The 115,343-nt window shown below is 57.6% G+C and carries 105 protein-coding genes, 1 tRNA gene, 2 pseudogenes and 2 riboswitches (2 of these 110 cut by a window edge); of the genes and pseudogenes, 52 read left to right on the top strand and 56 right to left on the bottom strand.

Going from position 1 to position 115,343, the window contains the following annotated elements; genetic code table 11:
- Positions 1 to 607, top strand: the 3' portion of a protein-coding gene (locus J4721_RS12785; protein ID WP_211002891.1) for a hypothetical protein. The gene continues 1,964 nt to the left of window position 1, outside the view; only the last 607 of its 2,571 coding nucleotides appear in the window; its start codon lies beyond the left edge, outside the window; the stop codon is at positions 605 to 607.
- Positions 604 to 1,446, top strand: a complete 843-nt coding sequence (locus tag J4721_RS12790; protein WP_211002890.1) for a glycosyltransferase family 2 protein — start codon at positions 604 to 606, stop codon at positions 1,444 to 1,446. Before J4721_RS12785 ends, J4721_RS12790 begins: the two co-directional genes overlap by 4 nt.
- A gap of 18 nt (positions 1,447 to 1,464) precedes the next feature.
- Here J4721_RS12790 and J4721_RS12795 read toward each other — a convergent pair whose 3' ends face one another.
- A complete protein-coding gene (locus J4721_RS12795; protein WP_211002889.1) occupies positions 1,465 to 2,682 on the bottom strand; it encodes a glycosyltransferase in 1,218 nt (405 codons plus the stop codon).
- 144 nt (positions 2,683 to 2,826) lie between these two features.
- On the opposite strand from J4721_RS12795, the gene J4721_RS12800 reads away from it, so the two are divergent.
- Positions 2,827 to 4,191 (top strand): oligosaccharide flippase family protein, encoded by a 1,365-nt coding sequence (locus J4721_RS12800; RefSeq protein ID WP_211002888.1) that lies wholly within the window; start codon positions 2,827 to 2,829, stop codon positions 4,189 to 4,191.
- 33 nt (positions 4,192 to 4,224) lie between these two features.
- On the opposite strand, the gene J4721_RS12805 is transcribed toward J4721_RS12800, so the two are convergent.
- The 3 genes from J4721_RS12805 to J4721_RS12815 form a co-directional block, all read right to left on the bottom strand.
- Positions 4,225 to 5,511, bottom strand: coding sequence for a DUF874 family protein (locus J4721_RS12805; protein WP_102874794.1), 1,287 nt, complete (start codon positions 5,509 to 5,511; stop codon positions 4,225 to 4,227).
- 72 nt (positions 5,512 to 5,583) lie between these two features.
- The gene (locus J4721_RS12810) at positions 5,584 to 6,657 is read right to left on the bottom strand and encodes a CpsD/CapB family tyrosine-protein kinase (RefSeq protein WP_211002887.1); all 1,074 of its coding nucleotides are present in this window, start codon (positions 6,655 to 6,657) and stop codon (positions 5,584 to 5,586) included.
- Between the two features lie 74 nt (positions 6,658 to 6,731).
- Positions 6,732 to 7,457, bottom strand: a complete 726-nt coding sequence (locus tag J4721_RS12815) for a sugar transferase (RefSeq protein WP_076620052.1) — start codon at positions 7,455 to 7,457, stop codon at positions 6,732 to 6,734.
- A gap of 809 nt (positions 7,458 to 8,266) precedes the next feature.
- On the opposite strand from J4721_RS12815, the gene J4721_RS12820 reads away from it, so the two are divergent.
- A complete protein-coding gene (locus J4721_RS12820) occupies positions 8,267 to 9,175 on the top strand; it encodes a 2-dehydro-3-deoxygalactonokinase (protein ID WP_102876167.1) in 909 nt (302 codons plus the stop codon).
- A 31-nt stretch (positions 9,176 to 9,206) separates the two neighbouring features.
- Here the strand turns inward: J4721_RS12820 and J4721_RS12825 are convergent, their stop codons facing one another.
- Positions 9,207 to 10,337 carry a class I SAM-dependent RNA methyltransferase gene (locus tag J4721_RS12825; protein ID WP_211002886.1) on the bottom strand — a complete coding sequence of 377 codons (1,131 nt, stop codon included), beginning with the start codon at positions 10,335 to 10,337 and terminating at the stop codon, positions 9,207 to 9,209.
- 327 nt (positions 10,338 to 10,664) lie between these two features.
- Here J4721_RS12825 and J4721_RS12830 point away from each other — a divergent pair, with 327 nt between their 5' ends.
- From J4721_RS12830 to J4721_RS12865, 8 genes are all read left to right on the top strand, one after another.
- Positions 10,665 to 12,398 carry an ABC transporter substrate-binding protein gene (locus J4721_RS12830; protein WP_211002885.1) on the top strand — a complete coding sequence of 578 codons (1,734 nt, stop codon included), beginning with the start codon at positions 10,665 to 10,667 and terminating at the stop codon, positions 12,396 to 12,398.
- 153 nt (positions 12,399 to 12,551) lie between these two features.
- A complete protein-coding gene (locus J4721_RS12835) occupies positions 12,552 to 13,628 on the top strand; it encodes an ABC transporter ATP-binding protein (RefSeq protein ID WP_027247993.1) in 1,077 nt (358 codons plus the stop codon).
- 7 nt (positions 13,629 to 13,635) lie between these two features.
- Positions 13,636 to 14,739, top strand: coding sequence for an ABC transporter ATP-binding protein (locus tag J4721_RS12840; RefSeq protein WP_211002884.1), 1,104 nt, complete (start codon positions 13,636 to 13,638; stop codon positions 14,737 to 14,739).
- Positions 14,739 to 15,602 carry a carbohydrate ABC transporter permease gene (locus J4721_RS12845; protein WP_014873617.1) on the top strand — a complete coding sequence of 288 codons (864 nt, stop codon included), beginning with the start codon at positions 14,739 to 14,741 and terminating at the stop codon, positions 15,600 to 15,602. Before J4721_RS12840 ends, J4721_RS12845 begins: the two co-directional genes overlap by 1 nt.
- 14 nt (positions 15,603 to 15,616) lie before the next feature.
- Positions 15,617 to 16,414 carry a carbohydrate ABC transporter permease gene (locus J4721_RS12850; protein WP_008561997.1) on the top strand — a complete coding sequence of 266 codons (798 nt, stop codon included), beginning with the start codon at positions 15,617 to 15,619 and terminating at the stop codon, positions 16,412 to 16,414.
- A complete protein-coding gene (locus tag J4721_RS12855) occupies positions 16,414 to 16,692 on the top strand; it encodes a DUF2160 domain-containing protein (protein ID WP_102854063.1) in 279 nt (92 codons plus the stop codon). Before J4721_RS12850 ends, J4721_RS12855 begins: the two co-directional genes overlap by 1 nt.
- A 156-nt stretch (positions 16,693 to 16,848) precedes the next feature.
- Positions 16,849 to 17,244, top strand: coding sequence for a BlaI/MecI/CopY family transcriptional regulator (locus J4721_RS12860; protein ID WP_014873615.1), 396 nt, complete (start codon positions 16,849 to 16,851; stop codon positions 17,242 to 17,244).
- Positions 17,234 to 18,385: a M56 family metallopeptidase gene (locus J4721_RS12865; protein ID WP_211002883.1), complete on the top strand. Its 1,152-nt coding sequence runs from the start codon at positions 17,234 to 17,236 to the stop codon at positions 18,383 to 18,385. The genes J4721_RS12860 and J4721_RS12865 overlap by 11 nt, the downstream gene beginning before the upstream one ends.
- Positions 18,386 to 18,529: 144 nt before the next feature.
- On the opposite strand, the gene J4721_RS12870 is transcribed toward J4721_RS12865, so the two are convergent.
- The 5 genes from J4721_RS12870 to J4721_RS12890 form a co-directional block, all read right to left on the bottom strand.
- Entirely contained in the window at positions 18,530 to 20,812 is a 2,283-nt protein-coding gene (locus J4721_RS12870) for a methyl-accepting chemotaxis protein (RefSeq protein ID WP_211002882.1), read from the bottom strand.
- A gap of 167 nt (positions 20,813 to 20,979) precedes the next feature.
- On the bottom strand, positions 20,980 to 22,230 hold the full coding sequence (locus J4721_RS12875) for an FAD-binding oxidoreductase (RefSeq protein ID WP_102875368.1): 1,251 nt from the start codon (positions 22,228 to 22,230) through the stop codon (positions 20,980 to 20,982).
- Positions 22,231 to 22,283: 53 nt separating this feature from the next.
- A complete protein-coding gene (locus J4721_RS12880; protein WP_211002881.1) occupies positions 22,284 to 23,714 on the bottom strand; it encodes an aldehyde dehydrogenase family protein in 1,431 nt (476 codons plus the stop codon).
- The gene (locus J4721_RS12885) at positions 23,714 to 24,658 is read right to left on the bottom strand and encodes a proline racemase family protein (RefSeq protein ID WP_211002880.1); all 945 of its coding nucleotides are present in this window, start codon (positions 24,656 to 24,658) and stop codon (positions 23,714 to 23,716) included. Before J4721_RS12885 ends, J4721_RS12880 begins: the two co-directional genes overlap by 1 nt.
- Complete coding sequence (locus J4721_RS12890; RefSeq protein WP_102915942.1) at positions 24,649 to 25,608, bottom strand: dihydrodipicolinate synthase family protein; 960 nt, start codon at positions 25,606 to 25,608, stop codon at positions 24,649 to 24,651. Before J4721_RS12890 ends, J4721_RS12885 begins: the two co-directional genes overlap by 10 nt.
- Before the next feature lie 161 nt (positions 25,609 to 25,769).
- Between J4721_RS12890 and J4721_RS12895 the strand changes: the two genes are divergently transcribed.
- Positions 25,770 to 26,432 (top strand): GntR family transcriptional regulator, encoded by a 663-nt coding sequence (locus J4721_RS12895; RefSeq protein ID WP_014873608.1) that lies wholly within the window; start codon positions 25,770 to 25,772, stop codon positions 26,430 to 26,432.
- A 27-nt stretch (positions 26,433 to 26,459) separates the two neighbouring features.
- Here J4721_RS12895 and J4721_RS12900 read toward each other — a convergent pair whose 3' ends face one another.
- Entirely contained in the window at positions 26,460 to 27,404 is a 945-nt protein-coding gene (locus tag J4721_RS12900; protein WP_211002879.1) for a glycosyltransferase, read from the bottom strand.
- Positions 27,405 to 27,829: 425 nt separating this feature from the next.
- Here J4721_RS12900 and J4721_RS12905 point away from each other — a divergent pair, with 425 nt between their 5' ends.
- A complete protein-coding gene (locus tag J4721_RS12905; protein WP_014873606.1) occupies positions 27,830 to 28,264 on the top strand; it encodes an FdtA/QdtA family cupin domain-containing protein in 435 nt (144 codons plus the stop codon).
- Entirely contained in the window at positions 28,264 to 29,361 is a 1,098-nt protein-coding gene (locus J4721_RS12910) for a DegT/DnrJ/EryC1/StrS aminotransferase family protein (RefSeq protein ID WP_211002878.1), read from the top strand. Before J4721_RS12905 ends, J4721_RS12910 begins: the two co-directional genes overlap by 1 nt.
- A gap of 20 nt (positions 29,362 to 29,381) precedes the next feature.
- On the opposite strand, the gene J4721_RS12915 is transcribed toward J4721_RS12910, so the two are convergent.
- Complete coding sequence (locus tag J4721_RS12915) at positions 29,382 to 30,080, bottom strand: SDR family oxidoreductase (RefSeq protein ID WP_211002877.1); 699 nt, start codon at positions 30,078 to 30,080, stop codon at positions 29,382 to 29,384.
- A 441-nt stretch (positions 30,081 to 30,521) separates the two neighbouring features.
- On the opposite strand from J4721_RS12915, the gene J4721_RS12920 reads away from it, so the two are divergent.
- From J4721_RS12920 to J4721_RS12950, 6 genes are all read left to right on the top strand, one after another.
- A complete protein-coding gene (locus J4721_RS12920) occupies positions 30,522 to 31,598 on the top strand; it encodes a DNA cytosine methyltransferase (RefSeq protein ID WP_211002876.1) in 1,077 nt (358 codons plus the stop codon).
- Entirely contained in the window at positions 31,595 to 32,647 is a 1,053-nt protein-coding gene (locus tag J4721_RS12925) for a hypothetical protein (RefSeq protein WP_211002875.1), read from the top strand. The genes J4721_RS12920 and J4721_RS12925 overlap by 4 nt, the downstream gene beginning before the upstream one ends.
- Complete coding sequence (locus tag J4721_RS12930; protein ID WP_211002874.1) at positions 32,640 to 34,433, top strand: hypothetical protein; 1,794 nt, start codon at positions 32,640 to 32,642, stop codon at positions 34,431 to 34,433. Before J4721_RS12925 ends, J4721_RS12930 begins: the two co-directional genes overlap by 8 nt.
- Positions 34,430 to 35,392 carry a hypothetical protein gene (locus tag J4721_RS12935; RefSeq protein ID WP_211002873.1) on the top strand — a complete coding sequence of 321 codons (963 nt, stop codon included), beginning with the start codon at positions 34,430 to 34,432 and terminating at the stop codon, positions 35,390 to 35,392. The genes J4721_RS12930 and J4721_RS12935 overlap by 4 nt, the downstream gene beginning before the upstream one ends.
- Before the next feature lie 633 nt (positions 35,393 to 36,025).
- A complete protein-coding gene (locus J4721_RS12945; RefSeq protein WP_211002872.1) occupies positions 36,026 to 37,501 on the top strand; it encodes a hypothetical protein in 1,476 nt (491 codons plus the stop codon).
- 583 nt (positions 37,502 to 38,084) lie between these two features.
- Complete coding sequence (locus J4721_RS12950; protein WP_211002871.1) at positions 38,085 to 38,387, top strand: hypothetical protein; 303 nt, start codon at positions 38,085 to 38,087, stop codon at positions 38,385 to 38,387.
- 190 nt (positions 38,388 to 38,577) lie between these two features.
- On the opposite strand, the gene J4721_RS12955 is transcribed toward J4721_RS12950, so the two are convergent.
- From J4721_RS12955 to J4721_RS13005, 12 genes are all read right to left on the bottom strand, one after another.
- Positions 38,578 to 39,621, bottom strand: a complete 1,044-nt coding sequence (locus J4721_RS12955) for a type IV secretion system protein (protein ID WP_211002870.1) — start codon at positions 39,619 to 39,621, stop codon at positions 38,578 to 38,580.
- A complete protein-coding gene (locus J4721_RS12960) occupies positions 39,618 to 40,028 on the bottom strand; it encodes a hypothetical protein (protein WP_211002869.1) in 411 nt (136 codons plus the stop codon). The genes J4721_RS12955 and J4721_RS12960 overlap by 4 nt, the downstream gene beginning before the upstream one ends.
- Before the next feature lie 15 nt (positions 40,029 to 40,043).
- Positions 40,044 to 40,358: a hypothetical protein gene (locus J4721_RS12965; RefSeq protein WP_211002868.1), complete on the bottom strand. Its 315-nt coding sequence runs from the start codon at positions 40,356 to 40,358 to the stop codon at positions 40,044 to 40,046.
- The gene (locus tag J4721_RS12970; protein WP_211002867.1) at positions 40,342 to 41,862 is read right to left on the bottom strand and encodes a mobilization relaxase; all 1,521 of its coding nucleotides are present in this window, start codon (positions 41,860 to 41,862) and stop codon (positions 40,342 to 40,344) included. The genes J4721_RS12965 and J4721_RS12970 overlap by 17 nt, the downstream gene beginning before the upstream one ends.
- Complete coding sequence (mobC, locus tag J4721_RS12975) at positions 41,856 to 42,341, bottom strand: plasmid mobilization relaxosome protein MobC (RefSeq protein WP_247656109.1); 486 nt, start codon at positions 42,339 to 42,341, stop codon at positions 41,856 to 41,858. Before mobC ends, J4721_RS12970 begins: the two co-directional genes overlap by 7 nt.
- Entirely contained in the window at positions 42,338 to 42,628 is a 291-nt protein-coding gene (locus J4721_RS19750) for a hypothetical protein (RefSeq protein WP_247656110.1), read from the bottom strand. The genes mobC and J4721_RS19750 overlap by 4 nt, the downstream gene beginning before the upstream one ends.
- A gap of 152 nt (positions 42,629 to 42,780) precedes the next feature.
- On the bottom strand, positions 42,781 to 43,149 hold the full coding sequence (locus tag J4721_RS19755; protein WP_247656111.1) for a hypothetical protein: 369 nt from the start codon (positions 43,147 to 43,149) through the stop codon (positions 42,781 to 42,783).
- A 409-nt stretch (positions 43,150 to 43,558) separates the two neighbouring features.
- Complete coding sequence (locus J4721_RS12985) at positions 43,559 to 43,762, bottom strand: MerR family transcriptional regulator (RefSeq protein ID WP_111368477.1); 204 nt, start codon at positions 43,760 to 43,762, stop codon at positions 43,559 to 43,561.
- A 107-nt stretch (positions 43,763 to 43,869) separates the two neighbouring features.
- Complete coding sequence (locus J4721_RS12990; protein WP_211002866.1) at positions 43,870 to 44,658, bottom strand: hypothetical protein; 789 nt, start codon at positions 44,656 to 44,658, stop codon at positions 43,870 to 43,872.
- Positions 44,630 to 45,802, bottom strand: coding sequence for a tyrosine-type recombinase/integrase (locus tag J4721_RS12995; protein WP_371816069.1), 1,173 nt, complete (start codon positions 45,800 to 45,802; stop codon positions 44,630 to 44,632). Before J4721_RS12995 ends, J4721_RS12990 begins: the two co-directional genes overlap by 29 nt.
- A gap of 2 nt (positions 45,803 to 45,804) precedes the next feature.
- On the bottom strand, positions 45,805 to 46,782 hold the full coding sequence (locus J4721_RS13000; protein WP_211002864.1) for a bacteriophage abortive infection AbiH family protein: 978 nt from the start codon (positions 46,780 to 46,782) through the stop codon (positions 45,805 to 45,807).
- A 141-nt stretch (positions 46,783 to 46,923) separates the two neighbouring features.
- Positions 46,924 to 47,013, bottom strand: a tRNA-Ser gene (locus J4721_RS13005).
- Positions 47,014 to 47,164: 151 nt separating this feature from the next.
- Here J4721_RS13005 and J4721_RS13010 point away from each other — a divergent pair.
- Together J4721_RS13010 and J4721_RS13015 are read left to right on the top strand one after the other, a co-directional pair.
- Entirely contained in the window at positions 47,165 to 47,362 is a 198-nt protein-coding gene (locus J4721_RS13010) for a hypothetical protein (RefSeq protein WP_027248002.1), read from the top strand.
- Positions 47,363 to 47,889: 527 nt separating this feature from the next.
- Positions 47,890 to 48,841, top strand: a pseudogene (locus J4721_RS13015) (integrase core domain-containing protein); the annotation flags it as partial.
- Positions 48,842 to 49,223: 382 nt separating this feature from the next.
- On the opposite strand, the gene J4721_RS13020 reads toward J4721_RS13015, so the two are convergent.
- Complete coding sequence (locus J4721_RS13020) at positions 49,224 to 49,700, bottom strand: hypothetical protein (RefSeq protein ID WP_102883003.1); 477 nt, start codon at positions 49,698 to 49,700, stop codon at positions 49,224 to 49,226.
- A gap of 939 nt (positions 49,701 to 50,639) precedes the next feature.
- Here J4721_RS13020 and J4721_RS13025 point away from each other — a divergent pair.
- Both J4721_RS13025 and J4721_RS13030 read left to right on the top strand, forming a co-directional pair.
- Positions 50,640 to 50,957, top strand: coding sequence for a DUF262 domain-containing protein (locus J4721_RS13025; RefSeq protein WP_102883002.1), 318 nt, complete (start codon positions 50,640 to 50,642; stop codon positions 50,955 to 50,957).
- 162 nt (positions 50,958 to 51,119) lie between these two features.
- Positions 51,120 to 51,257, top strand: coding sequence for a hypothetical protein (locus tag J4721_RS13030; protein WP_158526320.1), 138 nt, complete (start codon positions 51,120 to 51,122; stop codon positions 51,255 to 51,257).
- A gap of 69 nt (positions 51,258 to 51,326) precedes the next feature.
- Here J4721_RS13030 and J4721_RS13035 read toward each other — a convergent pair whose 3' ends face one another.
- Positions 51,327 to 52,412, bottom strand: a complete 1,086-nt coding sequence (locus tag J4721_RS13035; protein ID WP_102883001.1) for a hybrid-cluster NAD(P)-dependent oxidoreductase — start codon at positions 52,410 to 52,412, stop codon at positions 51,327 to 51,329.
- A gap of 4 nt (positions 52,413 to 52,416) precedes the next feature.
- Entirely contained in the window at positions 52,417 to 53,655 is a 1,239-nt protein-coding gene (locus J4721_RS13040; RefSeq protein ID WP_211002863.1) for an aromatic ring-hydroxylating dioxygenase subunit alpha, read from the bottom strand.
- 113 nt (positions 53,656 to 53,768) lie between these two features.
- Positions 53,769 to 53,969, bottom strand: a riboswitch (cobalamin riboswitch).
- A 245-nt stretch (positions 53,970 to 54,214) separates the two neighbouring features.
- Between J4721_RS13040 and J4721_RS13045 the strand changes: the two genes are divergently transcribed.
- Both J4721_RS13045 and J4721_RS13050 read left to right on the top strand, forming a co-directional pair.
- Positions 54,215 to 57,043, top strand: coding sequence for a DUF2339 domain-containing protein (locus J4721_RS13045; RefSeq protein WP_247656112.1), 2,829 nt, complete (start codon positions 54,215 to 54,217; stop codon positions 57,041 to 57,043).
- A 148-nt stretch (positions 57,044 to 57,191) separates the two neighbouring features.
- Positions 57,192 to 57,747 (top strand): annotated as a pseudogene (locus J4721_RS13050) (transposase).
- A 153-nt stretch (positions 57,748 to 57,900) separates the two neighbouring features.
- Here the strand turns inward: J4721_RS13050 and J4721_RS13055 are convergent.
- Together J4721_RS13055 and ychF are read right to left on the bottom strand one after the other, a co-directional pair.
- Positions 57,901 to 58,821 carry a nucleoside hydrolase gene (locus tag J4721_RS13055; RefSeq protein WP_102869481.1) on the bottom strand — a complete coding sequence of 307 codons (921 nt, stop codon included), beginning with the start codon at positions 58,819 to 58,821 and terminating at the stop codon, positions 57,901 to 57,903.
- A gap of 154 nt (positions 58,822 to 58,975) precedes the next feature.
- The gene (ychF, locus tag J4721_RS13060) at positions 58,976 to 60,073 is read right to left on the bottom strand and encodes a redox-regulated ATPase YchF (protein ID WP_102857924.1); all 1,098 of its coding nucleotides are present in this window, start codon (positions 60,071 to 60,073) and stop codon (positions 58,976 to 58,978) included.
- A gap of 296 nt (positions 60,074 to 60,369) precedes the next feature.
- Here ychF and J4721_RS13065 point away from each other — a divergent pair, with 296 nt between their 5' ends.
- From J4721_RS13065 to J4721_RS13095, 7 genes are all read left to right on the top strand, one after another.
- The gene (locus J4721_RS13065) at positions 60,370 to 60,882 is read left to right on the top strand and encodes an acyloxyacyl hydrolase (RefSeq protein ID WP_014879155.1); all 513 of its coding nucleotides are present in this window, start codon (positions 60,370 to 60,372) and stop codon (positions 60,880 to 60,882) included.
- Positions 60,883 to 60,994: 112 nt separating this feature from the next.
- The gene (gene trpA, locus J4721_RS13070; RefSeq protein WP_014879154.1) at positions 60,995 to 61,786 is read left to right on the top strand and encodes a tryptophan synthase subunit alpha; all 792 of its coding nucleotides are present in this window, start codon (positions 60,995 to 60,997) and stop codon (positions 61,784 to 61,786) included.
- Positions 61,787 to 61,921: 135 nt separating this feature from the next.
- On the top strand, positions 61,922 to 63,088 hold the full coding sequence (locus J4721_RS13075; RefSeq protein ID WP_211002862.1) for an alpha-hydroxy acid oxidase: 1,167 nt from the start codon (positions 61,922 to 61,924) through the stop codon (positions 63,086 to 63,088).
- Between the two features lie 124 nt (positions 63,089 to 63,212).
- The gene (locus tag J4721_RS13080) at positions 63,213 to 63,842 is read left to right on the top strand and encodes a 50S ribosomal protein L25/general stress protein Ctc (RefSeq protein ID WP_014873591.1); all 630 of its coding nucleotides are present in this window, start codon (positions 63,213 to 63,215) and stop codon (positions 63,840 to 63,842) included.
- A 198-nt stretch (positions 63,843 to 64,040) separates the two neighbouring features.
- Positions 64,041 to 64,799, top strand: coding sequence for an aminoacyl-tRNA hydrolase (gene pth, locus J4721_RS13085; protein WP_211002861.1), 759 nt, complete (start codon positions 64,041 to 64,043; stop codon positions 64,797 to 64,799).
- Between the two features lie 77 nt (positions 64,800 to 64,876).
- Positions 64,877 to 66,040 carry a serine hydrolase gene (locus J4721_RS13090; protein WP_211002860.1) on the top strand — a complete coding sequence of 388 codons (1,164 nt, stop codon included), beginning with the start codon at positions 64,877 to 64,879 and terminating at the stop codon, positions 66,038 to 66,040.
- A gap of 9 nt (positions 66,041 to 66,049) precedes the next feature.
- On the top strand, positions 66,050 to 66,433 hold the full coding sequence (locus J4721_RS13095) for a DUF2237 family protein (protein ID WP_014873588.1): 384 nt from the start codon (positions 66,050 to 66,052) through the stop codon (positions 66,431 to 66,433).
- Between the two features lie 77 nt (positions 66,434 to 66,510).
- Here J4721_RS13095 and trpB read toward each other — a convergent pair whose 3' ends face one another.
- From trpB to miaB, 17 genes are all read right to left on the bottom strand, one after another.
- Positions 66,511 to 67,764 (bottom strand): tryptophan synthase subunit beta, encoded by a 1,254-nt coding sequence (gene trpB / locus J4721_RS13100; RefSeq protein WP_014879150.1) that lies wholly within the window; start codon positions 67,762 to 67,764, stop codon positions 66,511 to 66,513.
- 127 nt (positions 67,765 to 67,891) lie between these two features.
- Positions 67,892 to 68,545: a phosphoribosylanthranilate isomerase gene (locus J4721_RS13105; RefSeq protein WP_014879149.1), complete on the bottom strand. Its 654-nt coding sequence runs from the start codon at positions 68,543 to 68,545 to the stop codon at positions 67,892 to 67,894.
- A gap of 7 nt (positions 68,546 to 68,552) precedes the next feature.
- On the bottom strand, positions 68,553 to 68,903 hold the full coding sequence (locus J4721_RS13110; protein ID WP_014879148.1) for a lipopolysaccharide assembly protein LapA domain-containing protein: 351 nt from the start codon (positions 68,901 to 68,903) through the stop codon (positions 68,553 to 68,555).
- On the bottom strand, positions 68,903 to 69,187 hold the full coding sequence (gene ihfB / locus J4721_RS13115; RefSeq protein ID WP_008560927.1) for an integration host factor subunit beta: 285 nt from the start codon (positions 69,185 to 69,187) through the stop codon (positions 68,903 to 68,905). Before ihfB ends, J4721_RS13110 begins: the two co-directional genes overlap by 1 nt.
- A 344-nt stretch (positions 69,188 to 69,531) precedes the next feature.
- Positions 69,532 to 71,211 carry a 30S ribosomal protein S1 gene (gene rpsA / locus J4721_RS13120; protein ID WP_211002859.1) on the bottom strand — a complete coding sequence of 560 codons (1,680 nt, stop codon included), beginning with the start codon at positions 71,209 to 71,211 and terminating at the stop codon, positions 69,532 to 69,534.
- A 326-nt stretch (positions 71,212 to 71,537) separates the two neighbouring features.
- Entirely contained in the window at positions 71,538 to 72,143 is a 606-nt protein-coding gene (gene cmk, locus J4721_RS13125) for a (d)CMP kinase (RefSeq protein ID WP_014873583.1), read from the bottom strand.
- Positions 72,140 to 73,489, bottom strand: coding sequence for a 3-phosphoshikimate 1-carboxyvinyltransferase (aroA, locus tag J4721_RS13130; RefSeq protein ID WP_014873582.1), 1,350 nt, complete (start codon positions 73,487 to 73,489; stop codon positions 72,140 to 72,142). The genes cmk and aroA overlap by 4 nt, the downstream gene beginning before the upstream one ends.
- Before the next feature lie 132 nt (positions 73,490 to 73,621).
- On the bottom strand, positions 73,622 to 74,386 hold the full coding sequence (locus tag J4721_RS13135) for a tRNA (guanosine(46)-N(7))-methyltransferase TrmB (protein ID WP_211002858.1): 765 nt from the start codon (positions 74,384 to 74,386) through the stop codon (positions 73,622 to 73,624).
- Positions 74,387 to 74,478: 92 nt separating this feature from the next.
- Positions 74,479 to 75,189: an ATP-dependent Clp protease proteolytic subunit gene (locus tag J4721_RS13140; protein ID WP_102854035.1), complete on the bottom strand. Its 711-nt coding sequence runs from the start codon at positions 75,187 to 75,189 to the stop codon at positions 74,479 to 74,481.
- 165 nt (positions 75,190 to 75,354) lie between these two features.
- The gene (gene metK, locus J4721_RS13145) at positions 75,355 to 76,536 is read right to left on the bottom strand and encodes a methionine adenosyltransferase (protein WP_014873579.1); all 1,182 of its coding nucleotides are present in this window, start codon (positions 76,534 to 76,536) and stop codon (positions 75,355 to 75,357) included.
- A gap of 6 nt (positions 76,537 to 76,542) precedes the next feature.
- A riboswitch (SAM-SAH riboswitch) is annotated at positions 76,543 to 76,591 on the bottom strand.
- Positions 76,592 to 76,652: 61 nt separating this feature from the next.
- Positions 76,653 to 78,164, bottom strand: coding sequence for an apolipoprotein N-acyltransferase (lnt, locus tag J4721_RS13150; RefSeq protein WP_211002857.1), 1,512 nt, complete (start codon positions 78,162 to 78,164; stop codon positions 76,653 to 76,655).
- Entirely contained in the window at positions 78,161 to 79,060 is a 900-nt protein-coding gene (locus tag J4721_RS13155) for a hemolysin family protein (RefSeq protein WP_211002856.1), read from the bottom strand. Before J4721_RS13155 ends, lnt begins: the two co-directional genes overlap by 4 nt.
- Before the next feature lie 5 nt (positions 79,061 to 79,065).
- On the bottom strand, positions 79,066 to 79,596 hold the full coding sequence (gene ybeY, locus J4721_RS13160) for an rRNA maturation RNase YbeY (protein ID WP_102882994.1): 531 nt from the start codon (positions 79,594 to 79,596) through the stop codon (positions 79,066 to 79,068).
- Positions 79,597 to 79,719: 123 nt separating this feature from the next.
- Positions 79,720 to 80,727 (bottom strand): PhoH family protein, encoded by a 1,008-nt coding sequence (locus tag J4721_RS13165; RefSeq protein ID WP_014879142.1) that lies wholly within the window; start codon positions 80,725 to 80,727, stop codon positions 79,720 to 79,722.
- A gap of 153 nt (positions 80,728 to 80,880) precedes the next feature.
- A complete protein-coding gene (locus J4721_RS13170; protein ID WP_014873574.1) occupies positions 80,881 to 81,177 on the bottom strand; it encodes a hypothetical protein in 297 nt (98 codons plus the stop codon).
- Positions 81,178 to 81,188: 11 nt separating this feature from the next.
- Positions 81,189 to 81,740 (bottom strand): OmpA family protein, encoded by a 552-nt coding sequence (locus J4721_RS13175; protein ID WP_211002855.1) that lies wholly within the window; start codon positions 81,738 to 81,740, stop codon positions 81,189 to 81,191.
- Positions 81,741 to 81,945: 205 nt separating this feature from the next.
- Complete coding sequence (miaB, locus tag J4721_RS13180) at positions 81,946 to 83,268, bottom strand: tRNA (N6-isopentenyl adenosine(37)-C2)-methylthiotransferase MiaB (RefSeq protein ID WP_102874828.1); 1,323 nt, start codon at positions 83,266 to 83,268, stop codon at positions 81,946 to 81,948.
- Positions 83,269 to 83,410: 142 nt separating this feature from the next.
- Between miaB and J4721_RS13185 the strand changes: the two genes are divergently transcribed.
- Positions 83,411 to 84,280 carry a glycosyltransferase family 2 protein gene (locus J4721_RS13185; protein ID WP_027248020.1) on the top strand — a complete coding sequence of 290 codons (870 nt, stop codon included), beginning with the start codon at positions 83,411 to 83,413 and terminating at the stop codon, positions 84,278 to 84,280.
- A gap of 39 nt (positions 84,281 to 84,319) precedes the next feature.
- On the opposite strand, the gene J4721_RS13190 is transcribed toward J4721_RS13185, so the two are convergent.
- Positions 84,320 to 85,117 carry a phytanoyl-CoA dioxygenase family protein gene (locus J4721_RS13190; protein ID WP_211002854.1) on the bottom strand — a complete coding sequence of 266 codons (798 nt, stop codon included), beginning with the start codon at positions 85,115 to 85,117 and terminating at the stop codon, positions 84,320 to 84,322.
- Between the two features lie 125 nt (positions 85,118 to 85,242).
- On the opposite strand from J4721_RS13190, the gene J4721_RS13195 reads away from it, so the two are divergent.
- The gene (locus J4721_RS13195; protein WP_102874831.1) at positions 85,243 to 86,151 is read left to right on the top strand and encodes a LysR family transcriptional regulator; all 909 of its coding nucleotides are present in this window, start codon (positions 85,243 to 85,245) and stop codon (positions 86,149 to 86,151) included.
- A gap of 5 nt (positions 86,152 to 86,156) precedes the next feature.
- Here J4721_RS13195 and irrA read toward each other — a convergent pair whose 3' ends face one another.
- A complete protein-coding gene (irrA, locus tag J4721_RS13200) occupies positions 86,157 to 86,573 on the bottom strand; it encodes an iron response transcriptional regulator IrrA (protein WP_014873568.1) in 417 nt (138 codons plus the stop codon).
- 235 nt (positions 86,574 to 86,808) lie between these two features.
- Here irrA and fabA point away from each other — a divergent pair, with 235 nt between their 5' ends.
- The 3 genes from fabA to J4721_RS13215 are packed head-to-tail and all read left to right on the top strand — an operon-like array spanning position 86,809 to position 89,393.
- Positions 86,809 to 87,318 (top strand): bifunctional 3-hydroxydecanoyl-ACP dehydratase/trans-2-decenoyl-ACP isomerase, encoded by a 510-nt coding sequence (gene fabA / locus J4721_RS13205; protein ID WP_014879135.1) that lies wholly within the window; start codon positions 86,809 to 86,811, stop codon positions 87,316 to 87,318.
- A 47-nt stretch (positions 87,319 to 87,365) separates the two neighbouring features.
- Positions 87,366 to 88,595, top strand: a complete 1,230-nt coding sequence (gene fabB, locus J4721_RS13210; protein WP_014873566.1) for a beta-ketoacyl-ACP synthase I — start codon at positions 87,366 to 87,368, stop codon at positions 88,593 to 88,595.
- A gap of 6 nt (positions 88,596 to 88,601) precedes the next feature.
- The gene (locus J4721_RS13215) at positions 88,602 to 89,393 is read left to right on the top strand and encodes an enoyl-ACP reductase (RefSeq protein ID WP_211002853.1); all 792 of its coding nucleotides are present in this window, start codon (positions 88,602 to 88,604) and stop codon (positions 89,391 to 89,393) included.
- 54 nt (positions 89,394 to 89,447) lie between these two features.
- Here the strand turns inward: J4721_RS13215 and J4721_RS13220 are convergent, their stop codons facing one another.
- Complete coding sequence (locus J4721_RS13220; protein WP_199537666.1) at positions 89,448 to 90,542, bottom strand: nitronate monooxygenase family protein; 1,095 nt, start codon at positions 90,540 to 90,542, stop codon at positions 89,448 to 89,450.
- 83 nt (positions 90,543 to 90,625) lie between these two features.
- Positions 90,626 to 91,054: a peptidylprolyl isomerase gene (locus tag J4721_RS13225; protein ID WP_014873563.1), complete on the bottom strand. Its 429-nt coding sequence runs from the start codon at positions 91,052 to 91,054 to the stop codon at positions 90,626 to 90,628.
- Positions 91,055 to 91,241: 187 nt separating this feature from the next.
- Here J4721_RS13225 and J4721_RS13230 point away from each other — a divergent pair, with 187 nt between their 5' ends.
- The 8 genes from J4721_RS13230 to J4721_RS13265 all read left to right on the top strand — a co-directional run bounded on the left by J4721_RS13230 (position 91,242) and on the right by J4721_RS13265 (position 99,925).
- A complete protein-coding gene (locus tag J4721_RS13230) occupies positions 91,242 to 91,928 on the top strand; it encodes a haloacid dehalogenase type II (protein WP_102882990.1) in 687 nt (228 codons plus the stop codon).
- Between the two features lie 13 nt (positions 91,929 to 91,941).
- Positions 91,942 to 92,799: an alpha/beta fold hydrolase gene (locus J4721_RS13235; RefSeq protein WP_260099681.1), complete on the top strand. Its 858-nt coding sequence runs from the start codon at positions 91,942 to 91,944 to the stop codon at positions 92,797 to 92,799.
- Complete coding sequence (locus J4721_RS13240; RefSeq protein WP_211002852.1) at positions 92,796 to 93,770, top strand: threonine/serine dehydratase; 975 nt, start codon at positions 92,796 to 92,798, stop codon at positions 93,768 to 93,770. Before J4721_RS13235 ends, J4721_RS13240 begins: the two co-directional genes overlap by 4 nt.
- A 37-nt stretch (positions 93,771 to 93,807) precedes the next feature.
- Positions 93,808 to 95,010: an endonuclease/exonuclease/phosphatase family protein gene (locus tag J4721_RS13245; RefSeq protein WP_211002851.1), complete on the top strand. Its 1,203-nt coding sequence runs from the start codon at positions 93,808 to 93,810 to the stop codon at positions 95,008 to 95,010.
- Positions 95,011 to 95,104: 94 nt separating this feature from the next.
- Positions 95,105 to 95,893 (top strand): 3-oxoadipate enol-lactonase, encoded by a 789-nt coding sequence (gene pcaD, locus J4721_RS13250; protein ID WP_211002850.1) that lies wholly within the window; start codon positions 95,105 to 95,107, stop codon positions 95,891 to 95,893.
- A 182-nt stretch (positions 95,894 to 96,075) separates the two neighbouring features.
- Complete coding sequence (locus tag J4721_RS13255) at positions 96,076 to 97,425, top strand: lyase family protein (RefSeq protein ID WP_102874837.1); 1,350 nt, start codon at positions 96,076 to 96,078, stop codon at positions 97,423 to 97,425.
- Between the two features lie 146 nt (positions 97,426 to 97,571).
- The gene (locus J4721_RS13260) at positions 97,572 to 98,663 is read left to right on the top strand and encodes a Zn-dependent alcohol dehydrogenase (RefSeq protein WP_102874838.1); all 1,092 of its coding nucleotides are present in this window, start codon (positions 97,572 to 97,574) and stop codon (positions 98,661 to 98,663) included.
- Between the two features lie 29 nt (positions 98,664 to 98,692).
- A complete protein-coding gene (locus J4721_RS13265; protein ID WP_211002849.1) occupies positions 98,693 to 99,925 on the top strand; it encodes a mandelate racemase/muconate lactonizing enzyme family protein in 1,233 nt (410 codons plus the stop codon).
- A 140-nt stretch (positions 99,926 to 100,065) separates the two neighbouring features.
- On the opposite strand, the gene J4721_RS13270 is transcribed toward J4721_RS13265, so the two are convergent.
- Both J4721_RS13270 and J4721_RS13275 read right to left on the bottom strand, forming a co-directional pair.
- A complete protein-coding gene (locus J4721_RS13270; RefSeq protein ID WP_211002848.1) occupies positions 100,066 to 100,914 on the bottom strand; it encodes a fumarylacetoacetate hydrolase family protein in 849 nt (282 codons plus the stop codon).
- A gap of 70 nt (positions 100,915 to 100,984) precedes the next feature.
- Complete coding sequence (locus J4721_RS13275; protein WP_102882986.1) at positions 100,985 to 103,942, bottom strand: ABC transporter transmembrane domain-containing protein; 2,958 nt, start codon at positions 103,940 to 103,942, stop codon at positions 100,985 to 100,987.
- Positions 103,943 to 104,236: 294 nt separating this feature from the next.
- Between J4721_RS13275 and J4721_RS13280 the strand changes: the two genes are divergently transcribed.
- On the top strand, positions 104,237 to 104,629 hold the full coding sequence (locus tag J4721_RS13280; RefSeq protein WP_014873552.1) for a DUF3307 domain-containing protein: 393 nt from the start codon (positions 104,237 to 104,239) through the stop codon (positions 104,627 to 104,629).
- A gap of 47 nt (positions 104,630 to 104,676) precedes the next feature.
- Here J4721_RS13280 and J4721_RS13285 read toward each other — a convergent pair whose 3' ends face one another.
- Positions 104,677 to 105,147 carry an Lrp/AsnC family transcriptional regulator gene (locus J4721_RS13285; RefSeq protein ID WP_036767330.1) on the bottom strand — a complete coding sequence of 157 codons (471 nt, stop codon included), beginning with the start codon at positions 105,145 to 105,147 and terminating at the stop codon, positions 104,677 to 104,679.
- Positions 105,148 to 105,286: 139 nt separating this feature from the next.
- Here J4721_RS13285 and J4721_RS13290 point away from each other — a divergent pair, with 139 nt between their 5' ends.
- Entirely contained in the window at positions 105,287 to 108,709 is a 3,423-nt protein-coding gene (locus tag J4721_RS13290; protein ID WP_211002846.1) for an indolepyruvate ferredoxin oxidoreductase family protein, read from the top strand.
- A gap of 9 nt (positions 108,710 to 108,718) precedes the next feature.
- Here J4721_RS13290 and J4721_RS13295 read toward each other — a convergent pair whose 3' ends face one another.
- From J4721_RS13295 to J4721_RS13305, 3 genes are all read right to left on the bottom strand, one after another.
- Positions 108,719 to 109,384 (bottom strand): TetR/AcrR family transcriptional regulator, encoded by a 666-nt coding sequence (locus J4721_RS13295; protein ID WP_014873549.1) that lies wholly within the window; start codon positions 109,382 to 109,384, stop codon positions 108,719 to 108,721.
- Positions 109,385 to 109,503: 119 nt separating this feature from the next.
- The gene (locus tag J4721_RS13300; RefSeq protein WP_211002845.1) at positions 109,504 to 110,133 is read right to left on the bottom strand and encodes a glutathione S-transferase family protein; all 630 of its coding nucleotides are present in this window, start codon (positions 110,131 to 110,133) and stop codon (positions 109,504 to 109,506) included.
- Between the two features lie 111 nt (positions 110,134 to 110,244).
- On the bottom strand, positions 110,245 to 110,754 hold the full coding sequence (locus J4721_RS13305; RefSeq protein ID WP_014879116.1) for a class I SAM-dependent methyltransferase: 510 nt from the start codon (positions 110,752 to 110,754) through the stop codon (positions 110,245 to 110,247).
- 276 nt (positions 110,755 to 111,030) lie between these two features.
- On the opposite strand from J4721_RS13305, the gene J4721_RS13310 reads away from it, so the two are divergent.
- The 3 genes in view from J4721_RS13310 to J4721_RS13320 are tightly spaced (at most 12 nt apart) and all read left to right on the top strand, a layout consistent with a single transcriptional unit that may run on beyond the window.
- Positions 111,031 to 112,809 (top strand): ABC transporter ATP-binding protein, encoded by a 1,779-nt coding sequence (locus tag J4721_RS13310; RefSeq protein WP_211002844.1) that lies wholly within the window; start codon positions 111,031 to 111,033, stop codon positions 112,807 to 112,809.
- On the top strand, positions 112,802 to 114,745 hold the full coding sequence (locus J4721_RS13315) for an ABC transporter substrate-binding protein (protein WP_211002843.1): 1,944 nt from the start codon (positions 112,802 to 112,804) through the stop codon (positions 114,743 to 114,745). Before J4721_RS13310 ends, J4721_RS13315 begins: the two co-directional genes overlap by 8 nt.
- Positions 114,746 to 114,757: 12 nt before the next feature.
- Positions 114,758 to 115,343, top strand: partial view of an ABC transporter permease gene (locus J4721_RS13320; protein ID WP_014873544.1) — the 5' portion only. It continues 443 nt past the right edge of the window; the window shows 586 of its 1,029 coding nt (coding positions 1–586); the start codon lies at positions 114,758 to 114,760; its stop codon lies off the right edge, out of view.

Below are 115,343 nucleotides of genomic sequence, written 5' to 3' on the forward strand. Positions count from 1 at the left end.
AGACCCGACGCGGCGCCCACCCGCGCGCCTTTTTGATGCCTATGCGGTGACTGGTTACTTTGGTGGCATTCTCGGTCTGCCCGACCGCGCGCCCACCCTGCGTGCCTGGATCGCACAAAGCCGGGAACAAGCGACGGCGGCAGCTGAGGCCAAGGGTCTGCGCGGGACTGCAGCTGCGGAGTTTGTGGAGGCTCACCAATATGATGCCGCCAGCGCCCTGGCTGCCGCAGAGTTGCGCGACGGGCTTGTCTCCGGCAGTTCCGAGGATACTGTCAGCGATCTTGTGGGGCGGGTCCTGCCCTATCATGCCAAGGTCGCCGAGGCGCATGGGCTTGACCTGATCATGTATGAGGGCGGCAGCCATGTGGTGGGTCTGGGCGCGATGGTGGATGATGAAATGCTGACCGGGTTCTTCAGCCATTTCAACTACACCGAGGAGATGGGCGCGCTGTACCGCAGTCTTCTGGCAGGCTGGCCGGACCTGGGCGGCAGCCTGTTCACCGCCTATTCGGATGTCTCATCCCCCGGCAAATGGGGAAGCTGGGGCAGCCTGCGCTATGTGAGCGATGACAACCCGCGCTGGCGCGCGCTGGAGGCCGCAAAATGACACTGCTTTTGAGCGTGCTGATCCCGGCCCACAATGAGGCAGGCTATATCGGGGCCTGCCTATCGGCGCTATTTGCAAGCGATCCGCTGCCAGCCGGTGCAACGGGAGAGGTGCTGGTGATCGCCAATGGCTGCGCCGACACCACCGTCGCAGAGGCCCGTGCCGTAACTGCGCCGCAGGGGTGGACCTGTAGAGTGACCGACCGGGCCGAGGGTGGAAAGATCGGCGCACTTGCAGATGGCGAGGCGCGGGCCACGGGATCTGTTCTGGTCTATCTTGATGCGGATGTGATCGTATCCCCCCCTTTGCTGGCGCAGATCTGCGCCGCGTTGAAGGGGGATCGGCCACGCTATGCCAGCGGCGCCCCACAGTTGTCTCCTGCCTGCAGTCGGGTCAGCCGTCTATATGGGCGGTTCTGGGCCACGCTGCCCTTTGTTCGCGAAGGGGTGCCGGGGTTCGGCCTCTTTGCGATGAACCGCGCCGGGCGGGCGCGCTGGGAGCAATGGCCGGATGTAATTGCTGACGATATCTTTGCCCGGCTTAGCTTTGCTCCGGAAGAGCGGGTCCGGGTGCAGGCCAGCTATCAATGGCCGCTGATCGAGGGGTTTCGCAATCTGGTACGGGTGCGCCGCCGCCAGAATGCCGGGGTAGCGGAGATTGCAGAACGGTTTCCCGCTCTGCTGACCAACGAGGACGTTCACCGACCAGGCTTGGCTGTAATCCTGCGGCTGGCGCTGCGTGATCCGGCGGGGTTTATGACCTATGCTGCCGTGGCGCTGGCTGTGAAATCACCGCTGTTTCGCACCCGAAATGAGGCGCGCTGGACCCGTGGGCGATAGGTATATCAGGTCGAGGGCCTAGCCCGGTTCCCGTGGCAGGGCGGCTTGGAAGTGCTGCGCCAGTTTCGCCGCCTCGATATCACTGTCGTGACGCTGCAGCACACGGGCGCGCCCGGCCTGTCCCATGGCAACCCGCTCAGCATAAGGCGTGGCGGCAAGGTCCCGGATTGCCTGCGCCAAAACGCCCGGACCCCCAGCTGGCACCAGCCAGCCGGTTTCTCCCGGCAGCACCAGTTCCGGCGTCCCTGCAATATAGGTTGCAATCACCGGGCGTGCCGCGGCCATGGCTTCCATCACCACCATCGGCAGGCCTTCGGCGAAGGAAGGCATCACAAGCGCCTGCGCGCGCGCCAGCTCTCCCCTCACCTCTGCCTCAGAGAGCCAGCCGGTCAGCGTCACATGATCGCCCAACCCATGGCGCGCAATGGCCGCCTCAAGATCGGGGCGCATTTCGCCATCACCGATCAACGCCAGATGCAGGTGAGGGTAATCCGCGACCAGCTGCGCCATCGCCTCAATCAGCACCATCTGGCCCTTCTGTTCCACAAACCGACCAATCGCGGCAAGGCGAAGCGGTCCCTCGGGCAAAGGCGCTGGATCGGCAAAGCGCGCGGGTTCAATCCCGCAATGTACCACCTTCAATCGCTCCCAGCTGCCAAAGGCAGCCCAGCGGCTCAACTGACTGCGGCCAAAACTGCTGATGGCGACAGCAAATCTGGCGCGGTCGACTTTCTCCCCCAGCGACAGCGGCTCAGGCGCGTCGAATTCCTCCGGGCCATGGGTGGTGAAACTGTAACCCGGCGCCCCCAGAACCTCTGCCAGCATTGCAACTGCTGTTGCGTTGGTGCCGAAATGCGCATGCAGATGAGCGATCTGATGTTGGGCGGCATAATCGGCGACATAGGCCGCCTCAGCCAAATAAATCAGGTGACGCAATCGACCAACCTGCGAGGCAGCGCCCAGCCGCCAGGCCATACGCAATGCAGATATCACCGAACCGGGCGCCCGAATGCTGGACCGCAGCAGTGCTGCGGCCAATTTCGGCGCTCCGGCCTCAAGCACATAGGTGGTGCGGTCCTGCTCAGCCTGATCACCGGGATCGACCAAAGGCGCGCCGGACCGGCGCATGGCGATCCGGTGGATCATATGGCCCTGACGCTCCAGCGCCTGCACCTCGCGCCGGATGAAACTATGCGACGGCTGCGGATAGGTATTCAGTATATACGCTATTTTCACGAGGACGACGGCCCATTTTATGCAAGAGTTATCGTAGGGTATCGTCAGTTGCGGCGCTTGCCCAGCATTGCCGCGAAGGTGCCGTGGAATTGACGCCTTTGAGGATCAGTGTCGCAAGTGTATCGCAAAACTTCGAGGATATTGATGCAGCAAGTCCTGTCGCTCTTCCAAGGTGAAAGCCTCGCAGCGCGCGTACTGCGCTCGGCCTCGTGGCTGATGATGGGCTATGGCGGCAGTCAGGCCCTGCGGCTGGCGGCCAATCTGGTGATGACGCGCCTGCTGTTTCCTGAAGCGTTCGGCCTGATGGCGCTGGTCAGTGTTGTGATCACCGGGCTGGCGCTGTTCTCGGACATGGGGATCGGGCCGTCGATCGCACAGAGCAAACGCGGTGACGATCCGGATTTCCTCGACACGGCCTGGAGCGTTCAGGTGGTGCGCGGTTTCGCGCTCTGGGGGCTGACGCTGCTCTTGGCCTGGCCGGTGTCGCAATTTTACGACGCGCCCGAACTGCTGTGGTATCTGCCGATTGCCGGGATCGCGTTGGTGATCAACGGCTTTGATCCGATCCGTGTCGAGACCGCGCATCGGCATCTTCTGGTCGGGCGACTGACCGCGCTGGAGCTGTTCAGCCAAGCCATTGGTATCGGCGCCATGGTCCTCTTGGCCTGGTGGACACAATCGGTTCTGGCGCTGGTACTTGGCAGTGTTCTGCAGGCGGCAGCGTTTCTGCTTGCGGTGCATCTGGGACTGCCCGGACGACGCAGCCAGTTCCGTTGGGAGGCCAAGGCGCTGAAGGAGTTGCTGCATTTTGGCAAATGGATCTTTCTGTCCACCGCCTTCTGGTTTCTGACGTCTCAGGGGGATCGGGCCATTCTGGGAAAATTTGTCCCGCTGGATGTCCTGGGCATCTATAATATCGGGTTTTTCCTGGCGAGTTTCCCGATGGCACTGGGGCATGCCGTGAACCAGCGGCTGATGATCCCGGTCTATCGCGACAAGCCTGCGCATGTCGCACCTGAATACCGTCGAAAACAACGACAGCTACGGGCCGGACTCAGCGCAATGATCCTGACTATTCTGCTGTCGATGGCCTGGCTTGGCCCCTGGCTTGTCGATCTGCTCTATGATGCACGCTATGCCTATGCCGGTCCTATGGTGGTGCTGATTGCGTTGGCGATGGTGCCTGCGGTCATCACCATGACCTATGATCAGGCCGCCCTGGCTGCTGGGGACAGCCGCTCATTCTTTTTCTTTACCGCCGCGCGGGCGATGGCGCAGACCGGGCTGTTTCTGGCCGGGGTGATCCTGTTTGGCCTAACCGGCGGGATTGCCGCACTCGCGCTGGCGATGGTGCTGGCCTATCCGGTGATGATCTGGCTGGCGACCAAACATCATGTCTGGGACCCGCTGCATGACCTGTTGTTCACCGGTCTGGCAGCGGTTGTTGGACTGTCGGCGATCTGGTGGCACTGGGGACGGCTGGCAGAGATGATCAACGCGGTCGGTTGACGCCTGCCATCTGCCGACCTTGCGTGGCTGAGCTCAACCGCTTGGCTCGGTCCCGGACCGTCGCCGCCCGCCAAAAGCCATGCGCAGCCGCGCAAAGAGGCCGCGGCGTTTGGAAGAGGTGTCGAGATAGGGGATTGCGACAACAGGCGTCAGACCGGTTTCCCGCTCCATCTGTGCCACGCTGCGCAAAACCGGACGCCGCAGTTCCAACAGAAACGCAATGCCCAACGCCAATCCGAAACTGGCAACACCGCCCATCAGGGCCTTTTTCTTACGCCCGCCTGTGGCAGGGTAATCTGGCAGCGGTGCAGATTCGATCACCGTCAGGCGCTCTGACTGGCGTGACGCTTCCAGACGGAAGCCGACCTCTGCCTCGGTGCGGCGCTGGGAGATCAGTTCCAGTTCGGTCTGCAGCTGACCCATCCGGCGCTCATAAACCCCCAACTGGCGTTCCACCTCCGGGGTGGTTTCCAGCGAACGCTCCAGAGCGCTGCGACGGTTCAGCAGCAAGTCCCGCTGAGCATCAAGCGTGGCCAATTTCTCCTCGAAAACTTCGAGCATCCGCTGTGCGGTTGCCTGACGCTGGTTCGAGGTGGTCTGATCCGCCTGTCTGCGCAATTCGATCTGCTCACGCTCGATCTCCAGCAGGCCGGTGTTCAGGGTCGAAATCTCTTCCCGCCGCATCTCAATCCCGCCGGGCAAGGCAACATTATTGGCATTGCGATAAGCGGTGATTTCATTCTCCAGCTCAGCCACTTCGCTGATGAGGGCGGTTTCCTTCTCCACGAAGAAGGTCAGGGTCTCGCGCGCCTGCTCAATCCGGGATGTCTGGCTGAGTTCGATCGTACGGGTGGCAAATTCGCTGGCGACCGCCTGTGCCTGCTCCGGCGTCGGCATCAGGGCGGAAATGGTCAGCACCGATATCGTGCCATCATCGGCAAACCCCTCCCGCGCGGCGGCCACCCCGGTGAGCGATACGGATTCCCGCAACAAGGCCACCTTCTCTGATGGGACCAGACCCGGCAGGTCCTTATAGAGGCCGAATTTTTCGATGATATCCAGAACCGACCCCCGGGCCATCAGGCGCTGTTCGATCAGCTGTAAGCGACGTGCGGACGACCCATCGACGGTGGATTTGGCCAACTCATCAGCGATCTTTGGCCGGGTGATCTGCAGGACTGCCGAGCTTTCGTAGAAATGCTGCTGCTTGGCCGCCACCCATAACGACACCATAGCGCCAAGGAGGATGACCCAGAAGATCACCGACGCGCGCCGACGCAGCATGTCCAATATGTCATCCAGAGTGCGGATCGGTCCCATGTCTCGGCTCGTCGTTGGTTACGGTTAGGTGAATGTCAGATTGCAGGGCGGCACCGGGGCCTGTGGCGGCATCTACTGGCCATATTGCAGCAGGCCAGCGCCGCGCGCCCGGTTCAGGCTGACGCCAAGCAGCTGGGTCTGGCCGTCGATCAGCTTCTCACAGGCGGCAAGATGTTTGGCAGTGGTGCGGGTGCCGTCGGCGATCAGCAGAACCCCGTCCACCTGCGGCAGGAAGGCCGCGGCATCATCATGTTCGAGGACCGGCGGCAGATCGAACAATGCGACATCGGCGCCGGTGCTTAGCACCATGTCATCGATCACACTGGCGCAGCGCCCGTCATGCAGGATTTCAGCAGCGTTGCGATCTGGCGCCGCCGTCAGCCCGACCGCAAGCGAGGCGGCTGGCCGGATCAGGTGTTCAGGCAGCGTCAGCTCCCCGGCCAAAAATCCCGGCATGTCCCCTGATGGCGGCAGTTTCAGCGCTGCCGCAACACCAGGTCGACGGAAATTCAGATCCATCAACACAGTGCGGGTGCCGGGAACCCGCGCCATGCTGAGTGCAAGGTTGACGGCGGAAAACGTCGCACCGCAGCCCGCTGTCGGCGCAGCGATAGCCACGCGTTTCCAGCCCTGAACCTTCAGACTGTGCAGCAACCGCGTGCGCAGGAGATCAAAGGCATTTGCAGTCGGTGAGTTACGAAAGAAATTGACCAGCGGAGAGCGCGCGACCTGATGCCCGCGGATATCCAGTGGCACCCGGTGGAGCCGCTCCCAGACTTCAGGCAGGGGCACCGGCAGGCGCTGTGGCTGGGGATCAGTCTCCGCAAGCCCCTCAATCGGTTGTCTCCTGCCAGTTTTTGGGCGGCGGGCAAAGCGGTTATGCTCCCCGTCCTGCGACAGGCGCGAGGTGGCTTTGACGGCTGAGGCCGCCATATCGCGGGCGCTTGTTTCGCTGCTGCGCGAGGTCGGTGATACAGAGTCGGCCTGCCCGGACAGAGCGGAGTCATGCTCTGGTGCCGAGGTGTCGCGCCCTTTGCGGCGGCGAAATCTCTTGAAGCCTTGTTGCGTCATCGCGAAGGGATCGTCCCATTCCAGTTTCTGTGCACAGCTGCCTAGGGTCTCCGGTCCGGTCATCACATCTTTCATGAACCCCCCTCGCAGTTCTACCACGTTCGGCAGAACGCGCCTATAGCCCGGCCATCACAGTTAGCCCAGGACGGTTAATATCCGGTACCCCGAAGGACAACGCCCACGGTGCGCCAGATGAGATCGACATCAGTGCGCAGGCAGAGATCACCGTGATAGTCAGCATCAGCACGGGCTCGCACGGCAAAACCACTCTCGTTGCGAACGGAAACCTGCCACAATCCGGTAATTCCGGGCTTGAGATCGAAATAGGCGGTGGCATCACCATAAAGCGGCAGCTGATCCGGCATCATTGGGCGCGGGCCGACAAGGCTCATCTCGCCAATCAGCACGTTCCAAAGCTGCGGCAGCTCATCCAGCGAAGTTGTGCGCAAAAAGCGACCAACCGGGGTGATGCGCGGATCCTCTTTCAGTTTCTGCGTCTCATCCCATTCACGCCGCATCGCCGGATCGCTGGCCAGATGGCGCTCCAGCAGCTGTTCTGCGTTGCGAACCATGGTGCGCAGTTTCAGGATAGAGAAGACCCGACCGCGCTGACCAAGACGGTCCTGCGTATAAAACGGATTGCCCCCCTCGAGCCACAGCGCAAGCGCAGCCATCAGGATCAGAGGCAGGCTGATCGGCAATGTCAGAAGCACCAAGGCAATATCCAGACAGCGCTTTCCAAAGATGGCATAGCCACTCTGCGACGTAACGCCCGCTCCCCCACCGACTGCACCAGCCACAGCATGCGACATCTTCAGAGAACCGGTTGCGCTCCGCCGTGGCGACGCTGGCGACGCCGAAAGCTCTGCGTTCATATTGGCGACACCCGTCCCAATGAGGTGGGCGTCACCCACGAGAGCAACCAGACAACCGTTGCCGAGTGACGGCCAACGGGACCAATTGGCCCGACCGGTCACAGCACCGGACGGGCGTGCAGCCCCCTCTTGCACGAAATCCTTCATCTCCAACCCCAATCTGGAGCCGCCCCCGCGGCCCTTTACCTCTGCGCTGAAACAACAGCGTCTTTGCCCCCGCAAAAAGCGGGCGCACTCGCACCAATCTGAGTATCCCGACACGGCAGCGCCTCGGGTCCCAAGTCCAACAAGATCGATGGTTTTCCTCCAGCCACACCCCCATGCGGCTGGAACCTTCGTCCCAATCAGGCGGCCCTTTTAGGTCGCCATCCAAGCCGCAGTTGCGGCAATTTCTTAATAAAGCAATTTTAGACAAATCTCAGTAAAAACCGAGAGAGGGCGCTATTTGCTCAAATTTGAGTAAATCAGGGCACCAGTTGAGAAACAATTCCTCAAAAGGATAGGAACTATCCGCACAGCCTACCCAAAAGTATAAGGAATCAGCCAAGACTCAGGGATAATTTCGAGTCAAACCAGAACACAGCCCAAAGGCGATATTAATCATGCCTTCCGCACCATAAGTTTTGTTAACCTATTTTGACACATCGGACGGGCAATTCAACGAGCACATCTGAGGGTGTCAGGACCAGCGTTGATCATCGGCCCTAAAATTGGCAAGGAGAGCCGGCGTGCCACCGCCATCTGGTGCCGCCGTATTCCCGATATGCCGCTGGCACCCTACCTTGCGATCAGGACCAAAGGACGAAACTATGTGCGCCGCATCTGCCGACCCATCATCCGCCTCTCCCGCCGGATACCCCGCTATCAAGTCTGCCAACTGGATCGCGGCGGATCATGCAGACGGGCGGATCATGGTCTGGCTGATGCACGAGGGGGAGGCGCGACAGCAGGTCTCCGCCCAATCAAGCGGCGAGTTGATGGCGGATGTCACTGCCGTGATCAGCGAGCTGCGCGATTGCCCTGCTGATACGCCGATCCTGCTCAGCGATGACAGTCTGCGCGGCGGCGATACCGGGACCATCACAGTGCCTGCGAAAGTGGCGGCGCGGCCCATGGGCGATGCCACGCTTGGGACGCATCCGCTACGGTTGCTCGGCGGGCTGTCACAAGCCACCCCGCCCGCAGTGATGCGCGGTGCCTGCAATCGCATTGCCGGGTTTCTCAGTCTCAACCCGGATTGGGACGGCGTGATCTGTGTCGCCGGAGCGACAACCCATTGGGCGTTAATCAGTGCAAATGAGGTGGTCAGTTTTCAAAGCTTTCTGACGCCGCAGCTTTGGCACGGCCTGGCCCCGTGCCTCGGCCTCGGCGGCACGCCCGTATATGATCGCGCACAGTGCGCTGAGTTGACGGCATCTATGGACACCGTTCAATCAAAGCCGGAGGCGCTGGCGGCGCGGTTGGCGGAACTGCAAGCCACACAGGGGGCGCAAGGCAATACGGGTGCCGCCCGTTTGTGGGGACTGCTTCTTGGGGCCGAACTGTCCGCAGCGCGCCCCTATTGGCTGGGGCAGAATGTTGCCCTGATTGCGCCCGCACCGCTCGACACGCTGTATCAGGCGGCACTTGACCATCAGGGGGTGCCGGTGACGCGGACGGATGCCGACCGCATGGCCCTGGCGGGCCTTGTCAGCGCCTGGCGCGCGATGACTTCCTGACCCTGGCCCCTCCTCACTGCGGGCTCTACTCCTAGGGGAGCGGACCCGTCTGGAACAGGCGGATCTTCAACCCGCCGTGGGCCACCGGAGGGCCGAAGGGTTTGAACGGCAACTGAGTGGCCTTGGCCAATGAGGTTTCGCTGGTGACAACACCAACCCGCCAGCCGCTGAAACGGGCCATCAACGTCTCCCCAAGGGCGGCGTACAGCGCGTAGAGCAGCTTCTTGTTACCGATACGTGCGCCATAGGGCGGGTTCACGATCACCAGTCCCGGCGTCTCATTCGGACCAAGATCTGGCGGCGTCAATTCGCTGACCGCCTGCTGTGTGATCTGGACCAAATCCGCAACGCCTGCGCGCTCTGCATTGGCGGCGGCCATCTCAACAGCACCGGCGTTACGGTCTGACCCGAAGCAGCGGGCGCGGGTCGCGCGTGGTGTTTCCTGCGCCCGCAACGCCGCCCAGCCTTCGGGATCGAAGCTAGCCATCTGTTCGAAGGCAAAGCTGCGGCTGCGCCCCGGCAACAGGCCAAGCGCGATTTCCGCAGCCTCAATCACAAAGGTTCCGGAACCGCACATCGGATCCACCACGGGTTCCTGCCCGTCATAATCGCAGTCCCGCAGGAACAGGGCCGCGAGGTTCTCGCGCATCGGCGCCTTGCCCACGGCCGTCTTGTGGCCGCGCTTGTGCAACCCCTCGCCCGAGGTATCGACGCTGAAGGTGCAGAGGTTATCCTCAATCCGCAGCTTTACCGTGATGGGCGCATCGGCGCTAATCGGTGCCCCGAGCTCTTCGGTTATGGCCCGTTCGATCCGCTGGGTGGCGGCGCCAGCGTGGTAGATCTTCGACTTCTTGTTGGTCGTGGTTTCAACCCGTACCGGAACATCGGGGCGGAGCACATCGGCCCAGGGGAATTTGCGCGCCCGTTTGTCCAGTTGGGCGAGGTGAAAGGCCCGGAATGATCCGATCCGCGCCAAGACCCGCGCGGCGCCGCGCAATTGCAGGTTGGCGCGCCAGACATCGTGCCAGTCCCCCTCAAAAGTGACGCCGCCGGGCACGGTTTTTGTACCTATAAACCCGGCCTCCGCCGCTTCGCGCTGGAGGGTCTGCTCCATCCCCGGCGGGGCGGTCAGGAAAATTTCGAATGTATCGTTTGTGTCCATGGCCTCTCCTTAACGGTAAAAACCATTGTCAGCGACGCCAAAGTGTACCCGCTTCCCTGCCCGCCCCAGCCGCCAGCGACCACCCGCAACTTGGTTCGGATCCCGCACATTGGGATTCCTGCCGCATTTGCCGCAACGCAGCACGGGCAATCCCTGCGAGGCGATTGAAGAACTCACCCTAAAGGAGAATTCATTGTACTTTAAAATCATATCGTTACGTCAAACTAAAAAATTAGTTTGACAAGGCAGACCCCGGTGTGGAACCTGTTTGTCAGCCGGGTGCAACGAGGCATCTCTGGCCACAATAAATCACTAGGGAGGAGAAAGATGCGTAAGTATCTTTTGTCCGCAGCCGCGGTTATTGCCGTGGTCGCGGGACAGGCAGCCTATGCCAATGAGGCCGCTGCCAAGAAATGGATCGACGAAGAATTCCAGCCCTCGGTTCTGACCAAGGACGAACAGCTGTCGGAAATGCAGTGGTTCATCAAAGCGTCCGAACCGTTCTCGGGTATGGAAATCAACGTCCTGTCTGAAGGCATTCCGACGCATAGCTATGAGTCCGAAGTTCTGACCAAGGCATTTGAGGAAATCACCGGCATCAAGGTGAACCATCAGATCCTCGGCGAGGGCGAAGTGGTTCAGGCTGTGCAGACCCAGATGCAGACCAAGCGGAACCTCTATGACGCCTATGTCAACGATTCCGACCTGATCGGCACCCACTCGCGTCTGCAGCTGGCATATAACCTGACCGACATGATGGAAGGTGATTTCTTTGACGTCACCAACCCGGAACTCGATCTGGGCGACTTCATGGGCACGCAGTTCACAACCGGTCCCGATGGCGACCTGTATCAGCTGCCAGACCAGCAGTTTGCGAACCTCTACTGGTTCCGCAAGGACTGGTTTGACCGCGAAGACCTGCAGGCCGCGTTCAAGGAAAAATACGGCTACGATCTGGGTGTTCCGGTCAACTGGTCCGCATATGAAGACATCGCCGAATTCTTCTCGAACGACGTGAAGGAAATCGACGGGACCACAATCTTTGGTCACATGGACTACGGTAAGCGCGCGCCTGACCTTGGCTGGCGTATGACCGATGCCTGGCTGTCGATGGCCGGGGCCGGTTCGAAAGGTGAGCCGAACGGTGTGCCGATCGACGAATGGGGCATCCGCATGGAAGCGGATTCCTGTAATCCTGCCGGGGCAAGCGTGACCCGCGGTGGTGCTGCCAACGGTCCGGCTGCGGTCTATGCGATCCGCAAGTGGGATGAATGGCTGCGCAAATTCGCCCCTCCGGGTGCCGCATCCTATGACTTCTACCAGTCGCTGCCCGCCCTGGCACAAGGCAACGTTGCTCAGCAGATCTTCTGGTACACTGCGTTCACCGCCGACATGGTGAAGCCGCAATCCGAAGGCAACAACACTGTTGACGGCGAGGGCAACCCGCTGTGGCGGATGGCGCCCAGCCCGCATGGTCCCTACTGGGAAGAAGGCCAGAAGGTTGGCTATCAGGACGTTGGGTCCTGGACCTTCCTGAAATCCACCCCGGTGGATCGCGCCAAAGCGGCCTGGCTCTATGCCCAGTTTGTTGTGTCCAAGACCGTCGACGTGAAAAAATCTCACGTTGGTCTGACCTTCATTCGGGACTCCTCCGTGAACCACGAGAGCTTCACCGAGCGCGCGCCCAAGCTGGGTGGTCTGGTCGAATTCTACCGTTCGCCCGACCGCGTTGCATGGTCCCCGACCGGCGTGAACGTGCCTGACTATCCGAAGCTGGCCCAGATCTGGTGGCAGCAGATTGGTGACGTCAACTCCGGCGCCTTCACTCCGCAGGAAGCCATGGACCGTCTGGCCGAAGAAATGGACATCACCATGGCCCGTATGCAGCGTGCAGACGAGCAGGCAAATGTCTACGGTGGCTGCGGCCCGCGTCTGAACGAAGAGAAAGACGCCGAGTGGTGGTATGCCAACGGTGGCGCCAAGCCGAAACTGGAGAACGAGAAGCCTCAGGGTCAGACCGTCAACTATGACGAGCTGGTTGCCCGCTGGGCGTCTGAGTAACCCCTCCTCCCCGTGGGGAGCGTGCGGATCTATCCGCTGCGCTCCCTACTTTCGCCCCGGAGCTTGGCTGGCCCGCTCCGGGGCACCCCCTTCCCCTAAAAATGATCGCGCATGCCGCGCGCAACAGGCCGTCCGCCGGAAAGTCAAAGCAAGATGGCACTCGAACTCATAAATGTGACCAAACGCGTCGGCGCCCAGCTGCATATCAAGGAAACCTCCCTTGTGCTGGAACCGGGTCACTTCAACGTCCTTCTGGGCGCCACCGGGTCTGGCAAGACCTCTCTCATCAAGATGATGGCCGGCCTCGACCCGATTGCCAGCGGACAGGTGGTGATGGATGGCCAGGACGTGACCGCGCTCAGCACCCAGAAACGCAACATCAGCCTGGTGCATCAGTTCTTCATCAACTACCCCCATATGACTGTCTACGAAAACATCGCCTCGCCGCTAAAAGTGGCTGGAATGGCGAAGTCCGAGATTGAAGGCCGGGTCGAAGAAGCCGCCGATATCTTGCAGCTGCGCCCGATGCTGCATCGCCGCCCGCATGAATTGTCCGGTGGTCAGCAGCAGCGAACCGCGCTGGCCCGTGCAATTGCAAAGGAAAGCCGTGCAGTATTTCTGGATGAGCCGCTGGCGAACCTGGACTACAAACTGCGCGAGGAACTGCGTGATCAGCTGCCTGAGCTATTCGCCGGGCGTGGCGCCGTGGTGGTTTATGCGACCTCCGAACCGGAAGAAGCGCTGCTGCTAGGGGGCAAAACCGCCCTGATGCAGGATGGGCGCGTGACCCAGTTTGGCACCACCGCTGATATCTATCGCAATCCCGACAATGTGGCAGCGGCCCGCGTGTTCTCTGATCCGCCGATCAACACAGCCCCCATCGTGAAACAGGGCAGCACTGCGCGCCTTGGCCCGGATGTCAGCTGGTCCCTGACCGGCGCAGCGGCAGATCTTGCGGATGGGCCCTACACGATTGCGATCCGGCCCTACCACGTGCTGCCCGTGGCGACACCGCTTACCACGGTGCAGCTGTCTGGTCAGGTGCAGGTGACGGAGCTGTCGGGGTCCGAAAGCAGCGCCCATTTCGACATGGGGCTGGATATGGACCACGGCAGCTGGGTTTCCCTTTCGGCAGGCGTTCACCCCTACGAAGTGGGTGAGCAGCATGACTTCTATATGGATCCGTCGGCGGCATATGTGTTTGCCCCTGATGGCTCCCGCGTGGCGTGAGGCGCAAATGGCTAAGATTACACTCTCAAAACTGCGGCACAGCTATATGCCGACCCCGTCAAGCGCGTCCGACTACGCCCTGAAGGAAATCGATCTGGACTGGACCGACGGTGGCGCCTATGCGCTGCTTGGTCCGTCCGGCTGTGGAAAATCCACGCTACTGAACATCATCTCCGGCCTTTTGGTGCCCTCCGAAGGACAGATCCTGTTTGACGGCAAGGATGTCACCAAGCTGCCACCAGATCAGCGCAACATTGCGCAGGTGTTCCAGTTCCCGGTGATTTACGACACGATGACCGTTTACGATAACTTGGCCTTTCCGCTGCGCAACCGCGGCCGCGATGAGGCGACGGTCAAAGAGCGCGTGATGGCCATTGCCGAAATGCTGGAAGTGACCGATCTCTTGACGATGCGGGCCGCGGGCCTGTCACCGGACAACAAGCAAAAGATCTCCATGGGTCGCGGACTGGTCCGTGAGGATGTGAATGTGGTGATGTTCGACGAACCGCTCACTGTGATCGACCCACATCTAAAGTGGAAGTTGCGCTCAAAGCTGAAAGAACTCCATCAGCGCGTGAAGGCCACGATGATTTACGTGACCCACGACCAGACAGAGGCGCTGACCTTTGCCGATCAGGTTGTGGTGATGCAGCTGGGCGAAGTGGTTCAGATCGGTACGCCGGTTGAACTGTTCGAACGCCCCGCACATACGTTTGTTGGTCATTTCATCGGCTCGCCGGGTATGAACGTGCTGCCTTGCGACCTGCGCGCCGGTCAGCCCTATATCGGCGCCCATCCTGTCGCATTGGAAGGCCCGATTAAAGGGGACGCTGCAGGCAAGACCGAGGTCGGCATCCGACCAGAGTTTGTTTCCCTCACCAACAGCGGCCTGCCCGCAACCGTGACCAAGGTTTCGGATGTTGGCCGCCACACAGTTGTGGAATGCGAAGCCGAAGGTCAGCGGATCAACGCTGTGGTCGAAGGCGCAGGCCCAGCCAAGGGCGCGGCCGTCCACCTGTCCTTCCGTCAGGATCAGACCCGGCTCTATGTCGATGGCTGGATCGCGACAGAAGCTGCCCAATCTGCCACCGCGACCGAGGAGCAGGCATAATGAAAACCGAAAACCAAAAGGCGTGGTTCTTTGTCCTGCCTGTCCTTCTGCTCGTTGCCTTCAACGCGCTGATCCCGATGATGACCGTCGTCAACTACTCCGTTCAGGAGACATTCGGCGACAACGTCTTTTTCTGGCAGGGACTGGACTGGTTCCAGCAGATCCTGAGGTCGGACCGGTTCCATGCGGCGCTTGGCCGTCAGTTCATGTTCACCTTCCTGATCCTGATCATCGAAATCCCGCTGGGCATCGCCATTGCGCTGTCGATGCCGCGCAAGGGGTTCTGGGTGCCGGTCTGCCTGGTGCTGATGGCGCTGCCGATGCTGATCCCATGGAATGTGGTCGGTGCGATGTGGAACATCTTCACCCTGCCCGACATCGGCCTGCTGGGCTACTTCCTGAACCACACGCTGGGCATCAACTATGACATGACACAGGATCCGATTGCGGCCTGGGTGACCATCATCACTATGGATGTCTGGCACTGGACCTCGCTGGTGGTGCTGCTGAGCTATGCCGGTCTCGTGTCGATCCCCGACGCATATTACCAGGCGGCCAAGATCGACGGCGCCTCCAATTGGGCTGTCTTCCGTTTCATTCAGCTGCCGAAGATGAAAACCGTTCTGACCATCGCGATCCTGTTGCGGTTTATGGACAGTTTCAACATCTACACCGAGCCGTTTGTTCTGACCGGCGGTGGCCCCGGCAACTCCACCACGCTCCTGTCGATTGATCTGGTGAAAATCGCCCTTGGTCAGTTCGACCTTGGTCCGGCGGCCGCGATGAGCCTCATCTACTTTGCAATTACGCTTCTGGTCAGCTGGCTGTTCTACACCGTCATGACCAAAGACGATCAAAACTAAAGGAGGATACTTCGATGCAAAAACGTACCATCGTCCCCATCGTTTATATCCTGTTCCTCATGCTGCCGATCTATTGGCTGGTCGCGATGAGCTTCAAGACGACGAATGAAATCCTGTCCGGCTTCTCGCTGTTTCCGCAGACCTTCACGCTGGAAAACTATGCCACGATCTTCACCGATCCGAGCTGGTACTGGGGCTACATCAACTCGATCATCTATGTGTCGATCAATACGGTGATCTCCGTCGCTGTTGCCCTGCCTGCGGCCTATGCGTTCTCGCGTTACCGCTTTCTGGGCGACAAGCAGCTGTTCTTCTGGCTGCTGACCAACCGGATGGCGCCGGCTGCGGTGTTCGCGCTGCCGTTCTTCCAGCTTTATTCCGCTGTCGGCCTGTTCGACACCCATCTCGCGGTAGCTCTGGCGCATTGCCTGTTCAACATTCCGCTGGCGGTCTGGATCCTGGAAGGGTTCATGGGGGGCATCCCCAAGGAACTGGACGAAACCGCCTATGTGGACGGCTATTCCTTCCCCCGTTTCTTTGCGACGATCTTCATTCCGTCGATCAAGGCTGGCGTCGGTGTGGCAGCGTTCTTCTGCTTCATGTTCTCCTGGGTGGAGCTGCTGCTGGCCAAGACATTGACCGCCGTTGCCGCAAAACCCATTGCAGCCACCATGACCAAGACCGCCTCAAGCGCTGGCTATGAGCTGGGCCTGCTGGCGGCTGCCGGTACACTGACAATCATTCCGGGCGCGATCGTGATCTACTTCGTCCGCAACTACATCGCAAAAGGCTTTGCGATGGGGAGGGTATAATGCTGAGTTGGATGGCCTGGACCTGGCCCACGGCACTGGTCTTTATCGGGATCTTTTCGGCCATCGGCCTGATGATCGTTTTGGAAATCCGCAGCCCCGGTGGTGACACCCGCAAAGGTGTGCTGGGACTCGTCACTACCCGCGGTGACCGGCTGTTCATCAGCCTGCTGGGCACCTCCTACATTTTCCTGGCCTGGCTGGGACTGGTGGGAATGCCGCTGTGGTGGCCGCTGGGCCTGTCGATTGCTTGGTTCGCCTTCACGTTCTGGAAAGTGTGAAACTGAACACAAGGGGCCCTGTCTGCAGGGCCCCTTGTCACATACCGTTCTGCCTGACACCTGCGGCCTGGGTGCTGAACTTCTAAAAAAATAGTTTTCAAATGCACCTGCGATCCCCTAGCATGATCAAAGCCTAAGAGAACCGGACACCACACGATGCGAAAGAAACAGGACAACCCGCTTTTGACAGAGGTTGAACTCGAGTTCATGACCGTTGTTTGGGAAACCGGCGGCGGTACGGTGCGCGATATTCTGGCCGAATTGAACAAACGTCAGGAACGCGCCTATACTTCGGTCGCAACCGTGCTGAAAATTATGGAACAAAAAGGGTTTCTGACCAGCGAACGAGCTGACAGATCCTTGGTCTACCGCCCAGCGGTACCCAAGGCAGATTATCAGAAAACCACTCTCAAGAACCTTTCGAGCAAGCTCTTCAACGGCGCCCCGGCGGCCCTAGTAGCCCGCCTGGTGGACGATGAAGATGTCACCGACGAGATGCTCGTGGAGATACGGGCCTTGCTGAATGAAAGGTTGGGGGACGATGAACGCTGAGAGTTTTCTGAACGCCTATATTGACCTGAACTTACTGTTGTTTGCGGGCACCGCGCTTTGGCTGGCGTTGCGCGCGATCCTGACCCGCAGCCGATTGGGCCCGGCGTTTCGACCACAGCTGCGACTGCTGAATGGCATGACGCTTTTGTTGACCTTGTCCCCGATTCTGGTGGTGGCGCTGACCACCTATGTCGTGTCGCAGCCGCCGACCCTGTCGGACATGCTGGTCGCGCAATACCTGCAGGGCAATGTCAACATGAGCGCCACACGGTTTGAGAGCATTCTTGGCCTGCGCGAGGATCTGGTACGGACCTTGATGGCACAGAGCAGTCTCTGGGCCCAGCTTGCGATAGCAGCGCTGATCATCGGGGCCATAGTATCGGTGGCGCAGGTGACATTGGCGGCATTGCGGCTGCGGGCATCGCTGCAACAGGCCTATGTCTGGAAACATCTGGGCGGCGTTCAGATTCGTATCAGCGATAAAAGTACCGTTGCCTTCTCCACCCGCGGCCTGTTCACCCGCTACGTCGTGCTGCCATCGGCGCTGATCACCAACCCGTCGGATCTACGGTTGAGCGTGGCCCATGAGCTACAACATTTCCGTCAGCGGGACGTTGAATGCGAATTCCTTCTGGAGGCACTGCGGCCGCTTCTGTTCTGGAACCCGGCCTATCACCTCTGGCGGCGCGAAGTCCGTATGCTGCGGGAATTCGCCTGCGATCAGGCGCTGATGACCCGCGGGCAGCGTGATATTCGCGCCTATTGCGAATGCCTGATCCGGGCCTGCGCACTGGCGGCGCAGGATCCCATCCGGTTTGTGCAGCGCAGCCCGTCGGTGGCCTTGGTCGATCGTCGCGAGGTGCGCCGCGGGGCAACATTGGCGCGGCGGATTGATGTGGTCACCGCAGCGCAACCACAGGACACGCATCTCTTCGGCTGGATGCTGGTTTCCGCCATGCTGGCGACGGGTGTGCTGGCCACCGCCTTGCTAATGCAACGCCCCGGCGATTGGAGCCATGACCGCATCATGCTGTCGACGATCGTCAATCTTGAGCGTATGGCCCATCGTAACGCCGTGCCTGAGACCAGCCAGACGGCGGTGACGGCGCTGCAGGGTGGGTTCATGACCCTGAGTAAATAGGCCTGCCGCGCGCTAGGTTGAATGAAGCCGAGTCAGCCCGATCTGACAGGGTCGATGCGCGAGCGCAGTCGACATTACCCCTGATACGGCCAGTCAGATCGTGCATGTTGCCAAGCGTATCCATTTTGACGGGCCCATCACAGGTCAGCCATAGGAGTGGGCCCCTTTTCCGGCATCATCTGCCGCCCGCCAGTCGTCTACATTGTCATGCACGGCGCCATTTCCAAGTTGAAACCGCGAGACCACACCGGTAAGTGCCTGCGCTTCATTCTGGAGCAGCTGGCTGGCGGCGGAGGCTTCTTCGGACATCGCGGCGTTCTGCTGGGTGGTACTATCCAGGCGCCCAACGGCATTGTTGATGTTTTCCAAGCCCTTGGATTGCTTCTGCACGCCTTCTGCGATTTCGGTGATAAGGTCAGAGACATTTGTGACCTTGTCGATGATCCCGCTCAGCGCATCGCCCGCGCGGCCAACCATGGCGACACCGTTTGCGACATGCTCCTCGCTGGCCGTGGTCAGTCCCTTGATCTCACCCGCCGCTTTGGAAGCCCGCATAGCAAGGGCGCGCACCTCTGAAGCGACAACCGCGAAGCCTGCGCCCGCTTCGCCCGCGCGCGCGGCCTCCACGCCTGCGTTCAGCGCCAGCAGATTGGTCTGAAAGGCGATATCGTCGATCATATTGATGATCTGCGAAATCTGTTGCGAGGCCTCCTGAATTTGGTCCATCGCCTGCACCGCCGAGGTGACGATGTGATTGCTGTGCTCGGCCTCATTGCGGGTGCCGCGCATGGTTTCATCCACTTGCCCAGCCCGGTCAGCGGTCTCGCGAATACTATTGGTCAGATCCTGTAGCGCTGAGGCCGTCTCCTCGAGAGTGCCCGCTTGAGATTCTGTCCGGTGCGCCATTTCCTCCGCAGAGGCGCGCTGCTCTTCCGAGAACTTATCGACGTTATGGGCGGCGTCCACCACCTCCGCGAGCGAGTCACGCAGATTGACAAGGCTGCGATTGAAATTCTCCCGCAGGATTTCGTAATGCTCAACAAAAGGTTGCCCGATATCACAGGCCAGATTGCCCCGTTGCAGTTCGGCCAGGGCACCACTCATTTCCTCAACCACTGCGGCGGTCTGTTTGGCCGCCTCTTCTTCACGGTCTGCCGCCTCATCAGCGACCAGCAATTTGTCACGGAAGGTGTCCAGGCTGCGAGCCAGATCACCCAACTCATCGCCGCGATCACGACCGCTGATCTCACTCGCATAGTCTTCTTCGGCCAGCGCATTGGTCGCCTCGCGCAGGGCCAGGATAGGGCGAGTGACATGGCGCGCGGCTACAAAAGACACTACAATCGCAATCAAAACCGAGACACCGATCATCAGCATCGCTACGAGCCGGATCTCCGTCACCTCGGCAAAGGCTTCCTGTTCATCAGTCTGAAGCATCAAAGACCAGTCGAACCCATTGATATTCAAAGGGTTAACCAAAGCGATCACCTGTTCGCCGGACACGGATGTCGAGCCTTCAAACATCCCGGCCTCACCGGCGCTGGCTGCCTTGATTTCGGCACTATCGGGCAGCTGGTCACCCGTGGCGAACTGACCTTCGATGACGGAGGGGCTGCGCGCGATACCGTCTCTGCCCACCAGGAAGATGTTCTGATGCCCATCAACCTTCATGTTGGATGTCAGCGCCGTCACAACTGAAGCACTGGAGATCTGCACCGCCATCACGCCAATGACTTCTTTCTTCTTGTTGAAAACCGGCACTCCCATGAAGGCGCCAGCAGCACCGCCTCCCGGCGTGTAGGCTGCAAAATCAGCGGTCACCACCTGACCGGCTTCAGCATTGAGCGCGGCATTGAAGACCTGCCCCAGACCGCTATCCGCATTGTCCCCAGAGCCAAATTGCTGAATGAAATCCTCACGCTTCTTGACCGAATAGAGCAATTGACCAGACGCGTTCAGAAGATAGAGATCCTCATAGCCATTGACCTGCAAAGACTGCAGAAACGTCGGGTGGTAGGTGGCATGCGACTGGCTGTAATACGATCCGTCGCCTGGGTCGCTCAGCAAATGACGTTCATTCGCGGCATTGGGATTTTCTTCGATGTAGTGACGCCGCAAGAAGCCGACCGGCTCCTCTTCGATCATCTTGTACACGCGGTCAAAGTTGTTGATGGCGCGGAACACTGTCGGCTGAGAGGCATTGATCGACAGGTCGCGGCGCGCGGCCTCCATCATAAACGTCAGCGCCTGCTCACCGGAGCGGGCCGTGGTCTCCTTCGAGGCGTAGACAAAATCGCGAATGCTCTTTTCCGCCATCGAGTAGACGAGAAATGAGACTGTCACCAGAAACGTTGCTGTCAGGGCCACCATGATCAGGGGCAATTTCAGCTTGAGCGAAAGTTTCGGGGCCTTGGGCATGACGCGCATGTCTCCTCCTTGATAGTGCCGATTCTGTCGCAATGCGACCGAATGACCCAAGAGATAGCCATGCAATTCCTTCGATTTCGTTCACGGTCGGTTTGCGCACATTGTGAGCGAAGGCGACGTTCTGCCCTGTCTCGCAGCCGTATCAAGGTTGAACCCGTGTCAAGATATCAGAAACGGTCCGGCGCAAACGGCGACAGATCAATTGCCGGATCCCGCCTGAGCACCAGATCGGCGACCAGCTCCGCCGTGGCGGCCGATTGGGTTAGCCCGACGTGACCATGACCAAAGGCATAGACCACCCGCCCATCGCTCTTGGCGTTGCCAATCACCGGCAGGCTATCAGGCAGTGACGGACGAAACCCCATCCAGCGGGTGCCATCTGCCGTGTCCAGCTCCGGCATGAACCGCGCGGCCTTCGCCAGAAGCGTATCGGCGCGTTTGAAGTTGGCAGGCCGTTTCAGCCCTCCGAGTTCGACCGCGCCCCCGACCCGGACACCACCGCGGATACGGCTGACCACAAAGCCATGACGGCAAAAGGTGATATGCGTCCGCAGATCGAAGCAGCCCGCGGGCAAGGTGGTGTTGTAGCCGCGCTCCGTCTCCAGCGGCAGCCGGTCGCCCAGACGACGGGTCAGATGATGCGACCACGCACCTGCGGCCACGACCACGTTGTTGGCCCGCACACTCTCACCATCGGTCAGAAGACACAGGTCCTCACCGCCAGTTTCCAGATCACGCACCTCTGCCCGGCGCAACTGACCGCCCCGCGCCATGAAAATCTGAAAGAGGTGCTCGACCCAGGCTTTCGGATCGCAGGTGTTCATCCAGTCGGGGGTGAACCCTGCATGGGTAAACCGGGGACTGAGCCCCGGCTGGATCTCGGCAATTTCGGCAGGGCTATGCAACAGGGTGAACCGGATGCCGTGATCACGGCGCAGTTGCCAGCCGCGCTGGCTGGCGGCGAACTCACCTTCGGATTCGTAGAGCTGCAGAGCACCGTCGCGCTGCATCATTGCCTCGCCCTTGGTATCGGTGATCTGGCGTTCGGTCGCCGCCTGCGCCAGCTGCATCAGGGATGCCTGGGCGCTGACCACCTTCTGATACCGGTCCCGCCAGCTGGCCCGCCAAAAGCGGATCAGCCAAGGCGTCAATTGCAGAGCGTAGGCCGGCGGCACCGACAGCGGGCCAAGCGGATCCAGCAGCCAGGCCGGGGCCTTTTTCATGATCCCCGGTGTGGCAAGTGGTTCGAGATCGGTGAATGCAAAAGCTCCGGCATTGCCCGCAGATGTTTCTTCGGCGACGCCCTTGCGATCCAGCAGGATGACCTGCCCGCCCGTTGGCGCCAGCTCGCTCTGCAGGCGCAGCGCGACGCTGACACCAACAACACCCGCTCCAATAACCACAACTGTCTTTGTCATCTGCCCCGCCTTCATAGCGATGGCGAGGCTCTCACCCCGCCACCTGACCGTCTTTACGCAAGGGTATAGGCGGTTTTGACCTTGGTATAGAACTCTTTCGCATGGCTGCCCTGTTCACGGGCACCAAAGCTGGACCCCTTGGTGCCGCCGAAGGGCACGTGATAGTCAACCCCCGCAGTGGGCAGGTTCACCATCGCCATGCCGGCCTCGGCATGTGCCTTGAAATGCGTGGCATATTTCAGAGATCCAGTGCAAATCCCCGCGCTGAGACCGAAAGGCGTGTCATTGGCCACCACCAGGGCCTCGTCATAGTCCGCCACGCGAATCACCGAAGCGAGCGGGCCAAAGACTTCCTCCTGATTGATCCGCATATCATTCGACGTTTCAGTGACAAGCGCGGGCGCCAGATAGAACCCCTTCGTACTGCGCTGAAGCGTCTGACCACCAAGCACCTGCCCGCCCTCGCTGGCGGCTACGTCGAGATAGTAGAGATCCTTCTCCAACTGCCGCTCATCCACAACTGGGCCGATCTGAGTGCTGTCGTCCAGAGCGTTGCCAACCCGCAGGCCCGTCATCCGCTCGCCAAGCGCCGCAACAAACCGGTCGTGAATTCCCTCGGTCACAATCAAACGCGAGGATGCGGTACAGCGCTGACCCGTGGAGAAAAACGCACCGTTGAGGCTGGCGTCCACCGCAGTCTCCAGATCTGCGTCATCCAACACCACCATCGGGTTCTTACCACCCATCTCCAACTGTAGCTTCTTGCGCTGCGCCCCACAGGCCGCCGCGATGGCGCTGCCGGTTTCAACCGAACCGGTGAAAGATATGGCATCCACATGACGGCTTTGCACCAGCGTCTGACCAACCGTGCTGCCTGTGCCGAACACAATGTTGAGTACACCCTCCGGCAAACCCGAGCGATTGATGATCTCCGCCAGAGCATGGGCGCATCCCGGCGTCAACTCAGCCGGTTTCAGGACGACGGCATTGCCATAGGCCAGGGCTGGCGCGATCTTCCATGCGGGAATGGCGATGGGAAAGTTCCACGGGGTGATCAGACCGACCACGCCCACTGGAGAACGCGTCACCTCGACGCCGACACCGGGCCGCACCGACCCAAGGATTTCCCCCGCCTGCCGCAGGGTTTCACCTGCAAAGAACTTGAAGATCTGCCCGGCCCGCGCGGCCTCACCAATCCCTTCGGGCAGGGTCTTACCCTCCTCGCGAGAGAGCAGCTTTCCCAGCTCAGCCTTGCGGCCCAGAATTTCGGTTCCGATGGCGTCCAGCACATCAAATCGTTGTTGCGGTGTGCTGGTCGCCCATCCCGGGGCAGCGTCGCGGGCAGCAGCAATCGCGCGTTCCATATCCTCCGCCGGGCTATTGGCGGCGTATCCCAACACGTCCTGCGTATCGGAGGGATTGATATTTGCGGCGGCAGCAACGGTCTCTGACCAGTCGCCTGCGATCAGGTTCTTGTATTCCATCAGTATACCTCCTGGCTGGTGATCCCCGCCCGGTAGGGGTCGGCAGGATCAAAGTTCAAAACAGTGTCGCCGGTCACAAAGGCCGTGCCGGTAATCGTCGCAATCACGCCTCCGGTAGGGCCTGGGCGATAGTGCAGCGCATAGGTGCTGCTGATCACGCTCTCCTGTATCCAGGTCACACCCGGCGCGAGGTCCCCGTCTGCAGCCAGACAGGCCAGCTTTGCCGCAGACCCGGTGCCACAGGGGGACCGGTCATAAGCCGTTCCCGGGCAGAGAACAAAGTTGCGCGCATGACCGACGCTGGTCAGGGGTGGTCCGACAAATTCGATGTGATCAATCATGGCCCCATCGCGGCCGGTGATCCCCTGCTCGGCCAAGGCTTGCCGTAAGGCCACGGCGCTGGTGGTCAGCCGGTCGACATGCGCCAGCGTTAACGGTGCCGGGACATCAGAAGTCAGAAAGAACCAATTGCCGCCCCAGGCGATATCACCGGAGATCCGTCCCTGCCCAGGCACCTCCACCGCAACACCCGCGCGATATCGATCACTCTCAACATTTTCGACGGCAGCCCTGTTCGCTGTCTGCAAATGCACGCCAACGGTGCCGACCGGCGTCTCGATATGATGTCGCCCCAGATCAAGACGGCCCAGATGATGCAGACTCGCGGCCGTCCCAATGGTGGCGTGACCACACATCCCCAGAGGCCCAATCGGATTGAAGTAAATCACCGCTGCCGCGGCGATCGGATCGGTGGGCGGTACCAATAACGCACCCACCATAGCGTCGTGACCGCGCGGCTCGGACAGCACCGCACTGCAGAAATTGCGGTGATCGCGAAACAGCCGGTGCGCCCGGTCCGTCAGTGATCCGTCGCCGAGGTCCGGCCCGCCAGACAGGATCAGGCGGGTCGGTTCTCCGCCGGTATGGCTGTCGATTACGCGCATAGGGCGGCAATGTCGGGCTGCTGGCTCCAATCCGCATACCAGCTGCGAAACAGCGCGTATTGTGCCTCGACATAGGCCTGCTGGCTGGCGCTCAACCGGTCACTTTCGTTGAAGTGCAGGCGGTATTCGCTATCCCCATTCAGCACCATCAAATGCTTATAGTACAGGACCAGATCCGCGCCCTCATCAAAGGAGGAGAGAACCGCCAGCGCTGCTTCCAGCTCCAGGGCCTGACGCCGTGCGGTGGCGTTCCCTTTCGCTGCGAGTTGGCAAAGGGCGACAAGATGCAGAACCTCATCCGGCAGCGCATTCCCGATACCCGTGATCGCGCCCCCGGCCCCGCAATTGACGTAGCCGTGGAATACAGTGGTATCGACACCAATCATCAAGGTGACACTGCTGTCCTGGGAGGTAATGTTTTCGGCCGCATAACGCAGATCATCAGCGCCACCGAACTCCTTGAACCCGATCAAGTTTGGATGATCCTGACGCAGATCAAAAAACAGATCCGCCCGGGTGGCGAACCCATAGTAGGGGCTGTTGTAGATCACCGCCGGCAGCGTTGGCGCAGCAGACAGCACAGCGGCAAAGTGGTCGCGTTGTGCGGCCACCGAGCTGCCTCGTGACAAGACGCGCGGGATCACCATAAGACCGGCGGCCCCGACTTCAGCAGCATGGGCGGCATGGGCTGCGGCCTGTGTGGTGTTGACAGCACCAGTGCCGACAATCGTCGGAACGCCAGCCGCAACCAGGCGGGCCACCCCCTCCATCCGCTCAGCATCGCTGATCAGTGGCCAATCACCCATGGAGCCACAATAGACCACTGCGGACATGCCTTTGGCGATCAGCTCCTGCCCCTTTTTCACCAGCCCATCAAAATCCGGGCGCCGGTCGGCAGTACACGGAGTCATCAGGGCCGGAATGCAGCCGGAGAATACAGGGTTTGTCATGGTTGGATCCTCTCCAATGGATTTGAACCCGAGCCCGAAAGGGGTGCCCGGCGCTGATGGGATCTTCATAATGCATATTGGATCCAATATTCAATATCTGATTTATGCCTACTTCCCCCACGACCATGATCAGGGATATAACGGCGACAGGGAGCGCAGATATGAAGTTGAAATCCGTAGATATATCCAAGACCGCCTCCGCCTCGGCGATTGTTTTCGACGCCCTGCGCAAGGCCATCATCGAGGGCGACCTGAAGGAAGGCGAACCGCTGCGGCAGGATGAAATCGCCCAGATGTTCAACACCAGCCGAATCCCCGTACGCGAAGCAATTTCGCGGCTGGAAGAACAGGGGCTGGTGAAAACCCAGCGCTATAAAGGCGCCGTGGTCTCTGGGCTCTCAGCCCAGGAAGCCCAGGAGATTTTCGATTTCCGGGCTGTGTTGGAATCTGAGGTTATCCGCCGCGCGGTACCGCGCATGTCACCCACAGCTATTTCCAGCGCGAAAGCGTGTCTGGAGGCGTTCTCGCAATCCGAAGACCCGATGACCTGGGGTGATTTGAATCGCGACTTCCACTCCACACTCTACCGGGAGAGTGGGTTGCAGTATCATATGGATGTGATCGACAATGCGATGGACCGCGTCGACAGTTATCTGCGTGCGCAATTGGTGCTATCCAACGGCAACGAACGGGCCAATGCCGAGCACCTCGCGATCTGGGACGCCTGCGTTGCCGGAGACGCTGACCTTGCAGCGGCGCTAACACGCGACCACATTACCGGCGCTTGCAAAACTTTGTTGGACACGCTGAAGGACCTTGGGTGAGGGTTTTAAACGATGCTCTGGTGGAGTTTAGACGGTTTTGAGCGCTTTCTTGAGACGGCGGCGTTCGGATAGGGCAAATCCCAGCACCCATGAGGGGTGTTTCAAGGCTGAGATCCCGAGCTTTCGAAGTCCACCTTCCAGATAGCACCGGCGCAATTGTCGCTCCTTCAGTCGGCGACGCATGGCCTTCACAATTGGATCCTCTTCACCAAGACCGAAAACCTGCGCATCTGCAAGCCGCTGTCGCAGAAGGAAAATCTCTCGACCGACCTCAATCAGACGCTTGTTTCGAAAAGCTGCTGCATCCGCAATGCGACGAGCTGTGCTGGTCTGCCCCATACCGACCCGATAGATAATAAGTTCCTCGTCAATGCATGCCACCCTGCCCTCAAGCGCTGCACGAAAACCAAGAACAAGATCCTCATAGCAATCTGCAAACTGAATAGGACCATACTTGCGGAAGAGATCTTTGTGCCATGCACAGGTTGCACCGAGGAACAATTGCATGGAGCAAGCGGCGGACATCGCATCGGTTCGGGTATAGAAGGTGGCTTTAGCATAGGTTTTCGGCATCGGTTTGCCGTCCAATGTCTCTACCTGACCATGTGAGAAGGACAGAAGCGGATCGTCTCGCTCAAAGACCTCAATGGTGCGCGCAACGCGACCTGGCAGAGAGATATCGTCACCAGAGGCCGCAATAATCACGTCGCCGGAACTAAGCTCAAAACACCGTTCGATATGTTTGTTCACGCCCAAATTCTGCGGATTTTTGTTCAATACAACGGAATGTGGACCCGTGTAGTCGGCAACCAGAGTCTCCATAACTTCAAAAGTGTCATCCTGTGAGCAATCGTCCGACAGAAGAATCTCGATCGGGTCGCTGTCCTGCGCAAGAACCGCCTCAACCGCCTCTTTCACATAGTCCTGCTGATTGTAGGTAAGAAGCACAACTGAATAGCGGTATTTTTTCATTTCACCCAATCCCACCTGCACCCTCGCGCAGAAAATCCATTGCTTTTGCCGCCGCCTCCCACGCCGGGGTCCTGGCCATACGCAAGCTATTTGCGATGTGCCGGTGACACCAACCTGAGAGCCGAAGCTGCACCCAACCAATAGAACAGTTCGCTCCGCGGGGCCATGGCCGACGACGGTTGCCAGCCGCGCCAGCCTCCTCTCTCAGCTGTGAGGTGGGCGGCATGGTCCGGAATGGGTGAACGGCGTCCTGCGCAAGGAGAGCCTTTGCCTGAGCAAAGCCTCGCAGCTCATCTGCGATATGTCCAATTCGATTGATCAGGGGCGACAATATGATAGACAACTGAGCCAATAGATCAGACCGGATCGCACTCTTGTGGTGAGCAATCCGACGCCTGTTCCGATCAGCTGCGACAAGCGGGTCGATGTCACAATACCGGAGTACGGATTTGCCCCTCAGCGACTGCAAATTTATCGACTTGCCCAAGATCGAAGATGCCCGCGGCAACCTGACATTTGTCGAAGGGATGAACCACATCCCGTTTGATATCAAACGGGTCTACTACCTTTATGATGTGCCCGGCGGATCTGATCGCGGCGCCCATGCCCATAAGGGTCTGCACCAGTTCATGATTGCGATGTCGGGCAGCTTTGATGTGGTTCTGGATGACGGGGTCAATGAAAAACGCTTCCATCTCAATCGCTCCTATTTCGGCATTTATATCTGCCCGATGATGTGGCGCTATCTCGACAACTTTTCGTCGGGCGCGGTCTGTATGGTCATGGCCTCCGCCCCCTATGACGAAGCAGATTATATCCGCGACTACGGCGCATTCCGCGAAGCGGTCGGGGTCAAGTGATGCAGGTTCCCTTTCTCGACCTGAAGGCCGCGTATGATGAGCTCGCAGAGCATAGTGAACCGAAGATGCTGGAGAGCCTGCGATCTGGCTGGTACATTCTCGGCCCTGAGGTCTCCCAGTTTGAGCAGGATTTTGCCCGCTACTGCGAGGTCTCACACGCACTTGGCGTGGCCAACGGGCTGGACGCCTTGAGGCTCGCATTGGTGGCGCTGGATATCGGACCGGGTGACCGCGTCCTCGTCCCCTCCAACACGTATATCGCCACTTGGCTCGCGGTCTCTCAATGTGGCGCCATCCCGGTTCCGGTGGAGCCTGACCCGGCTACCCACAATATCACCGCCGAGGGTATTCGGGCTGCCATGGTCACCGGCGCCAAGGCCGTCATACCCGTCCACTTATACGGGCAACCTGCGGATATGACCGCCATCATGGCGGCCGCGCGCGATCTTGGGCTAAAGGTCATCGAAGATGCCGCCCAGGCGCATGGGGCATGCTGGGATGGACGCCGCATCGGCGGTGCCGGTGATATCGTCTGCTGGAGCTTTTATCCGGGCAAGAATCTCGGCGCGCTGGGGGATGGCGGTGCGGTCACCACCAATTGCGACACCCTGGCAGAGCGGCTGATGCTGCTGCGGAATTACGGCTCGCGGGAGAAATACCGCAATGAGGTCGCAGGCTTCAACAGCCGCCTCGATCCGGTTCAGGCCGCCTTCCTGTCGGTCAAACTTGCGGTGCTGGATGACTGGAATACGAGACGCGGTGCGATTGCAGCCCGCTATCTGTCAGAGCTGGATGGGCTGGATCTGACCCTGCCGCATGTCGCCACAAAGGCGGATCCGGTCTGGCATCTGTTCGTGGTGCGTCATCCAGAGCGCGACCGGCTGGCCGCCGATCTGGCGAAGGTCGGCATTCAGACGCTGGTGCACTACCCCATCCCGCCGCATGCTCAGGCAGCATACCACGATATGGGCCTGACAGATGAGGCGCTGCCGCTGGCGACCACCCTGGCACGGGAAGTGCTCAGCCTGCCGATCGGCCCGCATCTGAGCACTGCGCAGATCGACCATGTGATCAAGAGCCTCAGACAGCTGGTCTGATCATTCCCCCTTGAGCGCTGTCAGAGATTGATCGGCAGGAACTCATTGTCGAGATGCTCGACCACCTCCACACTCGGAGGCTGGCGCAGCAGCTTGGCATATTTGTATTTGAACGCACCACTGGACAGCGCAACAATCTGCTGCGCAACCCAAGCAGGTTCCAGCATGGTCGACGTATCCGTGTCGCTCCCTGCCCAGAACTTCGTTTGGATACCAGACGGTGCAATAACCAGCACCTTGCCGATCCCCTCGCCCCGGACCAGCGCTGCGCCCAGCATACCCAAGCCAGCCTTGGTCGCGCAGTAAGCGGGCATTTCGGGCTGCGGTTTATATTGCGAGCTGGAGGTCACCAACATCAGCTTGAGCGGGCCCGATGCCTGACGAACAAGGCGCTGGATCAACATCATTGGCGCAAGCAGCCCGACATTCGTCATCTGCGAAAGTGCCGCATCCTCCAGCATAGCAATTGATCCGCGCTGCAAAAAACCGGCGCAGTAGATCAGAGTCTGCACGTCCCCGACCCGTGTGACCAGTTCGTTAAGCTGAGCAGTCAGGCCTGCAACATCATCAGTGATCGACAGCGCGTGAAACTGCACGCCAACGCAACCCGGATCAATCCGGCCGGTGATCGTGACACGATGCCCCTCGCAGGCATAGTGTCGCGCCAATTCGAGGCCAACCCCCGAGGAGCCCCCAACAATCAGAATGTTCTTTTTCAAAGTGACCTCTTACCACCACCTGCAAGTCACGAATAGCGCTCAGCAAACGCAACAACAACAGCCCGATCACGCACACCTCGGGGTGCGGCTAGTACCTATTCATAGCTGTATACAAATGTTTGGGTGACGGAGACGAAGGGTGCAAAATAAATTAGCTATCTATCTGTTTTTTCAACAACTTTTCACCATCAACTCTGGAAGTACCACATTTCACACCACGCAAAGCGCGTAGCTTCAGGCACCCCCCCTACAGTAAGGGCTGCGAGGTCTAACAAGGTGAAGTCAGTGCAACCCAATGAACACCTAGCAAACCAAAGCAAAGGTTGCTACTCAAAGGAGTTTGCAGCGCAGAAAGAATCATCCCATGCGGCGGCTGGAATAAGGAAGATGAGGCAACAGTGTGTCCCTTTTTAAACTAAGGAATTTTGGGGTCACGTTCTATTGAGCGGATCAGAAATTATAGGGATTGAATTGTTCTCTGGCGCCGGTGGCCTATCGTTTGGCGCCGAACAAGCCGGCGTGCGCGTTTCTCATGCCGTCGAAATTGCCCCCGCGGCCGCCCGCACTTTTCGCCGAAATCACCCCCATGTACAAATGATTGAGGACGACATCAGACGTCTGGATTGTTCGATACTGAACTCCTTTTCAGGACCAAAAATCGTTTTCGGCGGCCCACCTTGCCAAGGGTTCTCGACTTCCAACCAAAAAAACAGAAACAAAGAAAATCAGAACAACTGGTTATTTGAAGAATTTCTTCGCGTAGTTTCTGAGGTTCGGCCAGAAATTGTAGTTTTCGAAAACGTAGCAGGAATTACGCACACAGCAGGCGGGTATTTTGAGAGAGAGTTGAAATCCAGACTTGATGAAATCGGATATAGTGTTTCTTCAGCACTTCTAGATGCATCTAGCCTTGGAATACCTCAACGCAGAACCAGATACTTTTGTGTTGGCAGCCTCAACAAGCGAATCTCCCTAGGTGAAATTCTTTCTGAACGTGCGCCTGTAAATGTACACCAGGCGATAGGTGACTTGCCGAAATTGCACGTTGGTGCCGATTGTGACCTAATGCCCTACAAGAGTTCCCCCTTAAGCGAGTACGCTTCTGAGCTTCGGGGGCAGAATACACACTGCTCAGGCCATTTAGTAACACGTAACGCACCTCATATTGTCCAACGGTACAAGTTTGTTCCTCAGGGTGGGAACTGGGAAGATATTCCTAGAGAAATGATGACCACCTATCGCGACCCATCGAGATGTCATACCGGTATCTACAGGAGATTGCGTGCTGACGAGCCGTCAATAGTTCTCGGAAACTTTAGAAAGAATATGCTTATCCATCCAACTGAAGATCGTGGCTTATCGGTTCGTGAAGCAGCAAGGCTCCAATCGTTTCCTGACCATTACGAGTTCTGTGGTTCGATTGGTCAGCAGCAACAACAAGTTGGGAACGCCGTACCTCCTATGATGGCGCGACAAGTATTCTCAAAAATCCTTAGCCAGTTAGAGAACCGTAGATGACCGAAGGATACGATATCACATTCAATAGACCGCTAGAGCTTCTATTGGAGAAACATGCGAATGACCCTGAAACTTCATTAAAGTTTCCGCAGATTGGAACCAATCGGTTCGACCTTTATAAGCAGATGAAGTCTAAACTCCAAGATGGAGTATATCGCGATGTTCAGAGTGGCCTAACTGCTGATGCAAATGGAGCAGCGTTTACCAGGCACGACCTTGGCCACGTTGACGATGTGATCAGGAAAGCTGGAGAACTCTTAGGGGTCGATTCAAGCGCAAAAACTCCAGCCTTTAAAAACCTGGAACCATTTGAGGTATTTGCCCTGCTGACGGCCATTTTGGTGCACGATGCGGGAAACATTGATGGACGCGCTCGGCACGAAGCTCGTGCGAGAAAAGTTTTAAAGCAAGTATCAAACGATCGACTCTCCCAGAAGGAATTAAAAATAATCTCTGCCATCGCCAAAGCCCACGGAGGAAAAAATGCTGATGGCTCAAGGGACAAAATTGAACAGCTGGAAGATCCAGAACAGATTGATAGCTTTAAAGTTCGCTCAAAATTGCTTGCGGCTGTGTTGCGTTTTTCGGATGAACTTGCAGAAAATTTCCGTAGGGCAAACAACAGAACCGAGGATAGTTCAAAATACCCGAATATGTTCTGCCAATGTATAAGTGTTGGCGTGGACTACGACAGTAGAAGAGTGAAGTTGGACTTCGCAGTCGCAAACGAAGCATGTGAACTTGAGGCTAAGGACGAAGCCGGAGAAAAAATGTTCTTCGTCGACTACATTAAAAAGAGAATTCGAAAGACGGAACTCGAGCGCAGATATTGCGATCGTTTCATGAGAAATTTTGCTTCGTTTGAAGAAACCCGCGTCGTCATCGATTTTCTTCACGACGACGAAGAGTGGCATGACATAAACTTTATTTTAAAGGAAAGCGGTTTCCCCTCTGAAGAAGGTGACATCTTCCCTGAGGATCACGAGTTCTCCGGGGAAGACATTGCAAACCTCTATCGGGAGCATCGAGGAGAAGAGCAAGATGCGTGACCCATTCATCGTGCACACTCCTGAACAACTTACAGCTCAAGAGATCGCCGACTATTTTGTGGAAACATATACCGACTTCCCCAAGCTGCAAGATCCAGTGAACATGTTCATTCATGGTGCGCGCGGTGCAGGGAAAAGCATTATGCTGCGAAGCCTTGAACCGGAAGTCCAACGTCTCTTGAAAAAGGATGTTTCTCTCCCGTTCTTCGCGGTACATGTTCCCATCAAAGAAGTATTTTTTGGGAATCATGAATTTAGACGTTTGAAGGGCTGGAGGGGTACCACTGTTGGTGAGCACCTACTGGCCGTTCATTGCATGCAGTATGTTCTACGTGCGGTTTCAGAAGTTGTGGAAGATTTCCCCGGTTCTTTTGCCGAAGACTTTGCTGATTTTTGGGAAGACTGTGGTGGCCCAAGCCGAGAAATTGAAAAAATATCAAAAGCCTCTTCCTTTTTGGAGCTTGCAAAATTTTGCGATCGAGAAAGCTCAAGTCGAGTCCGGCAGTATTACATACGCTTGACGGATGAAGTGGAACCCGAAATTTATAGTGGTGCTCTAACAAGCTTTCGAGACTTCTTGTTGCCCCTAGTGGGCAGCTTGCAAAAAGTTGGCCCTGAACTGCTCGACAAGCCAATTTGCTTAATGATCGATGATGCAGATAATCTACCCGAGGCGTTACAAAGAGTGTTGAATAGCTGGATATCAACGCGCGCGGTCAGCAGAGTTTGCTTTAAGGTAACAACACAGCTTGCGTACAAAACCTTTCGCACCACGGACAACAGGATAATTGAGAGCCCGCATGACTTCTCTGAGATAAACATTAGCGGGCTGTACACAAGCAGTAAGGGAAACTTCTCAAAGAAAATTAAAGCAATTGTCGAGAAAAGACTGAAACTCGCCGGAATAGACGCTACGCCCGATGAGTTCTTTCCATTTCACAAAAAGCAAAACGATAGGAGATCTGAAATTGCCGTGGATCTCTTGGAAGGCAAACGCTCCAATTACGTAAACCTGAAAAAATCTGGCCCTAAACAAGATCGGGACTGGTCCCAAAGATACGCGACTCCCGCATTGATGCGTGAGCTTGCAAGCTCCAAGTCCTCGCATACCTACAGTTATGCCGGCCTGCAGTCGTTGGTGGACCTATCATCTGGTGTCGTTCGGTGGTTTTTGGAACCAGCCGGGCGAATGTATCAAGAGACCATGAAGGCTGGGGGACAAAGTGACGTTTCGCAGAAACCAATGGAAATTCCGACGGGAGTACAGGACCGAGTTATCACTCATTGGTCGAGAGAGTTTCGCGAACATCTGAACACGGGTTCTGTAGAGGCGGAAGCCTTCGATGAAGGTGCCTCATTGCATACGCAGGGACACGACCAGGAAAGTTATCGCAGACTAGCCAACCTTCTGGACGCAATGGGAGCATTTTGCCGAACAAAGCTGTTGGATCCTTCAGAGAGCGAGCAACGTGTTTTTTCATTCGCTCTTAGCGATGAGCCTTCTGAAAACCTTCAGAACATTCTACACTTAGGTGTCAGACTGGGTTACCTTCAGAAATCCGATCTGGCAGCGAAGTCGACAGTCGGCGGGCGCAGACCTCGGTACATATTGTCAAGGCGGCTAGGCCCCCATTACCGCCTAGATGTTTCCGGATACGCTGCTCATCTATCAGTGTCATGCTCTGATCTAGAAGTAGCAATGCACAACCCACAAGCCTTCACGAACCGCCGAAAGCAGGTAACACACGACAACCTTCAAAAATCCATTGACTTTGGTGAATCATGAAACTCAGCACTGAAATTTCATTCGGCCATCTGCGCCAAGAGTTTTCTGGTGGCAGGGTGGCATTTGTCGGCAGGACGAGCTTTGAGAGTAGGGCTTATTGTGCGTTCAAGGAAATGGCTGCGTTTTGTTCTTGCGATGTGACGATGTTTGCTTCCAAGGAAGAAAGCCCTGAAGCAAAAAATCTTCGTGGTCAGATTCTCAATAACTCAGATCGAGTTTCGTTTCTTGATACGCGCGACCCGATAGCGATGCACTCAGTAATTCGAAGTGAGTTTGCGAGAATAGAAGCAACAGCTCCCTTTGATGACCTTGTGATTGATATTACGGCGTTTCGAAGGGAGGAACTGTTGGTGTTGCTCCGTGAGCTATTCAATTGGGACGATACCCTGCGACGAAAAGTAAAGTTCCTATATTGCAAGGCTGCGGATCACGGTGAGTGGCTGTCTAAGAATGTTAGAGATGTCAGGCCAGTTATTGGCTATCCAGGCGAGATTTCTAGCTTTAAGAAAACGCACCTAGTTCTGCTAGCTGGTGTCGAGCACCATCGTGCATTTTCCGTAATTGAAAAATATGAACCTTTCAGTATTTCTCTGGGAATTGTGCCAGTAGAACAAGCCATTAGCGAGGAGATTTCAGAAAGAAACCTTGGACTTAGGCACAGGCTGCGCATACATTTCGACTCTATTAGAAATGAGTTCAACTTTTCAGCGACCGACCCGACCTCAACGTTCGAAATCCTCTCCGAGATCACGTCGCAAAACTCAGAAAACAACATCGTAATAGCGCCGTTCAACACAAAAATTTCCACACTGGCTGCAGGCGTTTTCGCATTGAAGCACCCTGAAGTTCAAATGTGCTATGCTGAAGTTGAGAGTTACAACTGCGCGAATTACAGCCAACCCGGCAGTTCTTACAACATGATCTGCCTGGAAAACATGTTAGCACGACTGGAAAGATGACGTGGTTTTATTGAGCACAAATTGACCTTTGAATACCTAGCTGACGAACTTTTTCCTGAGCAGCAGGATTTGCTACAGAAGGCGTCGCAGGCTTTGAAGTGGGAAAAAACTCCCAACTCAGGAATGGGTGCGCACTATGAGATTTGCCCGAAGGTTGGAACTGTCGCGATTTCATGCCACCCCAGTTGATCGTTTAAGGCTCTCACACAACCGTGTCCAACATTCAAGCCAATCTCCGACAGTTCTTCCATCATCCCAGACCTGTTATAGCTGCCTAAGCTGAAACGGAAATGCTACTTGATATGCACCACTGTCACCAGCTCGGACCGCTGTATGCGACTGGCCGGACGGTCGCGAATGGGACCGCATCAATCTTTCACAGGTCTATTCTGCACGGTGATCCCGACGTAACCTGATCAGCCTATCCACTTTGGAAACTCCCCGTTTTGAGAGAAATGCGGTGGACTGTTTCTCTGGATGATAGTTGGCTCGCGATCGTCTCTATTTAGATCATCCCAGAACCTTTCAGCATGATTCTACTGGCGGAAATTTGTTGGCAGTGCGCGCATTCTGAGTTGCAACTTTGGCGCGAGCGTCACAGATTTCCTGAAGGCATGGCAGAAAGGTGGATCTATGGGCGAGGCGAAGAGACAGCGGCAATCGGAACAACGCGCGCAAGCGTTTGCAAAGCCTATTAGACGCGCACGTTTCAACATTCTCACGTCGGGAACCCGGCACTCCAGATCAGCATTCATGTGTGAGGAGGTTTCTTGGTGGGCATCAGAGGGCGATGAATTGCTGGGCCTTGTCGCCCGCGACACAACCGACAACGACTATCTTTGGATGGTACTTGCACGCGACAAAATTGGTCGGTTTCGCTGCGCATCACTTAAGACTAATTTTCACGACCAGGGGCATGCTGAGAAGCGGCTGAGGGTCGAGATGATGGGGATCATCCAGAAGGGCGAAATTGCCGAATTCGGTGAGCAAGGAGATGAAACTAACAGCCCTCTCGACCCATTCGACGTTCCGGAACATCTTGTCGATGATAAGCTACATCCGTACTTTAAGATGCTTGCAGAGGATCCAGGCCGCGCACCAGCGCGCAAGGTGATTACTGAGCTGGCTCTCTGGCTTGCTCCGCAAGACCCGCATTTTGTGCGGGAATTCCAGACGTTGGGATTTGACCAAAGATTATGGGAACTCTTCCTTTGGGCCGCGTTTCGAGAGTTTTTCTTAGATGTGGAGCAGCTGGAAGCGCCAGACTTCCGCTGTCGCAGCCCCTTAATCGATTTTACAGTTGAGGCAACCACTGTCGCACCATCAGAGAATGGCGTTCTAAAGGATCATCCGAATCCTCAGACACCGGAAGAACGTGAGGCATTTCTACGAGACTACATGCCTATGAAGTTTGGCGGCCCACTGACCAGTAAATTGAAAAAGACCAACAAGGACGGTCTACGTTATTGGGAACGCGAGGAAAGCAAAGGAAAGCCATTTGCGATCGCAATCGCAGACTTTCATAAGATGGCAGATAAAGAAGAATTGGGTCCAATGACCTATACTCAATCCGCGCTTTGGCAGTATCTCTATGGCACGCGGGTGACCTGGCGCTTCAAAGAAGACGAGCTGATCATCAACAGCCATGAGATCAGCGAGCACGAGTATAACGGCAAAAAGATCCCTTCGGGGTTCTTTGACCTGCCTGATTCAGAAAACGTGTCGGCAGTGATCTTCTCAAATGCGGGCACCATCGCAAAGTTTGACCGCATGGGGGTCGCCGCAGGTTATGGCGCGGAGGGGTACGGTTATTTTCGGGTTGGTCTGAAGTACAATCCAGACCCCAACACTGTTGTTGGCGAAGCGTTTCATGTAGACGTGTCCGACCCAAACTACGAAGAATATTGGACACAAGAAATTCAAGTATTTCACAATCCAAATGCGAAGCATCCCTTGCCGTTTGAGGCGTTGCTAGGGGCGACACATCATTATTTCGCAGACGGGCAACTCCAAAGTCACACGCCAGAAGATGCCGTTTTGAGTTCCTTCTCGATGCTGGTCAAATACGTGGGTGAAAAGGACGACAATTCGACGCCTGTTCCGAGCTGAATAGTACTCCCACTAAGGGGAAAGCTCTGACGTTGATACCAAATCCACAATTGGTGCTTTCCTCAGCTACGACTTCAACGAAGTAACGCGTTACCTCATTCGTAAACCACATTTTCTTGGCGTTCACTTTTCCAGAGAGGAACTTGCTCTCCAGTGTTCCACTCGTAGAGCCAGCCTACTACCTCGCGCGTTTCGGCGTCGATAATGCGCTTGATAGCCTTTGCTTCCAATCTCTGTTGAGTTGGCAATGGTTTCACTCCGTTATCTGAAACGCTCCGCGTTTCATTCTTAAAAATTTGAACCGGGTAAGCGCCTGCTTACCCCTGCCGAGCGGCGAGCGTGAGAGGATGGGAGTGAAGAAAAATCGACAGGGATGGCGCGGCCCGCAGCGCAGCGAGGACACGGACCTGTCTATTTTGCTTCAGGGGGAAGGAAGTCAAAACTCCTTTCCCCTTCAATACCAAGAACGTGGCGCGGGACATCGCGCCTTCTCTACTTTTCAAATCTTTTGGTTTGGATTGCATCTTGCAAGCATTCCCCGTGCTGCTCAAAATGACATAAACCTCAAGTTAGAGGACGAAAAATGCCCGACTTAACAATTGATTTGCCGGACGAACTGTATGATCGCTTTTGTGAGATGGCTGCGACATTCGACATCTCCACTGAAACATTGGTGCGACAAACAATAACACTTAAGGTCGGTTGCAACCCCTCATCTAGCAGCAGCCCAATTTCGACCAACTTTCTGAGACAGTTTACAGATGAAGTTCTTGCCGTCGCTGACAAAGAACCGGTTCATCTCATCGACGCAGACAAGCAGAAGTATGTTTTGATTTCCATCGATTACCATGATCGGGTCCTCACACCAGGAGCATCGGAGAGCTGAGATATCTTAGGGGCTGTCCGCCCCCGTGCCTAGCGGCACTCCCCCGAGGATGTATTTCGGGAAGATGAAGATGCTTTCATCATCGTCATGCCGTCCAGGTTTGCGAGTGCAGATCAACCTTCATAGCTCCTGGCTATCACACCATCTCGATGTGCCTGTGACTTCGTTTCGGTGTCACGCGTGCTCTTGATTAGTTTCGCAGCCTGTCAGCGCGGTCCTTCATGCGCTGTACCTTTTCCCCCGTAGCGGTAGAAGGGCGAGCATCTTTTGCAGGAGTTCGCGGTTGCGGTGCCTCCGACCCAGTATTCAGCCTTCGGTTCGTATGGCTTGTCGTGTTCGAAGATGGACGATTAGGTTGCTGCAAGCGGTGTTGTAGCGTAAGCCGCCTGGCCACTCCGCCAACCGCCGAAGCGGCCCAGCCCGCCTGCAAGTTCCCTGAAATCATCGGCACAATGAACGGGATTGCCATAACCATCGCGAGCGAAAGCATAACAACTGCCAGGAACGGAATAGTCGCGCCGACTTGCTCGATGGAATCTGCCGCCCCAATCTCGCTAACCAACAGGCCCACCAGACCGAAGACCATAGAAAAAATCCCGGCCACTACAACCGGATAAAGGGCGAAGCTTGCCAGAGAAGATAGCCAACGATGGAAATAGTCCTGAGTGACCGAGAACATCGAGCATAGTATCATGACGGGAGCGATGCCGATCAGGAACGTTGTCATAAGCTTCGCCAGCACAAGAACGGCACCTGCCGCGCCGCCGACGACGGCCAAAAGAGCCATAAAAAACACACCCATCACAGCCTTGCTGACCGCACCCATATGCGACGTGGCCGAATTGCCGTATTCGGCCAGCCTGTCCAGTTGGAGATCAAAGCGAGCCGCGAAATACTCTGGTCCTGCCCCCTCTTCTCCGGTGACGGATCCAACTAAGCTTCCCGCAAGGCGGTCCAGACCGTCAATCAGGCTTCCGCTCACGAAGTTAAAGTTCGCCCAATTGAGCGCGAATGCGTCTATCAGGCCGATTTTGAACAGCAGAATCAGCATCTCCCTGCCGTCCATCGGCCGGACCTGCCAAGCCATATTGATGAACAAGGCGATGACCGCAACTGTCGCAGCCCCGACGATCACCGTGCCGAATACTTCAGAAATGGCGGAGAACTGTGATGTCGCCACGGTTTCGAGGCCCTGATCGGCCGCCTCCACAATGAACGAGACGATTCCCATCATTCCGCCCCCGGGCATTGGGCGCGTAATTGGTCCCGAAGATTGGAGATGACCGGGAAAAACTCTTTCGCCGACCATGCAATGTGCAGCCTGTCGGTACTGCTTGACGCAGCAAAGCCCAGTTCCTCGAATTCAACCTCGATGATCGCCCAGTTCGGCCGAAGGCTCTCACAATCGCAAGAGTCGGCTGCCAGCGCCATCTGATGCCGTCGGAGGCTATAAAGATCGTCCGCTGCAACCGAGCGCCAGGCGTCACGAAAGCCTGTGAAGATCAGGTGCTCTGGCCGCGGGCGAATTGGACAGCCATAGCGATCCACAGTGCCCGATCCGATAGAGATCGAGAAATCGGCCTGTTCAGAACGGACCGGCATGGCTGTGGCAATCATCACAACAACTGCAAGATATTTCATTTCTGAGACCTCTACTTATTCAGCCCTGTCGGGCAATTGGTCGAAATAGGGAAAGTCGAGATTTGGTGCGGCACTGAGCCAGCCATGGATCGCCGCGAGGTTGCCATGCTCGCTCAGCACAATTTCAAGCCCATACCGAAAGCTCTTCGGGCATTGATTGGCATAACGACGGGCTTGGGCACCCAGCTCGAACGCATAGCTATCATCCCACGCCGCACCGCTGCGGATCAGCACACCGATGCGTTCCAGCGCATCGAAGGCGCGATCACTGCCCGGCCGCCAGGCCAGCCAAGGGTTCACCGGGAAACCTGGTTTAGTGCCGGAGCGCATGAACGTCCTCCCTGTCTTCAGTTAGCGCGTCCCAAGGTGCTTCTTCGCCCTCTGCGCGTGTTCCATGCTGTCGTTGAGCTGCGCGGATTCCGGCATCCAGCCGTTCAATGCGCTCACCAAGGAAAGTTGTGATCTCAGCAACGCGATCAATGAACTGCGCAACCCATCCAGTTCCGTCCGCGTGCTCTGCCCGGAGGCGGTCAATTCCTGCGCGGATGCCTTGGAGGCTTCCGTCAACTGCTCGACGTAGCCCAGCAATTCGCGTTCGAGCGGCGTCAGACCATCCATCGCTCATTCCTTCGGGATCATCAGGCAGCCCACCGGCTCCCCCGCCAGTGAGCAGCGGGCCAGCGTTGCCCGATCGCTGCGTGGGACCAGATAGATCGCCTTCGGACGCTCGATCACCCTCAGTCCCATCGTGTTCAGGTTGGGCATCAGCCAGGTCATCACCGTCCAGGTCGAAACTCCGGCGCTGATCATCAGGCAGCAGGCCACCAGCAGCGGCCACATAAGCGCCTTCCATTCCGGCCTCGCTGCGTTCGCGCTCTGCCGCATGAGGTGCTTCCTCGCGCGCAGTAGGTAGCCTTCCGTATCGGTCTTGATTGTAGCCAGCGCGCCTTCGGCAATGATCTTCAAATCGCTCCTGAAGTTCTGTAACTGTGCATTGATCGAGGCGGCGTTCTCCTCCCTGATCCGCTCCATATCCGCATTCAATTTCTCGCTCAGCCGCTGCTTCGGCTCTCCAGTCTTCATGAAAAATCTCCCCTCTTAGGCGAAAACGTTCTTCGGTCTTTGGATCTTTGACGGTCAGGTAATTCTTGCCCGCGCGAGGCACCCCGAAGCCCGCGTCAGTTAGAGCCGCGATCATCCCGAAACGATCCTCGATCAATCCCACGGAAATCTGGTCGCTGATCCAGGCATGGAGGCCGTCACGCCCGGTGGCACGATCCGGTGATTCCGACACCGGCTTCACCTCAGCCGCGCGCACCACATCCATGGGATCGGCCCAGCAGTGGGCCTTGTTCATCAGGTCGCGCAGGCTGTCGAAGGCACGTTCGTAGCCGGGCGGGGCGATGTTAAGACTGCGCCCGCTGTGCAGTTCCATCCGGGGCGTGCAGAAATGCAGCTCAACGCGATCCTCATGGGTGTGGCGCACCCAGAGGCATGCGTAGCGGTCGGCATCGAGGCCGGCGAAGGCGATCTCCTCGAAACGATCGATCACCTCCTGCTGTTGATCCTCGTTCGGGGCGTCTCCGTGCGCGAAGCTGACAACCCCCGCGCGATAAGTCCATTGGTGCGGGCAGCCGTCGATCAGGTCGATCATTCTCTGCGGATCGCCGCGCACGATCTCCGGCAGCGGCTCACGCGTCACGGTCATGGGTTGGCCTGACGCATCGCGGATCAGATCGCGATTGTTGTCATAGGCGAGCACGGTACGGGCGGTCAGATACTCGACCGGCCCCGCACCGCTGCCTTTGCCATTAGGGAAGAATTTGATCAGCAACCGGGCGGCCTCCGGTGCCGGGTGACGATCTCCGCCAGCCGCCGCTCGATGCCAACTAGCGCCGCCCCCACGCGCAGGGCCTCGATCTCGCTGGCCCGGCCCGCTCGAGTCGCCGTATTGAGCCACCGCGCAATCTGGTTGAGGTTTCCGCCATAGCGGGACACAGCCAGGACAAGCGCGGGATCGACGCGGGGCGCGGGCTTGCGCCGCTTCGGAGCCGCGCCGGTTGCAAGCTGCCGAAGCAGGGCAGACATGGACAGCCCGAGATCCGCAGCCGCCTGCCGGATCAGCGCCTTTTCCTCGGAGGAGCAGTAGAAGAACACGGCTTCCTGCTTCTCCGAGGGGACCGCGCCCCGCGCGGTCCGGTTGGGGTTCGAAGGGGAGGCTTGCCGCCCCTCGTAAGGCCCCGGCTCGACGGTCGAAGACCTAGAACCGGGTCGCCTTGCTCTTTGCTCAGATTGCTTGACGCTTGAGGTCATGATGCCACCTCCGCACCACGAAGCTCTGTTCCGGAAACCAACCCGCGCGATAGCAATTCCCTAGCCTGAGTGCGCGAGATGTGCTTGCACATCCAGTGGCAGTCCTTGACCCACCCAGCGAGCTGACGGAAATGCTCGTTCTTGCGCTTCGCTGCCTCGATCTGCGCCTCGCGCATTTCTTCGACATACCGCTGCCAGCGACTCTCCCGAAACCAGTTATCCGAGAAGCAAACCTTCGAGCGCGTATAACCTACGGTCTCGCTCGCATAAGCATTGATCGCGTTCACGACTTCCTTTGTTGTCGTCCCGTCCCCGATGGCACGTTCGAATTGTTGGCGGCAGGTCTCCTTGTTACGTCGACGGTCCGCCGGGTAGGCATACCATGCTTTCTCGAAATCCTGATCCTCTGCCTCGCGTGCGTCCGCGCGCGTAGGTGGTTTTAGGATGGTTTTAGGATGGTTTTAGGATGGTTTGGGGTCCGCTCTGGACCCGGCACCCCGTCCGGAGTGGGCCCCGCTCCGGGTTCTCGACGGACCCCGCCCGCTGTGTACCCCGTCGAAAGCTCGGGCTCATCACCCGGTTCGAAGATCGGCTCCAGCACGTCCACCATGCCCAGAACGATACGGTAGACCACCGTATAGCCGTTCTTGCAGGGGCGTCGTCCGGCCTCCACTAGAAGACCCTCGCGCAGGAACTCGGCAATCGTTCGCTTGACCGTCGACTCGCCCAACTCGGTGTGGCGTTGGACTGTACCCTTCGAACACCAGATTCCCGACCCGTCGTCGCTCGCCTTGTCGGCCAGGAACATAATAATCTGCTTGCGCACGGGGCTGCCGAATTTCCTCTCGGCGCAGAGGTTCGCCACCTTCCAGCTAATGGTGTTCCACCGGCATTCAACATCGCAATCGCACAATGGGATTGTACGCTATGTACGGGCGACCGATGACGATCCAGGGTCCTTTCAGATACACTAAGTACAGCCCAACACTGTATTGACGCCGCGCTCTCGCCAAGGAGGATCTTTGCAATAGGGCTTCGGTGCACGTTCTCGTCTCTCATTGGGCAAGCCTCCCCCCTCAACCCGCGATACGCGGGCCGGGGATGCCGAGGATGGCATCATGTATGGATTGAGTTTCGGGGCGGCTTAGACTTTGACTTCGGATGCGGAAGAAATCAAAGCAAGGCTCTGCCCATTGTGGGGTTTTTGCTTGTCTTACCTAGGCGACATCGCCAGGCGAAACACGGTTATCTTCAACATAGGCGTTCAAATCACTGCCGAGATATTTGACTCGACGGCCGAACTTTATCCATGCGGGGCCAACCCGCCGGTGGCGCCATTGAGCGCGCTTAGCTTTGGGAGCAATCAGGTCCAGCTCTTCATCGCTGTCATCGTAGACACGTTTATTGTCAAAGACTTCCATGGAATCTCAGTCGCCTCCAGTTTCCGCTTCGCTTTACAGTTCGATTGCGTCGGATTGTGCTGGAATGCGTCGAAGCTGTCCAAACTGAGCGCTGGCAAAAAAATCCGCTACAGAGTTATCACCACATGCGGGTTCTCTAGATATACCTCGACAGCCCAAGTTGAAAAATCATCACTATCGGAAAGAGCTTGACGAGCGGGTTCGAAAGCGTCGGCTTCTAGCCCGATATGATGGAATAGCCTCTCCACTCCAAGCGCGAAATCAGAACAAATATAGCCGTCTGCATCTTTCGAAACTCGACAAATCATCTCGGTGTATCTTTCAAATCCCACCCGCAGAAACCTGGCCAGCTTTATCGCCCGTTCATTTGCTTTAGACTTCACCTGCTCTTTTTGATGTTGATAGAACCGTTGCAACCTTTCGACCTTCTCGACACTCCTTTGCTGAATGAGTGCATCAAGGAAGGGTTTTACCTGGAGGTTCGCCGGATAAGGTAACAAGCTAAGCGCATCAATTGCTTTGGCCAGATCGCGCCGAGCCTTTCCCAATTGTCTCAGCACTTCTGTCTGGCGACCTTGGTCTCGCTCATTCCGACCTAAAGAGAATCTGGGAGCGAAGAGACCATGCATAGCAGCTGCTAGTTTGTATTTTTCAAACCTACAAAATTCCGTTCCGTACAAATCCTCGAGGAAATCATTTAATTCCCTCAATACCCTGCCATGGTCTTGAAAGTAGGGGCTCGTGCGATCCAGTTCATACCCTTCCTCGGGCCACCATTTGGGCGGCTGTCTGTCTTCAGGTGATTGCATTCTCCTAAGCGTAGCATTTCGCGAGGAATCCAGCTCGTCGATCAGCTCATAAAACCGTTCATGCTCCGGCGAACCGAATATATGCATTCCAACTCTCCATCAGTTCACGCCGCTTGTTCAATAAATCGCTTCGTGCATAGGCCCGCTCAACCTCCGACCCCACTTTGTGCCCCAAGCTCATTTCCGCCACCTCGCGCGGGTGATTGCTCTCCTCAGCAGCCCAATCCCTAAACGCTGATCTGAACCCGTGCACAGTCACCCCCTCGATCTCCATACGTCGCAGCAGCATTAGCATCGACATGTTCGAGAGCGACTTGTGCCGCCGTTGACCTTCAAAAACACACTCAGCCTGAAGCGCCTTCAGCGGCTCGATGATCTCCAGCATCTGGACTGTGAGCGGAACGCGATGCTCACCCCCTGTTTTTGTGCGTTCTTCAGGGATCGTCCAAATCTGGTTTTCGAAGTCAAATTCCTTCCAGACAGCTTTCAGAACTTCGCTAGTTCTGCATCCCGTCAAGCAGGTGAACATCAACGCTTTGGCCGCCATCCCGCTTTGCTGTGAGAGCTGCGCGTAAAACGCAGGTATATCTTGCCAACGCATTGCATTGTGGTGTTTGACCTTGACCTTCACGCGAGGCAACACCCGGGCATCCAACACGACCGTCACTGGGTTCTCTCCCTCGCGGAAACCGCGTGACCGAGCCACATCGAGGACGGCCTTAATCCGTTGTGCCACCCTTCGCGCAGTTTCGTGCTTCTCGGTCCAGATTGGGGACAACACTTGCAAAATTTCCGGCTGGTCGATGTCCGAGACTGGCATCCGGCCGATTTTTGGAAAGGCATAGTCAGCGAGTGTATTGATCCACTGTTGGCCGTGCTTTGGATTCTTCCAAGTCGGCAGGCGCTCAACATGCACTTGCCGAGCCACCTCTTCGAAACACGGCACATCCTGATCCCTATGGTATTTCGGATTGAGGCCCTGTTTGGCAAGACGGCGATACTCCAACGCACGTTCGCGAGCCACATTGAGGGTTACCACGTCAGCGCCGCCGAGACCAAAATCGGTGCGGAGCGGCTTTCCCTGCCGATTCCGCTGTCCCTTCACTGTGACGCGCACAATCCAGCGCCGTGCGCCGGATGGATCGACCACCAGATACAGTCCGTGGCCGTCGCCATGTCTGCCAGGACCGAGCGTCCGGACGAGATTCTTGGTCAGTTTTCCGCTGTACACGCTCACTTTCCTTCTGCAAATCTAAGCAAATCTGCGAGACTGCGTTGAGCTTGCAGAGCATTAGCTTGAGTGCTTGGGTTGACTTCGAACACGGATAACTTGGCGACGGACGATACCGCGGCATATTTTAGGTCTAGGCTCTGAATCACGTTCCGAATATTGCCCAGATCTTCCTCGTTGAAATAGCTGAAGCTCCATGTGGCTCCGGGGTACAATTTGTTAATCGTCTCAAAATACGGAAAATCAACGAAGCCAAGAGAGTGGCCGCGCACCGAAATTCTATCGATGTCGGGCAAAGCATCCAACCACGCACGGAGCTTGGGTTTGATGTCCTCGATAGGCTTCCGGGTAAGGCGTAAATACCCATAGAACGGATTGAACTGAATGTCCGGCAAGTCATGCTTCGATTGAGGCCTGGGCGGGCTGGTATCATGTCCCACAATCAATCTGTCTTGGCTTGCTCTTCTTCCGTGAATGTAAAAGATGCGGGCAGGATCTACCTTGTAGAACGTTTCCAACGTTTCGGTGTAATTGAAATTCACGAAGACCATCGTAGGTTCGAAAGTGAAACCTTTTTGGTGTGACATTGGCAAATCAATGCTCAAAACCCAGTCGCGGAACGTATCGAGTATACTAGCCATGCTATGCACGAATTCGTCGATAAGATCCTCTTCCATTCCGAGCTCTTGCATGTATTCCGACACCCCCTCCTGAGAACACTGGACAAATTCCTCATCATCAAGGAGGCCAAGACAGCTCTCAAAATCACACCACCGGTCATAGACGAAATTTTCCTCGTCTGTCTGAGACGGACGATCAAGTCCCATGTATTCGCTGGAGGCCAAGAATAGTTCGGACAACAGGGTGTAAACGTTAGAAGAATGATCTTTGGCGAACTGCGCAAACGAACCATAAGAGGTCTGTAAGCCGTGATGCAGATCGAATCCGTTGCCGACAATTGCTAGCTCAGTCATTTTCATACCACAGTTCATACCACTAAATGAACAGAACTGAGCGCAATCGAAACGAAGCCAATGAGAACAGCGAATACAGATGAGCGCATAAGTTCAGTGACTTATACGCTATCAAGCGGTTCTATAGCGTTCAATGAAAATGGTGGGTGGCGGAGACGAAGGGATTCGAACCCTCGAGACCCTTCCGGGCCTACTCCCTTAGCAGGGGAGCGCCTTCGACCACTCGGCCACGTCTCCGCTGACCCGTATATTTGCCAGAGCTTAGAGAAACAAGGCGTTTTTTCAAATTTTTGCCGCGTCAGAAAAACAGGGGGATTTCCACGGTTTTTCGGGAATTTTTACGGAACTGCACGTAACTCGCCTGCAGAACACATGCAGCCGTGTTCGCATGATGCTCACGGCAACCGGCCTGAAATTATTCCCCTCTGCTCCAGCTGTAATGACAGCTGCCAAGGCGAGCGCTGCTGTGGAAGAAGCGCTCGCGATCCTCAACACCGCGTTGGTGGGCATCGGCAAGCGCAGTGATCTCATCACGCTTCACCTTGGCTCTACTACCACATGCAAGATCGGATGCTGTTTTCGCTGAGAGGCCACGTGAGATCTCACGTCGTTGCAGCATATTCGGACTGGACAGTGCCAACCTTCCTCAGGCCAATTCCTATTTGCCCAATCAGCCCAAAACAGACATCTTTACCAAGCGCAGCGCGCACTCCGTTACGGACGCGAAAGATCCGCCCAAACTTCCCGATAGCGGACCTTCAGGCTTGCTCCTCTGGCCAGTACAATGCTGCAAACGGCGCAGATGTCTTCGAAGCGCAGAATAGCGACGTCCGCCTTTCGGCCTAGAAACACAGCCTGTGACCGCTGCAATGCCGCGTGAAAAGCGGTCATTGATGAGAGGTGAGGCGCGATCTGGAGATAGGAGGGCAGCAGTGCGGTCAAGTGGGTCGTAGTCCCAGTGCTCTGACAAAGGGCTTTGTTGCACAAATCGGGGTTTGAGCTACAAAGCCCTTGTCCAGACGGACTTATCCTAGGGACTCTTTGAGGGGTAGGCCAAGAGCGGTGTAGCGGTTCAGCACCGCGATCCGGATCTGGAGTTCAGCCCCTGAAGGACTTGCTGGGAAAGAACTGACGACACCGAACATGCGACGGGCTGCAGCACGCAAAGCGATACGGGATCATGACACCTAGCAACATCGGGCATGCAGGCTTGTTGGTGTCGATCCCAAGGCCGTCCGGCGTGACAAACCGCCAGATAATCCTGAAGTTGGCAAAGAGATGAAGGCGATTGCCAATAAACGCCACCGGTTTGGTTGTCGGCGGATTGGTGTGATGCTGGAATGCAAAGACATGACCATGAATCACAAAAAGCTGTATCGCCTGTACACAGAAGAAAAGCTGGGCGTCAGGCGACAAAGGGAACGAAAACGGGCGCGTGGATCACGCTCACCGATGCCAATGGCGTGACGGCCTGGCCCGCGCTGGTCACTAGATTTGCTGTCAGACACGTTTGGTACGTCGTGCAAGCTCCGCATTTTGGCAGTGAATGATGATTGCTGTCGTGAGGACCGGTGCCTCATAGCCGACACCAACATCTCTGGTGCGCGTGTCGCCTGTGAATTGGATGCGCTGGTTAGGATCTACAGCAAACCTGCCAGTATTCTCAGCGAGCGCGACCTTGTCCGCCATTGGTCCGAGGACAATGATCGCGCGGCACCGAGTTCACCAGTCGCGCGATCCTGAAATGGGCGGATGAGAACGATATCGAGTGGCACTAAATCGATCCGGGAAAGCCGCAGCAGAAAGCCTTCAGTGAGGCATTCAACGGCAGCCTATGCGACGAGTTGCTGAACGAAGAATGGTTCGACAGCTTGGAGGACGCCCGCCGCAAGCTGGCGCTCTGGCGATACGGTTACAACAACGTCAGCCCCCACTCACCACTGGAAAACCAAACACCGCTGAAGCGGGTCGAGCGCCTGAGCAACTTGAGAGCTCCGCGCAGCACGCGCTTGCCCAAAACGAAGACGACGAATATGAAAAACACACCCACAAACTCTCGCTATGAATAAGGGAGCATTGGGGGGGCACCTGTGTGGTTAGGCAGACCAAGCTCCTCAATAGAGTACGTTTCAAGCCATTGCTCAATCCGTTCCGGAGTGAAGCCTGGCAGTTTCCCCAAACGGCGTTCATCTTCCGTCAGTTCAGGCAAGAACTCGACCCAGTTCACCGCCTAGGGGCGTAAGTCGGCTTTCCCTAAGGGCAACCAAAGGGTCTGCCGCAAGCCGACGCGCTCATCCTACAGCATCGCCGTTCGGTATCGTGAACAGACCTGGCTGGTAGATTTCATAAAGGCCAATGGCTTCCGCAATAATTCTCGCCCGGTCACCGCGTTCCGGGGCCTTCGACAGGAAACCATTCTCAGCAGGCTCCTTTGCCAGAGCATAAGCTTAAGCGACGAAGATACCTTCAACAGTATCCAAATCAGAGCCCATGATTTTTGCCGCATCACGGACACGCCTCTCGTTCGCCCCGCGCGTGAAGTCTTGAAGACGGTTACTGGCTTCAAGGGCCGCGTATACTGACAGACCTGCGGGCGAGCGCGCAAGCAAACCACGGCCTAGACGTCGAACCGTATTATGGCCGTTCGGAAAACTGTCTGCTGTTGGCGCGAAATCAGCAAGCACAAGGTTGCTCGACACGGCAGAAGAAATCGGCTCGGCATAGTAACGGCAATTGTGTGCTCCGCCGGGGTTCCCGCCTTGCGGCGGTTCATCCCATCGGAACACGCGGTTGTCATATGCTACGTGGCTGCCACGCACCTTGGCATCATCTTGAGAGCGTCGGATGTATTGCACAATCTCTAGAGCTTCCTGCCGAAACTGATTTATCAATCGCGCAAAAGCCCGAACGAGGGGTTCTTCCATGGCTGTTCACAGTGGCCGCAACCGCTACGGATGGTTTTGATATTCGCCGAAAATACTCTCAAGGCACGCGTCCCATGCGTCGAGTACCTCTGCCTTTGCATCTAACACATCCCGCAAATCAGCTTCGGAGACAGTTGGCACCGTGTCAGGCGGGGTCAGCGCGGTCAGGAGCATCCGAGCGTTTTCGGAAATTACCTGTTCTAGGCGTTCGCTGAAATCGGCCCGTAGAGAGCTGTGTAGTTAGGAAATGTCGATTTGAGCGACAATTCTACGCGGCTGCCATTCAGCTGACCGTGTCGCTGCGCGATCTCGTACCAGCCGTCACCGCCGTGCCTTAAAAAATGGCTGAAACTGTGCTGCATGGAACCTGCGAGAACGTGCCGGACATGTTCTATTCACAATCGGTAAAGAAAGCCAAAGACCACCGTTCGCAACATTTTACGGGGAGAAACGCATCCTGCTTGCGATAGAAACAAACATTCATACACGGCGCAGCATTCGTAGAAATGGGCTCGAAGCCGACATGTGGCGGTACAGCACCGAGAATCCAGCACCAGCCTGCCCCAGGCAGGTTGTGATCGGCTCAACCCAGCCCGAAGCGGTCGTAGATATGGCGACGGGGGCAATGATGCTGTCGGTACAAAATTCCATGGCCACTTTCTCTCAAGCGGGCGCTCAGCAGAGCTGAGCTGTCTCAGGTGATGCTGCGAGTTGCACCAGGGGCATCGGAGCGCAGGAAACGACCTTTGCAAAGTCGGGGCGGACAGCAAGGGCCCAACGGCGTGATCGGCCCTTTGCTGCCGTTCGGCAGGTCGCCATTGGCCGCAGCGCGGCTTCCCCGTACCGGGCCTTCTCTGCCGGGCGACCAAAGCTAACGGTCGCGGCGAAGGAAAAGCCACGCTAAAGAATCTCAAAACTCGGGTTTTCAGGATTTTGTCGATGACGAGACAACGCCCGCAGCCGAAGCCCGGCCGCCCCAAATATCACGATTTCATTACTGACATCGAGAAGGGCATCATCAATACTCCGGAGTTCCAGCGCGAGTCTGCGTGGCCCATTGAGAAGACCGCGGCACTCCTAGACAGCAAAGTGAAAAGTCAGCCAATCGGCACCTTCATCCTATGGAAGACCAATCAGCGAATGGGGGACGTGAAAGACATGGGTAACCTCCCGCTACCCGTCACGCCTGATGATAGGCAGGTCGAATATGTCCTCGGCGGGCAGCAGCGAATGACCTCGTTACTCGTTGCGTATTGATGCGCGAAGATACCGCGCGGGGTAAAAAAGGTCACCGATTTCGCCGACATCTATGTGAACCTCAATCCTATGCTGCCAGATAATCCCCACAAATGTGTATAGCTCAAGGATATTCTGTCATCGAACTGAGAGGTTGAGAAGCGGCTCGTCGCCAGTCTTGGATTGACCGATGACGACCTCGACATCGCCGACAAGTTCAAACAGGCCTTCACAACATATGATTTTGGCCTGGTCACACTGACGTGTGATGACATCGACAGCGCTATTGAGGTCTTCACACGCATCAAAACTGGCGCTTAACTGTGCATTCCTGATGCTTAGAAAACGGATAGCCGGTGGGAGGCCCAAATGTGAGCCTCCCATATTCATTTAGATCTCAACCGAAACACTGCCGATGGGGTTAGAGCAGCACGCCAGGATGTACCCCGCTTCGATGTCATCCTCTGAAATGCCGCCATTGTGCACCATATGCACCTCACCTTCGGTTTTCTTGACCTTGCACGTGCCGCAGACTCCGAACGTGCAGCCCGAGGGAATGTTCAGCCCAGCCGCTTTGGCCGCCCCCAGGACCGTATCAGTTTCAGTGCATTTATGCGTAACATCAGATAGGCTGAAATGCAGCTCAGCTGTTGTGGCACTATCTGGCACCACGTCATCCAGATCCGGGGCGTCGGCTTCAGTTTCGACCGGTGCTCCAAAGCTCTCTTGATGGTAATTCTCCATGTCAAAGCCAAGCCCAGTCAGCGCCTCGCGCACGGCCTGCATGAAAGGTTCCGGACCGCAGCAATAGACTGCGCGGTCGAGATAGTCCGGCGCCATCAAGCCCAACATCAGCTGGTTGAAATAGCCCTGATATCCGGTCCAAGGGCGGTACGAGTCCGGCTCTTCCACAACGAATTTCAGATCCAACCCCGGTGTGCGGCTGGCCATTTGCTCCAATCGTTGGCGGAATATGATCTCGGATGGGCGGCTGGCACAGTTGATGAACACCACGTCCAGATTGCCCCCTTCATCCCACATGCAGGTTGTCATGGACATCATTGGCGTGATGCCGGAGCCAGCCGAAATAAACAGGTATTTCTGCGCCCGGCTCCCAGCATTGCTGAACAGCCCGGCCGGGCCGATCGCCCGTATCGTCATACCCGGCTTCAGATTGTCCAACATCCAGCGTGTCCCAATACTGTCTGGCTGGGCTTTGGCGGTGATGGTGATAGACCGCGGCCGTGAAGGCGACGACGAGATTGTATAGGTCCGATGCACCATGCCTCCCGGCTGATCCAGCGCCGGAATTTCCAAGGTCAGAAACTGGCCCGGATCATAGGCAAAAAGTGCCCCCGACGGTGCACGAAAGGAGAAACTTGCCGTGTTGGGCATTTCCGGAACAACTGACACGCATTCCAACAACTCACTGTCGGACCAGATGGCCGGTGCGGATTTTTGGCTGAGTTCATTCATCTTCTCACTCCGCCGCAATCAGGTTACGCCCGGTCAGGCGGCGTGTCAGCTGGCTTGCATACCAATCTCCGAACTGGATGACACCACTTTCCTGCGATGGCGAATACGGCCCTGGCGTATAGACGGGTGAATTGATGCCCTGCTGGTTGTCTTCCACCACAATGCGGTCCTCGTCGTTGGTAGCAATCCAGACCTCAGTCAGGCGTTTGAGGTCATAGTCCACGCCCTCTTCGGCGTCCTTGTGGACCAGCCATTTGGTGGTGACTTCGGTTTCGGTCGGACTGACTGGATTGATACAGAACACAATAGAATGATCCGGGAGGAAGTGATTCCATGTGCTCGGATAGTGAAATTGCAAAAGCGTGCCTGCATCGGCAAACGGAATTTTGCCTAAATTTTTGCTGACGGCAGCTTTGCCATCCATGGTAAAACTGACAGCGCCATCCAACAACGGCATGCGCGCGACGCGAAACTGCCCGCGATTTTGATCCAGCTGGAATCGTGCCGCGACGCCAACAGCTTCAATCCGGTCAAAATGGTCCTGTACCTTAGGCGGGACACCGTCTTCTGAGACCCCTGTCACTGCGGGATCTTCGGGATAGCTGCGGCACAGCGACGGGTGATTTCCCGCACAGTGATAACACTCACGATTGTTCTCCCAGACCAATTTCCAATTGCCGTTCTCGACGATGGAACTTTCGAAGGCAACTTTGGCATTTCCAAGATCATGAGGGGCCAAATAGGGGCGCACCAAATCTGCAAATACCTCAAAATTCGGCGCTTCATCCGCGAGACAGATGTAGATCAACCCTTCAAGATCACGACAATGAACCGTTTTCAAACCGTGTTGCGAGGGGTTGAAATCCGGCCCCATATCACGCGCCCACAGCAGCGTTCCATCCAATTCATAGGTCCATTGGTGATAGGGGCAGACCAGCTTGGGGGTATTTCCCTTTTTGGCTTTGCACACAACCGAACCACGGTGGCGGCATGCATTGTGGAATGCCCGTACCAGGCCATCGACACCGCGTACGATAATCACGTTGTAGGCGCCAACCTGATGGGTGACGAAGCTGCCTGACTTAGGCAGCTCGCACGCTGGAATGGCAAATAGCCATTCGCGGTAGAACACCTCTCGCATATCCAGATCGAATACACCGGGATCATTGTAGAACGCTTGTTCAAGGGAATAATTTTTTTGGCGGCCCATAAGTTTGGCCAAGATCTCGCTGTCGTGGAGCATAAGCACCCCTCTTTGCCGCAACCCCGCGGCGTTTCGCTAGGATGGATGACATAAGAGACCGCTTCGGAAGCGCACGAGGAGCACGTCCGACATCAGCCCCCACCGCCACCCGCAGTTTGACATATTCGCAAGGCTGGTTTCCGGACTTAGAAGGGGTTGACGGTCTGCAGCACCTTCCCGGGATCCTCGTCCCAGTGGTTTTTGCCGCAGTACACCTTCTTTACCGTTGCGGGGGCAGTGCCGGATTCTCACCGACTTCCCAATTATCCGCCGCGCCAAGAAGCGACAGCGGCACCTTACACGCACAAACTATGCAAGACGCGTGTTTTTGCAGGAATGCAAACGACACATACCAAACCAAAAACGGACGAACTGTCAAAAATACCGGAGCGTCATTCAGCCCAGACTCCGGGCAAAAATTTAGCTGGCCGCTTTCGGACCGATAACCGTGAAGGCACCCTTTGTGCGGGTCTCTGGTGTGTCAGGACGACAGCGGGGTACTTTCGCTTGCCAGCAGTTCTGATGCTGCCTACCGTGCGGAATATCAAATAGAAAAGTTATGGTTATGCTGGAAATCGGTCTGCCTCTTCTTGGGCTATTGGGCTTGGTGATTGTAGTTGGAGTGCCATATCTACTGGTGTCTCACGCGCGACTAAAGGCACGGGTGGCTGTCTTGGAGGCCAGCCACGCTAGCGGGAAGGCTCCAGGCAGAACAGAAGCAAAAAACGTCGAAGAGATTGCTAACCCTGCGCCGAGCGGCAAGGACGAAGAAAATGCGGTCGAACCATGGGATGGTGCGTCTAGAGCGGCGCTGCAATCCCCAGCAACAACCAGTGTCCAATCTACCACTGAAACGGTTAGCTCGGATATGCCCTCCCCCAACATATCAATTGCCAACCAGGAAGCGCAGCCGCAAGAAACGCCACGCGCGTTTGTCTTTCAAGAAGACACCTACAGAAAGCTCGATCAGTGGTTGCGCGAGAACTGGGTGCTCACGGCTGGGGCTGCATCGCTGGCGCTTGCTGGAGTCTTTATGGTGCAGTACGGCGCCGAACACGGATTACTGACCCCTTTCTGGAGGGTCATGGCGGCTCTCGGATTCGGCACCGCACTTATTGCAGGTGGTGAGGTGATCCGCCGCCGCTTTGGGGATGATGTCGAGGGTAGCGTGCAGTACCTTCCGTCCGCTCTTGCGGGGGCCGGACTGATTGCACTTTTCTCGGGTATCATTTCTGCGCGGGCAATGTATGGCTTGCTGGATCCTGGTTCGACTTTTGCGGCGCTCTGCTTGGTGTCAATTCTGGCAATGATACTAGGATGGTTTTACGGACCATTGCTCAGCGCACTTGGGCTAATAGGAGCCACTGCAGCACCTTTTCTGGTTGGCGGACAATCCGACTCCCCATGGTTATTCTACTACTACTTCGCACTGATCGCGATGGTTGGCTTGGCGGTTGATACGGTTAAACGCTGGGCATGGGTGTCCGTTCTGGCACTGTTTGCCACTATATCAGCGAACTTACTGCTGTTCCTGACAGATGCGGGTGGGCTGCATTTTCTGATTGCAACACTGCTGATTGCAGGCGCCGCAATTGTTATTCCAGAGCGGAGCCTGACGCCGCATCATAGCGGTTCCTCCTTGCTGGATATGCGCCGTTTGGTGAATGGAACGCAGAAGTTTCCTGAATTCACAACTCGTCTATCCGCCGCCGTCACCGGTGCTGCGTCAGCCAGTGCGATGCTGGTGGTTCTCGATGCAGGAAAACCGGAAGAGGTGTATCTTGGTATCGCCACTCTGATGATACTCTTGATCGCCACGATGATTTGGATGCGCCAAGCGCCTGCACTGTTCGATCATGCGCTGCTTCCCGGTTTGGCGATTCTGGCAGTGCCAGTGATCGAAGCAATTTCCTTCGGACCGCTGTTCCGCGAGTTCTTGGCAGGAGCCCAACGCCCGCTTGAGACTTCCGCACCCTCAACTGTATGGATCTTAACTACAATTGGTGGGTTTGGCTCCTTGCTCGCATTTTTCCGTATGCAGCAGGTCGAGGGGGCCAGCAACGCCGGAGACAATACTCCGGTCTTTTGGGCCTTGGCAGCGGCTGTCTACGCGCCGACTATGATGCTGGTGCTGGAGTTCCTCTGGCAACCCGCTGCCGTCACCACCGCATACCCCTGGGCTCTGGCGGTTATCGCGATGGCGGCCCTAATGACTCTGTTGGCCGAGCGGACTGCACGAGGTCGCGACATCGAGCAGCGCGCTCTGAGGGTCGCTCTGTTTGCCATCGCCGCACTGACGCTGATCGCGCTGGCATTCTTCTTGCTCCTCGCCAAAAGCGCCCTGACCTTAGCTTTGGCAGTAATGGTGCTTCTGACAGTGCTCATTGATCGCAAATTTGATCTTCCTGCTCTAGGCCTTTTCGCTCAAGTTGGCTCCGCGGTCATTACCTACAGGCTGGTTATCGATCCAGGGGTCCCATGGGCTACTGACTTTGAACTGGTTGAACAGAGCTGGGTGCCCAACTCGCCAATTGCTCAAGTGCTGATGGCTTACATTGGCACGCTGACTTTGATGATAGGAGCATGGTATTTCGCGCGAGATATCAGACCAAAGGTCGCGCTAATTCTAGAAAGCACCCTTGCTACGATCGGCGCCGTGTTTATTAGCGTTATGATCGTCCGGGTGATTTCGGGACCCGGTGGCGGCAGTCATCCCGATATCGGACTGATGGCAACTGTCTGGGCGGCCTCGATGGTCAACCAACTGTACCGCATGCAGAGCAGCGGCCGCTTCAGCCTTTACGTTCGAGGCGGGTTAGCCGCTATCTATGGGCTGGCATCGTTGTTCTTGCTGATCGCGCTGTTCGGGGACGCAAACCCACTCATAAGCAGTTATGAACTAGTCTCTGGGCCGCCGATCTTGGATTCACTTGCTGCAGCGTTTCTACCGCTCAGCGGCATCTTCGCAGTGGCAGCATGGAAGGTGGCGCATTTTGGCGACCGGGTGAGGGCCACGTTTGCCGCTGCATCCAGCTTCTTGATCGCATGGTATACGGCCTTGGAAATCAGGCGTTTATGGCGTGGAAACGATCTGACGGTCCCTGGCATAACTGACCCCGAACTTTATACATATACGCTTGCGTTGTTAGTCACATCGATAGCCATCCTAACCGTTGCGTTCTGGCGCCGTTCGAACCTGTTGCGAAAATTCGCCTTGGGAGGAGTGGTGCTGACAATCGCTAAGGTGTTCCTGATCGATATGAGCGGACTTTCTGGGCTAATACGGGTTTTCTCATTTATGGGGCTGGGACTGGTCCTTATCGGGTTGGCATGGATTAACCGCATCATGAAAGCGCAATGGAACAAGGGCAAACCCGCAACCGACTAAGTGTTACGGCGTTCTACGGTAGCAATGGCTTTGCTGCACAAACGGCGTGAGGGATTCCATGTTTGAATCCAGTGGGGTAGCAATACCAGTGGGCAGTTGGTCACCTACGACGTACAAGACCAGGAACTAGCCTTCGTACAACACGGCGCTGAGGCAGCGCGGTTCGCTATCGATCTGGTTTGATCCCGATATGGAATGGTAAGCTCCGGCGACCGGCAAGCGCACTCGTCAGCGCGCGTTCAGCGACGCGGCAATCCAGATTTGTCTCACTATGAAGATACCATTCGGCATGCCCCTTCGCCAGACGAGCGGCGTCATCGAAAGCTTGTTGCGGCTGGCAGGCTTTGACTGGAAGCCACCGAACTTCAGCACTCTGTGCCGCCGCCGCGTAAGAATGCCCAATTATGGAAGCCTATTACGGCAGGAGCCATCGCACGAAACGATGCCGTGAGGGCCTGCAAATATCCTAGACGGGCACTCTGGCGAAAGTTGAATGGCTATCACCGTCGAAGCCTCGCAGAAAGCAACCCTCTCGGGACAGTGCTGCGCACTGCTCTGCCGGTCAGCGGATGGACTGTGTCAAACGTGTTGACCAAGGCATCATGGCACGAGACTTCGACCGACAGGTCGCTGACCTCCAGATCCCGATCGCTGTGCTCGACCGCTACACCGCTCTTGGCATACCACTCACAGAGCCCGCATGATAAGTCCTTTGGGAAAAGGAAAAATGCGCTTTTCAGGAAAAAAACACACGTTCAGCCGAGGGTACAAAACCAATATCGCCCCGCCGCGATTTCATGCGGCGGGGCGATATAAAACTCTGTTTGCAAAGACCTGCGGGAGGCCGCTCGCGCGGCTTACGGCAGGATGGCGAGCCGCTTCAGGAAGAGCGATTTCACTGCATCTGCATCAACGCCCATGTAGACATCGATGGGCAAGCGGGCACTGTCAGCGGCAAGGCGGGTTTCGCCCGAGGTCTCACCTTCACAGGACACTTCCATCGCCACTGCACGTGCGGTGAACAACTCTGGATGGGTGCAGGCAATGACCGCAGCCGGATCGTGCAGCGAGCAGCCATCGAATTTTCCAACGGTTTCGTAAAAATGCAGATAGAAAACCGACATTTCCTGCAGCATACCGCCCAGTTCCGGTGACGTCGCCGCGATAGCGGAAAAATCTTCCTTGGTGCACAGGATGCGATGGGTCACATCAAGGCCCACCATTTCGACCTTTGCACCAGAGCCAAAGACGACGTCAGCGGCATGGGGGTCATGATAGATGTTGGCCTCGGCATGCGGGGTGATATTTCCGCCCTCCTCAAGCGAGCCACCCATGATGACAATGCGTTTCACGTTCCTGGCGAACTCAGCATCGCGCTGAATGGCATGGGCGATATTGGTCAGGGGACCAATCGGGCAAACCACCAGCTCACCCTTGTGTTCACGCGCCATGCGGATCAGGAAATCAGCCGCGTCTTCGTCCAGGGCCTGTCCCTTGGGTGTCTTGGCCGGGATATCACCAAAACCTTCGGCACCGTGCACATGGGCCGATGGCGTGAAGGGCGGCAGCACCAATGGAGTTTCCGCGCCATGCGCAACGGGCAGGTCCAGACCAGCAGCTTCCAGCAAACGCAACGCGTTGCGGGTCGCCGTTTTGGTGGTCACATTGCCAAAGATCGTGGTGAGCCCCAATAGATCAATGTCAGGCGCTGCCGCTGCGTAGAAAATCGCCATGGCATCGTCGATACCGGGATCCGTGTCGATGATCAGCTTTGTCATTTTTATCCTTCCGACTGATTAATCGTGGGGGTTTAGCATTTTCGTTAGCGATAACTCAAGCCTGCCACTTTCAGTAATAGGCGACAACTCTATCAAGAAAATGCCCGCCTTCGCTAGAAGACGGGCATCAAATGCTCTGTGAGTTCTGCGAGGATCAGGTGTTGAACAGGAAGTGCAGCACATCGCCATCCTTGACGACATAGCCCTTGCCTTCGGCGCGCATTTTGCCCGCTTCCTTGGCGCCTTGCTCACCGTTGTGTGCGATGAAGTCTTCATAAGCGATGGTTTCGGCGCGGATGAAGCCCTTCTCGAAATCGCCATGGATGACACCCGCAGCCTGCGGTGCCGCGGTCCCCGTGCGGATGGTCCACGCGCGGGCCTCCTTAGGTCCGACGGTGAAGTAGGTTTCCAGATGCAACAGCTCGTAGCCCGCACGGATCAGACGATCCAGACCTGCCTCGGCCAGCCCCATTTCAGAAAGAAACATTTCTGCCTCTTCCGGCTCAAGCTGGCTGATCTCTTCCTCGATCTGAGCGGATATGATTACATGGGAATTGCCCTGGTCTGCCGCCATCTCCGCCACTTTGGCAGAGTATTCATTGCCTTCGACGGACTCGCTCTCACCCACGTTGCAGACGTAAAGCACCGGCTTGGTGGTCAGCAGCTGCAACATTTTCCAGGCCTTGGCATCTTCGGCGTCGACCTCAACCAAACGGGCAGGTTTCCCCTCCTCCAGCATCGCTTGTGCGTCCGCCAAAAGACGATCCTGCTGCTGGGCTTCCTTGTCATTTCCCTTCAGCTTGCGCACCAGATTGGCGCGACGCTTCTCGATGCTTTCAAGATCGGAGAGCATCAGTTCAGTCTCGATCACCTCGGCATCGGCCACCGGATCGACGCGGCCATCCACATGGGTCACGTCGCCGTCCTCAAAACAACGCAGCACATGGGCAATGGCATCGGTTTCACGGATATTGGCCAGGAACTGATTGCCCAGGCCTTCACCTTGTGAAGCGCCTTTGACGAGGCCTGCGATATCAACAAAAGTCATCCGGGTCGGAATGATCTGTTTGGATCCGGCAATCGCGGCCAGCTTGTCCAGCCGGGCGTCCGGCACGCCAACTTCGCCGACGTTTGGTTCGATGGTGCAAAACGGAAAGTTCGCCGCCTGCGCCGATGCGGTTTTCGTCAATGCGTTGAACAGGGTCGACTTGCCGACGTTCGGCAGACCCACGATTCCCATTTTAAAGCCCATTCCGGCCTCCTGATACCACTTGGGAGGTGCTTCTAGGCAGCATTTTGCAGTGACGCAAGCGCGCATCTCCTGCTTGACACTCTGCGCCAATCCGCCGGTACCTTTGCGCAGCACGATCAACCCCGGAGATCAGCGGTGTCGACGCAAAGCACATAAAATGTCAGCGACAGGTGCAACCATTTGGCGACACTCGCGTTCCTTTGAACAGGGCGTGATGCATTTGGCCGATTGGACAGTGGACATTTCCCTGGTTTCGCAGATCATTTACAGCAAGCTGACCAACACGAGACTACCAAATGACTTTACGCACCTTCGTTACAGCAGCCCCCCTCGCCTGCGCCCTGATGCTCGCCAACGCCCTGCCCGCCATGGCCGGAGACTGGATCTTTGGCGCCGGCTATTCGAGCTTTTCCAGAGACGGGGCCGAGGACAGCGCGCTGGTGTCAATCGAATATCAACACGATGCGTTCTGGCAGCGTGGCAATTTTGATGCATCCTTTGGCGCGGCCCTGGACGTTCAGACCACCGGCGATCTGTTCATCGGTGCCGGCGCGGTCGGCAAATGGCACCTACAGCGCGGCTGGTTTATCGAAACCAGTGTCATGCCTGGTGCTTACGCAGAAAGCGTGAAACTGAACGATTTGGGATCCACTTTTGAAATCCGCAGCGCCATCGCCGTCGGCAAGGAGTTTGCGACTGGCAAATCGCTGTCACTAGCCCTGACCCATAAATCCAATGCCTCAACGGCAGACATCAATCCTGGGGTGAATTCCCTGCTGCTACGCTGGCACGTCCCGTTCAACGGTTAATCGGTCACCAAACGGTATCTTCTGCGGCACTGTGCGGACAATGAGGCGCCCGGGATTGATTTCCGCCGCAACATTCGGCACACCGGGGCCGACACATATAAAAGGCCCGATCATGACCCGCATTGACGCCAAATTCGCCGAATTGAAAGCCGCAGACAAAAAGGCCTTCGTTGCCTATGTCATGGCGGGCGACCCTGACTTCGACACCTCGCTTGAACTGGTCAAGGGCCTGCCTGCGGCGGGCGTGGACGTAATTGAGCTGGGCCTGCCCTTTACCGACCCAATGGCCGATGGTCCAACCATCCAGTTGGCCGGCCAGCGCGCGCTAGAAGCAGGCATGACGCTGCAGCGCACCTTGGATCTGGCCCGCACCTTCCGCGAAGAAGACAATACCACGCCGATCGTGATGATGGGCTACTACAACCCGATCTACAGCCGGGGCGTCGAAACCTTTTTGAAGGACGCCAAAGAAGCCGGTATCGACGGTCTGATCGTTGTGGATCTGCCCCCCGAAGAAGACAGCGAACTCTGTCTGCCTGCGCAACAGGCCGGTCTGAATTTTATCCGGCTGGCCACCCCGACCACCGATGACAAGCGCCTGCCCCGTGTGCTGCAGAACACCTCAGGCTTTGTCTACTATGTGTCGATCACTGGGATCACCGGCGCCGCTGAAGCAGAAGCCACAAATGTCGGTCCCGAAGTGGCCCGCATCAAATCACAGACAGATCTGCCCGTCATCGTCGGCTTCGGCATCAATACACCCGAGAAATCACAAGCCATCGCATCCGTTGCAGATGGCGCCGTGGTCGGCTCGGCGATTGTCAGCCAGATTGGCGCTGGCAAACCCGTGGGCGAGGTCCTTAGCTTCGTCAAGTCCCTCGCAGACGGTGCGCATTCCGCCTAAGCCACCATTCGGCAAAGATCTTTGCAAAGGCCGCACCGGATTGGTGCGGCCTTTTTGCTGTGTCGAGATCATTGATTGCGCTTTTCGCTTTCAATTGGTAAAAAATTATTACCAACCAAGGGCGAGGACAAGACTGTGCCGGTCATTACCAATATCAACGATCTGAAACGCATCTACGAACGCCGGGTCCCACGGATGTTCTATGACTACGCAGAAAGTGGTAGCTGGACCGAGCAGACCTTTCGTGACAACACTAACGATTTTGAAAAAATCCGCCTGCGCCAGCGGGTGGCCGTCGATATGGCCGGGCGCAGCACAGCCAGCCAGATGATTGGGCAGGACGTGTCGATGCCCGTCGCCCTCGCCCCGGTCGGACTAACGGGAATGCAACATGCTGATGGCGAGATCAAAGCCGCGCGCGCGGCGGAAACCTTTGGCGTGCCCTTCACATTGTCGACGATGTCCATCAACTCGATCGAGGAAGTGGCCGAAGCGACGACAAAACCTTTCTGGTTTCAGTTGTACACCATGAAGGACGACGATTATGTGCGCCGCCTGATCCAGCGTGCCAAGGACGCCCGATGCTCTGCTTTGGTTATTACACTGGATTTGCAGATCCTCGGCCAGCGCCACAAGGATCTGAAGAACGGCCTTTCTGCTCCGCCGAAGCTCACGCCAAAGACCATTGCCAACCTGATGACAAAATGGACCTGGGGGCTGCAAATGCTGAGCGCCAAACGGCGCAACTTCGGCAACATCGTCGGCCACGTGGAGGGGATTTCCGATGCGTCCTCTCTTGGCGCCTGGACGGCGGAACAGTTTGACCCGTCGCTTGATTGGAGCAAAATCGCCAAGCTCATCGAACTCTGGGACGGCAAAGTCATCCTCAAGGGTATTCTGGACGTCGAAGATGCCAAAATGGCCGCCAAGCTCGGGGCCGATGCCATTGTAGTGTCCAACCATGGTGGCCGCCAACTCGACGGGGCGCTCAGCTCTATTCAGATGCTGCCTGCAATCATGGATGCTGTCGGCGATCAGATTGAAGTTCATCTGGACAGCGGTATTCGCTCTGGTCAGGACGTATTGAAAGCCCTGGCGCTGGGGGCCAAGGGCACCATGATCGGACGCGCCTTTGTCTACGGATTGGGCGCTATGGGTCAGCACGGAGTGACACGCGCGCTGGAGGTCCTGCACAAGGAACTGGATACCACCATGGCGTTATGCGGAGAGAAATCCGTTGCAGATCTTGGCCGCCACAATCTCTTAGTACCGGAAGATTTCGGCGGGCGCTGGCAGAAATAGACGGCACCGCATCAGCCCTCGTCTGGTTTGCGACTTGCAATATCGGCCAATCCGGTCTATGCGCACGACTTCACGCGGGGTGACAGCCTTGGAGGCACCCCCATTATCAAATTGGAGAATTATCATGGCTGGTCAGATTCCTGATCTTGTTTGCCAAGAACGTACGGGGTCGGGCAAGGGCGCCGCTCGTGCAGCACGTCGTGCTGGCATGGTTCCTGGTGTTGTATTTGGTGGCGACGCGGATCCCGTGTCCATCCAGATCCCCTTCAACGAACTGCTGAAAAAACTGAAAGCCGGTCGCTTCAAGTCCACGCTGTGGAACCTGAAAGTGGAAGGCCAGGAAGACGTGCGTGTGATCTGCCGTGACGTACAGCGTGATGTTGTCAAAGACCTGCCTACGCACTTCGACCTGATGCGTCTGCGTCGCACCTCGAAAGTGAATCTCTTCGTTCCTGTTGAGTTCATCAACGAAGAAGAAGCGCCCGGTATCAAGCGTGGCGGCGTTCTGACCGCTGTGCGTCCCGAGGTAGAGCTGGTTGTGACCGCCGGTGACATCCCCGAGAAGCTGGTTGTTGATCTGGCCGGTCTGAACGTTGGCGACACCGTCACCATCTCGGCTATCAAGCTGCCCGAAGGTGCAAAGCCGACCATCGACCGTGACTTCGTCGTTGCCAACATCTCTGCTCCGTCGGGCCTGAAGTCCGCAGACAACGAAGCGTCTGACGACGAAGCCGAAGCGGCCGCAGAAGAATAAGCTCCAACCGAAAGGTTCGGAACGTGAGAGCGAGGCCAATATTGGCCTCGCTTTTTTTGTCTGCACTTAAGTTAGGGCATGTCGCACCGACCACCTGCTCACCACAGAATTATATGCAGGGTCTGGATTTTTGTCCTGAAACGCGCGATGTAGCGCCATAAGACAGTTCCCCATCCCAAACACATCGTTGAAGTGTGCATGAAACTATTTGTTGGCCTTGGAAATCCCGGTGCGAAATACGCAGGCAACCGGCATAATATTGGCTTCATGGCTCTGGACCAGATCGCCAGCGACCATGGGTTCTCGTCCTGGAAGTCCAAGTTTCAGGCTCAGATCAGCGAAGGCGTTCTTGGCCGCACCAAAGTGCTGCTGCTGAAACCGCAGACCTTTATGAACCTATCCGGCCAATCCGTTGGCGAGGCGATGCGGTTTTACAAACTGACCCCTGCTGATGTGACTGTCCTTCACGACGAGTTGGACCTGGCACCGGGCAAAGCCCGGGTCAAACAAGGCGGCGGACATGCCGGTCACAACGGGTTGCGTTCGATCCATTCGCACATTGGCGCCGACTATGGCCGTGTCCGCCTAGGCATTGGCCATCCCGGTCATAAGGACGCTGTCGCAGGCTATGTGCTGCGTGATTTTGCCAAGGCAGATGAAGCCTGGCTCGACGACCTGATGCGCGGTATTTCCGATGGCGCCGCTCAACTCGCCGCAGGTGATGGCGGGAAATTCATGAATGCCGTGGCGCTGCGCGTCGCACCACCGCGCAGCTCTTCTGGTTCAGGCGCTGAAGGCAAAGGGCGCACCGGTGCCCCCAGCTCAAAAAAAGCGGCACAGCCCGACAGGTCTGACGCCCAGAAGACGCCCCCCATTGCCGCAGAGCCGTCCGCTGTGCAGAGCGCTGATGAAACCGCGCCGTCCGCCATTGAACGTCTTCTAAATAAATTTAAGTAACCAAAGTTTCCGTTGCGTCCTGTTTGCGCGCGCGGGCTGCGGCTGACTAGGCTCAGCCGTGTCCGAGGAGGATTATTATGCATCGATATTTAAAGTTATTTTCGTATTTTCTCATTATCTTACTGATATTTGCTGCGACTCTCGCCTATTGGCAACGCGAGTCGCTGAGCCGGTTGATGGCCGTAAACACGCTGTTTGACGAAGATCGCATTGTTTCCAATTTCTCAAATATGGAAGGTGCATTTTTGACCGCGCCGCTTGATCGCGGCGATGGTCCGGTGAGCGTACTCCCCGCCGGAGTAGAGATGACCCTCCCCCCCGGCGCGCAAGACTGGATCAGCCACCGTAACGTGACCTCCCTGCTGGTGTTAAAAGGCGGCCAGATCCGTCACGAGAGCTACTATCAGGGCACGGGCCCGGATGACCTGCGGATCTCTTGGTCGATGGCAAAAAGCTATCTCTCCGCACTCCTCGGCGTTCTGCTGCGAGAGGACAAGATCCGCTCACTCGATGATCTGGTCATCGATTATGCGCCAGAGCTGAAGGGCAGCGCCTATGGAACGGCCAGCATCCGCAATGTGCTGAACATGGCCAGCGGCGTGAAGTTTAACGAAGATTACCTGGATTACGATTCCGATATCAATCGAATGGGCCGCACCCTCGCGCTTGGTGGAACGCTGGATGATTTCACCGCCGACCTGAACGAGACCATCGGAGGACCGGGCGAGGCCTGGCAGTATGTATCCATCGACACCCATGTCCTGGGCATGGTTATTCGTGGCGCAACGGGGCGTCCTATCCCTGATTTGCTCTCCGAGAAAATACTGCGGCATTTGGGGCTGGAACGTGCTGGTTACTACCTGACTGACGGCGAAGGCGTCGCGTTCGTTCTCGGCGGTATCAATCAAACCACACGCGACTACGGGCGTTTCGGCCAGATGATCGCCCAAAACGGCCGCTACAACGGCAGACAGGTTGTACCACAGGCCTGGATCGCCGCCTCGACCCGCCCATCCGCCCCGACCGATGCAGGTCGGATTGGATACGGGTTTCAATGGTGGATCCCGAAGAACGCCGTTCCAGGTGAATTTCTGGCCAGAGGGGTCTATGGGCAATATATCTATATCAACCAAGGCCGCGACGTCGTCGTTGTTGTCACCAGCGCTGATCGGGGATTTCGCAAACCCGGTGTTGCGGATGAAAACGTCAAAATGCTGCGCGCGTTGGCGAAATCACTGTAGGATATACCCATGGATCAAGACGACAGCGTAAATGTGTTCGGGGAAGCACTGGCCCCCTGTTCCACCACCCCCTTGACCGGGTTCTTCCGGGACGGCCTTTGCAACACCTGCGCGCAGGATCAAGGCAGCCATACGGTCTGCGCCGTCATGACTGACGAATTTCTGGCATATTCCAAATATGTCGGCAACGATCTGTCCACCTCGCGACCTGAATTTGGTTTTGCGGGATTGAAAGCCGGGGACAGCTGGTGCCTCTGTGCCGGACGTTTCCTGCAGGCCGCTGACGAGGGCTGCGCGCCGCAGGTCAATCTGGCAGCGACCCATAAACGTGCGCTGGAGATCGTGCCGCTCAGCGTACTGGAAAGCCATGCTTTGCCGGGTGATGTGGCCTAGGGTCAGGAGCCCTTACTAGAAATGAAGAAAGGCACCTGCTATGCGAGGCGCCTTTCGCTTTCTTCGCTCTGCCAAGATCAGTCGCTGTCGCGACCTTCGGTGTCCGACATATCAAAGCCGAGGTGACGCGCGACGGTAAAGATATCCTTGTCGCCGCGGCCACACATGTTCATCACAATGATATGGTCCTTAGGCAAGTCGGGCGCGATCTTCATCACATGGGCTAGCGCATGACTCGGCTCAAGCGCCGGAATGATACCTTCCATAGCGCAGGATAGCTGGAACGCCTCCAGCGCTTCCTTGTCAGTGATGGAGACATAATCGGCCCGGCCGATATCGTTCAACCAGGCATGCTCGGGACCGATACCGGGATAATCGAGCCCGGCAGAGATGGAAAAGCCTTCCAGAATTTGGCCATCATCATCCTGCAATAGGTAGGTGCGGTTGCCATGCAGCACGCCAGGGCGGCCACCGGTGAGCGAGGCACAATGCTGCATCTTCTCATCGACACCTTTGCCACCGGCCTCAACACCAATGATGTTCACCGACTTGTCGTCCAGGAATGGGTAGAACAGGCCCATGGCGTTTGACCCGCCACCAATTGCTGCGATTACGGTGTCCGGCAGACGTCCCTCGCCCTCCTGCTCTGCCAGCTGCCAGCGTACTTCTTTACCGATCACCGACTGAAAATCTCGCACCATTGCCGGATAGGGATGCGGTCCCGCCACTGTGCCGATGCAGTAGAAGGTGTCATGGACATTGGTCACCCAATCCCGCAGGGCATCGTTCATGGCATCCTTCAACGTGCCGCGGCCAGAGGTCACCGGAATGACTTCGGCACCCAGAAGGCGCATACGGAAGACATTGGGCGCCTGACGCTGCACATCATGCGCGCCCATATAGACCACGCATTTCAGCCCAAATTTGGCGCAGACCGTGGCAGTAGCGACGCCATGCTGGCCCGCGCCGGTTTCCGCAATGATCCGATCCTTGCCCATGCGACGGGCCAGCAGGATCTGTCCCAGCACATTGTTAATCTTATGCGCGCCGGTATGGTTCAGCTCATCCCGTTTTAAATAGATCTTCGCGCCGCCCAGATGCTCAGTCAGCCGCTCGGCGAAATAGAGCGGACTGGGGCGACCGACATAGTTTTTCCAGAGATCGTCCATCTCGGCCCAGAAACTCGGGTCGTCCTTGGCACGATCATATTCCTCTTCCAGGCTGAGGATCAGCGGCATCAGAGTCTCGCTGACGAACCGCCCTCCGAAAATACCAAACCGCCCCTGTTCATCGGGACCGTTCATGAAGCTGTTGAATAGATCTTCGGCCATGGTTCTTTCCTTCTTCGCGGCGCTCGATATGAGTATAGCGCGGCCTGCTCCGGGTAAAGAGAGGTGCGACGGATTCTACGAAATGTCGCGGAAAGGGGCAGGTGTAAAAGGCCGACATGCACGCCTCTCAGCGACGTGGCGCACCGGCGGCCTCACAGAAGGCGCGAATACGCGCAGGATCCTTTACGCCGGGCGCACTCTCGGCACCTGAGGCTACATCGACCTGACGCGCACCGGTGACGCGGATCGCCTCTGCGACATTCTCAGGCGTCAGCCCGCCGGCCAGCATCCAAGGGGTGCGCCAGTATTTCTTGCGTGCCAGAAGCCCCCAATCAAAGGTGACGCCATTCCCGCCCGGCAAGACAGCGCCCTTCGGCGCCTTGGCGTCCACCAGAATCTGATCGGCAACGGCCTCATAGGCCTCGATCCTTTGGATATCCTCGGCAGTGGACACCCCAAGCACCTTCATTACAGGCAGACCATAGCGCGCCTTAACCTCAGCCACGCGCTCCGGCGTCTCCTGCCCGTGCAGCTGGATCATATCCAATGGAACAGCGCTGGTGATTTCATCCAGCATGGCGTCATCCGGGTTGACCACCAAAGCCACTTTGCACAAACCAACAGGCGCCTCGACGGCGAGCGCCGTGGCTTCCTCTACGGTCACAGAGCGAGGGGATTTTGCAAAGAAATTGAATCCGATATAAGCCGCCCCGGCATCAGCCGCGGCCACGATGTCCTGCGGTGTTTTCAGTCCGCAGATCTTAACCCGAATGTCCATCATGAGTGCGTTAGCTTGCTTCGTCGAGTATAGCGAGGACCTCATCTTTGCCCTCGTGCTTCTGCTTTTTCAGGCGATTGACCTCGCGCGAGAGCTTCTTCGCCTCGCGGGCTTTCAGATCTGCCTCACGACGGTGTTTGTGTTCACGCAACCATTCAATGATGAAGCCGATAATCAGACCAACAGCGATACCCCCTAGCACAACCACAAACAGGGGGAGTTCGATGCGGAAGTTATAGCCCAAGAACTCGGCGAAGGCCGTGGGCATGAGCTTAAGCTCAACCAAACCCCGATTTGCCAAAGAGACCGAGATAAGGGCGATGGCAATCACCCCAAGATAGGCATAGCGAATATAGCGCATCAGGCTTTTCCGTTCAGGCGGTCCCTCAAGAGTTTACCTGTCTTGAAGAACGGCACGTGTTTTTCCTCAACATGGACCGTTTCGCCCGTGCGGGGATTGCGACCAACTCGCGCATCCCGCTGTTTCACTGAGAAGGCGCCAAAGCCCCGCAGCTCCACACGGTCGCCGCGCGCCATTGCGTCGGTCACCTCCTCGAACACCGTATTCACGATCCGCTCCACATCACGCTGATACAGGTGCGGGTTTTCGTCTGCAATCTTCTGGATCAATTCCGAGCGGATCATTTCTCGGCCCTCCCAAGCCAAGCTAGGCACAGTTTCTATTCAACGACTATAGGTACAAAACCTCGAACCGGGAACAGTGGATGCAGGCCTGCCCCGCAAATAAGTCAGCGTTTGCCTATCATTAGGCGAGTTCTGGCGATTTCTGCCCACAAAGCAGAGATGGGGCCCCCTCGATTCAGCTGCAAGGGTTGCAATTGTATTTGTGATTCGCAGCAGTATCTAATTGCGGTTTTTCATCCGCACCCCGCTCCAGGTCGGGAAGAGCAACCTGCGACAAAAAGAAACGGCCCCGCCCCAAAAGGGCAGGACCGTTCAAAATTTTCAGCCTAGGCTGGCTGCTGAAATCAGTCGCCTGTTTTCAGCGCTGCGCCCAGAATGTCGCCCAGAGACGCGCCGGAATCGGAGGAGCCATACTGTTCAACGGCTTCTTTTTCTTCCGCGATTTCGCGTGCTTTGATCGACAGACCCAGACGGCGGGTCTTGCCGTCCACGTTGGTCACGCGCACGTCAACCTTGTCACCAACCGAGAAACGCTCAGGGCGCTGGTCGGCACGGTCACGGGAGAGATCGGAGCGGCGGATGAAGGACTTCATGCCTTCGTATTCCACTTCGATGCCGCCTTCTTCAATGGCGGTGACGTTCACGGTCACGATGGAACCGCGCTTCACGCCGCCAACGGCTTCAGCGAACTTGTCGCCGCCGAGGGCTTTGATCGACAGAGAAATACGCTCTTTCTCGACGTCCACTTCGGAGACAACGGCCGAAACCATGTCGCCTTTGCGGTAGTTCTGAATCGCGTCTTCGCCGCGCTCGTCCCAGGACAGGTCGGAGAGGTGAACCATGCCGTCGATGTCGCCGTCGAGGCCGATGAACAGACCGAATTCGGTGATGTTCTTGACTTCCCCTTCGACCTGAGTGCCCTCGGGGTGTGTTTCTGCAAACACTTCCCATGGGTTACGCATGGTCTGCTTGAGGCCCAGGGAAACGCGGCGCTTGGCACCGTCGATTTCCAGAACCATGACGTCGACTTCCTGCGAAGTGGAGACGATTTTGCCCGGGTGGACGTTTTTCTTGGTCCAGGACATCTCGGAGACGTGGACCAGACCTTCGACGCCCGGCTCCAGTTCAACAAATGCACCGTAATCGGTGATGTTGGTGACACGACCTTTGTGCACGGAGGACAGCGGGTACTTGGCGCCAACCAGATCCCACGGGTCTTCCTGCAGCTGCTTCATGCCGAGGGAGATACGGTGAGTCTCTTTGTTGATCTTGATGACCTGAACCTTGACGGTTTCGCCGATCGACAGGATCTCGGAGGGGTGGTTCACACGGCGCCATGCCATGTCGGTGACGTGCAGCAGGCCGTCAACGCCGCCCAGGTCAACAAACGCACCGTATTCGGTGATGTTCTTGACCACACCATCCACGGCCTGACCTTCGGACAGGTTGCCGATAACTTCGGCACGCTGTTCGGCGCGGGACTCTTCGAGGATTGCACGGCGGGACACAACGATGTTGCCACGACGACGATCCATTTTCAGGATCTGGAACGGCTGCTTCAGACCCATCAGCGGGCCGGCGTCGCGCACGGGGCGGACGTCAACCTGCGAACCGGGCAGGAATGCAACAGCGCCGCCCAGGTCGACGGTGAAGCCGCCTTTGACGCGACCGAAGATAGCACCTTCGACGCGCTGGTCGTCTGCGTATGCTTTTTCCAGGCGATCCCATGCTTCTTCGCGGCGGGCCATCTCGCGGGAGATAACAGCTTCGCCACGGGCGTTCTCAGCAGCGCGCAGATAGACTTCTACTTCATCGCCAACAGAGATTTCGGGAGCTTCGCCAGGGTTTGCGAATTCTTTGAGCTCAACGCGGCCTTCCATTTTGTAGCCGACGTCGATGATGGCCTGGCCCGCTTCGATTGCGATGACCTTGCCTTTGACAACAGAACCCTCTTCGGGGGTGTCCATTTCGAAGCTTTCGTTCAGGAGGGCTTCGAATTCCTCCATCGATGTGTCTTGAGCCATGTGGTCTCAGGTTTCCTTTACAAATCGGTTTTATCTGGCCGGGCGGTTGTCTCCGCCGGTCTTGAAGATTGGTCCTTACGAGGCGCAGCACAGGCCGGTCTGATCAGACAAACACAAAGGGCCGAGGTGTGCCTCGACCCTGCTCAGAATGCCGTCCGTGCGTTAACCGCCTCTATAGTGACAGCGCGCTTACTATGCGGATTCCCGCTTCGGCGCAAGGGAAACCGTCATCAGGCACCAAGGAGCGGCGAACGGTCACAAGTTCGCAGCAGGATCAGAAGGCGCGTGATCACGGGTCGTGGGGCCGTTACAGCGACCGGATCAAGCTAGTGACGCGCATCAATCGCCGCGATTGCCGTCGCCACGGCCTCATCAATCGTGAGCGCACTGGTATCGATCAGCACCGCATCGCTCGCAGGTTTCAACGGCGATTCCGAGCGGTTGGTATCGCGCGCGTCCCGCGCCTTCACATCTTCCAGCACCTCAGCATAGCTGGTAGGATTGCCCGCTGCCATCAACTCCTGCAAGCGGCGCTGCGCACGAACTTCGGCGCTCGCTGTCACGAAGAGCTTGGCCTGCGCGCGCGGGCAGATCACCGTGCCGATATCCCGCCCGTCCAGAACCGCCCCGCCTGCACGGCGGGCAAAAGCGCGCTGAAAATCGACCAATGCCGCGCGCACCTCAGCGATCACCGCCACCTTTGACGCGGCCTGCGCCACTTGCGCGGTGCGCAGTTCTGGCCGTTCAAGATCATCCGGCAGCAGCGCAAGGGCGGCATCAATCGGCTTATCCCCGGCAAGCATCCGCGCCCCGACCGCACGGTAGAGCAGGCCCGTATCCAGATGGCCAAACCCGAAATGGGCCGCCACTGCCCGAGAAATCGTGCCCTTACCTGCGGCAGCCGGGCCGTCAACTGCAACGGTAAAGCTCATGCCGTCGTCTCTAGCCGCGCCCCCAGCGTGGTCATCAGCGGGGTGAAGATCGGGAAGGACGTGGCAATAGGCGTGCCATCATCGACAGTCACGGGTTTTTGGGCCCCCATACCCATCACCATGAAAGACATCGCGATCCGATGATCCAGGAAACTCTCACAGGTGCCGCCGCCGGGCACACCTTCCGGTCCCAGACCGGTGACGGCCCACCAATCGTCACCCTCTTCAACCATCACGCCATTTGCCCGCAAACCGCGCGCCATCGCGTCGATCCGGTCACTTTCCTTCACCCGCAGTTCCTTGACGCCGGTCATCATGGTTTTGCCCGCCGCAAAGGAAGCCACAACCGAAAGCACCGGATATTCATCAATCATCGAAGCCGCGCGCTCCGGTGGGACGTCGATCCCCTTCATGTCAGGCGAGTACCGCGCGCGCAGATCCGCAACCGGCTCACCGCCCTCTTCCCGCATATTTTCAAAAGTGAGATCCGCGCCCATATCCTGCAAGGTGTAGAACAGCCCCGCCCGCGTCGGGTTCAGGCCGATACCCGGTACCAGCACATCGGACCCTGGCGTAATCAATGCTGCGCAAACCGGGAAAGCCGCGCTTGAGGGGTCACGTGGCACCGCAATGACCTGCGGTTTCAGTTCAGGCTGCCCAGTCAGTGTGATGACCCGGCCTTCATCCGTATCTTCTACAGTGATCTCGGCGCCGAACCCCGCGAGCATGCGCTCAGAATGGTCTCGGGTGGCCTCTTTCTCGATCACAACTGTCTGCCCCGGAGCATTCAGTCCCGCCAGAAGGACCGCGGATTTCACCTGCGCGGAGGGCACCGGAACTGTGTAGCGCACCGGTGTCGGCTCCGCAGCTCCGACGATTGTCATTGGCAGGCGCCCACCCGACCGACCAACAGATTGGGTCCCAAACAGGGCCAGCGGATCGGTCACCCGCGCCATTGGTCGTTTGTTGAGGCTGGCATCCCCCGTGAAGGTAACCGTGATAGGAGAAGTCGCCATGACCCCCATGATCAGCCGCACACCGGTGCCGGAGTTGCCGCAATCAATCACCTGGTCCGGCTCAGCCAGACCACCGACGCCGACACCATGCACAGACCAATTGCCACCACCATGATTGATGACCTCGGCGCCCATTGCCTGCATTGCCTTGGCGGTGTCCAGTACATCTTCCCCCTCGAGCAGACCCGAAATCTTGGTCTCTCCCACGGCCAGGGCGCCCAAGATCAGCGAGCGGTGAGAGATCGATTTATCGCCCGGAACCTCGGCAATGCCGGTCAGCGGATCCGCGCGGTGCGAAGTCATCGGGATGGGCGTACCGTGTCCGGACATGAGGAGCCTTTCGAAATGCTAGCGTTCACAATTGGACTACCCAATCGCTTGGTGTCGGTCCAGCGCGTTTTCCCATTGCCGCCCTCCCTGCAAGATATTGCACCAAGCATAAAGCCCGGTCAGGCAGCAGGATCAGAGGCGACGGAATGTCATATAGTGAGGTGTGCGACCTTCGCGCAGGGCCTTTTGCTCATATCGGGTTGAGATCCAGTCATCCCATGCCACACGCCAGTCATCCGGCCCCTCTGCCAGCCACTCAAACCCGGCCTGCGGCACCTCTTCCATGGTCTGGCGAACGTAGTCGGGAATATCCGTTGCCACCCGAAAGATCGCGCCCGGCTTCAGGCATTTTGCGAGTGGCTCCAGATGTTCCTGCGTAACAAAACGGCGCCGATGGTGGCGTGCCTTTGGCCAGGGATCAGGGTAGAGCAGAAACGCACGAGAAATCGACTGTTCCGGCAAGACATCCATCAGGTCACGGGCATCGCCAGGATGGACCTTGATGTTATCCGCCCCTGCGCGGCGAATTTTGCCCAGAAGCATTGCAACCCCGTTGATATAGGGTTCTGCCCCGATGATGCCGACATCAGGATTCGATTTGGCCTGATGCACCAAATGTTCGCCACCGCCAAAACCAACCTCTAGCCAGACGTCGCGCCCGCCGAACATTTCCTTGAGCTCCAAAGGGGTACGATCTGGGTTCACATCCCACCCCACCGCGCCGGGGCTGAGTGAGGCAAGATCCTCATCAATGTAGCGCTGCTGGCTGTCTTTAAGTTGCTTGCCCTTCAGGCGCCCGTAGAAGTTACGCCAAGGCGCGCCACTCTGATGTTTATCAACCGCGTTGGGCCGGCTGTCGCCGGAGGGCGCCTGGTTGGGTTTGGTGTCATCAGACATCGGGGATTTTTCCTATCGAGCGTTCAAAACCTGGCCGCCCCTCTGCCCGATGCAGCCGTCTGGGTCAAGCCAGCCACCGCGACGACCCCGTTCTAGGGGGTCTCGCGCAGCACCCCCGCCGCCATCAGGCGCAGCCGAGTCGGGTACCAGACATCCTCGGGCTTGGTTTTCAGAGTCTCAATCGCAAAGGCCGGATCCACACCGCGCTGCATCATATACTTCAGATGGCGAAAAACTTCTGACTGCGTGTCACGATAAATCCAGGTCCCGAATTCAAACGGTGTGGCCCAGTTTTCATCCTTGCGCCACAGACGATAGTAGCTCTGCACCGCTTTCGGTGCCCAATCACGCTGGTGAAAGCCAATCTTCGAACCGAGAGTCATCTGACGTCGATTGCCGGCCAGGAAAATATCGACACAGGCGCTGATGCATTCTCCGACCACCCAGGTATCCAGCGCGTGACCCTGCACGATATCGGCGATCGACTCACCTGCATAGACACTGCCTCCACCGCTGTTCAGCTGGAGCCGCGTTATGGCGGGGTTGGCATTCAGAATATCGCGAAAGGGTTCGATATCCTCATCGCTGATCTCACCGGTTTCAGCCTGCTGCGTGCCATCAACCTGTTGTGAAACCAGATTGTCGGTATCATAAATCAGCGTCGTCCCATCAATCTTGAATTTGGGGGGAAGCGTCTGACGGGCCTCCGCCGGGTGGGGCATCAGCGAGATCCCCAGAAGACAGGCCAGCGCAAGCTGCCGACACGCGCGCAGATGGAGAATAAACCGGCAGCGAGAACCCATAAAGGTCAGCTCCATAACAATACAATCACTGGTCTATACTGCCCGCAAAATGCCCGGATCTCCAAGCGCTTTGCGCGCCTGAAATCGCAGTATACGGCGCCCAGATGAAAAAAGGCGGGGACATCCCCGCCTGTTCTATATGCAAATGAGAGAGGTCGATCTCGATCAGATCGCTTTTGCCAGCGCCTCTACCAAATCAGTCCGCTCCCAGCTGAACCCGCCATCCGCATCCGGTTCCCGGCCAAAATGACCATAGGCCGCCGTGCGTTCATAGATCGGTTTATTCAGCCCAAGGTGATGACGAATACCGCGTGGCGTCAGATCCATGATCCGATCAATCGCCGCCTCAATTTTGGCCGCATCCACGTCGCCCGTGCCATGGGTATCGGCATAGATCGACAGCGGTTTGGCAACACCAATCGCATAGGACAGCTGAATGGTGCATTTATCTGCAAGCCCCGCCGCCACCACATTCTTGGCGAGATAGCGCGCTGCATAGGCTGCCGAGCGGTCAACTTTGGTCGGGTCTTTACCGGAGAATGCGCCGCCACCATGAGGTGCTGCGCCGCCGTAGGTGTCGACGATGATCTTGCGCCCTGTCAGGCCCGCATCCCCGTCTGGACCACCGATAACGAATTTACCGGTTGGATTGACGTGCCAGATGGTTTCATCGGTCAGCCATCCCTCGGGCAGGGTCTCGTGGAAATAGGGTTCGACAATGGCACGTATATCGTTGGAGGTCAGCGTCTCATCCAGATGCTGGGTCGACAGCACCAGCGAGCTGACACGCACCGGTTTGCCATTTTCGTAGACCACCGAAAGTTGCGACTTCGCATCCGGGCCAAGCGCCGGTTCCGCGCCGTTTTTGCGCACCTCGGCGAGACGACGCAGGATTGCATGGCTGTACTGGATCGGTGCTGGCATCAGCGCGGGCGTTTCATTGGTCGCGAAACCAAACATGATGCCCTGATCCCCTGCGCCTTCTTCTTTATCAGCTGCGGCGTCAACGCCCTGGGCGATATGAGCGGATTGCTCGTGCAGCAGGTTGGTGATCTCCACCGTCTCATGATGGAACTTATCCTGTTCGTAGCCGATATCCTTGATGCAGGCGCGGGCGATCTCATCGATACGGCCCATGTAATCGTGCAGTTTGTCTTGGTCCGACAAACCCACTTCCCCCCCGATGACCACGCGGTTCGTGGTTGCAAAGGTTTCGGCCGCTACGCGGGCTTCGGGCTCTTCGCTCAGAAAGGCGTCCAGAACGGCATCCGAAATACGGTCACAGACCTTATCCGGGTGTCCCTCGGAAACCGATTCCGAGGTGAAAGTATAATTCGTGCGGGTCATGAAAGGTGCTCCGTTGGGTTTAGCCCGCCACGCCAGGAAGCCGTTGTGGCAGTAATCGATCCGCAGTACGCGGGGAGACGTGTGTCGTCAATCTATAATGCCCAGAGGTTAAGCAGCTATGACCCGCGCGCAAGTGTGGTGCTGCGTCGCAGCGCCAGCCCGCCAAGGACGATGCAGAAAAGAAACACTGGCAGATCTCCGGTCCGTGCATAAAGGGTTCGCGGCAGCGGTGCAGGCAGCGCCACATCCAGATAGCCCGCAACGCCCAAAGGCAGGGCGTCCAAAATCCGTCCATAGGGATCAATCATGGCCGAGATCCCGGTATTTGCGACGCGCGCCATGGGCAAGCCCTGCTCAATCGCGCGCATCCGTGCCTGAACCAGATGCTGATAGGGGCCGGAATAGGTGCCGAACCACGCATCGTTGGTGATCTGGATCAGCAGGTCGGCCCGCCCCGGTGCGGCATTCACATCCTGCGGAAACAAGGCCTCATAGCAGATCAACGGCAGCGCCTTTCCCACCGGCAAATCCAAGAGCCGAGGCCCCGGCCCCGCCGCATAACCCGCCCCGGCCTGCGACGCAAAACCATGCACACCGAAGCGCGCCATCAGATTGCCCGCCGGAATATACTCTCCAAAGGGGACCAAGTGCGCCTTGTCATAGATCTGAGCGGGAACGTTGCTGCCCTGCAAGACAATCGCCGAGTTGTGGTATTGCCCATCAGTTCTGCGCTGGATGCCCAACATGACCGGCGTATCCCCAGCCGCAGATACAACCTCATCCAAGATATCTTCCGCGTAGTTCAACATCAGGGGAATAGCCGTTTCCGGCCAGAGGATGAGATCCACCGCAGATCCGTCAGCCGTCGGAGCACGCGAGTACTCCAACTGCCGGTCGACAAACGACCAGCGCAGGTCCGGGTGCCATTTCTCGTCCTGAGGTGCATTGGGCTGCACTAGGCGTAACGTGTGCTCGGTCAGTGCGGCGACAGGTGGTTTGGGCAGAAGCACCACGACGGCGCCCACTGCAATGAGTGGCAACAGCGCAGCAACAGGGCGGTGGCGGATCAAACCAATTGGCACGGTGGCACTCAAAGTCAGAAGACCCAGGCCATGTGGTCCGATCCAAGGCAGCAGTTGGGCAGCAGGGATATCGATCCAGAACTGCCCGAAGGCGGCCCACGGCAGACCGGTCAGGACATAGGCGCGCGCGAATTCCGCAAGCGAGAGCAGTGCGATGAACAGCGGCAGCCGGGTAGCCCCTTGCCCAAACCGAACCGCAACACCAAACGCCAGCGCCCAAAACAACGCCAGCCCGCCCGCAAGACCTACAACGGCAAAAGGCGCCATCCAGGCATAGCGATCTGCATCAATCTGAAATGGTTCATAGATCCAGATCATACCGACGGAAAAATATGCCGTTCCCAACAACCAGCCAAACAACGCGCCACGGCGGATAGAGGATACCTGAAGCAGCTGATATCCGACCACCCCAAGACAAAGCGGCACCAACCAAAGCACGTGGAATGGCGCCAGCGCAAAGGCCAGCAACCCGCCAGCGGCAACAGCGGTCGCGACAGATAGGAACGCGGACCGTAGGCTGGTCGCCGACCAGGCCTTAGTGATCATCCTGAACAATCCGGCAGCCGTACCCGCAATCGCTTGATCCGGCGCGGATCGGCGTCCATTACCTCAAATTCAGGTCCATCAGGATGCTGAATGACTTCGCCCCGTGCAGGCACCCGCCCCGACAGTATAAAGACCAGCCCGCCAAGGGAATCGATTTCTTCGCCGTCGACATCCTCGTGATTGGTCAGTGAACGGCCGATTTCATTCTCGAATTCATCCAGCGGGGTGCGGGCCTGTGCGATGTAGCAGCCCTGTTTTTCGCGAAACCAGGTCTGATCCTCACCGGCATCATGTTCATCCTCGATCTCGCCAACAACCTGCTCAATCAGGTCTTCGATGGTCAGCAGGCCGTCAACGCCGCCATATTCGTCAATCACCAGCGCCATATGGCGCCGCTCGGCCTGCATCTTGGTCAGCAAAACACCAATTGTCATGGAGGGCGGCACGAACAGAAGCGGCCGCACCATGCCTTCAAGGCCGAAATCGGCTTCGGTGCCATTGAAGCCATGCATCAAGGCGAAGTCTTTGAGATGGACAAAGCCGATCGGCGTATCCAACGTGCCCTCATAGACGGGAATCCGGGTAAAACCGCTTTCGCGGAAGATCTGAACCAGTTCGTCCTTGGGTGTGGAAACCGGGATCGCAACAATCTCCGCGGCGGGGATGGCCACATCCTCAACCCGCAAGCGGCGGAGGTTGATCATCCCATGCGGTTGGTTCGGCAGACGTGTGTCCGGACCGGCAGTCACGCCTTCTTCAGTTTCTGCCGGAGCAAAGGAACCGAAAATACGCCCCAGAAACCCCGTTGATTGTGCAGCCGCTACACTGTTGTCAGCGCTGCCCTTGTTCTCCAGCGCGCCCTGCGCTGCGTTAGAACTTCCGTCGATATCGTCCATCGTTCCTATCCGATACGCCCATGATTGGGGCTGTCATCCAAAGTATATGGGTCATCAATACCCAATTTGCCAAGTATCTGCACCTCAAGACGTTCCATCAAAGTGGCGTCAGGGTCACGAATGTGATCATACCCCAAAAGATGCAACACTCCGTGAACGATCAAATGGCGCAGGTGATCCGCCAGAGGTTTGCCGGCATCCTCAGCCTCACGCGCGCAGGTCTCATAGGCAATCGCAATGTCACCAAGCGGAATTTCGCCAGTGAAATCCGCCTCAGGCAGTGGTGGCTCGTCGCCCGCCTCCTCAGACGAAAGATCCTCCGCAGGCCAGCTGAGCACGTTTGTAGGCTTCGCTTTCTGGCGAAACTCAGTGTTCAGCTCCATGATCCGTGCATCATCGCAGGCCAGCAAAGACAGTTCGCAGTCGTCGGCATCCAGACCAAAATGCCCAAGCACCGCATGGATCGCCTGCACCGCATGTGTAGTGAGGTCGGCGTCCTGCCAACGGGTATCCTCTATGGAGATGTCGAGGGTCATTATCCAAATCTCACAGCCAAGGCAGTCCGCCGTCGCAGGCGATGTCAGCTCGGGTTCAAGATGGCAGCGCCTTGGGACCCGAGCTCCTATCGCCCTAACAAAATCAATCCGTGACGAATGTGATCAGGCGGGTTTCTCATCCGCCTCATAGGCTTCGATGATGGCGGCCACAAGCGGATGCCGCACCACGTCGCGCGATGTGAAGTAATTGAAGCTCACCTTGGGAATACTGCTCAGCAACCGCTCGGCATCTGCCAGCCCTGACGCCACCCCGCGCGGCAGGTCGACCTGGCTGCGGTCGCCAGTGATCACCATACGCGATCCTTCGCCCAGACGGGTCAAAAACATCTTCATCTGCATCGTAGTGGCATTCTGGGCCTCGTCCAACACGACAAAGGCATTGGACAGCGTGCGACCGCGCATGAAGGCCAGCGGAGCGATCTCAATCTGCTTTTCTTCCAACAGCTTCGCCAATTGCTTACCCGGCAGGAAATCGTTCAGCGCATCGTAGAGCGGCTGCATATAGGGATCGACCTTGTCCTTCATGTCGCCTGGCAGATAACCAAGCTTCTCTCCGGCTTCCACCGCAGGGCGACTAAGGATGATCTTATCGACATGGCCAGTGATGAACATGCTGACCCCAACGGCGACGGCCAGATAGGTCTTCCCCGTGCCAGCCGGGCCGATGCCAAATGCCAGTTCATGTTCAAACAGAGACTGAACGTAGGCTTTTTGTGCATCAGTGCGCGGCTCGACCAGCTTCTTGCGGGTCTTAATCTCGACCTTGCCGCCTCGAAACATCTCCAGCTGGCTACCGGGGGTGGCGACCTGCTCCTGCCCCATCCGCAACTCGCGATCAATGTCACCGGCCTCTACGCTTCGGCCAGTTTCCAGCCGATCATACAGCGCGGCCAAAACTGCGGCGGCCTGATCGCGCGCGGCTTCTTCGCCCAGCACCGAAAGCTGGTTGCCACGCCGGACGATCTGCACACCAAGCTTTTGCTCAAGCGTTGCGAGATTGCGGTCGTATTCGCCGCACAGATCAATCAACAGTCGGTTATCGGGAAATTCAAGCAGCGCCTCGTGGGAGGCATCCTGCTCCTGTGATGGGGTCAAAGTGCCAATGGCCAATCCGGTCTCCTGTCTTTGACGGTGTTCACTCAGTGTGCCCCTCGACTCGCCCCGGCGCAAGCTGCGCATCCGCAATTTCACGCGATTGAAACAAAATGGCCGCCCCGGAAGGACGGCCACACGGCAGTGATCTGTAGCTGTGGGTGCATCCGCTCAGATCGGATCCTCGACACTGGAGCCTGATTTGAACGGGCCAGTTGCAGTATTTGGTGGTGCAACCCCAGAACATACCGGACGCCCATCCGGCGCCAGACGTTGCGACAGATAACCTTCCACGCCGTCGTCGATGATCCAGTGATCGCAGCCGGTTGGGTCCACCCAGATGCCTGCCTTCAACTGAGAGAGATCCTTGCTGTCGAAACCGCGATCCACGGTCTTGTCGACCTTTTCGTCGCAGGCCGCGAGACCAATCGCCACGGATGCCAGCAACGCTGCTTTAATGAATGACATAGACGTGCTCCTCAGCGCAGGCAGATGATTTCAACGCGGCGGTTCTGCGCCATGTTGGCGGCAGAATCATTGGGGACACGCGGATCGCGTTCGCCGTAACCACGCGCCTCGAGGATGCGCACGCCAACCGATTGGCCGACCTTGGCGACCGCATTTGCCCGGCGCTGTGACAGGCGCATGTTGTACTCGTCCGATGCACGGCTGTCAGTATGGCCGGTGATGATGAAAGAACGCGCATTGGCGGTTTGAAAAAACTCGCGCAGGCGCTGCTGTCCCGCCGCGCTAATGCGGTGTCTGTTGGTGGCAAAAAACTGATCGCTGGGCATCACGCCGCAGATATTGCCCCGGCGGCAAACCGGTTTTCCGTCTCGCGTGACATGCGGTGTCATGAAGCCTTCGGCGCCATCGTCCATCACCCAATGCTCGCAACCATCGGGATCAACCCAGATGGTTGGAATATAGCTTTGACCGATCACACCGGCGTCCTGCGCCAGCAGAGCGCCCACATTCAAGCCGACAGTCGCGACAACGGTGGCCACGAGTCCGCAGAGTTGTTTCCGCATTGGTTTCAACACACCCAATATCCCCCTTACACCAGTCATTCGCAGGCGTCATTCTTGCGGCCACGCAGGCTTTGCGCGGGCAGTTACCACGATATTCGCAGGTATAGAACGCAAATTGCAATCATTTGCTTAAGGAAATCAGAAGTTTCACGGCCCATGTCGCGGTGGGGGCGCAATCGTCTGCGCGACCGCCCCCGCCCATAAATCAGTCGATCAGCGCACCCGCCAGCGAGTTGGCGCCGGAGGACAGGATCCGCACGCGGGCAAGATCCCCGATAGCCCGGTCGCAATCCGCGACATGGACCGCATGCAGATAGTCGGATTTCCCAACCATCTGCCCGGGGAACCGTCCCGCTTTCTCGAACAGCACGGTGACGTCACGGCCTACCATGCTGTCCTGAACCTCGCGTTGCTGCTTCGTCAGCAGGGCCTGCAGGCGCTGAAGCCGGTCGTCTGCCTCTTTGGGATCGACCTGTGGACGTTCCGCCGCCGGGGTGCCCGGACGGGTGGAGTATTTGAAGGAATAGGCGGTACCATATTTCACCTCTTCCACCAGATCCAAAGTGGCCTGGAAATCCGCCTCAGTCTCTTCCGGGAAGCCAACGATAAAATCGCCAGAGATCAGGATATCAGGCCGCGCGGCGCGGATGCGCTCGATCAAGCGGAGATAGCTTTCGGCGGTATGTGCACGGTTCATCCGTTTGAGGATCTTGTCGGACCCCGCCTGAACCGGCAGATGCAGATAAGGCATCAGTTTGGCACAGGTGCCATGCGCCTCAATCAGGTCATCCTGCATGTCATTGGGATGTGACGTGGTGAAGCGGATGCGCTCCAGCCCGTCGACCTTGTCCAACTCCCAGATCAGCTGCGCCAGCGTCATGTCGCCATTGGGTCCGGCACCGTGATAGGCATTCACATTCTGACCCAGAAGGGTGATTTCGCGCACCCCACGCTCGACCAGATCCTGCGCCTCTCGCAGAATACGGTCTGCCGGGCGCGAGACCTCGGCGCCACGGGTGTAGGGCACCACGCAGAAGGCGCAGAATTTGTCACACCCTTCCTGCACGGTCAGGAACGCTGTCGGACCGCGCTTGGCCTTGGGGCGGTTTTTCAACTTCTCGAATTTGTCTTCTTCGGGAAAGTCGGTGTCGAGCACCTTCTCCCCTTCCCGCGCCTTGGCTTCCATTTCTGGCAGGCGATGATAGCTTTGCGGACCGACCACGAGATCAACCAGCGGCTGGCGACGCATGATTTCCTGCCCTTCGGCCTGCGCAACACAGCCTGCAACGCCGATCTTCAGATCTGGTTTCTCCGCCTTCAGCCCCTTGAAGCGGCCCAGTTCGGAATAGACTTTTTCAGCGGCCTTCTCCCGGATATGGCAGGTGTTCAGCAGGATCATATCCGCATCATCGGGCGATTTGGTTTCTACATAGCCTTCGCCACCCAGCGCCTCGGCCATGCGTTCACTGTCATAGACATTCATCTGACAGCCATAGGTCTTGATAAACAGCTTCTTCGGGGCGCTCATGGGGACAACCTTTTCAGCGGAGGGTCGCAACAGCGGCGTGGCATAGCCGGAAACGGCTCTGCTTGCAATGCTGCCCCGATTACCCGAATTTGGCAGCAACCGCCAGACAAGGGCGCCGACAAAGAGCAGTAGGCAATCGGATATGATGCATTCATCACTTGAGGGATTTCTAGGACATGCCAAAACGGCCCTGGCAAAAGGGCCTGTCGCCCTGATCTTTGTTGAGGATAAGGTTGAGATCGCAACAACCCTACGCCACCACCTTGATCTAGGTTTCGCGACGGTCGTGGTGTTTATGCCCGATGCCTTTGATATCCCCTATGATCTGGAAACACGCATCGAGCGCGTGCCATATGATTGCAGCAAGCGAGACGCCGTATTCGATGCGATAAACAAAGTCATCGCGGCCGCCGCACCCGGATGTTGGCTCTACTACTGTTATAACGCCGAATACCTGTTTTATCCCTTCTGCGAGAGCCGGAACGTTGTGGAACTGCTAGGCTTTCATGCAGAAGAACGCCGTGACGCGATGCTGAGCTATGTCATCGACCTCTACGCGGGGGATCTTGTGGCAGCGCCGAATGGCGTTTCGCTGGACACCGCGCATCTGGACAAATCCGGCTACTATGCCCAATCCCGCAATGATCCGCAGACAGGTCACCCGCTGGACCGTCAGCTGGATTTCTACGGCGGCGTGCGTTGGCGGTATGAGGAACACATTCCCGCGGCCAGTCGGAAGATCGACCGGATTTCGCTATTTCGCGCCAAACCTGATCTGCACCTGTTCGACGATCACCGCTTTAGCGAGCCTGAGTACAACACCTACGCCTGCCCCTGGCATCACAATCTGACGGCAGCCATCTGCTCCTTCCGGACGGCAAAGGCGCTGAAACGCAATCCCGGGTCATCATTTGAGATTGATAACTTTCGCTGGCATAATTCTGCCCCGTTTGACTGGCACTCGCGCCAGCTTCTTGATCTGGGACTGATGGAACCGGGGCAGTGGTTCTGAAGATCTGAGCCGTTACGGCGGCTCAGACCCAGATATCAGTCAGCGTTGCAACAGAACCGGGAACCAATCCTCGCGCAGGATCTGACCTGGTGTCATCTCGTGACCCGGATATGGCGGCGACGTGGGACCGGGACGTTCGATGTAGCGCGCATCGTCGCCGACAAGGCGCAGCGAAAAGGCACGACGACGGGAGTTGCTGGTATTGGCGCGCGCACCATGCAGTGTGCGGTAGTTGAATGCGACCGCGTCACCAGGCTGCATCTCCCATTCTTTAACGGTCATGCCGTCGGCGTCCGGGTCCGGAACCGGCATGTACTGCCCCTCATCGGCAAAGAACCCTTCTTCAGACACCCAACGTGTCGGCAGGACTTCTTTCTCCCACCTATGAGAGCCAGCAACACAGCGCAGCGATGCATCCGTGACCGGGTCAAGCGGCGACCAGAAGCTGATGGTCTGCTGGCCTTCGACAAAGTAGTAGGGCCCATCCTGATGCCAGGGCGTCGCCATAGAGGTGCCCGGCTCCTTCACCAGAACATGGTCATGAAACATCTGAACGTGCTTCGATTGCATCAGATCTGCCGCCACCTCGGCAACGGGTGAGTGTTTGATCGCCTTTTCGAACTGAGGGATACGGGTCCAGTTGCAATAGTCATCAAAGAAACGCCCTGTCTGGCCCTTCTTTTCGTTATTGGAGGCATAGGGGCCCGGCTCGGCCATATTGGCCTCCACACCGTCGCGGAGCAGTTCAACCTGATCCGCGAAGAGCCCGCGGATCAGCACCACGCCGTCGCGTTGGAACTGATCAATATGATCCTGAGTGATAAGGGGATGAGGCATGGTGATAGTCCTTGGGATCGAAATTCCGGGCTGCGACGGCGGGCGCTGCGGCCCGTTTGCCCTTGATCCTGCGCACAGAGGTTGCGCATGCTCAAATAATATCTCGATATAAGAAAAATAATCTAATGTTATATTTAACCCTGCGCCACTACGAATACGTCTGTGCTATTGCGCAGTATGGCAGCCTCTCAGCAGCGGCAGCGGCGGTGCATGTCAGCCAGCCTGCGCTGTCCACCGCACTCGCACGGATTGAGGCACAGTTGGGCGAAACCTTGTTTCTGCGTCGTCGTGGCGCTGCGGTGGTTCTCACACCGCAGGGACGCAGCTTTGCTGCGCGTGCGCAGGCGATTCTGGAGCAGGCTGCACAGTTGGAACGCCAAGGCAGCGAAGATGCGACCGGCCAGCAACTGACTGTTGGCTGGTTCACTGATCTTGCACCATTTCTGCTCGCGCCCGCTCTTCAGCGCCTTCGCGCTGCCCTCCCCGGTGTTGCGATCCACTACAAGGTTGATCATTTTGAACCATTGATCGCTGCAATGATCGCCGGGAATGTTGACTTGGCCATCAGCTACGACCTTGGCGTGGATGCCAGTTTCATGCGCCAGGAGCTGTCACGCCGGTCTCCCGTTGCACTGCTGCCGCGACGCCATCCGATGGCAGGTCTAGACCACCTGGCGCTAGCCGATCTCGCTGAGCAGCCGTTGATTCTATCAGAAGAAGGGCACTCCGTGCGCCATATGCTTGGGCTGTTCAAATCGATCGGCACCCTGCCCCGCATCGCCCATCGTGCCGCGTCGGTAGAGCTGTTGTGCAGCTTGGCCGCCCACGGCGAGGGCATTGGTATCACCTACAGCAGGCCACCGGGTACGTATTCCTATGACGGACCGGGGTTGGTCTCAGTTCCGATCAGGGACACATCTGCAGAAGAGCCTCTTGTGCTGATCAGCCACACCCGACCTGCCCGCGGCAGCGTAATTCAGCGGGCACAAGACATTTTGGTGGACGTGGTAACAGCCAATTCGCCGGACCAGTGAAGGACTCAGATCTTGCGCAGTCGGATCACAACATCAACAGAAGCGATCTCAACCCCCTGCGGTGCCGCAGGAAGGCTCTTGATCACCAACTGGTCGGATGGCGCATCTGACAAACGCCCCTCATCCTCCCAATAGAAGTGGGGATGATCATGAGTGTTGGTGTCAAAATAGCTTTTGGAGCCGTCTACAGTGATTTCCTGCAAAACACCGGCATCGCAAAATGCGCGAAGGGTATTGTAAACGGTCGCCAAGGACACTGCGGCCCCCTTATCCTTGGCCGCGTCGAACAGGCTTTCAGCTGTGACATGGCGATGCTTACCATCGCCCACGAGCAATTCTGCCAGCGCCACCCTCTGGCGAGTCGGGCGCAATCCGGCTGTTTCCAGCCAGTTGGTAGCGATATCTGCGGGTGTTGGCGTCATAAAGCAGGTCCTGCATAGCGTTGCTGGACCTATTTATAGGCCGAAAGGGTCGCTGTATTCAATTCAATTTGCGCGACCTCAGTATCTCCTCCTAGACTGTTACAGTTGAAAAACCTGAAGGCCACAGGCGGGATGCCGGTTGTCCCACTGCGCCCGGAACCCTTGCAGGAGAGTCGAAACGGGTGCTACAGGGGGCCAGATAGACGATGATAACATAGGCAGGAGAAGCGCCAGCATGGCCGATTACCCCAGCAGCTTTGACAAAGACGATTTGCTAAAATGCGCCAGAGGCGAGCTGTTTGGCCCTGGCAATGCACAGCTGCCCGCCCCTCCCATGCTGATGATGGATCGCATCACTGATGTGTCCGCAGATGGCGGTGCCCATGGCAAAGGTCACATCACAGCCGAGTTCGACATCACCCCTGAACTGTGGTTTTTTGACTGCCATTTTCCCGGCAATCCGATCATGCCCGGCTGTCTTGGTCTTGATGGCCTCTGGCAGCTGACCGGCTTCAACCTCGGTTGGCGCGGCTGGCAGGGACGTGGCTATGCATTGGGTGTTGGCGAGGTCAAACTGACCGGCATGGTGCGCCCGGATCGCAAGCTGCTGACCTACAAGATCGACTTTACCAAGGCGATCCAGACCCGCCGCCTGACCATGGGTGTTGCCGATGGGATCGTAGAGGCAGATGGCGAAGTCATCTACCAGGTCAAAGACATGAAGGTGGCCCTGTCCGAGAGCTGATCTACAGCTTTTCTCTGGCCCTCTGAAACAGCATAGGAGTACGCAGCATGCGTCGTGTCGTCGTCACCGGTCTGGGCATCGTATCGTCCATCGGGAACAATGCCGAAGAGGTCCTTGCCTCTCTCAAAGCAGGAAAATCCGGCATCGAAGCCAGCCCTGAAATGGCTGAACATGGCTTTCGCAGCCAGATCGCTGGCACGCTCAAGCTGAATGTGGCGGATCATGTCGATAAACGCACCCTACGCTTCATGGGGGCTGGCGCGGCCTATGCTCATATCGCAATGAGCCAGGCTATTGCTGATGCCGGTCTGTCCGAAGAGCAGGTGGTAAATGAGCGCACGGGCCTCGTTGCGGGGTCCGGCGGGCCATCCACATCGGCCATGCTAACCGCCCATCAGACAGTTCTGAAAACCGGCGCGACCAAGCGTATCGGGCCGTTTGCAGTGCCCAAATGTATGTCCTCCACCATCTCCGCCAACCTTGCGACCGCGTTCAAGATCAAGGGCATCAACTACTCCATCACGTCAGCCTGCTCCACCTCCCTGCATTGCATCGGCAACGCAACTGAGCAAATCATGATGGGCAAACAGGATGTGATGTTTGCGGGCGGCGGCGAGGAGCTGGACTGGACGCTTTCGTGCCTGTTCGACGCGATGGGCGCAATGTCGTCGAAATATAACGATACCCCGGAGAAAGCCTCGCGCGCCTTCGATCAGGATCGCGATGGGTTTGTGATTTCCGGCGGCGGCGGCATTGTCGTGCTGGAAGATCTGGATCACGCTTTGGCGCGCGGTGCCAAGATTTATGCTGAGGTAACCGGATTTGCCGCGACCTCGGATGGTCACGACATGGTTGCCCCCTCTGGCGAGGGCGGCGAACGCGCCATGCGTCTGGCCCTTCAATCGCTGCCGGACGGCCGCAAGGTAGACTACATCAATGCCCATGGCACCTCGACCCCGGTTGGCGATGTCGGTGAGATCGAAGCGGCCCGCCGGGTCTTCGGTGCGGGCAATGTTCCTCCGATTTCGTCCACCAAATCAATGACCGGTCACGCACAGGGCGCGGCTGGCGCCTTGGAGGCAATTTTCTGTCTTCTGATGCTGGACAACGACTTCATCACCCCGTCGATAAACGTCGACACCCTGGCCGAGGGCATTGAACCCGCAGAGGTCGCAACCCAGCTGGTGGAAAACGCCGGTCTGGACAGCGTGATGACCAATAGCTTCGGCTTTGGTGGCACCAACGGCTCAATGGTCTTGAGCAAGTACAAAGGATAACGGCGGATGTCAGGAGTATTGACGGGCAAGCGTGGCCTGATCATGGGGGTCGCCAACGATCGTTCGATCGCATGGGGTATCGCCAAGGCCATGGCTGAGGCCGGAGCGGACCTGGCCTTTACCTATCAGGGTGAGGCTTTTGGCAAACGTCTTGAGCCGCTGGCGCAGAGCGTTGGCAGCGATTTCATGGTCGATGTCGATGTGACTGACGATGCCTCGCTCGACACGGCCTTCGAACAGCTGTCTGCCCGCTGGGACAGCATCGACTTTGTCGTTCACGCCATTGCCTATTCGGACAAGGCAGAGCTAACCGGGCGGTTCCTTGACACCAGCCGCGAGAACTTCAAGAACTCGATGGATATCTCGGCCTATTCCTTTGTTGAAGTAGCACGCCGGGCTTATCCGCTAATGAAGGATGCGGGCGGCACGCTGCTGACGCTAACCTATCACGGGTCAAACCGTGTGGTTCCCAACTACAACGTGATGGGCGTCGCGAAGGCAGCCCTTGAAAGCGCCACGCGCTATCTGGCCAACGACCTCGGCCCCGAAGGGATCCGCGTCAATGCGATCTCGCCCGGTCCGATGAAGACACTGGCCGGCGCTGCCATTGGTGGCGCGCGCAAAACGTTCAAGCATACCGCGCAGAACGCGCCGATGCGGGACAATGCAACGCTGGAAGCCGTGGGCGGCACAGCTGTCTACCTCGCCTCTGACGCCGGAGCCTGCACCACCGGTGAAGTCATTCGCGTCGACGGGGGATTTCACGTCCTTGGAATGCCGCAGCAGGACAATCTCTGATCGCGATTAATCGCGACTACAAAACCGAAGGGCACCCGCAGCGGTGCCCTTTTCTTATTCCGGCGCACGATCCTCGCGCTGCGCTACCGACAACTCCTGCGCAAGCATGGCGACCAGCTCCGCCGTTGGCATGACCCGCGCGTGGGCGGCACCCTGCCCTGCCCATTGCGCACCATAGCCAAATTCATCACGGTTTTTCGCCGCCGCGTTCAGCGCCTTCCCGGCGTCATAGGCGATGGGGTAAGCCGGGATCCCTGCATCACGGTTCTGGCGCCCCCAATCGGTAAACCGGTTGCTTAGACAGCGTGCCGGACGACCGGATATCACTGCTGTCATTTCCGTTTCGGGATCGTCGGCCAACAAGGCTGCCCGGTATCCTGCGTCAGCACTGCTCTCCGGGCAGGCAATGAAGGCGGTTCCAAGCTGCGCCGCCGCAGCGCCAGCGGCTAGGGCCTCGGCAATATCAGCCCCCGTCATCATCCCGCCCGCAGCAATCACCGGCAGTGCCAGTGCTCCCACTAATTCGCGGACCAGCGGCAAGGTCTGAAGTCGACCATCCTCACCGGCGGGATCAAAAATGCCCCGATGACCGCCCGCCTCCCATCCCTGCGCAACGATGGCATCAATGCCAGCGCGCTCAAGGCCACGGGCCTCAGTCAACGAGGTTGCGGTGGCGAGCAATACGACACCTGCGGCTTTCAATGCAGCAATGACATCCTGCGAGGGCAGGCCAAAGTGAAAGCTGACAACCGCAGGGCGCTGCGCGATCAACATGTCCTGCATGTCGCGATCTACGCAAAAACTGGTGTATATTTCGCGTAAGCCCTGCGGTGGCTTCGCGCCGAACTCCTGAAACGCAGGTGACAGGTGTTGAAGCCATCCCGCCTCTCGCACAGGGTCCGCGGTGGCGGGTTTGTGGCAGAACACATTGACATTGAAGGGCCGACCGGTCAGTGCCGCCGTCTGAAGAAGCATCTTCTCGGCCTGCTCGACACTTGCCGCGCCGATACCAAGCGCACCGAGCCCGCCCGCATTGCTGACAGCCGCCGCCATCTGGGGCGTACTGACGCCGGCCATCGGCGATTGCAGGATCGGCAAGGATATCCCCAGACGATCCATCAACGCTGCTGAAGTAGAAATACTGCTCATCACACTCTCTTTCGCCACGAAGCCTATTTGGGCAAAAGAGCCGGTTTGATGAGGCGGCGCAAGGGGCGCCACCTCAACCGATCTTAGTTGATCGATACCAATTCGATATCAAAAATCAAATCCTTGCCCGCCAGCGGGTGGTTGGCATCTAGGGTCACAGTCGCCTCCGTCACTTCAACCACGGTCACCGGCAGAACTTCCCCGGTCGGGGCCTGCATCTGCAGTTGGGTGCCAACCTCAAGCGGGATGTCATCAGGGATGCCTTCGCGTGGGATGGTCTGACGAGCCTCATCATGGCTAGGGCCGTAGGCCTGATCAGCAGGGATATCGAGCGTTTTCGTCTCGCCTGCGGTCATGCCGACCAAACCAGCATCCATCCCTTCGATAACCTGACCAGAGCCAACGGTGAACTCAAGCGGCTCGCGCCCTTCGGAGCTGTCAAAGACGCTGCCGTCTGTCAGCTTGCCTGTATAGTGGATGCGTACGGTATCGCCGCTTTTTACCTCGGTCATGGGACCTCCAGTTGGTTTCACGTTACAAAGGCGCGCACAGTATAGGACCCACCCCTGATGTAAACCCAACCGGCCGACGCCCCTGACTGGTCCCTGTTTGTCGGAGAATGCACCGCATTGTGGCTGGAATTGACGCCCGTTTTGCGCCTAGGCTGGCACAACCACAGGACACCGGACGGGAGACCCCATGGCGATCACAACCTGTATCTTCGATGCCTATGGCACATTGTTCGACGTGACAGCGGCCGCACGACAGGCTGCTCAGGAGCCGGAGTTCCCGCATCTGATCGACCATTGGGCCGAGCTGGCCAACCATTGGCGACTGAAACAGCTGCAATACACCTGGCTACGCGCCATCACCAATGCCCACACCGATTTCTGGCAGGTCACCCAAGACGGATTGGACTGGGCAATGGAAGCCACCGGCCTTAGCGGAGATCCTCAGCTACGGAAACGGTTGCTTGATCTCTATTGGCAACTTCAGGCCTATGAGGAAGTGCCGGAGATGCTGCGCACGCTCAAAGCGGCTGGTCTGCAGACAGCCATCCTGTCCAATGGATCACCCAAAATGCTTGAGGGCGCAGTAAACTCCGCCGGTGTGGGCGGGCTTCTCGACGATGTCTTATCGGTGGAGGCCGTCGGAGTGTTCAAACCCGATGCAAAGGTCTACGACCTCGTGGAGACCCGGTTCAGCTGTCAGCGCGACGAGGTTTTGTTTGTTTCCTCCAACGGTTGGGACGCCGCCGGGGCGGCGGGGTATGGATTTACCACAGCCTGGGTCAATCGTGGCGGCGAACCAATGGATCGTCTGCCTTGGACGCCACATCATGTGTTGAGCGATCTGAGCAGTATCCCGAAATTGCTTGGTACATAATCCTGTGTCGCATGTGTCAGAACCGCTTTCAGTCTTCACCAGCTCGGACGGGTTGCAACTCGCCTATGACGACTCCGACCATTCAGGCAACGGAGCGCGCCCGCCATTGTTATGCTTGGCGGGTCTAACCCGCGACGGGCAGGATTTTAGATACCTTCGGCCGCATATCCATGGTCATCGGATGATTACGCTGGATGCACGCGGTCGGGGCAGGTCGCAATACGCCGAAGACATTCACAGCTATTCGGTCCCGCGTGAGGCGCAGGATGTGATCGAGCTGCTGGATCACCTTAATATTGATCGCGTCACACTCCTTGGCACATCGCGCGGTGGACTGGTCGCTATGGCGCTGGCCGCCTTGCACAAACACAGGTTAGCTGGCGTGATCCTGAACGACGTCGGGCCAGAAATTCCGGCCGATGGGATCGCGCGGATCATGGCCTATGTCGGGCATCGCCCTGCGGCAAAAACCTACGAACAGGCCGCCTCGGCGCTGGCTGCATACATGGCCCCAGCATTTCCCGGTATACCAATGGCGCGCTGGCGCGAGGAGGTTGAGGTTTTCTACACCCAGACCCCGGAAGGTTTGGCCCTGCGCTACGACGCACAGTTGCGCGACGCCCTACTGGCGCAAGCTGCCGCCGGGCCGACGCCAGATCTGTGGCCGCTGTTCCAATCTCTCAGCGGGGTGCCATCGGGGGTCATCCGTGGGAGCAACTCGGATATACTCAGCCCCGACACCTACCAGAAAATGCAGCTCCACCTGCCGGGGTTGCTTGCCGTGGAGGTGCCGGACCGCGGTCATGTCCCTTTTCTCGATGAGCCCAGGTCGCTGGCGCTTATCCATCGTATTCTGGAGATGGCCCAATGACATCTTTCGCCGCGATTGCCGCTGCTGCCGACCGTCTGAGTGGCCACGCGCGCGAGACGCCGCTGTTATCTTCGCCGTTTTTGGACGAAATCGCTGGACGTCGCGTGCTGATCAAGGCCGAGTGCCTGCAACACACTGGTTCGTTCAAGTTTCGCGGCGGCTGGGCCGCCCTCTCCGCGCTGACCGATGAGCAAAGGCACCGCGGCGTACTCGCGTATTCCAGCGGCAATCACGCACAGGGTGTGGCCGCTACAGCTGCCGCACATACCACTCCCGCCGTGATCCTGATGCCGCAGGACGCGCCAACCATCAAAATTGCCAATACACGTGCGCTCGGCGCTGAGGTGGTTTTGTTCGACCGTGCCAAAGACAACCGTGATGCCATCGGAGCAGAACTAGCAGAGGCCCGCAGCCTTACCCTGATCAAACCCTACGACGACGTAGAGGTCGTCGCCGGACAAGGCACTGTTGGCCTGGAGATTGCCCGGCAAGCTGCGAACCTTGACGTGACTGAAGCGGATGTTTTGGTCTGCTGCGGCGGTGGCGGTTTGACCGCCGGCGTTGCCCTTGCCCTGGAACAGACTGCACCAAAAATGAAAGTACGCCCTTGTGAGCCTGAGCGTTTCGACGATGTCACCCGATCACTGGCTGCGGGCAAAATCTGCCGAAACGAGGCCTCTGCGGGCTCACTCTGTGATGCAATACTGACGCCCGCACCGGGCGAAATCACCTTTCCCATCCTGGCGCGGCTCTGCGGCTCAGGCATCGTGGTCAGCGAAGAGGAGGCTATGCGCGCTATGGTACTGGCCTTCTTACGGCTGAAGATCATCTTGGAACCCGGCGGCGCGGTTTCTCTCGCAGCAGCACTGTTTCATGGCGATCAATTGAGCGGCCCTACCGCAATCGCTATAGCAACAGGCGGCAACGTCGACGCAGCCCTTTTTGCTGAGGCGTTGCATCGGTTCGGCTGACTCCGAATGACCTCCCTTATCGAGTTTGGAGCACAACATGACCGAATTCACCATTGCATCCTTCAATGTGAAAAACCTGATAGGTCCGGATCAGGAATATTATAAGTTTCAAAGTTACACGCCTGAGGAATACGCGTGGAAGGCCGATTGGATGGCCGATCAGTTGTTGACGCTGGATGCCGATATCGTTGGTTTCCAGGAGATTTTCGAGGAAGCGCCGCTGCGTGAGATTATCGCTGAGACCGACCGGCGAGGGCATGAGGCAAATGCCGCCAGCCTGCCTAACCGTTCCAAACGCTATCATCGAAAGGCGATTTTCCGCAAACTCGCCTATACCCCCTACACTGAGGCTAAGCTGGCTTTTGCGCCCAACATCAACGATAGCGAAACGCCGGGGAAACGGCGCCCTGGCCTCGCGATCCTTTCACGATATGGCTTCGCTGAACCGGTCGAGATTATTCAGGACCTGCCGCAACCTCTGGATATTCCGATGGCCTGCCTTGGTGGAGAAGATGACGCGGGCTACTACACGCTGAGACGGCTGTCGCGCCCGATCATGAGGGCCCGGATCCCCGTTGCCGATCAGATTGTCAGCGTCTTCAACTGTCATCTGAAATCCAAACTGGGTGAGTTCATCACCCCGCAAGGTGCACCCTATCCGCCTGAAACCGTGCTCACGGCCTATGATGCGGGTGGTCGCGCCTTGGGCGCGCTGCGCGCAGCTCTGCGACGTATGACTGAAGCCTGGGTGCTGCGGCGAATGATACTGGACGAATTGGAACAGAACCGACCGGTCATGGTATTGGGAGATTTCAACGACGGGGAAAACGCCGTCAGCTCCGAAATTATCAGCGGCGAGACACCATTTCGGAATTATTCCTGGATGCTGCGCCACGACGCCCGGCATTCTGGAGACTGTTACAGTGCAGAGGAGGACCGGCAAATCCGCGAGACAATCGACAAGTTTCGATTGCGGTCGGCAGAAAAGCAATTCCTCAAAAAATCACTCCGCGATGTGGTCTACACCACCGCATTTGGCGGCGTTCACGAAAGCATCGATCAGATCTACATGTCCCGTCATTTTGATCCGGACTGGGCGGGCTGCATCGGAGAGATGCAATATTTCAGCGTCTTCAATGACCATCTGACCGATGGCAGCCACCCCGAAGCTCCCTACAACAAACTCGCCTCTGATCACGGGCAGATCATGGCTCATATGCGGCTCAAATATGCAGATTAGGGTCGCATATGCTTATCTCTTCACGATCTGGCTGACTTTACCTGACGGATAGCCCGCGTTAATAAGCGCGACTGAAAACACCCCGGAGCCCCCTATGCCATTTGCTGATCTGGGCGATGTCCAGCTACACTACCAACTGGATGGAACCGCCGATGGACCTCCGTTGGTCTTTGCCAATTCTCTTGGCACTGACCTGCATGTCTGGGATCTGGTGGTGGAACGACTTCCAAAAGAACTGCGCATTATCCGCTACGATCTGCGTGGCCATGGCGGCACACCCGCAACGCCAGCGCCCTACTCCATGGGAACATTGGTCCGCGACGCCGAGCGCTTACTGGACCAGTTGCAGGTGAAGGGCTGCATCTTTGTCGGGCTATCAATCGGCGGCATGATTGCGCAAGGGCTGGCGATCAAGCGGCTGGATCTGATGCGTGGGCTGGTGCTGTCCAACACCGCCGCCAAGATCGGAACCGCCGCCGCCTGGCAGCAGCGCATCGAGGCGATCAAACGTGATGGGATTGACGCCCTTGCAGACACCATCATGGAAAGATGGTTTGCCCCCGCATTTCGCAAGTCGCCCGAGCTGTCTCATTGGCGCGCCCATCTGCTCCAGCAATCGGTCGAAGGCTACATCGGATGCTGCGCGGCGATCTCCGGGACGGATTTTTACACCCCCACCAGCGGCTTACGATTGCCGACCTTAGGCATTGCGGGCTCAGACGACGGCGCGACACCGGCGGATCTTGTACGCGAAACGGTTGATCTCATCCCCGGTTCCAAGTTTGAGTTGATCCGCCGCGCCGGCCATATACCTTGTGTCGAACAGCCCGAGGTTTTTGCGGATCGTCTGATCACCTTCCTGACGGAGCAAGGCCATATTTGATGAGCCAATAAACCGCAGGCCGGTGCTTGCTCGGAAACGCACGAACTCACCCCAATATGTGGCACACACGGTAGCCGATTTATCCCATGATAAGATAACAGACCTGAACATATCCCAATTGCCGCCCACTACTGCCCCAATCGGATAACAGCGGCTATCGCACCCCTAGTGAAAGATCTCTGATGGCCGCTTCTCTCTTCGACAGCCAGCTCTATGCCTCATTGTTTTCTGCCGGAGATATTTCCCGGCTGTTCTCAGACAGTGCCGAAATCCGTGCCATGCTGCTGGTCGAAGGGGCACTGGCCAAGGCGCAGGGCAAGCTCGGCCTGATCCCGGAAGACAGCGCTGCAGCGATAGGGCGGGCGGTAATGGAGGTCGCTCTTGATCCCGGCGCATTGACGCAAGCGGCCGGGCAGAATGGCGTCCCGGTTCCCGGTCTGGTGAGCGCATTAAGGGATGAAATGAACGCACCGGAGCACGCACAATATGTGCATTGGGGGGCGACCTCGCAGGATATTATGGACAGCGCCCTGATGCTCCGGCTGCGGCAAGCACTTGCAGCTGTTGAGACCGATCTGCTCATCCTGCTTACACAACTCTCCGATATGGCCGACACCCATGCCAACCTTCCGATGGCTGCACGCACCTATGGCCAGTTGGCCACCCCGACCAGCTTCGGGGCCGTTGTGGCCACGTGGGGACAGCCGCTGGCTGCGCTGCTCGAAGAGTTGCCAACGCTCCGTCAAACCTGTCTGCTGGTCTCACTTTCTGGTGCAGCCGGGACGTCCAGCGCACTGGGCCCGAAGGCCAGCGAGCTGCGCGCAGAGCTGGCTGCGGGACTGTCTCTGGTGAATCCGCATCGTAGCTGGCACACGGATCGCAGCCCAGTTTTGCGGATCGCAGACTGGCTCACCCGGGCCTGCACTTCATTGAGCAAATTGGGAACCGATTGCCTTGCCCTGCGCCAAAGCGGCATCGACGAGCTGACAACCATTACAGCGGGTGCATCCTCAACAATGCCGCAGAAACAGAACCCGGTTGCCGCCTCAGCGCTGATCGCGCTGGCATCGCAGGCGACCGCTCAGCTTTCGGCTCTGCATCATGCCGCCGCGCATCAGCACCAACGCGACGGCGCCAGCTGGTTTGGCGAGTGGTTGAGCCTTCCGCAGATCGTTTTCTGCGCCGCAAGTGCTGCGCGAACGGCTGTCTCCATGACCAAAGGGCTGGCGCCAGACGCCAAGCAGATGTTGCGCAACCTCCACGCTGCCAATGGGACAATCTATGCAGAAGCGCTGAGCTTTGCCTTGGCGGAGCAGATGCGGCGAGGTGACGCGCAGACTGCGGTCAAGGATCTCTGTGCAAAGGCAGCACAGGAGGGCGTACCTCTGCAAGAGGTTGCTACCGCGCAATTTCCAGAGCTGGATCAAGCCACCATCTTTGACGCAACACGGCAACTTGGATCAGCCCCAGAAGAAGCACAACGATTTGTAAGAACTGTAGCCGCTCTGAAAGGCCGCAAAGAATCAACGTGATAAACTGCTCATCAGCGATCTAGGCGGGCGCATCCTGGCATCCTTGCGCCTATGTCCCCCGGGATACGACGCTTCATTGACGGTTTCAGACTTGCAGCCCTCCTCCCCGCGGTCCACCGTGGCCTGCAAACAGGGAGAGAGATCGCATGCCAATCATCAAAGCCGCCGTCTGCCATGAGTTCGGCAGCCCTCTCGTGATTGAGGATGTCCAGCTCGCCGCGCCTCGCGACGGAGAAGTTGAGGTGAGGCTGGACGCCGTTGCGATCTGCCATAGCGACATCTCCTATGCGGAGGGCGCCTGGGGTGGATTTCTGCCCGCCGTCTATGGCCACGAAGCCGCTGGGGTAATCAGCGCAGTCGGCGACAATGTCCAGAGCTTCGCTGAGGGGGACAGCGTCGTCGTCACTCTGATCCGATCCTGTGGCAGCTGTCCCAGCTGCGCAGGCGGTGTACCAACCTTGTGCGAAACCCCCTATGATGCCATCAACGGTCCGCTCAAAACCACCGACGGAGCGCCGTTGATGCAGGCAATGGCCTGCGGTGCATTTGCTGAGCGGGTCGTCGTGGACCAACGCCAGATCGTAAAAATCCCAAATGAAATAGCCAAAGATGTCGCCGCGCTTATCTCCTGCGGCGTAATCACAGGCGTCGGTGCGGCAGTAAACGCCGCAAAGCTGCGCGCGGGCGAGGATGTTGTTGTGATCGGCGCGGGAGGCGTTGGCCTCAATGCGATCCAGGGCGCTCGCATTGCGGGTGCTCGCCGGATCGTTGCCGTCGATTTGAGCGAAGAAAAGCTGGAAGTTGCCAAGGAGTTCGGGGCGACCCACACGGTCCTCGGCCGCCTCGATGCGCCATGGAAGGCCTCATACAAGGCTCTTGGCGGCAGAGGGGCTGATGTCGTTCTGGTCACCGTTGGCGCCATCCCGGCCTATGAGCAGGCCACGCGATATCTGGGTGTCGGTGGGCGCATGGTAATGATCGGCATGCCGCACTCGGGCGCAAAAGCCAGCTATGAGCCGGTCATCATGGCCGCCATCGGACAAGGCATGATCGGCTCCAAAATGGGTGACGTGGTAATTCAGCGCGATATCCCTTGGATGGTGGACCTCTATCAGCAGGGGCGCCTGAAGTTGGACGAGTTGATTTCCGGGCGCTGGAGCCTTGAAGACATCAATGCAGCGATTGCCGATACAAAAACAGGATCGGCGCGTCGCAACGTCATCCTTTTTGATCGATAGACCTCTGAGCACACACGGAAGAACCTGACATGAAACTGCAAGACCTCGACATCATTGTCACCGCTCCACCAGCACCTGGTTGGGGGGGACGCTACTGGATCCTGGTCAAGGTGACCACTGACACCGGTATCACCGGCTGGGGCGAATGCTACGCCGCCTCCGTTGGCCCAGACGCAATGACGCATGTGATCCGCGATGTCTTTGAGCGGCATATGCAGGGCATGAATCCCGAAAATATCGAATTGATGTTTCGGCGGGCCTATTCTTCGGGTTTCACACAGCGGCCCGACCTGAGCGTCATGGGCGCATTTTCCGGTCTTGAGATCGCCTGTTGGGATATCCTCGGCAAGGATCGCGACCGGCCGGTTCATGCTCTCATTGGCGGGCGGATGAACGACCGGTTGCGCGCCTATACCTATCTTTACCCGCTGCCCCATCACGACATTGATGCGTTCTGGAATACCCCCGAACTGGCGGCCGAATCCGCAATCGCAGCAGTAGAAAAAGGTTACACTGCGGTCAAATTCGACCCGGCCGGTCCTTATACGATGCGGGGGGGGCATATGCCGGCCCAATCTGACATCACCCAATCCGTCGCCTTTTGCCGTGCGATCCGTGAGGCCGTCGGCGATAGGGCAGATTTGTTGTTTGGCACCCATGGTCAGTTTACGCCGGCAGGGGCAATTCGGCTCGGCCAGGCATTGGAACCTTATGAGCCACTGTGGTTCGAAGAGCCCACGCCTCCCGATCTGGTCGCAGATATGGCTCGGGTTGCAGATCGGGTGCGTATCCCGGTCGCGACAGGGGAACGGCTGACGACAAAAGCGGAGTTCGCCGCCATCTTGCGGGCAGGTGCGGCAGAAATACTGCAACCGGCCTTGGGACGATCAGGCGGCATCTGGGAGACCAAGAAAATTGCGGCCATCGCCGAAGTTTTTGGCGCGCAGATGGCACCACACCTCTACGCCGGCCCCGTCGAATGGGCCGCCAACATCCAGCTTGCGACCGCGATCCCCAACCTCTTGATGATCGAAACAATCGAGACACCGTTTCATGCGGCGCTGATTAAGCGGGGTATCACCGTTGAGGACGGTTTTGTGATCCCGTCAGACACACCGGGTCTTGGCATTGAGGTCGACGAAGACCTTGCTCGCGCCAATCCCTTCATCGGGGATGATCTGCACCTCAACATGCAGGATGCCCCATGCAACTATGCCGAGGGAAACAGCTTTGTGGGCGGAGCCCCTCCTATGGAGGACTAGCAAACGCCACGCCGTAGATGCCCGTGTCATCTGCGAGAAACCGCCATGCCGTGTGCCACAAGCGCCCGGCATGGCCCAACGGGATCGGATCTTGACCAAGATCCGGCGACGGGCGGGAGGTACGTAATGAAGAAATACAGTCAGCTGTCTTCGACGATATGTTGCCGCTGTTCACCCAGCCCATCAATGCCAAGTCGCAACTTATCGCCCGCCTTCAGATAGACCGGGACGGGTTTCTGCCCCATCCCAACCCCCGGCGGTGTCCCGGTTGCAATCAAGTCACCGGGATGTAGGGTCATCAACTGACTAAGATGTGAGATGATTTCGGCAACGGAGAAGATCATCGTACCGCTGTGCCCCTGCTGCATGCGTTTGCCATTCACATCACAGTAAAGCGCCAGTTGCTGCGGGTCGGGAACCTCGTCGGGCGTCACCAACCATGGGCCAATCGGGCCGAAACTGTCACAGCTCTTACCCTTGGTCCATTGCCCGGACAGATCCATCTGGAAGGATCGCTCCGAGACGTCATTGACTACGCAATACCCCGCCACATGGTCCAACGCGTCCTCAGCCCCGACATATTTGGCCGTTTTCCCAATCACCACGCCCAATTCCACCTCCCAGTCGACTTTCTCCGCGCCTCGCGGTAAAACCACTGGATCGTTGGGGCCGCTGATGGCCGAATTCGCCTTCAGAAACAGGATGGGATGCTTCGGGATCGCCAGCTCCGCCTCCTCAGCGTGATCCCGGTAGTTCAGACCAATACAGAGAAATTTGCCTACGTTGCCAACGCAGGGGGCTAGCCTCGGCTCTCCCCGAATGATCGGCAAATCTGCCAGTGGAAGCGATGCCAGCTTCGCTTGCGTGTCACGCCCCAGTTCTGCGCCCGTGAGATCTGCGATATACTCGCCAAGATCTCGCAGAGTGCCATCGTCGGCTTTGAGGCCCGGACGAATACCAGAGGCACTATGATATCTCAGTAATTTCACGACGGTTGCTTCCCCTTGATCCCGAACACCCGCGCCCCTTTGGGACGCTTAGACACTGCGCTAACCGCCATCAGCTCGACACATAACCCGCCACGACTTGCAGCAGTTTGAAGGCGGTCGCCGCATCGTTTTCCACAACCGCAAGGAACTCCTCCTCACCAATCCGCAAACAGGTCAAATCGCTTTCCGCAATCATGCTGAGGGCTCGGGGTTCCTTCCGGATCAGACCCAATTCGCCAACCAGACGACCGGCGCCAACCTTGGCAACCAGTCGGTGTGTGTCCCCGTCCTGCGGCAAATACAGGCCTGCCTCTCCTTCCAGCACCATATAGGCACCATCGCTCGCTTCATCATCTTTCAGAAACACTGTGTCGCCAGCTTTCGCCGTGTACCAGCGCGCCCCAAAGGCCAGCAGACGCAGCTGACGGCGGTTGAGCTCGGAGAACAGCTCTGTCTGCTCCAGCGCTCTGAGCTTGCGCGCGAGATCGGCACTCCCGGCGCCATCGCTGACCGCATCAGCAACCGGGCTATCGCTGACCAGTCGCCCCTGACGCAGTTCGTAGTAGCCGTCGAAAACATCCGGGCTTTCGAAGCTGCTGCCAAGATAAATCAGCGTGGTATCCGGCAACAGCTGGCGCAGGTTCTTATGAATCGCGATCCGTGTGTCGAGATCATAACTCGCCATGGCGGCGTCCAGGATCAATATATCTGGGCGTTTGATAGACGCCCGGGAAAACGCAAGCGGCTCGGCAAAGCTGGCAGCAAGCCCCTGCCCGCCCAGCGCGATCGGCAGATCAAAGATCAGCTCAACCACATGGTCGCGGACACCGTTCTTCACCAACACATCCGAGACAAGTTTCTGCACCTCTTCGGCCCGTCCCCCGGCGCTATCGGATACTTTGCCAAACAGGGCGTTTTCCAAAACTGTCAAGCCGGGTGCAAATGTCCGGTCATCAAGCGGTTCGAAAATATCGTCCAGCGTGGCCATCAGCTGGCTGGAATGGCTCTGCCGAAAGGCCAGAATACGCTCTTCTATCTCACTGCTGAACGCCGCACCGATCTGCTCAGCAGAAATGCTGAAGGGGACGATCAGCAATCGCGCCAGCTCCTCATGGCTCAGCGCGGAGACACCATCGTTACGGGTCTTGTCCACCAGCGCAAGCGCCCCCTCATAGGCCGAGGTCTCCAGACCCAGCTTACGGAACAGTGGATGATCGGTGCCGTCGATACCAAAGATCTGCCGTAGCATTTCCACCACATCGCGGCTTAGGGCCACCAGATCCACGTCCAGATTGAGCTCCCGCAACTGATCGAGAAAATCATCCTGCTGACGCAGCACGTCTTCGCTCATGCGGCCCTGTGTGGTTGCATACAGCAGGTTTTCAGCCACTGGCAGTGCCGGATTGTACCGATCAGGCGCCAAGAAATGCACATAGTCATCCAGGCCTGCGTCGATGACGGCCTCCTGCACCGTGCCTCGCAGATCGACGAGTTGCTGCGCCAGTTCCGGGTGACTTGAGGCCTCAAAGCGTTGCTCGACCCCGCGGCGAAACAGCGCCGTGTCAGACCCGATGCCCGAAACCAGTCGCAGCCACCAGTCACGCAACTCCACCTCGCTGGAGAACCCGGCAAGGGCCGGATCAAGCCACGACGCGTCGAGAGGATCGGGACTATTACCGGCCCGCTGCGCCACATCATACCGCCGCAGGTCCTGTGCTGCTCCCAGTGGACGCTGTCGGATCGGCATCATCACGTTGTCGCCGAACGATCCCTGAAACAGCACCGGTCGGGAGGTGGCGTGTCCGATACGCGCAGCGATCACCGCCTGATGGATGTCACGCATATTTTGGCCATCGATTAATACCTCACCGGCCGATGGCAGCAATTCTCGGGTCAGCAGCCCCGCCAAGGCGCGACGATCTTCCTCCGATGGGGCGGCGACGCCGATCACCTTCCCCGCCGGGAACCGCGCGTTCAAGTCTTCCAGAACGAGATTGCCATTGGCATCGCGAACATTGACACCCTCGACGACGATATCGCCCCGCAGGCGTTGCAAGTCATCCGGTGCGCCGGTCATCAACGCCTCGTCGACCATTCCCGGCGGATCGAACCGCTCCAGGATGACATCCCAACGCAACGCCATATCCTGCGTCTGATTGTAGTAAGCCAGCAACTCCTTCCAGGGAGACGCCAGATCCTTGTAGGCTGCGAGAGCTGCAACCAACGCGCCAAGCGAGACCTTCCCCTCCAGCACCAGATAGCCGCCCACCGCGTAGAACAAGAACGGCGTGAGCTGCGTGATGAAGTTGTTGAGAAACTTCATGAAGAATTTCTTCTGATAGATCTCAAACCGGATGTCATAAAGCCAGCCAAGCCGATCCGTGATCACGGCCATCCGGTAGCGCCAGCCGCCATTCAAACGCAGGGTCGACGCCCCAGCCGCGCTCTCTCCAATTTCGGAGGCCAAAGCTCGAATCTGGCGAATGCGTTTCTTGTTCAACAGGTTAATCTGGCGCTGCAACATTGGGATCAACCAACCCTGCAACGGAATAAGTGCAACAGCCGCCAGTCCGAACCAGACATTCTGCATAAACAGGAAATACAGGATAGTCAGCATCTGACCCGCCTGCAGAACCGGCTGGCTGACCGCATCCCCCATCAGCCCGCCCATAGGCTCGCTCTCGGATGTGATCATCGAGACCAATTCACCCTGACTGACACGCTCGAAATATGGTTGCGGAAACCTAAGCACGCGCGAGATCAAGCGATAGCGAAACCGCCGCAACATCCGCTCGGCCAGAATGCCCTTCATCGTGTTGATGCGCATTTTCAGCAGGCCATGGGCCAGCACGGCCATAAGGAAACCGCCGCACAGCAGCCAGAGATAGTGCAGCTGGGTCAGCTCATAACCAAACAGATCAATGCTGGAGCTTTGGGCACCGATAGCATCATTGATGATGCGCTTAGGCAGCTCCAGTGTCAGGTACAATAGTGGAAACAGGCAGGCGGTCACCACCAGCAAGACCATCTGGTCGCGCTTGGAGTAAGTCCAGATAAACCGAAAGAGAGTGCGTTCTATGGGACGGCTCCGAAATGGCGACAGTTGCGGAAACGGATCCTGATATGCCTAGCCCGGATTGCCCGTTGCAGGCAATGGCAACAAGGCGATCCAGCAATCGAAGTTCCGACCCAAGCCACATGACAACGCTCTGATAAGACACAGTTGACGGAGCGTCGCGACGAATACTGTTACAGGCCATTTGCCAGCATCCAAAAAATACGTAAGCTTTCAGAGCTTGCGACACAAAATGAGGCCGTTCCCTTGTCAGATCCTCTTGCATCCCTGTTGGGATTGCTCTGCCTGCTTCAGATCAAGCACATGTTTGCCGATTTTTATCTGCAGACGCCCAAAATGCTGTCAGGTCGCGGGGAATATCTGCATGCAGGGCGCGCGCAGCATGCCGGGGTTCATGTATTAGGGTCGATCATTGCCTTTGTGATTATGGGGGCACCCGTCGGATTTGTTCTGATTATCTGCGCACTGGAATGGGTCGCCCATTTCAATATCGACTATTGCAAGGCCTGCTATTCCAAACGCAAGGAGCTGGCCCCGGATATGGCTGTCTACTGGCGTGCAATGGGGACCGATCAGGCGTTGCATCAGCTTACTTATCTGGCGATGGCAGCCGCCTGGGCACATGTGAGTTTCGGATAGCCCCCAGAGAGCAGCGGCGAACATCCCGGTCATCAATTCAGACCGTTCTAAGGCGCCACCGGTTCATCGCGTTTAATAGTTCGCAGAACCACGTTTGTCTGCGCGCTGGCCACTGCCGGCAAACGGAACAAAAACTCCTCCAGAAATCGGTTGTAGGCGTCCAGATCGGGCGCAAGCACGCGCAGGTGATAGTCTGACTGCCCAGTGGTCGCATAACATTCCTGAACCAAACGGCTGGTCTCCACTGCTCTGATGAAGTCCGCTAGCTTATCGCGATCATGACGTGTCAGCTGGACATGTACGATGGCATGAAACCCGAGCCCCATCGCCTTTGCATTCACTACCGCACCATAACGCTCGATGACGCCTGCCTCCTCAAGCGTGCGCACCCGCCGCCACAGCGCTGAGGCAGACATGCCGACAGCATCAGCCAGATCCGCGTTCGACATCCGCGCATCCCGCTGAAGAAGTGTTAGGATGCGGCGGTCGCGGTCATCCAGCGTCAAACCATCGTTCATGGAAAGATTTTCCAATTTACCTACCATGATGAAACATCTATTCACCTTAGCGCCAAATAGCAAATAATCTGGCACCAATTTTCGGCATCACCGGGTTATCCTTTCAGGCAATATCCATATTGATGCAAGGGATGTCCCCATGACCCAGCTCAGCCATGATTTCCGCAGCTACCAGCTGGATGACCGATATGATTATGCCAAAGGCCGCGTTTTCCTAACCGGCACACAGGCGCTTGCCCGGGTCATGTTGGATCAGGCCCGGCGCGACATGTCTGCGGGACTGAACACGGCGGGTTTTGTCTCAGGGTACCGTGGCTCACCGCTGGGTGGGGTCGATCTGGAATTCTGGCGCAGCCGAAAACGCATGGACGCCCACAACATTACTTTCATGCCGGCAGTCAACGAGGACCTGGGCGCAACGGCTGTTCTGGGCGCGCAGCAAGCCATTCTCGACCCACATTGCGAGGTCGAGGGCGTGTTTTCGATGTGGTATGGCAAGGGACCGGGTGTCGACCGGTCCGGCGATGCGCTGAAACACGGCAACGCTTATGGCTCATCAGAGATGGGTGGCGTTCTGGTGGTTGCGGGCGATGACCATGGCTGTGTCAGTTCCTCCATGCCCCATCAATCCGACGTGGCCTTCATGTCGTGGTTCATGCCGGTTCTGAACCCTGCAGATGTCTCCGAGTTTCTGCAATTCGGCGAATATGGTTTTGCCCTTTCGCGCTACTCCGGCACGTGGGTCGGGTTTAAGGCCGTCTCAGAAACCGTAGAGAGCGCCCGTTCGGTCGAACTGCGCCCGGATCGCAGTTTCACCTATCCAGAGCTTCCGGATTACCCTGGGGGGCTGCATATCCGCCGTTCCGACCTCCCCTCTCCCGAGATCGAAACCCGGATCCACGCCAAACTGCGTGCGGTACGGGCCTTTGCCGAAGCCAACCCGATCGATACCCGGATCTATGACCTGCCAAAGGCGAAATTCGGGTTTGTGACCACGGGCAAGGGTCACCTCGACCTGATGGAAGCGCTGCGGTTGCTCGGTCTTGATCAGGCCGCCTGTAAGCGTTTGGGCATCGATATCTACAAGGTTGGCATGGTCTGGCCGCTGGCTCGAACAGAGGCGCTGCGCTTTGTGAAGGGCAAACAGGAGGTGCTGGTCGTCGAGGAAAAACGCGGCATTATTGAAAGCCAATTTAAGGAATACTTCTACGACTGGCCGGGCGACAAACCGGAGCGGATGGTTGGCAAACATGACAGCCAGGGCAACCCGCTGATCCCTTGGACCGGTGAGCTGTCCCCTCTGACTTTGGTGCCGATTGTTGCAGAACGACTGAACCGGTTTTTCCCGGAGGAAAACCTGCTGGATCGGGCGAATGCCCTAACTGCGCAACCGCCCCGGTTGCTGAATGTGCCAGGCGCCACCCGCACGCCTTATTTCTGCTCGGGCTGCCCTCACAACACATCGACCAAACTGCCCGAGGGCAGCAAGGCGAATTCCGGTATCGGCTGCCACGTCATGGCAAGCTGGATGGATCGCGATACCGCCGGCTATGCCCAGATGGGCGGCGAAGGTGTACCTTGGACAGTCGCCTCCAAATTCAACGGCGGCAAACATGTGTTTCAGAATCTAGGTGAAGGGACGTGGTATCACTCCGGTTCGTTGGCCATTCGTCAGGCGGTCGCGGCCAACACGAACATCACCTACAAGATTCTCTATAATGACGCAGTTGCGATGACGGGCGGTCAGCCGGTAGATGGCCCTGTGAGTGTCTCCGGCATCGCCCAGACCTGCCGCGCCGAAGGCGTTGACCGGATCGCATTGGTGTCGGACGACATTGAGAAGTTTTCCAAATCAGAGTTCCCGGCAGGCACCAGTTTTCATGATCGCAGCGATTTGGACAGCGTCCAGCGTGAACTGCGCGAGATCCCGGGCGTGACTGTCCTGATCTACGAGCAGACCTGCGCCACCGAAAAGCGCCGCCGCCGCAAACGCGGCACGATGGAGGACCCCAAGCGATTTGCCTTCATCAATGATTTGGTCTGCGAGGGCTGCGGAGATTGTTCTGTGGAATCCAACTGTCTCAGCGTTGAGCCAAAAGAAACCCCCTTTGGTCGCAAGCGTAAGATCAACCTCTCCAGCTGCAACAAGGACTTCTCTTGCCTGAACGGCTTCTGCCCCAGTTTTGTGACCGTAGAGGGCGCGACACGACGCAAGAAGGAGGTCGCTGCACTGGATCCCTCGACCTTGACGGCAGATCTTCCGTCCCCGGCTCTGCCGTCACTGAAAGAGCCGTTCGATCTTCTCGTGACAGGCGTTGGAGGCACCGGTGTGGTCACCGTAGGGGCGCTGATCACAATGGCAGCACATCTGGAGGGCAAAGGCGCGAGCGTGCTGGATTTCACCGGCTTTGCACAGAAGTTTGGCACAGTGCTGGGCTATATTCGGCTGTCCAATACACCGGAGGCCCTGCATCAGGTGCGCATCGACCAAAGTGCCGCAGACGCAGTCATCGGCTGTGATGTGGTCGTCAGCTCCGCCCCAAAGGCATCGGCCCATTATCGCAACGGTACAAAGATGGTACTGAACCGCGCCGAAATGCCGACAGGCGATCTGGTCCTACGTCGAGATGCAGACCTGATGGCCAATCTGCGTGAGAAATCCATTGCAGATGTCATCGGCGCGGACAACCTGTCGGGATTCAACGCAAACGAGGCCGCTGAAACCTTGCTCGGCGATGCTGTTCTGGCCAATGTCATGATGCTTGGTTTTGCCTGGCAGAACGGGTTAGTGCCGGTGAGCCTCGGCGCGCTGGATCAGGCAATTGTGCTCAACGGGGTCGCAATCGAGAAGAACCGCTTGGCTTTCGCAATCGGGCGCGCCTTTGCGCATGACCCTGCCCGGCTATCCGACCTGTATCATGAAGCGGACGCTCCAGAGGAAACGCTGGCAGAACTGATTGACCGGCGCGCCACCTTCCTGACTGGATATCAAGACGTCGCCTATGCACAGTCCTATACCGCGCTGCTGGAGGTGCTGCGCAAGTCGCTCCCTTCAAAAGGGTCAGACGCGCTAGTGACCGCCGCCGCGCGATCTCTATTCAAGCTGATGGCCTACAAGGATGAATTTGAGGTGGCCCGCCTGCTGAGCGATGACAGTTTCAAACATCAGCTTGAGGCCGAGTTCGATGGCGACTTCCGGGTGAATTATCACCTCGCACCGCCACTTCTCAGCCGGAAGAGCGATGCGCGTGGACGCCCTCAGAAAATACAATTTGGTGCATGGATGCGCCCCGCCCTGCGCTTTCTCGCCAAAGGTCGCCGTATGCGTGGCAGCCGCTGGAATCCATTTGGGCGCCACGAAGAGGCGCGTCTGCACCGCGACTTGCTGGCGTGGTATCAGACCATCATCACCCGCGCCGCTGAGCACTATTCACACGAGCATCATGACGGCTGGCTGAAAGTGCTCAGCGCCCCGATGGATATCCGGGGCTATGGTCCAGTGAGGATGGCAGCGGCTGAGAAGGTCAAAGCCGAAGTCAGCGCCCGGCTGGAGACGCTTTGATATCAGCCGTCAAGGACGCCAGAATTCTCTGGCATAGTCAGCAAATTCGGCCAGTTCTTCGGGGCTGGCCGCTTGCCCTGTGAACACTTCCAAATAGGCCCCTGTCATACTGAGCCGCTGATCATAGGGCTCGTTAAGGCCCGCCATATCGTATCCTAGCTGCATATAGTAGAGCACCTTGGCCCGCGTCTCCGCGTCGCGTTCCGCGTAGTCATAGCGCCGGAACATTGCCGTCAGCGCATCGATTCGCCGGGCGTCAGACATATCCAGAATATTGCGCACGTGACCGGATCTGCGCGCCCAGTCGCGCACCGCGAAATCCAACGCCGTATTGAACAACTGCGGATTGGCGGTGCAGCGAAACACATTCAGCACAGCCGCCGCAATGGTTTCAGCCTCGGCCTCGGCCTGCCCGATCATGCCGATCGTATTGGTCTGCTCCCAACTGGTCAGCAGTGCGTCGAGCAGATCCTGTCGCGACTTAAAGTACCAGTAAAACGAGGAGCGTGAGACACCCATCCGCTCGGCCAGGGCCAGCACCTTCACCTGTTCGACCCCATCGGTGATGAGAACATCCATGGCAACATTCAGCCAATCAGCACGGGTAACCTTGATGTTGCCAACCAGCGGAGCGGCATCTGGATCGTCACGGTGCAGAACGGGTTTATCTGCCATGTCAGACCTCTGAATTGTTGGATAGAGAACGCGGCAGAGAAGCCGCAGGAGATGTCCTCAACTTGCCCCTGTTTGTGACCGCTGTCCATCCATGCGGCAGACGCCCACCCCAACAATGTCTACAGTCGAGCACTGGGTCGCGCCGCGATCCGATCATGCCATGCACGGGTGGCCATGCTCCCCTCAGGGATACGCATTTTGATAACCCGCGCAAAATCGACAAAAACAAATGCAGCGATATCGGCAAGGGTCAGATGATCCAGGGCAACAAAGGTGTTTTGCTGCAATCGCGCCTCCAACAGATCAAAGAACTTACGCGTTCGGGCAAGGCCGCGCTCCGCCAACTCAGGGATCTGCGCGTGGTTCTCCGGGCCGGGAATGGCCCGATGGGCAAAGGCCGGGTGGCTGTTGCGTAATGCCTCGGCAATGGGCAGCCCCCCCTGCGCCTCGACGATCGCGTGCCACATCAGGACCTGCCCCTTTTCCTCAGGTGTGCGTCCCATCAAGGGAGGCTCAGGATGCAACGCTTCCAGATAGGCTGAAATCCCGAGGTTCTCAGTCAGGATCAGCCCGTCGTCGGTCACCAGCACCGGCAGTGTTGCCTGCGGATTGATGGTGCGGAATTCCTCGGACATCTGCTCGCCTTTGGCGATGGAAATGTCCCGCTTTTCGATGTCCAGACCTTTTTCCGCGATGAACATCCGCGCCCGTCTCGGATTGGGTGCAGTGCTGCAGTCGTAAAATATCATCCTGTCACCTCTCGCCAGCTCCTATAGTCCCGGATCAGCCTAGGGCGGCAGTTTGTGATGAGACCAGCAAAACCCCACGTCGCGAAAAACTGTACCGCAAGGCGAAGACTGTCAGGCAGTTCGACGGTAGATGAAACAGCGCCCCGGCACGGCCCCCTCCGGCAACGGCTGCTCTTCCAGCGCATCAAAATACATCCGGTCAGAGGAGACCATCAATCCATTGATTGCCAACAGCGGTTCGATCAATGGTGAAATCATTCTTGCAAAGGCATCGTTCTTTTCACGGTCGTGTCCGCCCAGATCCGCGTGGATCAGGCTGGCGCCCGCAGGAAACCGGGAACGCGCTGCAGGCAGAGTCTCGCGGACGTCGCCGAGAATGGTCAAATGCTCCGCCGGGGTGCTGTCCGGGTGTGATGCTACCGCCCGTTCAAATACATAGACATCTCGGTCTCGGATACGCTCCCGCATGTGATGAAAGGTGCGCCCGTTGCCCAAGCCCAGTTCGAAAACCGGTTCGTTCCTGCCCGCCGTCTGCGTGATTGCTGCATCCAAGCAGGCCCGTTGGGACACCATCCGGTCGATAAAGAGATCCAGACGGGTGGTTGTGGTCTGCTCGCTCATGGCATTCTCCCCTTGGGTAAAAATTGGCGCCAGAAGGCTGCCTGCTGCGACAGCTGTGCCAGAGATTGTCGCGAATGTGTAGCATCCTATGGATAGGTATCCGGGCGTTACGGCACGAGATCTGGCACCTCTCATACGCTCAAATTTTCGACATCGATCTTTAGCGGATTGAAATGGGATTTGACTATTGCCCCAGTGCCGCGCGACAGTGGGCGAAAAAACAGGGGATATGGAACCGCGATGCAAGCGCCTCAACGGCTTGGTGGCTTAGGCTAAATGACGCCTCTGCTGTCTGTCGAAAACCTCAGTATCGGATTTGGCCAGGGCGACCCGGTTGTGCGGGACGTGAATTTTTCCGTCGCTGCCGGGGAAACCGTTGCCCTCGTCGGTGAAAGCGGCTCTGGCAAAACCGTGACCTGCCGCGCCGTTCTGCGCATCCTGCCGAAAGCCGCGCAGATCCGGCGCGGCCGGGTGCTATGGCGCGGGGCCAATGGAGCTGGAGAGCGGGACCTGCGCCTCCTTGGCGAGCGGCAGATGCGCGATATTCGCGGCAATGAGATCGCGATGATCTTTCAGGAACCCATGCGCTCGCTCTCACCGCTGCACCGGATTGGCAATCAGGTTGCCGAAGTCCTTTGGCTGCATGGTGGCAAAAGCGAGAGTGCAGCCAAGCGGGAGGTTCTGACCTGTTTTGAACGTGTGGGCTTCGCCGATCCCGAACGCACCTACAAATCCTACCCGTTTGAACTGTCCGGCGGGATGCGCCAGCGGGCGATGATTGCAATGGCGATGGTTGCCAAACCTGATTTGCTGATCGCGGATGAGCCGACTACGGCGCTGGATGTGACAACACAGGCGCAGGTCCTCGGATTGATGAAGGATCTGCAGCGTGACACAGGCATGGCCATGATCCTGGTAACGCATGATCTGGGCGTTGTCGCCAATATGGCCGAGCAGGTCGTTGTCATGCACAAAGGGCGCGTGATGGAGGCCGGCAGTGCGGAAGCCGTTCTTGGCGCGCCCGCGCACCCCTACACTCAGGCTCTGTTCAAAGCGGCACCGCAAATCCCCGAGACACCTGAGCCTGTCACCCCGGTGCCGAGCGATGACCTGATCCTTGAATTGCGCAACGTCTCCAAAACCTATGCGTTGCGGGCGGGCAAAGGCTGGTCTGCCCCGGCGCTTGTTCACGCCTGCAAAGAGCTGAACCTGGCGTTGCCACGCGGCAAAACACTAGCGATTGTTGGCGAAAGCGGCTCCGGAAAAACCACTGCTGCGCGCATTGCTTTGGGGGCCGAAATACCAGATCCGGGTGGTGAAGTATTGTTCCGGTCTGCAGAGAATGCGACACCGATTGCCGTTCATGATATGAACCGCAGCAGTCGGACGGCCTTTCAAAAAGCTGCTCAGATGGTGTTTCAGGACCCCTATTCGTCCCTGTCGCCGCGCATGCGGGTTCAGGATGCCATGACAGAGCCGATGGAGATCCACGGTCTGGGCAACCGCAGCACTCGCCGGGATCGCGCCGCTGAAATGTTGCGACTGGTGGGGCTGCAGCCCGAGATGTTGCTGCGATATCCTCATGCATTCTCCGGTGGTCAGCGACAACGACTGTCTATTGCACGTGCACTCATGCTGGATCCGTCGCTGATTGTCTGCGATGAGCCGACGTCCGCGTTGGATGTCTCGGTACAGGAGCAAATTCTGCGCCTGTTGGAAGATATCCGCGACCAACAGCAGCTGTCCTATCTCTTCATCAGTCACGACCTCGCTGTTGTGGCCCGCATTGCAGACGAGGTGGCCGTGATGCGTCGTGGTATGGTGGTCGAACAGGCACCGCCTGAAACGCTGTTTTATAACCCGCAGCACCCCTACACGAAGGCACTGATTGCCGCTCAACCTGAGCCAAGCATCGAGCGTCCGATCAACCTCAAACTGGTCGCACAGGGTGCCGGATCACCCGACAGCTGGCCAGATCGCTTCAAATTCTCTGGCATCACTGCCCCGCCATTGGTGCACGTGGAACCCGGACATAAGGTACGATGTCATGTTTAAGCTGCGCCAATCCCTGAAGACCCTCACAACCGGCGCGTTTCTGGCCTATGTTCTGCCCCTAGCCATAGCATCCTCTGCTATCGCCAATCCTGCTGCATTGGTCGAAAGCGGATTTTGGGAGCAGGAAGTCAAATCCGGCGATCTGCCACCGATTGCCGAACGGCTGCCACAGGTGCCACTGGTTGTCGATCTGGAGGCCAAGGGGCGGCAGCCCGGCATTCAGGGAGGCACCCTCAACACGATGGTGACTCGGTCCAAGGACATCCGGCAGATGGTCGTCTATGGTTATGCCCGACTGGCGGGCTATGACGAAAATTATCAGCTGCAGCCCGATATACTTTTAGGCTTTGAGGTTGAGGACAATCGACGTTTCACCCTGAAACTGCGGCCTGGCCATCACTGGTCGAATGGAGACCCATTCACCTCAGCCGATTTTGAGTATTGGTGGAAAGACGTCGCAAATAATCTGCTGCTCAATCCCACAGGCGCACCAGACTATCTGAAGGTAGATGGCGCCCTACCGACCGTTAGCTTCCCTGACGAAACAACGGTGATCTACGAGTGGGCCGCACCCAACCCCAGCTTCCTGCACAGCCTTGCGCAAGCCAGCCCACCCTTCATCTATCGCCCGTCCGCCTATCTGAAACAGTTTCACGCAGATTATGCGGACCCTGAAAAACTTGCCGAAGAGGTCGACTACGCCCGGGTCAAGAGCTGGGCTGCGCTGCATAACAAGCTCGACAATATGTATAAGTTCGACAATCATGAATTGCCGACACTTCAGCCTTGGATCAACGCCACTTCAGGCAAGAAGATCCGACATCTCTTTGTCCGTAATCCCTATTACCATCGCCTCGACAGCAACGGTGTTCAGTTGCCCTACATCGACACTGTCGAGATGGAAATCGTGGCAGGCGGGCTGGTCGCCGCCAAAACCAACGCCGGTGAGGCAGATCTCCAGGCCCGCGGCCTTGGCTTTCGCGACATTCCAATCCTGCGCAAGGGCGAAACTGACGGTGCCAACTACAAGACCTACCTCTGGGGCAATGGTACTGCGTCGCAAATCGCCATCTATCCCAATCTCAACGTAAACGACGACCAGTGGCGCCAAGTGCTGCGCGACACCCGTGTCCGCCGCGCATTATCCGTGGCCATCAACCGCGCAGGTATCAATAAGGCGCTCTATTTCAAGCTGGCCAAACCCGGTGCAATGACGGTTCTAGAGGCCAGCCCCTTCTTTGATCCCGCCCTCCGCGAAGCTTGGGCACAATATGATCCCGAACTGGCCAATCAGCTTCTGGATGAGGCCGGTCTGACCGAGCGCGACGGCTATGGCATTCGCAAACTCCCCGATGGCAGACCAATGGAACTGGTTGTGGAAACCGCCGGGGAGCGGCAAGAGGTTGAAAACGCCCTACAGATCATCTCAGACGATTGGCGCGATGTCGGTGTTAAACTGGTGATGCGCCCGCTTGATCGCGACATCCTGCGCAACCGGGTGTTTTCCGGCACTACCATGGCGTCGGTCTGGTTTGGTTGGGACAATGGCCTGCCGCAGACCTACACCTCGCCTGCTTATCTGGCACCAACGGATCAGGTGTTTCTGTCCTGGCCAAAATGGGGCCAGTACCATCAGACCGGTGGTGACGTTGGCGAAGCTCCCGACCTCGAACCCGCGCAAAAGCTGATGGCACTCTGGCACGACTGGGAAGCGGCCAAGACCGATGAAGAGCGAACACGCGTTTGGCAGGAAATGCTGAAAATCCACGCTGATGAGGTCTATGCTATAGGCCTCGTCGCTGCGGCACCGCAGCCGGTTGTGGTCAGCAACCGGCTGCGAAACGTACCGCAAAAAGGGATCTGGGCATGGGATCCCGGCGCCCATTTCGGCATCTACCGCCCTGATGAGTTCTTCTTCGAAGATGGCAAGGGCTGAGGAACCGCATTAATGGAGATCCTGCGCTACGCCATCTACCGGTTTGGAACTATGTTGCTGACGCTGCTGGTGGTGTCTGTGCTGGTTTTCATCATCATCAACCTGCCTCCCGGTGACTACCTGTCCAACCAAATCGCAGAACTGCGCGCCTCGGGTCAGTCCTCTGGGGTCGAAAAGGCTGAATTTCTGCGAAAGGAATATGCGCTGGATCGCCCACTCTGGCAGCAATACATGATCTGGATGGGCTTCATGCCTGGCCCTCATGGGTTTTCTGGTATGATACAGGGCAACTTCGGCTGGTCTTTTGAATTTGATAGACCTGTCGCGGAAATCGTTGGTGAGAGTCTTTGGCTCACGGTTCTGGTCAATGTTGCGGCGGTGTTGTTTGTCTATCTTGTGGCGCTTCCGTTGGGCGTTCTGGCAGCCGCCCGATCGCGCACTTGGGTCGACTACACCTCCGCCTTCGTGGGCTACCTTGGGCTCGCGACACCGAACTTCCTGCTGGCACTTATCCTTTTCTATTATGGTCACAAATATTTCGACCTGCCGATTGGCGGATTGATGGATCCCGCCTTTGAGGGGGAGCCAATGACCTGGG

Source organism: Phaeobacter sp. HS011 (genome assembly GCF_018101215.1).
GTDB classification, from domain to species: Bacteria; Pseudomonadota; Alphaproteobacteria; order Rhodobacterales; family Rhodobacteraceae; genus Phaeobacter; species Phaeobacter inhibens.

Bases quoted from the DNA above. Each gene is read 5' to 3' on its own strand.
- J4721_RS13045 (WP_247656112.1), top strand. From the start codon at position 54,215: ATGGTTATGCTGGAAATCGGTCTGCCTCTTCTTGGGCTATTGGGCTTG.
- J4721_RS13190 (WP_211002854.1), bottom strand. From the start codon at position 85,117: ATGCCTCATCCCCTTATCACTCAGGATCATATTGATCAGTTCCAACGC.
- J4721_RS13285 (WP_036767330.1), bottom strand. From the start codon at position 105,147: ATGAACGATGGTTTGACGCTGGATGACCGCGACCGCCGCATCCTAACA.
- J4721_RS13230 (WP_102882990.1), top strand. From the start codon at position 91,242: ATGGCGATCACAACCTGTATCTTCGATGCCTATGGCACATTGTTCGAC.
- J4721_RS12880 (WP_211002881.1), bottom strand. From the start codon at position 23,714: ATGGAATACAAGAACCTGATCGCAGGCGACTGGTCAGAGACCGTTGCT.
- J4721_RS13040 (WP_211002863.1), bottom strand. From the start codon at position 53,655: ATGCTCCACGACAGCGAGATCTTGGCCAAACTTATGGGCCGCCAAAAA.
- J4721_RS13095 (WP_014873588.1), top strand. From the start codon at position 66,050: ATGGATCAAGACGACAGCGTAAATGTGTTCGGGGAAGCACTGGCCCCC.
- J4721_RS12885 (WP_211002880.1), bottom strand. From the start codon at position 24,658: ATGCGCGTAATCGACAGCCATACCGGCGGAGAACCGACCCGCCTGATC.
- J4721_RS13295 (WP_014873549.1), bottom strand. From the start codon at position 109,384: ATGGCAGATAAACCCGTTCTGCACCGTGACGATCCAGATGCCGCTCCG.
- J4721_RS13245 (WP_211002851.1), top strand. From the start codon at position 93,808: ATGACCGAATTCACCATTGCATCCTTCAATGTGAAAAACCTGATAGGT.
- J4721_RS12910 (WP_211002878.1), top strand. From the start codon at position 28,264: ATGCAGGTTCCCTTTCTCGACCTGAAGGCCGCGTATGATGAGCTCGCA.
- J4721_RS13275 (WP_102882986.1), bottom strand. From the start codon at position 103,942: ATGGTCTTGCTGGTGGTGACCGCCTGCCTGTTTCCACTATTGTACCTG.
- J4721_RS13290 (WP_211002846.1), top strand. From the start codon at position 105,287: ATGACCCAGCTCAGCCATGATTTCCGCAGCTACCAGCTGGATGACCGA.
- J4721_RS12820 (WP_102876167.1), top strand. From the start codon at position 8,267: ATGTGCGCCGCATCTGCCGACCCATCATCCGCCTCTCCCGCCGGATAC.
- J4721_RS12925 (WP_211002875.1), top strand. From the start codon at position 31,595: ATGACCGAAGGATACGATATCACATTCAATAGACCGCTAGAGCTTCTA.
- J4721_RS13035 (WP_102883001.1), bottom strand. From the start codon at position 52,412: ATGAATGAACTCAGCCAAAAATCCGCACCGGCCATCTGGTCCGACAGT.
- J4721_RS13300 (WP_211002845.1), bottom strand. From the start codon at position 110,133: ATGATATTTTACGACTGCAGCACTGCACCCAATCCGAGACGGGCGCGG.
- J4721_RS13020 (WP_102883003.1), bottom strand. From the start codon at position 49,700: ATGGAAGAACCCCTCGTTCGGGCTTTTGCGCGATTGATAAATCAGTTT.
- J4721_RS12800 (WP_211002888.1), top strand. From the start codon at position 2,827: ATGCAGCAAGTCCTGTCGCTCTTCCAAGGTGAAAGCCTCGCAGCGCGC.
- aroA (WP_014873582.1), bottom strand. From the start codon at position 73,489: ATGTCCGGACACGGTACGCCCATCCCGATGACTTCGCACCGCGCGGAT.
- J4721_RS12965 (WP_211002868.1), bottom strand. From the start codon at position 40,358: ATGCGCTCCGGCACTAAACCAGGTTTCCCGGTGAACCCTTGGCTGGCC.
- J4721_RS12935 (WP_211002873.1), top strand. From the start codon at position 34,430: ATGAAACTCAGCACTGAAATTTCATTCGGCCATCTGCGCCAAGAGTTT.
- J4721_RS13220 (WP_199537666.1), bottom strand. From the start codon at position 90,542: ATGAGCAGTATTTCTACTTCAGCAGCGTTGATGGATCGTCTGGGGATA.
- J4721_RS12990 (WP_211002866.1), bottom strand. From the start codon at position 44,658: ATGCATATATTCGGTTCGCCGGAGCATGAACGGTTTTATGAGCTGATC.
- J4721_RS12815 (WP_076620052.1), bottom strand. From the start codon at position 7,457: ATGAACGCAGAGCTTTCGGCGTCGCCAGCGTCGCCACGGCGGAGCGCA.
- J4721_RS13065 (WP_014879155.1), top strand. From the start codon at position 60,370: ATGACTTTACGCACCTTCGTTACAGCAGCCCCCCTCGCCTGCGCCCTG.
- J4721_RS12830 (WP_211002885.1), top strand. From the start codon at position 10,665: ATGCGTAAGTATCTTTTGTCCGCAGCCGCGGTTATTGCCGTGGTCGCG.
- J4721_RS12825 (WP_211002886.1), bottom strand. From the start codon at position 10,337: ATGGACACAAACGATACATTCGAAATTTTCCTGACCGCCCCGCCGGGG.
- fabA (WP_014879135.1), top strand. From the start codon at position 86,809: ATGGCCGATTACCCCAGCAGCTTTGACAAAGACGATTTGCTAAAATGC.
- J4721_RS12845 (WP_014873617.1), top strand. From the start codon at position 14,739: ATGAAAACCGAAAACCAAAAGGCGTGGTTCTTTGTCCTGCCTGTCCTT.
- metK (WP_014873579.1), bottom strand. From the start codon at position 76,536: ATGACCCGCACGAATTATACTTTCACCTCGGAATCGGTTTCCGAGGGA.
- J4721_RS13135 (WP_211002858.1), bottom strand. From the start codon at position 74,386: ATGTCTGATGACACCAAACCCAACCAGGCGCCCTCCGGCGACAGCCGG.
- J4721_RS13305 (WP_014879116.1), bottom strand. From the start codon at position 110,754: ATGAGCGAGCAGACCACAACCACCCGTCTGGATCTCTTTATCGACCGG.
- J4721_RS13000 (WP_211002864.1), bottom strand. From the start codon at position 46,782: ATGAAAATGACTGAGCTAGCAATTGTCGGCAACGGATTCGATCTGCAT.
- J4721_RS12875 (WP_102875368.1), bottom strand. From the start codon at position 22,230: ATGACAAAGACAGTTGTGGTTATTGGAGCGGGTGTTGTTGGTGTCAGC.
- ychF (WP_102857924.1), bottom strand. From the start codon at position 60,073: ATGGGCTTTAAAATGGGAATCGTGGGTCTGCCGAACGTCGGCAAGTCG.
- J4721_RS12810 (WP_211002887.1), bottom strand. From the start codon at position 6,657: ATGAAAGATGTGATGACCGGACCGGAGACCCTAGGCAGCTGTGCACAG.
- trpB (WP_014879150.1), bottom strand. From the start codon at position 67,764: ATGGCCGAAGATCTATTCAACAGCTTCATGAACGGTCCCGATGAACAG.
- J4721_RS13265 (WP_211002849.1), top strand. From the start codon at position 98,693: ATGAAACTGCAAGACCTCGACATCATTGTCACCGCTCCACCAGCACCT.
- J4721_RS13090 (WP_211002860.1), top strand. From the start codon at position 64,877: ATGCATCGATATTTAAAGTTATTTTCGTATTTTCTCATTATCTTACTG.
- mobC (WP_247656109.1), bottom strand. From the start codon at position 42,341: ATGACCTCAAGCGTCAAGCAATCTGAGCAAAGAGCAAGGCGACCCGGT.
- J4721_RS13175 (WP_211002855.1), bottom strand. From the start codon at position 81,740: ATGCGGAAACAACTCTGCGGACTCGTGGCCACCGTTGTCGCGACTGTC.
- J4721_RS13010 (WP_027248002.1), top strand. From the start codon at position 47,165: ATGATGCTCACGGCAACCGGCCTGAAATTATTCCCCTCTGCTCCAGCT.
- J4721_RS13055 (WP_102869481.1), bottom strand. From the start codon at position 58,821: ATGACAAAGCTGATCATCGACACGGATCCCGGTATCGACGATGCCATG.
- J4721_RS13170 (WP_014873574.1), bottom strand. From the start codon at position 81,177: ATGTCATTCATTAAAGCAGCGTTGCTGGCATCCGTGGCGATTGGTCTC.
- ybeY (WP_102882994.1), bottom strand. From the start codon at position 79,596: ATGACCCTCGACATCTCCATAGAGGATACCCGTTGGCAGGACGCCGAC.
- fabB (WP_014873566.1), top strand. From the start codon at position 87,366: ATGCGTCGTGTCGTCGTCACCGGTCTGGGCATCGTATCGTCCATCGGG.
- J4721_RS13240 (WP_211002852.1), top strand. From the start codon at position 92,796: ATGACATCTTTCGCCGCGATTGCCGCTGCTGCCGACCGTCTGAGTGGC.
- J4721_RS12890 (WP_102915942.1), bottom strand. From the start codon at position 25,608: ATGACAAACCCTGTATTCTCCGGCTGCATTCCGGCCCTGATGACTCCG.
- J4721_RS12955 (WP_211002870.1), bottom strand. From the start codon at position 39,621: ATGATGGGAATCGTCTCGTTCATTGTGGAGGCGGCCGATCAGGGCCTC.
- J4721_RS12960 (WP_211002869.1), bottom strand. From the start codon at position 40,028: ATGAAATATCTTGCAGTTGTTGTGATGATTGCCACAGCCATGCCGGTC.
- J4721_RS13310 (WP_211002844.1), top strand. From the start codon at position 111,031: ATGACGCCTCTGCTGTCTGTCGAAAACCTCAGTATCGGATTTGGCCAG.
- J4721_RS12850 (WP_008561997.1), top strand. From the start codon at position 15,617: ATGCAAAAACGTACCATCGTCCCCATCGTTTATATCCTGTTCCTCATG.
- J4721_RS13155 (WP_211002856.1), bottom strand. From the start codon at position 79,060: ATGGACGATATCGACGGAAGTTCTAACGCAGCGCAGGGCGCGCTGGAG.
- J4721_RS12895 (WP_014873608.1), top strand. From the start codon at position 25,770: ATGAAGTTGAAATCCGTAGATATATCCAAGACCGCCTCCGCCTCGGCG.
- J4721_RS12930 (WP_211002874.1), top strand. From the start codon at position 32,640: ATGCGTGACCCATTCATCGTGCACACTCCTGAACAACTTACAGCTCAA.
- J4721_RS12905 (WP_014873606.1), top strand. From the start codon at position 27,830: ATGTCACAATACCGGAGTACGGATTTGCCCCTCAGCGACTGCAAATTT.
- J4721_RS12790 (WP_211002890.1), top strand. From the start codon at position 604: ATGACACTGCTTTTGAGCGTGCTGATCCCGGCCCACAATGAGGCAGGC.
- lnt (WP_211002857.1), bottom strand. From the start codon at position 78,164: ATGATCACTAAGGCCTGGTCGGCGACCAGCCTACGGTCCGCGTTCCTA.
- J4721_RS13185 (WP_027248020.1), top strand. From the start codon at position 83,411: ATGATGCATTCATCACTTGAGGGATTTCTAGGACATGCCAAAACGGCC.
- J4721_RS13110 (WP_014879148.1), bottom strand. From the start codon at position 68,903: ATGCGCTATATTCGCTATGCCTATCTTGGGGTGATTGCCATCGCCCTT.
- miaB (WP_102874828.1), bottom strand. From the start codon at position 83,268: ATGAGCGCCCCGAAGAAGCTGTTTATCAAGACCTATGGCTGTCAGATG.
- J4721_RS12900 (WP_211002879.1), bottom strand. From the start codon at position 27,404: ATGAAAAAATACCGCTATTCAGTTGTGCTTCTTACCTACAATCAGCAG.
- J4721_RS13315 (WP_211002843.1), top strand. From the start codon at position 112,802: ATGTTTAAGCTGCGCCAATCCCTGAAGACCCTCACAACCGGCGCGTTT.
- J4721_RS12855 (WP_102854063.1), top strand. From the start codon at position 16,414: ATGCTGAGTTGGATGGCCTGGACCTGGCCCACGGCACTGGTCTTTATC.
- irrA (WP_014873568.1), bottom strand. From the start codon at position 86,573: ATGACGCCAACACCCGCAGATATCGCTACCAACTGGCTGGAAACAGCC.
- J4721_RS13105 (WP_014879149.1), bottom strand. From the start codon at position 68,545: ATGATGGACATTCGGGTTAAGATCTGCGGACTGAAAACACCGCAGGAC.
- ihfB (WP_008560927.1), bottom strand. From the start codon at position 69,187: ATGATCCGCTCGGAATTGATCCAGAAGATTGCAGACGAAAACCCGCAC.
- J4721_RS19755 (WP_247656111.1), bottom strand. From the start codon at position 43,149: ATGTTCCTGGCCGACAAGGCGAGCGACGACGGGTCGGGAATCTGGTGT.
- rpsA (WP_211002859.1), bottom strand. From the start codon at position 71,211: ATGGCTCAAGACACATCGATGGAGGAATTCGAAGCCCTCCTGAACGAA.
- J4721_RS13215 (WP_211002853.1), top strand. From the start codon at position 88,602: ATGTCAGGAGTATTGACGGGCAAGCGTGGCCTGATCATGGGGGTCGCC.
- J4721_RS13225 (WP_014873563.1), bottom strand. From the start codon at position 91,054: ATGACCGAGGTAAAAAGCGGCGATACCGTACGCATCCACTATACAGGC.
- pcaD (WP_211002850.1), top strand. From the start codon at position 95,105: ATGCCATTTGCTGATCTGGGCGATGTCCAGCTACACTACCAACTGGAT.
- J4721_RS12945 (WP_211002872.1), top strand. From the start codon at position 36,026: ATGGGCGAGGCGAAGAGACAGCGGCAATCGGAACAACGCGCGCAAGCG.
- J4721_RS13025 (WP_102883002.1), top strand. From the start codon at position 50,640: ATGACGAGACAACGCCCGCAGCCGAAGCCCGGCCGCCCCAAATATCAC.
- J4721_RS13080 (WP_014873591.1), top strand. From the start codon at position 63,213: ATGGCTGGTCAGATTCCTGATCTTGTTTGCCAAGAACGTACGGGGTCG.
- pth (WP_211002861.1), top strand. From the start codon at position 64,041: ATGAAACTATTTGTTGGCCTTGGAAATCCCGGTGCGAAATACGCAGGC.
- J4721_RS13255 (WP_102874837.1), top strand. From the start codon at position 96,076: ATGGCCGCTTCTCTCTTCGACAGCCAGCTCTATGCCTCATTGTTTTCT.
- J4721_RS13260 (WP_102874838.1), top strand. From the start codon at position 97,572: ATGCCAATCATCAAAGCCGCCGTCTGCCATGAGTTCGGCAGCCCTCTC.
- J4721_RS12865 (WP_211002883.1), top strand. From the start codon at position 17,234: ATGAACGCTGAGAGTTTTCTGAACGCCTATATTGACCTGAACTTACTG.
- J4721_RS12985 (WP_111368477.1), bottom strand. From the start codon at position 43,762: ATGGAAGTCTTTGACAATAAACGTGTCTACGATGACAGCGATGAAGAG.
- J4721_RS12950 (WP_211002871.1), top strand. From the start codon at position 38,085: ATGCCCGACTTAACAATTGATTTGCCGGACGAACTGTATGATCGCTTT.
- J4721_RS12840 (WP_211002884.1), top strand. From the start codon at position 13,636: ATGGCTAAGATTACACTCTCAAAACTGCGGCACAGCTATATGCCGACC.
- J4721_RS12835 (WP_027247993.1), top strand. From the start codon at position 12,552: ATGGCACTCGAACTCATAAATGTGACCAAACGCGTCGGCGCCCAGCTG.
- trpA (WP_014879154.1), top strand. From the start codon at position 60,995: ATGACCCGCATTGACGCCAAATTCGCCGAATTGAAAGCCGCAGACAAA.
- J4721_RS12870 (WP_211002882.1), bottom strand. From the start codon at position 20,812: ATGCGCGTCATGCCCAAGGCCCCGAAACTTTCGCTCAAGCTGAAATTG.
- J4721_RS12860 (WP_014873615.1), top strand. From the start codon at position 16,849: ATGCGAAAGAAACAGGACAACCCGCTTTTGACAGAGGTTGAACTCGAG.
- J4721_RS13140 (WP_102854035.1), bottom strand. From the start codon at position 75,189: ATGGGTTCTCGCTGCCGGTTTATTCTCCATCTGCGCGCGTGTCGGCAG.
- J4721_RS12805 (WP_102874794.1), bottom strand. From the start codon at position 5,511: ATGGGACCGATCCGCACTCTGGATGACATATTGGACATGCTGCGTCGG.
- J4721_RS13195 (WP_102874831.1), top strand. From the start codon at position 85,243: ATGTTATATTTAACCCTGCGCCACTACGAATACGTCTGTGCTATTGCG.
- cmk (WP_014873583.1), bottom strand. From the start codon at position 72,143: ATGAGCTTTACCGTTGCAGTTGACGGCCCGGCTGCCGCAGGTAAGGGC.